The 115,343-nt window shown below is 41.4% G+C and carries 101 protein-coding genes and 1 tRNA gene (2 of these 102 running past the window's edge); 65 read left to right on the forward strand and 37 right to left on the reverse strand.

Going from position 1 to position 115,343, the window contains the following annotated elements:
• On the forward strand, positions 1–403 hold the 3' portion of the coding sequence (locus F2B13_RS07665) for a putative signal transducing protein (RefSeq protein ID WP_232622908.1). 41 nt of this gene lie to the left of the window's left edge; the window shows 403 of its 444 coding nt (coding positions 42–444); its start codon lies beyond the left edge, outside the window; the stop codon is at positions 401–403.
• Positions 400–1,017: a dethiobiotin synthase gene (gene bioD / locus F2B13_RS07670; protein WP_149274498.1), complete on the forward strand. Its 618-nt coding sequence runs from the start codon at positions 400–402 to the stop codon at positions 1,015–1,017. Before F2B13_RS07665 ends, bioD begins: the two co-directional genes overlap by 4 nt.
• 42 nt (positions 1,018–1,059) lie before the next feature.
• Here the strand turns inward: bioD and F2B13_RS07675 are convergent, their stop codons facing one another.
• Entirely contained in the window at positions 1,060–2,682 is a 1,623-nt protein-coding gene (locus tag F2B13_RS07675; protein WP_149303933.1) for an ArnT family glycosyltransferase, read from the reverse strand.
• Positions 2,683–2,757: 75 nt separating this feature from the next.
• Between F2B13_RS07675 and bioA the strand changes: the two genes are divergently transcribed.
• Both bioA and F2B13_RS07685 read left to right on the forward strand, forming a co-directional pair.
• Positions 2,758–4,059, forward strand: coding sequence for an adenosylmethionine--8-amino-7-oxononanoate transaminase (gene bioA, locus F2B13_RS07680; RefSeq protein WP_149303934.1), 1,302 nt, complete (start codon positions 2,758–2,760; stop codon positions 4,057–4,059).
• Positions 4,060–4,073: 14 nt separating this feature from the next.
• Positions 4,074–5,273, forward strand: coding sequence for a beta-ketoacyl synthase N-terminal-like domain-containing protein (locus F2B13_RS07685; RefSeq protein WP_198440097.1), 1,200 nt, complete (start codon positions 4,074–4,076; stop codon positions 5,271–5,273).
• Between the two features lie 30 nt (positions 5,274–5,303).
• Here the strand turns inward: F2B13_RS07685 and F2B13_RS07690 are convergent, their stop codons facing one another.
• Positions 5,304–6,356, reverse strand: coding sequence for a sugar-transfer associated ATP-grasp domain-containing protein (locus F2B13_RS07690; protein WP_149303935.1), 1,053 nt, complete (start codon positions 6,354–6,356; stop codon positions 5,304–5,306).
• A gap of 235 nt (positions 6,357–6,591) precedes the next feature.
• Here F2B13_RS07690 and bioB point away from each other — a divergent pair, with 235 nt between their 5' ends.
• From bioB to F2B13_RS07705, 3 genes are all read left to right on the forward strand, one after another.
• Complete coding sequence (bioB, locus tag F2B13_RS07695; protein WP_149303936.1) at positions 6,592–7,686, forward strand: biotin synthase BioB; 1,095 nt, start codon at positions 6,592–6,594, stop codon at positions 7,684–7,686.
• A 78-nt stretch (positions 7,687–7,764) separates the two neighbouring features.
• Positions 7,765–8,625: a cupin-like domain-containing protein gene (locus F2B13_RS07700; protein WP_149303937.1), complete on the forward strand. Its 861-nt coding sequence runs from the start codon at positions 7,765–7,767 to the stop codon at positions 8,623–8,625.
• Positions 8,626–8,664: 39 nt separating this feature from the next.
• On the forward strand, positions 8,665–9,162 hold the full coding sequence (locus tag F2B13_RS07705) for a DUF6646 family protein (RefSeq protein WP_149303938.1): 498 nt from the start codon (positions 8,665–8,667) through the stop codon (positions 9,160–9,162).
• Positions 9,163–9,190: 28 nt separating this feature from the next.
• Here the strand turns inward: F2B13_RS07705 and F2B13_RS07710 are convergent, their stop codons facing one another.
• From F2B13_RS07710 to F2B13_RS07725, 4 genes are all read right to left on the reverse strand, one after another.
• Positions 9,191–9,664 (reverse strand): regulatory protein RecX, encoded by a 474-nt coding sequence (locus F2B13_RS07710; RefSeq protein ID WP_149303939.1) that lies wholly within the window; start codon positions 9,662–9,664, stop codon positions 9,191–9,193.
• 44 nt (positions 9,665–9,708) lie between these two features.
• Complete coding sequence (locus tag F2B13_RS07715) at positions 9,709–11,577, reverse strand: sulfatase family protein (protein ID WP_149303940.1); 1,869 nt, start codon at positions 11,575–11,577, stop codon at positions 9,709–9,711.
• A 177-nt stretch (positions 11,578–11,754) separates the two neighbouring features.
• Complete coding sequence (locus F2B13_RS07720) at positions 11,755–13,302, reverse strand: Rne/Rng family ribonuclease (RefSeq protein WP_149303941.1); 1,548 nt, start codon at positions 13,300–13,302, stop codon at positions 11,755–11,757.
• Between the two features lie 308 nt (positions 13,303–13,610).
• Positions 13,611–13,901, reverse strand: a complete 291-nt coding sequence (locus F2B13_RS07725; RefSeq protein ID WP_013992739.1) for an HU family DNA-binding protein — start codon at positions 13,899–13,901, stop codon at positions 13,611–13,613.
• Positions 13,902–14,077: 176 nt separating this feature from the next.
• Here F2B13_RS07725 and mutY point away from each other — a divergent pair, with 176 nt between their 5' ends.
• From mutY to gldD, 4 genes are all read left to right on the forward strand, one after another.
• Positions 14,078–15,121 carry an A/G-specific adenine glycosylase gene (gene mutY / locus F2B13_RS07730; RefSeq protein ID WP_149303942.1) on the forward strand — a complete coding sequence of 348 codons (1,044 nt, stop codon included), beginning with the start codon at positions 14,078–14,080 and terminating at the stop codon, positions 15,119–15,121.
• A gap of 22 nt (positions 15,122–15,143) precedes the next feature.
• Positions 15,144–15,614, forward strand: a complete 471-nt coding sequence (locus F2B13_RS07735; protein ID WP_149274509.1) for a single-stranded DNA-binding protein — start codon at positions 15,144–15,146, stop codon at positions 15,612–15,614.
• A gap of 164 nt (positions 15,615–15,778) precedes the next feature.
• Positions 15,779–17,092, forward strand: coding sequence for a gliding motility-associated protein GldE (locus tag F2B13_RS07740; protein WP_149274510.1), 1,314 nt, complete (start codon positions 15,779–15,781; stop codon positions 17,090–17,092).
• Positions 17,085–17,642 (forward strand): gliding motility lipoprotein GldD, encoded by a 558-nt coding sequence (gene gldD / locus F2B13_RS07745; RefSeq protein ID WP_149274511.1) that lies wholly within the window; start codon positions 17,085–17,087, stop codon positions 17,640–17,642. Before F2B13_RS07740 ends, gldD begins: the two co-directional genes overlap by 8 nt.
• Before the next feature lie 75 nt (positions 17,643–17,717).
• Here gldD and F2B13_RS07750 read toward each other — a convergent pair whose 3' ends face one another.
• The 5 genes from F2B13_RS07750 to F2B13_RS07770 form a co-directional block, all read right to left on the reverse strand.
• The gene (locus F2B13_RS07750) at positions 17,718–18,137 is read right to left on the reverse strand and encodes a hypothetical protein (RefSeq protein ID WP_149274512.1); all 420 of its coding nucleotides are present in this window, start codon (positions 18,135–18,137) and stop codon (positions 17,718–17,720) included.
• 62 nt (positions 18,138–18,199) lie between these two features.
• On the reverse strand, positions 18,200–19,219 hold the full coding sequence (locus F2B13_RS07755) for a transporter (protein WP_149303943.1): 1,020 nt from the start codon (positions 19,217–19,219) through the stop codon (positions 18,200–18,202).
• A gap of 90 nt (positions 19,220–19,309) precedes the next feature.
• Entirely contained in the window at positions 19,310–19,672 is a 363-nt protein-coding gene (locus tag F2B13_RS07760; RefSeq protein WP_149274513.1) for a hypothetical protein, read from the reverse strand.
• Between the two features lie 267 nt (positions 19,673–19,939).
• Positions 19,940–22,009 (reverse strand): M16 family metallopeptidase, encoded by a 2,070-nt coding sequence (locus F2B13_RS07765; protein ID WP_149274514.1) that lies wholly within the window; start codon positions 22,007–22,009, stop codon positions 19,940–19,942.
• 66 nt (positions 22,010–22,075) lie between these two features.
• Positions 22,076–23,398 (reverse strand): M16 family metallopeptidase, encoded by a 1,323-nt coding sequence (locus tag F2B13_RS07770; protein ID WP_149303944.1) that lies wholly within the window; start codon positions 23,396–23,398, stop codon positions 22,076–22,078.
• 169 nt (positions 23,399–23,567) lie between these two features.
• On the opposite strand from F2B13_RS07770, the gene F2B13_RS07775 reads away from it, so the two are divergent.
• The 6 genes from F2B13_RS07775 to F2B13_RS07800 all read left to right on the forward strand — a co-directional run bounded on the left by F2B13_RS07775 (position 23,568) and on the right by F2B13_RS07800 (position 26,203).
• Positions 23,568–24,023 carry a DUF4199 domain-containing protein gene (locus F2B13_RS07775; RefSeq protein ID WP_149274516.1) on the forward strand — a complete coding sequence of 152 codons (456 nt, stop codon included), beginning with the start codon at positions 23,568–23,570 and terminating at the stop codon, positions 24,021–24,023.
• 96 nt (positions 24,024–24,119) lie between these two features.
• Complete coding sequence (rplU, locus tag F2B13_RS07780) at positions 24,120–24,860, forward strand: 50S ribosomal protein L21 (protein ID WP_149274517.1); 741 nt, start codon at positions 24,120–24,122, stop codon at positions 24,858–24,860.
• 66 nt (positions 24,861–24,926) lie between these two features.
• Positions 24,927–25,187, forward strand: a complete 261-nt coding sequence (rpmA, locus tag F2B13_RS07785) for a 50S ribosomal protein L27 (protein ID WP_149274518.1) — start codon at positions 24,927–24,929, stop codon at positions 25,185–25,187.
• A gap of 225 nt (positions 25,188–25,412) precedes the next feature.
• Positions 25,413–25,592 carry a hypothetical protein gene (locus F2B13_RS07790; RefSeq protein WP_149274519.1) on the forward strand — a complete coding sequence of 60 codons (180 nt, stop codon included), beginning with the start codon at positions 25,413–25,415 and terminating at the stop codon, positions 25,590–25,592.
• Positions 25,593–25,601: 9 nt separating this feature from the next.
• Positions 25,602–25,672, forward strand: a tRNA-Cys gene (locus F2B13_RS07795).
• 51 nt (positions 25,673–25,723) lie between these two features.
• Positions 25,724–26,203, forward strand: coding sequence for a GAF domain-containing protein (locus tag F2B13_RS07800; protein WP_149274520.1), 480 nt, complete (start codon positions 25,724–25,726; stop codon positions 26,201–26,203).
• Positions 26,204–26,280: 77 nt separating this feature from the next.
• On the opposite strand, the gene ahcY is transcribed toward F2B13_RS07800, so the two are convergent.
• Entirely contained in the window at positions 26,281–27,597 is a 1,317-nt protein-coding gene (gene ahcY, locus F2B13_RS07805) for an adenosylhomocysteinase (protein WP_149274521.1), read from the reverse strand.
• An 87-nt stretch (positions 27,598–27,684) separates the two neighbouring features.
• Between ahcY and F2B13_RS07810 the strand changes: the two genes are divergently transcribed.
• The 8 genes from F2B13_RS07810 to F2B13_RS07845 all read left to right on the forward strand — a co-directional run bounded on the left by F2B13_RS07810 (position 27,685) and on the right by F2B13_RS07845 (position 35,041).
• Complete coding sequence (locus F2B13_RS07810) at positions 27,685–28,341, forward strand: 4'-phosphopantetheinyl transferase family protein (protein WP_149274522.1); 657 nt, start codon at positions 27,685–27,687, stop codon at positions 28,339–28,341.
• 179 nt (positions 28,342–28,520) lie between these two features.
• Positions 28,521–29,168, forward strand: a complete 648-nt coding sequence (pnuC, locus tag F2B13_RS07815; RefSeq protein WP_149275424.1) for a nicotinamide riboside transporter PnuC — start codon at positions 28,521–28,523, stop codon at positions 29,166–29,168.
• The gene (locus tag F2B13_RS07820; protein ID WP_149274523.1) at positions 29,123–29,689 is read left to right on the forward strand and encodes an AAA family ATPase; all 567 of its coding nucleotides are present in this window, start codon (positions 29,123–29,125) and stop codon (positions 29,687–29,689) included. The genes pnuC and F2B13_RS07820 overlap by 46 nt, the downstream gene beginning before the upstream one ends.
• Complete coding sequence (locus F2B13_RS07825) at positions 29,686–31,233, forward strand: DUF4301 family protein (protein WP_149274524.1); 1,548 nt, start codon at positions 29,686–29,688, stop codon at positions 31,231–31,233. Before F2B13_RS07820 ends, F2B13_RS07825 begins: the two co-directional genes overlap by 4 nt.
• A 243-nt stretch (positions 31,234–31,476) precedes the next feature.
• Complete coding sequence (locus F2B13_RS07830; protein WP_149274525.1) at positions 31,477–31,803, forward strand: hypothetical protein; 327 nt, start codon at positions 31,477–31,479, stop codon at positions 31,801–31,803.
• Positions 31,804–32,370: 567 nt separating this feature from the next.
• Positions 32,371–32,682, forward strand: coding sequence for a hypothetical protein (locus F2B13_RS07835; protein WP_149274526.1), 312 nt, complete (start codon positions 32,371–32,373; stop codon positions 32,680–32,682).
• Between the two features lie 494 nt (positions 32,683–33,176).
• Positions 33,177–33,482 carry a hypothetical protein gene (locus F2B13_RS07840; protein ID WP_149274527.1) on the forward strand — a complete coding sequence of 102 codons (306 nt, stop codon included), beginning with the start codon at positions 33,177–33,179 and terminating at the stop codon, positions 33,480–33,482.
• A 188-nt stretch (positions 33,483–33,670) separates the two neighbouring features.
• Positions 33,671–35,041 carry a sigma-54-dependent transcriptional regulator gene (locus F2B13_RS07845; protein WP_149303945.1) on the forward strand — a complete coding sequence of 457 codons (1,371 nt, stop codon included), beginning with the start codon at positions 33,671–33,673 and terminating at the stop codon, positions 35,039–35,041.
• On the opposite strand, the gene F2B13_RS07850 is transcribed toward F2B13_RS07845, so the two are convergent.
• On the reverse strand, positions 35,016–37,496 hold the full coding sequence (locus tag F2B13_RS07850; protein WP_198439721.1) for a hybrid sensor histidine kinase/response regulator: 2,481 nt from the start codon (positions 37,494–37,496) through the stop codon (positions 35,016–35,018). The two genes, F2B13_RS07845 and F2B13_RS07850, sit on opposite strands and share 26 nt — an antisense overlap.
• Before the next feature lie 403 nt (positions 37,497–37,899).
• On the opposite strand from F2B13_RS07850, the gene F2B13_RS07855 reads away from it, so the two are divergent.
• Together F2B13_RS07855 and F2B13_RS07860 are read left to right on the forward strand one after the other, a co-directional pair.
• Positions 37,900–40,212 (forward strand): TonB-dependent receptor, encoded by a 2,313-nt coding sequence (locus tag F2B13_RS07855; RefSeq protein WP_232625202.1) that lies wholly within the window; start codon positions 37,900–37,902, stop codon positions 40,210–40,212.
• 86 nt (positions 40,213–40,298) lie between these two features.
• Entirely contained in the window at positions 40,299–41,285 is a 987-nt protein-coding gene (locus F2B13_RS07860) for a Gfo/Idh/MocA family protein (RefSeq protein WP_149303946.1), read from the forward strand.
• Between the two features lie 170 nt (positions 41,286–41,455).
• Here F2B13_RS07860 and F2B13_RS07865 read toward each other — a convergent pair whose 3' ends face one another.
• Positions 41,456–41,893 carry a Rieske (2Fe-2S) protein gene (locus F2B13_RS07865; protein WP_198439722.1) on the reverse strand — a complete coding sequence of 146 codons (438 nt, stop codon included), beginning with the start codon at positions 41,891–41,893 and terminating at the stop codon, positions 41,456–41,458.
• A 134-nt stretch (positions 41,894–42,027) separates the two neighbouring features.
• Here F2B13_RS07865 and greA point away from each other — a divergent pair, with 134 nt between their 5' ends.
• On the forward strand, positions 42,028–42,504 hold the full coding sequence (gene greA / locus F2B13_RS07870) for a transcription elongation factor GreA (protein WP_149274531.1): 477 nt from the start codon (positions 42,028–42,030) through the stop codon (positions 42,502–42,504).
• A gap of 72 nt (positions 42,505–42,576) precedes the next feature.
• On the forward strand, positions 42,577–42,969 hold the full coding sequence (locus F2B13_RS07875) for an HIT family protein (RefSeq protein ID WP_149303947.1): 393 nt from the start codon (positions 42,577–42,579) through the stop codon (positions 42,967–42,969).
• On the opposite strand, the gene F2B13_RS07880 is transcribed toward F2B13_RS07875, so the two are convergent.
• Entirely contained in the window at positions 42,956–43,312 is a 357-nt protein-coding gene (locus F2B13_RS07880; RefSeq protein ID WP_149303948.1) for a hypothetical protein, read from the reverse strand. The genes F2B13_RS07875 and F2B13_RS07880 overlap by 14 nt on opposite strands.
• Before the next feature lie 69 nt (positions 43,313–43,381).
• Positions 43,382–44,536: a sensor histidine kinase gene (locus F2B13_RS07885; RefSeq protein ID WP_149303949.1), complete on the reverse strand. Its 1,155-nt coding sequence runs from the start codon at positions 44,534–44,536 to the stop codon at positions 43,382–43,384.
• A gap of 292 nt (positions 44,537–44,828) precedes the next feature.
• Between F2B13_RS07885 and F2B13_RS07890 the strand changes: the two genes are divergently transcribed.
• The 4 genes from F2B13_RS07890 to aat all read left to right on the forward strand — a co-directional run bounded on the left by F2B13_RS07890 (position 44,829) and on the right by aat (position 48,491).
• Positions 44,829–45,653: a hypothetical protein gene (locus F2B13_RS07890; protein ID WP_149303950.1), complete on the forward strand. Its 825-nt coding sequence runs from the start codon at positions 44,829–44,831 to the stop codon at positions 45,651–45,653.
• Between the two features lie 158 nt (positions 45,654–45,811).
• Entirely contained in the window at positions 45,812–46,189 is a 378-nt protein-coding gene (locus tag F2B13_RS07895) for a DUF3127 domain-containing protein (RefSeq protein ID WP_149303951.1), read from the forward strand.
• A gap of 124 nt (positions 46,190–46,313) precedes the next feature.
• The gene (locus tag F2B13_RS07900; RefSeq protein ID WP_149303952.1) at positions 46,314–47,690 is read left to right on the forward strand and encodes a short-chain fatty acid transporter; all 1,377 of its coding nucleotides are present in this window, start codon (positions 46,314–46,316) and stop codon (positions 47,688–47,690) included.
• Between the two features lie 129 nt (positions 47,691–47,819).
• Entirely contained in the window at positions 47,820–48,491 is a 672-nt protein-coding gene (gene aat, locus F2B13_RS07905) for a leucyl/phenylalanyl-tRNA--protein transferase (RefSeq protein ID WP_149303953.1), read from the forward strand.
• 312 nt (positions 48,492–48,803) lie between these two features.
• Here the strand turns inward: aat and F2B13_RS07910 are convergent, their stop codons facing one another.
• From F2B13_RS07910 to F2B13_RS07920, 3 genes are all read right to left on the reverse strand, one after another.
• Entirely contained in the window at positions 48,804–49,388 is a 585-nt protein-coding gene (locus tag F2B13_RS07910; RefSeq protein ID WP_149303954.1) for a hypothetical protein, read from the reverse strand.
• Between the two features lie 37 nt (positions 49,389–49,425).
• Positions 49,426–49,989, reverse strand: a complete 564-nt coding sequence (locus F2B13_RS07915) for a DNA-3-methyladenine glycosylase I (protein WP_149274540.1) — start codon at positions 49,987–49,989, stop codon at positions 49,426–49,428.
• 215 nt (positions 49,990–50,204) lie between these two features.
• A complete protein-coding gene (locus F2B13_RS07920) occupies positions 50,205–50,591 on the reverse strand; it encodes a hypothetical protein (RefSeq protein WP_149274541.1) in 387 nt (128 codons plus the stop codon).
• A 158-nt stretch (positions 50,592–50,749) separates the two neighbouring features.
• On the opposite strand from F2B13_RS07920, the gene F2B13_RS07925 reads away from it, so the two are divergent.
• From F2B13_RS07925 to F2B13_RS07945, 5 genes are all read left to right on the forward strand, one after another.
• The gene (locus F2B13_RS07925; RefSeq protein WP_149274542.1) at positions 50,750–51,439 is read left to right on the forward strand and encodes a TetR/AcrR family transcriptional regulator; all 690 of its coding nucleotides are present in this window, start codon (positions 50,750–50,752) and stop codon (positions 51,437–51,439) included.
• Positions 51,432–53,114, forward strand: a complete 1,683-nt coding sequence (locus F2B13_RS07930) for a peptidase domain-containing ABC transporter (protein ID WP_149274543.1) — start codon at positions 51,432–51,434, stop codon at positions 53,112–53,114. The genes F2B13_RS07925 and F2B13_RS07930 overlap by 8 nt, the downstream gene beginning before the upstream one ends.
• Entirely contained in the window at positions 53,107–54,459 is a 1,353-nt protein-coding gene (locus F2B13_RS07935; RefSeq protein ID WP_149274544.1) for an HlyD family secretion protein, read from the forward strand. Before F2B13_RS07930 ends, F2B13_RS07935 begins: the two co-directional genes overlap by 8 nt.
• A gap of 2 nt (positions 54,460–54,461) precedes the next feature.
• Complete coding sequence (locus F2B13_RS07940; RefSeq protein WP_149303955.1) at positions 54,462–55,859, forward strand: TolC family protein; 1,398 nt, start codon at positions 54,462–54,464, stop codon at positions 55,857–55,859.
• A gap of 64 nt (positions 55,860–55,923) precedes the next feature.
• Entirely contained in the window at positions 55,924–56,553 is a 630-nt protein-coding gene (locus F2B13_RS07945) for a thioredoxin family protein (RefSeq protein WP_149303956.1), read from the forward strand.
• 13 nt (positions 56,554–56,566) lie between these two features.
• Here the strand turns inward: F2B13_RS07945 and F2B13_RS07950 are convergent, their stop codons facing one another.
• The 5 genes from F2B13_RS07950 to F2B13_RS07970 form a co-directional block, all read right to left on the reverse strand.
• A complete protein-coding gene (locus F2B13_RS07950; RefSeq protein WP_149274547.1) occupies positions 56,567–57,295 on the reverse strand; it encodes a hypothetical protein in 729 nt (242 codons plus the stop codon).
• Positions 57,296–57,367: 72 nt separating this feature from the next.
• Positions 57,368–58,081: a tRNA pseudouridine(55) synthase TruB gene (truB, locus tag F2B13_RS07955; RefSeq protein WP_149274548.1), complete on the reverse strand. Its 714-nt coding sequence runs from the start codon at positions 58,079–58,081 to the stop codon at positions 57,368–57,370.
• A 42-nt stretch (positions 58,082–58,123) separates the two neighbouring features.
• Positions 58,124–58,918: an undecaprenyl-diphosphate phosphatase gene (locus F2B13_RS07960; RefSeq protein WP_149303957.1), complete on the reverse strand. Its 795-nt coding sequence runs from the start codon at positions 58,916–58,918 to the stop codon at positions 58,124–58,126.
• A 1-nt stretch (position 58,919) separates the two neighbouring features.
• Positions 58,920–59,177 carry a DUF3098 domain-containing protein gene (locus F2B13_RS07965; RefSeq protein WP_149274550.1) on the reverse strand — a complete coding sequence of 86 codons (258 nt, stop codon included), beginning with the start codon at positions 59,175–59,177 and terminating at the stop codon, positions 58,920–58,922.
• 334 nt (positions 59,178–59,511) lie between these two features.
• Positions 59,512–60,390 carry a cell division protein FtsX gene (locus tag F2B13_RS07970; protein ID WP_149274551.1) on the reverse strand — a complete coding sequence of 293 codons (879 nt, stop codon included), beginning with the start codon at positions 60,388–60,390 and terminating at the stop codon, positions 59,512–59,514.
• 80 nt (positions 60,391–60,470) lie between these two features.
• Between F2B13_RS07970 and leuS the strand changes: the two genes are divergently transcribed.
• The 3 genes from leuS (at position 60,471) to F2B13_RS07985 (ending at position 65,046) form a co-directional block, all read left to right on the forward strand.
• The gene (leuS, locus tag F2B13_RS07975) at positions 60,471–63,350 is read left to right on the forward strand and encodes a leucine--tRNA ligase (protein ID WP_149274552.1); all 2,880 of its coding nucleotides are present in this window, start codon (positions 60,471–60,473) and stop codon (positions 63,348–63,350) included.
• 268 nt (positions 63,351–63,618) lie between these two features.
• Positions 63,619–64,314, forward strand: coding sequence for a zinc metallopeptidase (locus tag F2B13_RS07980; RefSeq protein ID WP_149274553.1), 696 nt, complete (start codon positions 63,619–63,621; stop codon positions 64,312–64,314).
• Between the two features lie 126 nt (positions 64,315–64,440).
• A complete protein-coding gene (locus F2B13_RS07985) occupies positions 64,441–65,046 on the forward strand; it encodes a hypothetical protein (protein ID WP_149303958.1) in 606 nt (201 codons plus the stop codon).
• A gap of 32 nt (positions 65,047–65,078) precedes the next feature.
• Here F2B13_RS07985 and F2B13_RS07990 read toward each other — a convergent pair whose 3' ends face one another.
• Together F2B13_RS07990 and F2B13_RS07995 are read right to left on the reverse strand one after the other, a co-directional pair.
• The gene (locus F2B13_RS07990) at positions 65,079–65,549 is read right to left on the reverse strand and encodes an Lrp/AsnC ligand binding domain-containing protein (protein ID WP_149274555.1); all 471 of its coding nucleotides are present in this window, start codon (positions 65,547–65,549) and stop codon (positions 65,079–65,081) included.
• Between the two features lie 107 nt (positions 65,550–65,656).
• Positions 65,657–67,030 carry a saccharopine dehydrogenase family protein gene (locus tag F2B13_RS07995; RefSeq protein ID WP_149274556.1) on the reverse strand — a complete coding sequence of 458 codons (1,374 nt, stop codon included), beginning with the start codon at positions 67,028–67,030 and terminating at the stop codon, positions 65,657–65,659.
• A gap of 101 nt (positions 67,031–67,131) precedes the next feature.
• Here F2B13_RS07995 and F2B13_RS08000 point away from each other — a divergent pair, with 101 nt between their 5' ends.
• Positions 67,132–67,518 carry a DUF423 domain-containing protein gene (locus F2B13_RS08000; protein WP_149274557.1) on the forward strand — a complete coding sequence of 129 codons (387 nt, stop codon included), beginning with the start codon at positions 67,132–67,134 and terminating at the stop codon, positions 67,516–67,518.
• 234 nt (positions 67,519–67,752) lie between these two features.
• Here the strand turns inward: F2B13_RS08000 and F2B13_RS08005 are convergent, their stop codons facing one another.
• The 3 genes from F2B13_RS08005 to F2B13_RS08015 are packed head-to-tail and all read right to left on the reverse strand — an operon-like array spanning position 67,753 to position 70,889.
• On the reverse strand, positions 67,753–68,499 hold the full coding sequence (locus F2B13_RS08005; RefSeq protein WP_149275427.1) for a uroporphyrinogen-III synthase: 747 nt from the start codon (positions 68,497–68,499) through the stop codon (positions 67,753–67,755).
• 9 nt (positions 68,500–68,508) lie between these two features.
• The gene (locus tag F2B13_RS08010) at positions 68,509–69,165 is read right to left on the reverse strand and encodes a DUF4271 domain-containing protein (RefSeq protein ID WP_149274558.1); all 657 of its coding nucleotides are present in this window, start codon (positions 69,163–69,165) and stop codon (positions 68,509–68,511) included.
• Positions 69,165–70,889 (reverse strand): ArnT family glycosyltransferase, encoded by a 1,725-nt coding sequence (locus tag F2B13_RS08015; RefSeq protein ID WP_232622913.1) that lies wholly within the window; start codon positions 70,887–70,889, stop codon positions 69,165–69,167. The genes F2B13_RS08010 and F2B13_RS08015 overlap by 1 nt, the downstream gene beginning before the upstream one ends.
• Before the next feature lie 105 nt (positions 70,890–70,994).
• Here F2B13_RS08015 and F2B13_RS08020 point away from each other — a divergent pair, with 105 nt between their 5' ends.
• The 3 genes from F2B13_RS08020 to F2B13_RS08030 all read left to right on the forward strand — a co-directional run bounded on the left by F2B13_RS08020 (position 70,995) and on the right by F2B13_RS08030 (position 73,552).
• Positions 70,995–71,723 carry a polyprenol monophosphomannose synthase gene (locus F2B13_RS08020; protein WP_149274559.1) on the forward strand — a complete coding sequence of 243 codons (729 nt, stop codon included), beginning with the start codon at positions 70,995–70,997 and terminating at the stop codon, positions 71,721–71,723.
• 2 nt (positions 71,724–71,725) lie between these two features.
• Positions 71,726–73,060 carry a dihydroorotase gene (locus tag F2B13_RS08025; protein WP_149274560.1) on the forward strand — a complete coding sequence of 445 codons (1,335 nt, stop codon included), beginning with the start codon at positions 71,726–71,728 and terminating at the stop codon, positions 73,058–73,060.
• Between the two features lie 63 nt (positions 73,061–73,123).
• Entirely contained in the window at positions 73,124–73,552 is a 429-nt protein-coding gene (locus F2B13_RS08030) for a DUF4296 domain-containing protein (protein WP_232622914.1), read from the forward strand.
• On the opposite strand, the gene F2B13_RS08035 is transcribed toward F2B13_RS08030, so the two are convergent.
• The gene (locus tag F2B13_RS08035; RefSeq protein WP_149274562.1) at positions 73,533–74,540 is read right to left on the reverse strand and encodes an NAD-dependent epimerase/dehydratase family protein; all 1,008 of its coding nucleotides are present in this window, start codon (positions 74,538–74,540) and stop codon (positions 73,533–73,535) included. The genes F2B13_RS08030 and F2B13_RS08035 overlap by 20 nt on opposite strands.
• Positions 74,541–74,641: 101 nt before the next feature.
• Here F2B13_RS08035 and tyrS point away from each other — a divergent pair, with 101 nt between their 5' ends.
• From tyrS to F2B13_RS08050, 3 genes are all read left to right on the forward strand, one after another.
• Positions 74,642–75,937 carry a tyrosine--tRNA ligase gene (gene tyrS, locus F2B13_RS08040; RefSeq protein WP_149274563.1) on the forward strand — a complete coding sequence of 432 codons (1,296 nt, stop codon included), beginning with the start codon at positions 74,642–74,644 and terminating at the stop codon, positions 75,935–75,937.
• Between the two features lie 78 nt (positions 75,938–76,015).
• Positions 76,016–76,546: a hypothetical protein gene (locus tag F2B13_RS08045; RefSeq protein WP_149274564.1), complete on the forward strand. Its 531-nt coding sequence runs from the start codon at positions 76,016–76,018 to the stop codon at positions 76,544–76,546.
• A 294-nt stretch (positions 76,547–76,840) separates the two neighbouring features.
• Entirely contained in the window at positions 76,841–77,068 is a 228-nt protein-coding gene (locus tag F2B13_RS08050) for a hypothetical protein (protein WP_149274565.1), read from the forward strand.
• Between the two features lie 157 nt (positions 77,069–77,225).
• On the opposite strand, the gene F2B13_RS08055 is transcribed toward F2B13_RS08050, so the two are convergent.
• Complete coding sequence (locus tag F2B13_RS08055; RefSeq protein WP_149303959.1) at positions 77,226–78,203, reverse strand: LuxE/PaaK family acyltransferase; 978 nt, start codon at positions 78,201–78,203, stop codon at positions 77,226–77,228.
• Between the two features lie 263 nt (positions 78,204–78,466).
• Here F2B13_RS08055 and F2B13_RS08060 point away from each other — a divergent pair, with 263 nt between their 5' ends.
• Positions 78,467–78,898 carry an FKBP-type peptidyl-prolyl cis-trans isomerase gene (locus tag F2B13_RS08060; RefSeq protein ID WP_149274567.1) on the forward strand — a complete coding sequence of 144 codons (432 nt, stop codon included), beginning with the start codon at positions 78,467–78,469 and terminating at the stop codon, positions 78,896–78,898.
• Between the two features lie 57 nt (positions 78,899–78,955).
• Here the strand turns inward: F2B13_RS08060 and F2B13_RS08065 are convergent, their stop codons facing one another.
• From F2B13_RS08065 to F2B13_RS08080, 4 genes are all read right to left on the reverse strand, one after another.
• Entirely contained in the window at positions 78,956–79,279 is a 324-nt protein-coding gene (locus F2B13_RS08065; protein ID WP_149303960.1) for a T9SS type A sorting domain-containing protein, read from the reverse strand.
• Between the two features lie 272 nt (positions 79,280–79,551).
• Complete coding sequence (locus tag F2B13_RS08070) at positions 79,552–79,860, reverse strand: T9SS type A sorting domain-containing protein (protein WP_149303961.1); 309 nt, start codon at positions 79,858–79,860, stop codon at positions 79,552–79,554.
• Positions 79,861–80,013: 153 nt separating this feature from the next.
• Positions 80,014–82,251 carry a hypothetical protein gene (locus F2B13_RS08075; protein ID WP_149303962.1) on the reverse strand — a complete coding sequence of 746 codons (2,238 nt, stop codon included), beginning with the start codon at positions 82,249–82,251 and terminating at the stop codon, positions 80,014–80,016.
• Positions 82,252–82,298: 47 nt separating this feature from the next.
• Positions 82,299–85,130, reverse strand: a complete 2,832-nt coding sequence (locus F2B13_RS08080; protein ID WP_149303963.1) for a TonB-dependent receptor — start codon at positions 85,128–85,130, stop codon at positions 82,299–82,301.
• Positions 85,131–85,317: 187 nt separating this feature from the next.
• Between F2B13_RS08080 and F2B13_RS08085 the strand changes: the two genes are divergently transcribed.
• The 5 genes from F2B13_RS08085 (at position 85,318) to F2B13_RS08105 (ending at position 88,945) form a co-directional block, all read left to right on the forward strand.
• Positions 85,318–86,004, forward strand: coding sequence for a response regulator transcription factor (locus F2B13_RS08085; protein ID WP_149274572.1), 687 nt, complete (start codon positions 85,318–85,320; stop codon positions 86,002–86,004).
• Between the two features lie 118 nt (positions 86,005–86,122).
• Positions 86,123–87,163, forward strand: coding sequence for a sensor histidine kinase (locus F2B13_RS08090; protein WP_149274573.1), 1,041 nt, complete (start codon positions 86,123–86,125; stop codon positions 87,161–87,163).
• 65 nt (positions 87,164–87,228) lie between these two features.
• Positions 87,229–87,897 carry a tRNA (guanosine(46)-N7)-methyltransferase TrmB gene (gene trmB, locus F2B13_RS08095; RefSeq protein ID WP_149274574.1) on the forward strand — a complete coding sequence of 223 codons (669 nt, stop codon included), beginning with the start codon at positions 87,229–87,231 and terminating at the stop codon, positions 87,895–87,897.
• A gap of 3 nt (positions 87,898–87,900) precedes the next feature.
• A complete protein-coding gene (locus F2B13_RS08100; protein WP_149274575.1) occupies positions 87,901–88,524 on the forward strand; it encodes a LysE family transporter in 624 nt (207 codons plus the stop codon).
• An 85-nt stretch (positions 88,525–88,609) separates the two neighbouring features.
• Positions 88,610–88,945, forward strand: a complete 336-nt coding sequence (locus F2B13_RS08105; protein ID WP_149274576.1) for an MGMT family protein — start codon at positions 88,610–88,612, stop codon at positions 88,943–88,945.
• 22 nt (positions 88,946–88,967) lie between these two features.
• Here F2B13_RS08105 and F2B13_RS08110 read toward each other — a convergent pair whose 3' ends face one another.
• A complete protein-coding gene (locus F2B13_RS08110; RefSeq protein WP_149303964.1) occupies positions 88,968–90,317 on the reverse strand; it encodes a sensor histidine kinase in 1,350 nt (449 codons plus the stop codon).
• Positions 90,318–90,430: 113 nt separating this feature from the next.
• Positions 90,431–91,798: a sigma-54-dependent transcriptional regulator gene (locus tag F2B13_RS08115; protein WP_149274578.1), complete on the reverse strand. Its 1,368-nt coding sequence runs from the start codon at positions 91,796–91,798 to the stop codon at positions 90,431–90,433.
• 289 nt (positions 91,799–92,087) lie between these two features.
• Here F2B13_RS08115 and F2B13_RS08120 point away from each other — a divergent pair, with 289 nt between their 5' ends.
• From F2B13_RS08120 to F2B13_RS08170, 11 genes are all read left to right on the forward strand, one after another.
• Entirely contained in the window at positions 92,088–93,437 is a 1,350-nt protein-coding gene (locus tag F2B13_RS08120) for a TolC family protein (protein WP_149274579.1), read from the forward strand.
• Between the two features lie 71 nt (positions 93,438–93,508).
• Complete coding sequence (locus F2B13_RS08125) at positions 93,509–94,759, forward strand: efflux RND transporter periplasmic adaptor subunit (RefSeq protein WP_149274580.1); 1,251 nt, start codon at positions 93,509–93,511, stop codon at positions 94,757–94,759.
• A 69-nt stretch (positions 94,760–94,828) separates the two neighbouring features.
• A complete protein-coding gene (locus tag F2B13_RS08130) occupies positions 94,829–95,524 on the forward strand; it encodes an ABC transporter ATP-binding protein (protein ID WP_149274581.1) in 696 nt (231 codons plus the stop codon).
• 155 nt (positions 95,525–95,679) lie between these two features.
• Positions 95,680–98,115, forward strand: coding sequence for an ABC transporter permease (locus tag F2B13_RS08135; RefSeq protein ID WP_149274582.1), 2,436 nt, complete (start codon positions 95,680–95,682; stop codon positions 98,113–98,115).
• A gap of 27 nt (positions 98,116–98,142) precedes the next feature.
• A complete protein-coding gene (locus F2B13_RS08140; protein ID WP_149303965.1) occupies positions 98,143–100,563 on the forward strand; it encodes an ABC transporter permease in 2,421 nt (806 codons plus the stop codon).
• A gap of 26 nt (positions 100,564–100,589) precedes the next feature.
• The gene (locus tag F2B13_RS08145) at positions 100,590–103,022 is read left to right on the forward strand and encodes an ABC transporter permease (protein WP_149303966.1); all 2,433 of its coding nucleotides are present in this window, start codon (positions 100,590–100,592) and stop codon (positions 103,020–103,022) included.
• 26 nt (positions 103,023–103,048) lie between these two features.
• The gene (locus F2B13_RS08150) at positions 103,049–105,463 is read left to right on the forward strand and encodes an ABC transporter permease (RefSeq protein WP_149274585.1); all 2,415 of its coding nucleotides are present in this window, start codon (positions 103,049–103,051) and stop codon (positions 105,461–105,463) included.
• A 24-nt stretch (positions 105,464–105,487) separates the two neighbouring features.
• Positions 105,488–107,935 carry an ABC transporter permease gene (locus F2B13_RS08155; RefSeq protein ID WP_149303967.1) on the forward strand — a complete coding sequence of 816 codons (2,448 nt, stop codon included), beginning with the start codon at positions 105,488–105,490 and terminating at the stop codon, positions 107,933–107,935.
• 26 nt (positions 107,936–107,961) lie between these two features.
• On the forward strand, positions 107,962–110,379 hold the full coding sequence (locus F2B13_RS08160) for an ABC transporter permease (RefSeq protein ID WP_149274587.1): 2,418 nt from the start codon (positions 107,962–107,964) through the stop codon (positions 110,377–110,379).
• Positions 110,380–110,610: 231 nt separating this feature from the next.
• Positions 110,611–113,025 (forward strand): ABC transporter permease, encoded by a 2,415-nt coding sequence (locus tag F2B13_RS08165; RefSeq protein ID WP_149274588.1) that lies wholly within the window; start codon positions 110,611–110,613, stop codon positions 113,023–113,025.
• Between the two features lie 17 nt (positions 113,026–113,042).
• Positions 113,043–115,343, forward strand: partial view of an ABC transporter permease gene (locus F2B13_RS08170; protein ID WP_149303968.1) — the 5' portion only. It continues 81 nt past the right edge of the window; the window shows 2,301 of its 2,382 coding nt (coding positions 1–2,301); it begins with the start codon at positions 113,043–113,045; the stop codon falls past the right edge of the window.

The following is a 115,343-nucleotide window of genomic DNA, read 5'->3' on the forward strand; positions in this document are numbered from 1 at the left end:
TTTTAGTACGGTTGCTACTTTTCAATATTCCACGGAGGCACAGATCGTAAAGGGTCGTTTGGAAGCTGAAGGGATACGGGTTTTTGTTTCCGATAACCTTACTATCGATACAGACCCTCTAGTAAGCAATGCTATCGGAGGGGTCAAACTAAAGGTGCATTCCGAGGATAAGGCGGAGGCCATGAAAATATTAAGGTCGATCAGTAGGTACTCCATTGATGATACCGGCAAGGAGATTACCTGCCCGAGTTGTAATAGTAATCAGATCGATTACTTTACCGGAATCGAGGATTTTAAATCATTGGTTTCCTTTTTAGTGGGATTTTTACTCGGGGTATTGCCTTTTTATACCGCATATAAATATCGATGTGAAAATTGTAAAAACAAGTTCAATATAGCATGAAGCAAATTTTCGTAACCGGAATATCAACTGGAGTAGGTAAGACTATTGCCTCCGCAATTATGGCTGAAGCCCTTGAGGCGGATTACTGGAAACCTGTTCAAGCCGGCGATTTGGACCATACCGATAGCGATAGGGTCAAAAACCTTATTTCGAACCCCAAAACCGTTATTCATGACAGCAGTTACAAATTAACTTCTCCCATGAGTCCCCATGCCGCAGCAGAGATTGATGGTATTGTCATCGATCGTGATGAAATTCGTGAGCCAAATACCGATAATTCACTGATTATCGAAGGTTGTGGAGGCCTTTTGGTACCCTTTAATGAAAGTGATACGGTGCTCGATATTATCATGCCGACTTATCAAGTTATTGTCGTGTCAAGACATTATTTAGGAAGTATCAACCATTCCTTGTTGACCATATACTGGCTGCAACAAAAGGGTTATGACGTATCCGTGCTTTTTAGTGGCAATCCTAACCCACATACCGAAAATATTATACTTCACAAGACCGGTGTTTCACTTATCGGTCGTATAGAGGAAGAAGAACAGTTTGATAAGGCCATCGTAAAGAAGTATGCCGATCGGCTCGCACCCGTTTTAAAAACCCTTTAAAAATGGAAAATCTACTGTATTGGTAAAGTATGGCCCTATGGCTTACTCTATTCTGACCAAAGCCAGGTTGATATCTCCAATGGTAAATGAATAAAGGGGCTGCCGCCCTTCTAAATTGACCACATTAAAGATATAGTATCCTTGTATTTCGCATTGTTGCGTCTTTTCAACCAATTTTTTTCGCCATAGTTCAAGGTATGCTGCGGTTTCGTAAAAACGAAAAGGCACTTGGTCGTGATTCCTTATATGCTCTTGGGAAAAAACATAGAGGGGTTCTTGGTCGCCTGTAATGGCCCTAATTTCTTGGGCAAACATTTTATGGGGCGCGCTTGATGAGTTGACTGCTTTCATAGGAAGTGCAACCTGATCGAAAACCAAGCGACAGATAATAATAAAATTGATAATAAAGAGATGTCTAGCATAGCCAACGGTATTCTTGTGCATAAAGAAAAGCGCCAAAAGTAAAACACCGAAGAATGGCCCCGTATATTTAAGGTATGAAAGCGCTTTGAAATAGTCGAGAAAGGGTATAAAGAAACAGGCAAAAGCTGAAAGCATGATCAATATTTGAAAGAAAGTATGGTAACTAGTGTTTTGCCAGTTTTTATGTCCGAGTTGTAAGAATAATGGGAAGGTCAAAACAGTAATGGCCATGGGGAAAAACATATAGGTGTATCGAATACGTGCACCTGGTGATACAAGGTAGACCAAAAAATTTGCCAAGAAAATAAGACCTAAAAAAACCAAATAGGGCCGAGACCGTTTGTTTTTGAATGCCTCTTTTTTCCAGAAAAAGAGTAAGAACAGGGTGGCTGGAAACAGCACCCCTAAAAAATTTAAAGGAAAAAGCAATAGGTGGCGTATCAAGCCGCCCCATCCTCTTCCCAATACGGTGCGTTGGCTGGTCAGACCCCACATTTCCGAAACATAAGCTCCTAAATCTTCGTATTGGCCATACATGTAAAAATATAGGCCAACCACCAAAATTGATACTCCTGCACATAGTAAATGAGGAATTGACAAAAGTCGTTTCAGGTCCTTTTGGTAATAGAAATAGGTCGTTAGGGTAATGATAACGAAGGCATAAGATGCGAATCCCTTGGTCAAAAAAGCTAGCGTAATAAAAAAATAGGCACAGCCAAAGAGCAAGTAAAATTGTTTTTTTTGGTAAAAGTGAAAGACGCTGTAAATAGAAAGCAATACTAGTAGCGAATAAAAAATGTCTATTTCGGCAGTCACCGAAAAATAAAAATACAGATCGGCACTGACCAAATAGTATAGGGCACTGAGTATGCCAAATCGGTGACTTATATATTTTTTGCCCATAATGTAGGTAATCAGTCCCGTGAGTAGTAACGAGAATGCTGATGGAAAACGAAGGGCGAAGGTGTTAAAACCAAAGATCTTGAGACTGCCGGCTAAAATAATATTCCAAAGGGGAGGGTGGTCATAGAATGTTTCGTCGAGTAGGGTGGTAACTATAAAATTGTTGTTCAATAGCATTTCCAGGGCGACTAGTGCTCGACGGGGTTCTTCCGCATAGAGAGGGGAAATATGCAGGTTGTAGAAAATAGAAACAATATAAACGACAATGGTAAAAAAGGCGAGCCGATTAAGATTTTTATCATCGTTTTTAGAGAAAAATACGGTATCCGAAAATTTCATATCTTCTTAAATGGACGGCCTCAAAGATCATCAAAATACTTGATAAAGAACCTATAATTTACGCATCTTTGTAAGATGGGTTCATTTAATTCAGTTGATCATAAAACTAAGGATTGTCTTTCAGAACGAGATAAAAAGCATCTTTGGCACCCCTTGACACAACATAAACTACATCCTGATATGTTAGGTATTGTTAGGGCGAAGGGTGCAGTGCTATATGATGAGAACGACAAGGAATATATAGATGGCATTGCCTCATGGTACACCAGCGTTTATGGTCATTGTAACGATTATATCATTGAACGGGTGAACCAACAGATGCACAGACTTGACCAAGTTGTTTTCAGTGGTTTTACCCATGAACCCGCCGTACGTCTTTCCGAAGAACTGATCAAGATATTGCCCGCCAACCAAATGAAATTATTTTTTTCCGACAATGGGTCCACTGCTACCGAAATAGGTATCAAAATGGCCTTGCAGTATCATTTCAACAAAGGGGAAAGGCGAAATGTGATGCTGGCTTTCGAGGAGGGATTTCATGGAGATACGTTTGGTGCAATGTCCGTCTCAGGGCTGTCGGTTTACAATGGTCCTTTTGAGGAACATTTTATCGCGGTAGAACGTATTCCCGTTCCTACAAAGGAAACCGTAGAAAAAATTCTCTGCGATCTAGATAAAAAATTAAAGGAGCATTCTATTGCTGGCTTTATTTACGAACCTTTGGTTCAGGGTGCTGCCGCTATGAAAATGCATGATGAGCATAGCCTTGACCGTATTCTGAAATTTCTGAAGGAACACAAGGTACTTACCATTGCCGATGAGGTAATGACGGGTTTTGGAAAAACGGGGAAGCATTTTGCATCGGACTATGTAACCACAAAACCAGACATTATTTGTTTATCCAAAGCGCTTACCGCTGGACTCCTTCCAATGGGCATAACTAGTTGTACTGAAGAGGTGTACGAGGCTTTCTATAGTGATAACATCTCAAAAGGACTTTTCCATGGGCATACCTACACAGCAAATCCATTGGCCTGTGCTGCGGCTTTGGCCGGATTGGAGTTATTACAAACCCCGAGCATGCAGCAAAACATCAAGCGTGTTATGGCATCGCACCAAAAGTTCGATCAAGAAATCAAGCAGCATCCTAAAGTAGCCCGTACCCGGCAACGCGGTATTATCTATGCTTTGGAACTCAATGTGAAAATGGAACGGTATGGCAATTTACGGGACAGATTGTTTGACCATTTTATGGAACAAGGGGTTTTTCTCAGGCCATTGGGCAATACCGTTTATATATTGGCTCCCTATGTTATAACAGATGCCCAATTGCAAAAAATATATGGAACGATAAGAAGTGCCCTAAATTTTTTATAAGAAAGTACACGAACATGTTGAAGGAATCAATCTCTATTACCTCGATGGCTTCTATCTCCTCTTTAGGAAGTTCTTCAGATGCTATCTGGGATAGCTATAAAAATAAGCGCCATTTCTTAGGCAAACGGCAGTTTGGTAAGGATGAAGAGTGGGCGGCTACTTTTCAAGAAGCTGTACAAAAGGAAATGCACCTCTTAAGAAACTCGGAGGATAAGTATCAAGATTTGGATCCGTCTGTGCTCTATGCGCTTAATGTTTCCAGAAAGGCCATAGAGTCATCAGCTTGGGAACCGAATAGTAATTTTGGGATCAATATCGGGTCGTCTCGCGGGGCCACCGCTCTTTTCGAAAAGTACCATGAAGCATTTTTAAAAAACAACAGGGCGGCGACTCTCACCTCACCTACCACTACATTGGGAAATATATCTTCTTGGGTCGCACATGATCTGAATTGCCGAGGACCCGAAATATCGCATTCGATTACCTGTTCAACGGCCTTGCATGCGTTGCTGAACGGTGTTGCCTGGATTCAAAGCGGAATGGTCGACAAGTTTTTGGTAGGAGGGAGTGAGGCTCCCTTAACCCCTTTCACGATCGCGCAAATGAGAGCCCTGAAGATTTATGCGGATAAACCGAACGAAAATATAGAAAGCGACGCTTCACAAAAATACCCCTGTTTAGCCCTTGACTTGACGAAAAAAAGGAACTCCATGGTGCTGGGGGAAGGGGCCGCCGTGGTCTGTTTGGAAAAGGGGTTACAAGAAAAAGCGTTGGCCTTGATTGAGGGAGTCGGCTACGCCACGGAACCGCTGCAACACAATATTTCGATTTCTGCGGATGCCCTGTGTTTTCAACGTTCGATGCGAATGGCCCTTGGCAGTACCGACCCTTCTGAAGTTGACGTTATCGTTATGCACGCTCCTGGGACCATAAAAGGGGACATGTCGGAATATCGGGCGATAGAAAAAGTGTTCGGGCCTCGAATTCCGGCTTTGACCACCAATAAATGGAAATTGGGGCATACTTTCGGGGCTTCCGGAATGTTAAGCCTAGAACTAGCTGTCTTGATGTTGCAGCACCAAGAATTTGTTCCGGTACCTTATGTTGCCCCAACGGGTGCACCGGAGAAACTTTCAAAAGTAATGGTCAATGCCGTTGGTTTTGGAGGGAATGCGGTGACTGTTTTATTGAGTACAATGCCATCGTATTCGTAGGCCGGAAACAGCAAACACATTGTCTATAAGCTACGATTCCGAAAGCACGTTACGCATCATCTCTTGAATATGTTCATTCCTTAGGAGTCCGTCGTAGGCCATATCAGAGATATGTAGGCCAGGCCCTTCATTGGCCTCAATAATGACCGGCCCGTTTGTCGAAATAGCGACATCCCAACCGATTAATCGATCAGGGATGTGCTGTACAGCTTTCTTGACCAAGTCGCAGGCTTCCTTGAAATAGGGTATCTCAAACCCTTCAAGTTTAAATTTGCTATCAGGATGCTCGAAAACTTCTTTTCCAGAGTAAAGGGCCAATCGGTACCCCTTTTCCTTAAGACGTCCGGAAGGCATATCGATGCCGATAAAAAAGCCTCCGGCACAGGCATTATCGATAATTCTTGACCCTGTGCCGAACCGCATGAAAGCCGAAACAATCTGAACTTCTTTGGTATCATCAATGTATGTCAGAAACCTAATGGAATTAACTGAACTGTTATGTATTTTTGCAATTTGTGGATGCTGAACAATACATTCCGTAATTATAAACCCACCTTTCATAAAATGCTCAAAATGGGCGTCTAGAGTGTCCGCAAAATCTGTTGCCCGCAGTTTGAAAATGCCATCACCTCCGTACAAAGAATAGGGTCTTACGAATAAGGCGTCCACTTTTCTATCGCTAAAGGTATTTTCAAAGAATTTTAAGAGGTCGGCCTTTGTACCTATTTCATGGCATTTTTCCTTGTAAAAAAAACGTGAACCGAGATTGTAGGCGACCATTTTAGGGGTTTCGAGCCCATGGCGTTCCAAGTGAAATGCGAACAACAATTTATTCGAGATTATTGAAACGTTTTCCGGCTTGTGCAAAACTTTACTGAGTCGTATTAGATTGCCGTACCTTGTTCCTAAGTAATATTTCCAGTTTTTGAATTCTTTCTTATAAAGATGCTTTAGATAGAATTTAGGAATTTCTCCCCGCAGATAGGCCAAGATGGCCACCTCCTTACACATCTGAAAAAAGTTTTTTTTATTGCTGTCCCTTAAAAAAGAAAGTAGACGGTTTTTCTTCTTTAAATTTTCCATCGTCTTTATTGATCTTGCTTCTTATTGTTTGTAGGGGCCAATAAGAGAGCGGAGGTCGACATCCTAACATTTTAAATAAATATAAGTGCATGATGCTTAATATGCTAAAAAGATGTACCGATTGTATCATTTCATGGATAAATGACAGGATCATTGTTGTTCGATGATTTTAAATTAGCTTTTTTGGGTGTGAATTATAATTGGTCTATTTTTGAAAGTGAAATAAATTAAGGGCATGAGCCATATCAAATACGACTGGACTAAATCTGAAATTCTTGATATTTACAACAAACCCTTGATGGATTTGCTTTATGAAGCGGCTTCCGTTCATAGGGAGAACCATGACCCGAACACCGTTCAGGTCTCTACCCTACTTTCAATAAAAACCGGAGGTTGTCCTGAGGATTGTGGCTATTGCCCGCAAGCAGCCCGTTATCATACGGATATAGAAGGAAATGATTTGATGACCATCTCGCATGTAAAAGCCCAAGCACTTCGTGCAAAAGCATCAGGGAGCTCTAGAGTTTGCATGGGGGCGGCGTGGCGCAATGTAAAAGACGGTCCCGAATTCGATCAGGTGCTCGAAATGGTGCGTACCATCAACAAGCTTGATATGGAAGTTTGTTGTACTTTGGGTATGCTAACTGAAAATCAGGCCAAACGTCTGGCAGAGGCTGGTCTTTATGCGTATAACCATAATTTGGATACCTCTGAGGATTATTACAAGGATGTTATCTCTACACGTGCCTTTGAAGATCGGCTGGAAACCATTGATAATGTGCGTAAAAGTAATGTCACCGTGTGTAGTGGAGGTATTATTGGCATGGGAGAACAATTGGAAGACCGAGCCGGAATGTTGGTGGCTTTGTCTTCGTTGAACCCGCAACCCGAATCGGTACCGATCAATGCCCTAGTGGCCGTTGAGGGTACGCCAATGGAAAAAATGGAACCTGTTTCCATTTGGGAAATGATTCGAATGGTGGCTACAACACGTATTGTCATGCCGGAAACCCAAGTGCGTCTTTCGGCGGGACGTACCGAAATGAGTAGGGAGGGGCAAGCTATGTGTTTCTTTGCTGGGGCAAATTCTATTTTTGCCGGAGATAAATTATTGACTACACCAAATCCCGATGTAAATGAAGATATGGAGATGTTCAAACTTCTAGGGCTTACCCCGCAAAAGCCATTTACCAAGGTAGCCCAGCCGAAAACCGTTGAAGCTTTTGAATCGGAATTACAGCCTTTGGGAGAAAAGCCACGGTGGAGCAGACCAGGTCATACCATCGCTCGAAATGAAGAGGCCAAGACACCGTCAAAACTTGTCGAATAACCTTACATTATCTTAATTTTAAGAAAATATTTGGGTTAGGATACTTAAATTTAAGCCCTAAAAATAAGTCGATCAACATTGAGATTAGAAGAAATTCCAAGGGTAGGTTCTATCACTAAGGAAGATTTCCTGCAGTTGTACTTTAAACCACAAAAACCAGTGGTTATGGAACGGGCCGTTGATAATTGGCCGGCAATTGGTAAATGGAACCTAGACTATATTAAAGAAGTTGCGGGTCACAAAGAAGTGCCCTTGTATGATGACCGCCCCGTTAACCATGAAGACGGTTTTAACGAACCCCATGCCCAAATGAAAATGGCGGATTACGTAGCGCTTCTGAAATCGGGACCGACAAAATATCGAATTTTTCTTTGGAATGTTTTAAAGGAAGTTCCAGAATTACAGAAAGATTACGATTTTCCTGATTTTGGGCTCAAATTAAAACGCAAATTGCCCATGCTTTTTTTCGGTGGGGAAGATTCGTATACCTTCATGCATTATGATATCGATTTGGCCAATATCTTTCACTTTCATTTTGAGGGAAAGAAAGAATGCATCTTGTTTCCGCCATCACAAACTAAAAATCTGTACAAAGTGCCCCACTCCTTGATTACTCACGAGAGTATTAATTTTTCGAATCCGGATTATGAGAAATGGCCGGCGCTAAAGAAGGCAGAGGGGTACCGGGCCGAATTGCGACACGGTGAAGTTTTGTATATGCCTGAGGGCTATTGGCACTACATGAAGTATATAACTCCAGGCTTCTCGATGAGTCTACGTTCATGGCCTAAAAATCCGCTAAATTTTGCCCGAGGTCTATATAACATTTTTATTATGCGCAGTTTTGACGTATTTATGCGAAAATGGCGTGGTCAGAAATGGATAGAACATAAGAATTCAAAAGCTATTGAACGTACAGATAGGATTTTAACTCTTTGATTTTACCGAACCATCCTTTAAAAAACAAAAACAGAGTTCATGAAAACAATACTATACATTTTTTTTCTTATTGCAGGAACGACCTTGGTAGGTGCCCAAGCCTATTCGGGTAAGGGAGACCAAAAATTTCAGGTAGGCGCCAATTTTCAAAATAACGCATCTGGTATCGTAGCTTCTTTCGATTATGGACTGGGCGAGAATATTTCCGTTGGTGCCACTTCCGCTTATCTCTTGGGAATAGCTAATGGTGTCGACAATGGTGCTCAGGAGCGCTTTGATGCGAAAGCTAGGTTTAGCGCCCATTTGGGGTCTGTTATCGGCGTAGATGATCGCTTTGATTTGTATCCCGGGCTTGATTTAGGCCTTAAGAATTTTGGGTTCCATACTGGAGCACGTTTTTTCTTTTCGGAAGGTTTTGGTATCTACACCGAATTAGGTTTCCCCATTGCCAGTTATAAGACAGGAGACCTCACGCCAGCAGAAAAATTACATAATCAGTTCTCGGTAAGTATGGGTGCCACTTTCAATTTTTTATAAGTACAAAGTGTACGCTGAGATTTAGTCTTTAAGGTGCCAATTCGTTAATTTTTTCATAGACCAAATGGCTCTCCCAACCCCGGTAAAAAAGATAATCGGCTAGTTTCTTTTTTTTGAGTTGAACACTGCTTTCGTGCAGTTGGCCCCATTTTTTTTCTGCAAGTTCATGAAATGTTTTTATGTAGAGGTCATCATCTATTTCCTTAAGTGCCCTTTGAATATTATAAGACGAGATTTGGCGTCTTTTCAATTCGTTGGCGGTACGATTTCTTCCCCATTTTTTAATGTTGAATTTTCCTCTGGCATAATTCTTTGCGAACCGCTCTTCGTTAAGATAGTTGTGCTCGATTAAATGAACGATAATTTGGTCGATAGCCGCTGGTATCATGTGCATACCCCTTAATTTTTGTATTACTTCTTGGTGACAACGCTCTTGATAGGCACAGTAGCTTTCGAGTTTTTTCGTTGCTTCTGATACAGTATAGGTTTTGCGGTTTGCCATGTTCGAAAAGTACGTCTATTCGCTTTTAAAATCTTTAGATTTTGTCAATTCTGAACGAGATAGGCCAATCTTCTTTTCACTTCGTCATTTTCTTTGACCTCTTCATCCAGTTTGTTCGTAGAAAGTGAAATGTTAGAGTAGCCGTGCCCATCTTTCATCAATACCATAGTGTTCAAAATTAAAAGCGCTTCTGCTCCGTCTTTTGTTTCATAAAGGGCGTTGGTCATCAGTGGAATGGGGTTTTCGGCACGTATCAAGCCTAGGAATTCAGCTGCCCTTACCCTGTTTATGGGTTTTTCACTTTCATTTTGTGAAATCGTTTTCACTAAAGATTTCACAGATCGGGCCCTAGCGCCGAACGTACTGCAGGCGATAAGCCCCCAATAACGTTCCCATGGGTCGGTAGCGCGAAGACTTTTGATAAGGCCTTTTTCTGCTGTTCCAAAATCGAGTAGTTCCAAGTCTGCCGTTTCAATATACTTTCGAATCTTATCTTTGTTCTCTTGCCCGAAAGAAACAGGGTTGTCGAAAGCATGGCCGATAAGATAATGTTCCGGAAAAAAGGACAAATCGGGCATGTTCGCCGTCCACGACCTTAATCCATTTCGCATTTCTACTAGTATGTCCGAATATTCGGGATTTTGTGAAAGATCTTGGGTTTCATAGGGGTCGGACTCTATATCATAAAGTAGTTCTGGCTTCCTGGACTGAAAAAAACGGGCTTGTACGTCGTTGAGCTTTCCCGCTCGATATAAGTCCGCCCACTCCCGATAGGCCAGTTGAAGATAGCGGTAATTGTTCATGAGACCATCAAAATTAAAGGGTTGATAGCTTCTTATATATTTAAATCGGCCCTTTCGAAAGGATCGTACCATATCGTACTTCTCGTCGAAGCGATCTGCATAACCATAGGTCTCGTCGCGTTGGGCGAGTTCTTCGGCTTTTACTTTAGGTCCAAGAAAGGGTTTTCCATCCATGCTTTCAGGAATAGGTACTCCAGCGAGATGAAGTACGGTAGGGGCAAAATCGATAAAACTTACAAAACCGTCCACTCTTGAACCCATTGTTGCATCGACCAGTCGTTTATACATTTCAGGGATATATACTACTAAGGGAACATGTAGTCCGGTCTCATATAGATAGCCCTTGCTTCCGGGCAGAACACCTCCATGATCCCCAAAGTAAAATATAAAGGTATTGGCAAGTAACCCGTCTTCTTTGAGCTGATGCATGACCTCACCGACTTGGCCGTCCATAGTTACTATATTATCGCGATACCGTGCATTGGTGTATTTGAAAACGTTACTGTCTGGATGATTGGGTTGGACACTAAACCTTGCGGGGTCGTTTTTTGTAGGGTTGGCCATTTCGTCTTTCCCAAAATGGAGGCTGCTCTCGTGGGTCGTACCGATATTGATTACATGAAAGAAAGGCTGTTCTCCTTTTCGGTTGCGGTAAGATGCATTTTTGGACGACTCGTCCCAAACGCCGTGAGGCTTAAAAAAGTTATAATCCTCTTTGCTATTGTTCGTGGTATAATAGCCGGCCTCCCGTAGATATGCCGGAAACATTTGAACGTTTTCGGGCATAGGAACTTTCTTTAGCTTACGATGATATTGTGATCCTGCCCTTGGGGAGTAGATTCCGGAAATTAAAGTAGAACGGGCGACACTGCAGACAGGGGCATTCGAAAAACATTTTGTAAATAACAGTCCATGATTGGCCATAGATCTGATATTGGGCGTTTCAACACCATTCTTGTCAAATAACTTCATATAGTGTTTTGAATTGTCTTCAGAGGTGATCCAAACGATATTGGGGGGCCTTAGTTCATCTTTTCCTGAAGCATATGATATGTACATATTCAGGATGAAAGCGAGACCGTACAGCGTGCGTAATATTCTTAATTTCATCTGTGCGTTTAATAGGGTGGTACCAAATATATCGATTTGTAGTAAGGCTTGAAACTGCATTCAAATAAAGTAAGTCGGTGTACCTTCAAATTTTAAAAGTCAAGATAGGGTCAAAAAGAGAAGTTTTGGGAAATAAAAAAAGCGACCTCCGTAGCCGAAGATCGCTTTATAAACTTTTTAATAAATGGTTTTACCGTCTTTATCCTTAAAACGATATTCGAGATACGTATAGGCATCCCGTGGTTGAATTTTAATCCATTTTTTATATTCCAAGAACCACTTGGTACGAATGGATGGAAAGCCTTTGGTAATGTAGGCCGCGATAAAAGGATGTATATTTAAAGTCACATTACTGTCCTTCTTGGGGCCGTTCAATAATTTTTCTAGGTCAGCGTTTATCTTATCGACCAAAACTATAGGAGCCTCAATTTCCTTTCCATTTCCATTGGGGTTTTCCTCGGTAGTTTTGATATTCATTTCGGGCCGAACCCGCTGCCTTGTAATCTGTACAAGTCCAAATTTACTTGGAGGCAAAATCTTATGCTTTGCCCGATCATCTTTCATTTCGTTTCGTAGATGATCATAAAGTTTTCTCCTGTTCGGAGCCTTGACCATATCGATAAAATCGACTACGATAATTCCTCCCATGTCGCGTAACCGTAATTGTCTTGCGATTTCGGAGGCGGCCAGGAGATTAACTTCCAAAGCAGTTTCCTCTTGATTTTTGGATTTATTCGAACGATTACCACTATTCACGTCGATTACATGAAGCGCTTCGGTATGTTCTATAATTAAATACGCACCTTTGCTCATGCTTGCGGTACGCCCGAAGGACGTTTTTATCTGTCGCTCAATCCCGTATTTTTCAAAAATTGGGATAGAAGAATCGTACAGCTTAACAATATGCTCCTTGCCGGGTGCAATCTCTTGCACATAATCTTGAATTTGCTCGTAAAGCGTTTCGTCATCGACATGTATTCCTGTAAAGGTGTCGTTGAATACGTCTCGAAGTATGGAAGAGGCTCTATTGAGTTCGACCAATACCTTTGAGGGTGTCTGCGCTTTGCACAGTTTTTTACACATAGTTGACCACTTGGCCAACAAGTTTTCTAGATCTTTGTCAAGTTCCGCTACTTTTTTGCCTTCCGCTACTGTTCGGATAATTACCCCAAAGCCCTTGGGTTTGATGCTTTTCACCAATCTTTTAAGCCTATCTTTTTCTTCGTTGCTTCCGATTTTTTGCGATACGGAAACACGATCGGAAAAAGGCACCATGACCAAATAACGCCCAGCAATGGAAAGTTCGGAGCTTATTCTAGGGCCTTTTGTCGAGATAGGTTCTTTAACAATTTGAACCAATAATGATTGGTTGGCCTTGATAACATCTGTTATCACGCCATTTTTGTCAATATCTTTTTCGAAATGAAATTTTGCAAGGCTATAATCTTTTAGCTTGCCGGTACTCACTTGCTTTATGAATTTTAGCATAGAAGCCAACTGTGGGCCTAAATCGTGGTAATGCAGAAAGGCATCTTTCTCATAACCTACGTTGACAAAGGCGGCATTGAGACCCGTTACCGGTTTGCGCACCTTGGCCAAGAAAATGTCGCCAACGGAAAAATTGTTGTTGTCTTCTTCTTTATGCAGTTCGGTGAGCTTTCCATCCTTTAGCAGGGCAAAATCAACGGCATCGGAACTAGATCTTACGATTAATTCTCTATTCACCTGATTGTATTTGTATTCATCCCATATTGTACGGGATAAATCGATTAAACAATGATTGAAACGGATCTAAAAAAGAATCCGCCGAAATTCTTATTTTGAATTTCTATGTCAAAGAACATGTGAATGAAAAAATTTGTACGGCCAGTATAGAAAGGGCTGAAAATTTTCAGCCCTTTCAACTCACCTTAAAGTTATTTTTTCTTATGTCGGTTGGCTCTTCTACGCTTCTTGCGCTTATGGGTAGCCACCTTATGTCTTTTTCTTTTCTTACCACTCGGCATAAAGTTCCTGTTTATATGATTAGTATTTTACTTTACTTGTACATTGCTCTTCACGCCTTCTACAAACACCTTCGCAGGCTTGAATGCCGGAATGTTATGTGCCGGTATCTTGATCGTGGTATTCTTACTGATGTTACGTCCGGTTTTTTCGGCCCTCGTCTTAATAATAAAACTGCCAAAACCTCTGAGGTATACATTGTCACCACCTTCCAAAGAAGATTTTACCTCTTCCATAAAACTCTCAACAGTAGCCTGGACATCTCCTTTTTCAATTCCCAGCTTGTCTGAGATTTTCGATACAATTTCTGCTTTCGTCATCTTTCGTGTTAAATTTTCAGAATAATTTTTTCGGGTTGCAAATATATAAATTAAATTGATTCTTTTAGGCTAACAAACTAATTTTAAGTGATTCATCATTACTTTTTATTTGAACTTGACTACGGAGGGCCAAGTTGGCAAAATAAACCGTTATTTTGCGATTTAGTACGTAAATAATGACTTTTTCTCAAAGAATTTTGCTCTGGTACGGGCAAAACAAACGTTGCCTACCTTGGCGAGATACGAATGACCCTTATAAAATTTGGCTTTCGGAAATCATTCTCCAGCAGACAAGGGTGGCTCAGGGTATGCCGTACTATTTGGCATTCGTTAAAAACTTTCCTACGGTTCATGATTTAGCGAACGCACCCGAAGAAAAGGTGTTAAAACTATGGCAAGGGTTAGGATATTATTCAAGGGCCAGAAATCTGCATACTACGGCTAAAATAGTGGTAGGCTCTTATGACGGACAGTTTCCCAATACGTATAATGAACTCTTAAAATTGAAAGGAGTGGGTGATTATACGGCCAGTGCCATCGCTTCTATTTGTTTTGAAGAGCCTGAGCCCGTTGTAGACGGTAATGTGTACAGGGTGCTTTCTAGGTATTACGGAATCGATTTACCTATAAATAGCACAAAGGGCGTTAAGTATTTTAAAGCCTTGGCCCGTAGTGTGATGGATGGGAATGAAATACGTGACTATAATCAGGCTATTATGGAGTTCGGTGCCATACAGTGCATTCCTAAAAACCCCGATTGTTCTATCTGCCCTTTGAACGATAGCTGTATTGCTCTTCAAACAAAGTGTGTCGAAAAACTGCCCGTAAAGAAGAATAAAACGAAGGTAAGAAGGCGCTACTTCAATTATGTGGTGCCTCTAACCCCTAGTAACGGAACACTCATTAAACAACGAAAAGGGAATGGTATTTGGCGTAATCTTTGGGAATTTCCCCTTATAGAATCCGAAAAAATTATTGAGGAAGAGGAACTGACGCAGAACTCCGAACTTTTTTCCGAACTTTTAAACGCTAAAATTGAAAAGTACAATGACCAACCCATAGTGCATAAACTATCGCATCAACATTTATATACCACATTTTGGATTGCCAGAACGGATAGGGATATAGAGGGGGCCATTTCCTTTGATGAACTCGAAAGATTCGCTGTACCTGTTTTAATAGCGGAGTTCTTGGAAACGTTTAAAAATTCGTACTTTTGAGCTTTAAAATAATTCGTACACTATGAGTGGAACATTGAACAAGGTTATGTTGATCGGGCATCTGGGCGACGAAGTAAAAATGCATTATTTCGAAGGTGGCGGATGTATCGGAAGGTTCCCTATCGCCACCAATGAAACCTATACCAATAAGCAGACGGGTGAGCGGGTCACAAATACCGATTGGCATAATATAGTAGTACGCAACAAGGCGGCCGAAATATGTGAGAAATATCTTAGTAAAGGAGATAAAGTCTATGTAGAGGGAAGGTTAAAAAATAGACAATGGCAAGGAGAAGACGGTAATACGCGCTATACCACCGAGGTGCATGTACAAGATTTTACTTTCTTGACGACTAAGAATGAGAGTATGGCAAATACTCAGAACTATCAGCAACCTCAACAAAATGAGGGGTCTAAAAATTCGGGAATGGCCAGAAAAAACGACACTGTTTCCTTAGACCAATCGGAAGAAGAAGACGATTTACCTTTTTGAAAAGGAATGTTGATATTTGAATGCTATTTTGGAGAGCTTGGGCTTTGAATTATCCCGAGGTATAGGTTTCTCCAAAAAAATACGTTTCTAATCAACAAATCCCCAAATTTGCCTAGATCTGTCAAAATTTTACAATCTTTAGGTCAATATTAAATAGCTGACTGTTGGACCCTGACCCCCTTAGTTTACTGCCCCATTTAATTGCTTCTGGCGGCGCCTTGGTATTCAATGCCGCCATACTTGTCGTGCTTTTGTTCTGTTCGGCCCTAGTCTCGGGTGCCGAGGTAGCTTTTTTCGGACTATCCGCTACAGATGTCAATGATATTGCAGAGCAGAAATCAACACGGGGAGGCATTATTGTGAGACTTTTAGAACGCCCCAAAAAGCTTTTAGCTACTATATTAATTGCCAATAACGCGATTAATATCGGTATAGTGCTGTTATTTAATCTCATAGGCGATACCCTTTTTGCAGATATACAGGCAGATTGGTTGCGCTTTATTCTAGAAGTCGTAGTCGCAACCTTCTTGATCTTGATGTTTGGGGAAATTTTGCCAAAAGTATATGCCAACCGAAACCAAGTACCCTTCGCTTATTTCATGGCATATCCATTGAAGGCCCTTGATTTTATTTTCTCTCCCTTGAGCATGCCCATGCGTTCCGGTACACTTTTTTTATATAATAAATTGGGTAAGCAAAAATCCAATTTGAGTGTTGACCATCTCTCCCATGCGCTAGAGCTCACCAATGAAGGCGATACCACGAAAGAAGAACAGAAGATTCTTCAAGGTATTGTTTCGTTCGGAAACACCGATACGAAGCAGGTAATGCGACCGCGTATCGATATTTTTGCATTGAGCGAAAACATGAAATTTCCCGAAGTCTTGAATGAAATAAAAAAGAACGGATATTCTCGTATTCCGGTTTTTGCAGAGAATATGGACAATGTTTTGGGAGTGCTCTACGTTAAGGATCTGCTGCCCTATATTGATAGAAAGGCCTTTAATTGGATGACCTTGATTCGCGAACCCTATTTTGTGCCCGAAAACAAAAAACTGGATGATCTTCTTTTGGATTTTCAGGAGAAAAAAAATCACTTGGCCGTTGTGGTCGATGAGTATGGTGGTACATCAGGTATTGTTACCCTTGAAGACATCATTGAAGAAATTGTCGGCGATATTAGCGATGAATTTGATGATGAAGACTTGATTTTCTCGAAACTCGATGATTTCAACTATGTGTTCGATGGTAAAACCACCCTGAAGGATTTTTATCGCGTTGTCAAAATGGAAGAGGAGCAAGAATTCGAGGATAAGAAAGGAGAGTCGGAAACTATTGCCGGCTTTGTACTCGAAATCGCAGGTAGTTTTCCGAAACGTGGAGAAAATGTAACTTTTAACAACTATACCTTCGTAGTCGAGAGCTTGGACAAAAAAAGGCTGAAACAAATTAAAGTAACATTGCCCCAAGATGTATAGAGTTCTAATCTACCCGTTGTTTCTTATCTGTTTTTTGATACAGAGTTGTAATGAAGAGGTCTTGCCAAAACCAAGTGCCGAATTGCGTCTTGAATATGCCAAGCCTGAATGGGGCGAACTCCAAACGTCCAAATTTCGGTTTCAATATAACAAGATGGGGGCAGTAAGGAATCAAAATGGTACATCGATAACTTTGGAATATCCCAAGATGAAAGGGGAAATTTTTATCAACTACAAAACTGTCGACCATAATATCGATAAACTACTTTCTGATGCCCAAAAGTTCAGTTACGAACACACTGCAAAGGCTGAAGCCATTTCAGAACAGCCCTTTATCAACAATGAACATGAAGTGTACGGCATGTTATATGAGGTCAGTGGCGATGCTGCTTCCCAGGCACAATTCTATTTAACGGATAGCACAGAGCATTTCGTGACGGGCTCTCTGTATTTTCTCGCTAGGCCGAATTACGATTCAATCTATCCGGCAGCGGCCTATTTGAGGGAAGATATCCGCCGTATCATGGAAACTTTGCGCTGGAAAGATTAGAATGATTTCACCAGGTTTTACTCGGTGATTTTTTAAAAGAGCCCAAAAATGGGAGTTTCGTGGCCTATTAGTCTTCTAGTTTTCTTGCTCTAAGAGCTTCTTTGCTTTTTCTATACTCGAATTCACTTGTTGGCGTAACGTCAATACCTTTTCCTCTTCTTCATCTAACCACAGCTTTTTTTGATCTGTAAGTTCTTTTCCGTTCAAAACTTCATCAGGTGTAAATCGGTTGCCGAAGTTTTGCATCCAATCCATCATTGATTTATGGGCGGCCTGTAATTCTATTCTCGCTTCCTTGTATTGCATTCCAAGTGCGGTACTGTCTTCTTTGCTACTAAGCTCACCCACCAGATTGCCCAATTCTGTCATTTTGGGCATTACTTCGTCGTGAATGGCCAAAACTTCCTTCATTTTAGGAGAGTCCTTTTCTTCTTTACAAGAGGTGGTGGTGATGGCCAATATACCAAGGACAAATAGTAAAATCTTGTTTTTCATTTCAGTAATTTTTGCAAATATAGGCCATTCCGCTCTTTCCGGGCAGAATGAACTTTTTTGGTTTACATGGAATATTGAAGACCTAAGGTGAGGGCTTGCTTCCGTTTTAACTGTACGCCTTTGAGGCTCTGGTGTAAGGGGAAGCCATACTCTAGGCCGAACCTCAAGTTTTTAAAAACCCCTGATGGGGCATAGATGTTAAAACCAAAACCTGAATTTAATAGCGTTCCACCTGAGTTTTCGGTATTGGCCGTTATAACCATCATAGGGTTCAAGTCGGGGTCTTCGCCGCTTATTCTACCAAGCCAAACTTGTTCGATTCTCGCGGAAATGCTGAACCAATCCGTAAGTTTCATTGCTGCCCAATTGGCAATACGAAACTGGTTTCCATAGGCATATTCCCTACTGTTTTTTCCAACTCGAATCGTACTTGAAAGCTGAGCACCATAGGAGAAAAGCTGTCCTTGAAGCAGATAGGTTAGTGCTTGGTCTATATCAAATGTCCCGCTTCCTAGCTGCATAGGATAAGGTAATACTGTTTCATAAGGAGCAGAGGCCTGGGTGACATCTTTTTCGTCGATACTTCCGATGGGTATTGAAAAACCGAAGCGACCGTGTATTACTTGATTGTTTTTGTTGAAAAATTTGTACAATCCTGAAATTTTGAGGTCTCCCAAGCCAGAACTTTTGGTGGTAAAGTTTCCTCCCATACGGGTCAAATGATCCATTTTCAAAGAGACCGCATTCAGCATAGCCATGAGGGTCAAACGATTACTTGGTGCGTACATCGCCCCAAGCATATGCATTTCCATGGGCATTTTGATGGGGGTTACCATATAATCGGCCAATACCTCGTCGGCCGAAGTATCGGAACTTCCTTCTTTTAGGTCGTCCATGTCCATTCTCATGTACCGATAGCTGAACATCCATTCTCCTTTGCCATGCATGTGATCGCCCATTACTGAAATCGGTGCGTGCCCGTCGGGTCTTCCTGCCGACCATGTAGTACTATTGTTGGATGTTTTTTGCGCGTATATTGATAATGTTGCCATAATAGTTAGGGCAGCTAGTCTTAGATTCATTTTAATTAAAATTTAGAAAGTAAAAGATAGGTGGGCTTCTACCATTCCCAAAAGGAAGATAGTAACTGTAAAACAAGAACTAAGACTGAATTATAGGCGGTCGGTAACTTCTATTGCTAAAAAGAAAATGGAACTGTTGCTATAGTTTTGAGGGACTATTTTTTCCGTAATGCGTTCTGCCGGGAACGGGAAGGATACAAAAGTCACAAAACCAATTGGATATTCTTCCATGGCAATACGTGGCAAGTTTTGCTTTCTTTCTTCATTTTGCTCGATGATCTTTTGCATAAGATAGCACTTGCCATTACAGTTTAGTTCAGTGTTTTCTTTGTTTATGCAGAGGAATTCCGCGATATAATCCTTTTCAATAATGTACTCGAACAAAGGCAACACTGGCCGAGCCATTGCAAGCATGTAGAGCAATACAAAAAACAACGCCGATATCGATTTCACCTGCATATGCATTTTGCAAACTTACAATATGTTTGACCTATGGAGAGGAATGGAATTGAAAAAGGAAGCACCTATTATAAATTTTTCAAACCGATTAATAACCAATGTCGGATGGAACAAAGGCAACTTCCGATTTTAAACGATAAAATTAATGGTCTCATGACTGGTGGGCCAGTTTGAACTACAACCTCGGGCTGAAATTTGTCTCTTTTTAAAAAACTAAGATGTCCTTCATCTTGTGTGAGACGTAAAGGGCTGTTTTTTAAGCTATTCGAAATCGGCCTCGGTAACACCTTCATTGACCTTGATTTCCTGAACGACGAAATCAAAACTTTGGGGACCTACAGTTTGGGTGATTAGAAAAGGGAATAATATTCCTGAAACCTCTTGATAATCAGCGTAATTTAATATGCTTGTCATTAACTGTCCGCCCATTTCCGTTGTCGTTGTTTCCTGAACTTTTAGTCCGGTTTCCACATCATAGAATGCATTTTTGTCTTCCGATAATTTTATTTTATAGGCTTTTTTGCCATTTATGGTTTCAATGCCTTCAATGGCCGTGTCAGCTTTTAACATGGAAACCTCGGGAAAAAGTATCGACTCTTCCCTCATTTTTTTCAATTCTTCAGGTCCCATGTCTTGGCGTTGACCTTGTAGAATCATATATCCAGTGTCATGATTAATGACCTGTTTGCTCATAGAATTGCCTGCGACTTTAATTTCTTGCATGAACTGGTCCTTACCCGCTTTTTTCATTTCTAATTGCAGTTGCATACCTTGCATTTGCGCTTCGGCACTTAGCGCAAATGCCGATACACTTTTCAAGTTTTCCAATCCTCCAATGGCATTAATATAATGTTGTAATACCTCTTCGGAGGTAATGTCTTCCGAAATGCCTGCCTCATAATTAGGCTTTGAGGTCGGTTCGGCATGGGTATCGTAATACTTTATGGGCACCTTTTCTCCTACGAAAGTAACTTGCCCTAAGTTTTCAAGCACTTCGTTTCCCTTGCCCGTAACTACGATACGGGCTTTAGCAGGTGTAATATATTTACGGGCAGCACTTTGTACTTCTTCGATGGTAATTGCATTTAAGCGCTCTAAATAGGTTTTGTAGAAATCTTCGGGAAGGTTCTCCGTCTGAATATCCAATGCATATCTGGCAATGGTCGCTGGATCTTCGAGTGCCATGACAAAACTACCCGTATATTTTGCCTTGGTATTTTCCAGCTCACGTGCTGTAATTGGTTCTTCCCGTATCTTTTTCATTTCTTTTAGAATTTCGACTACAGCGCTGTCCGTTACGGCATTTCGTACACTGGCAGAGGCCCTAAATCTTGCCGGGGCGTATTTATCATTGCCTACGCGTGAATACGAACCATAAGTGTAGGCCTTGTCTTCCCTCAAATTAAGGAATAATCTGCCTTCGCCCCCACCTCCAAGAATTTCATTGGCAATTATGGCCGAAAGATAATCGGAGTCGTTCTTTTTGAGGTCTACAAGATTTTCAACGGTGATTTCAGACTGTACGGCATTGGGCATATCGACGAAATTAATTTGGGTGTACTGTACCTCCGAAGGTCTGCTAAACGTAAAAGAGGGAGGGGCCGCTTTTGTCCAAGGTGTGAAGAATTTCTCAACAAGTTTTTCCACTTCGTCATAATTCACATCTCCAATAATGACCAAGTAGGCATTTGCTGGAACGAAGTAGTTTTCATAAAACTTGGCGACGTCGGTCAATTGAATGTTATTTACGGTTTCTTGAGTAGTAAATTCCCCATAGGGGTGGTTCTTGGTATAGGCCAAGGCTAAACTCACTCTTTGTGCGATGGCGGAAACGTCTTTTTCTTGGGCCTTAAGACCGGTTAATAATTTTTGTTTTTCCTTTTCGAACTCTTCCTGAACGAAATTTGGGTGTATGGCGGCCTCGGCCAACAGCTCCAGAATACGGGAAAAATATTTGGAAAGACCGCTGGCAAAGGCACTTTGCGACCCAAAATTGATGCGGGCACCTAGAAAATCGACCTCTTCGTTAAATTCATCTTTTGGAATGTTCTTCGACCCTTGCCCCAATAAACTTGCGGTTAGCATTGAAACGCCTGCTTTATCCCCCTCTAAAATGGGAGGATTATCAATAAGCAGTTGAATGGAAACCCTTGGTAGTTTGTGATTTTCAACAACAAGAACCTGAAGACCGTTCTTCATTTCAAAAGTCTTGGGGTCTTGTAAGTTGATTTCAGGAGCGGGCCCCGGTGCGGGCATCTTGCTACGGTCTACCTGTGCATAAGTGTGTACCGTTAGCACTGTTAATAAAAAGGTGAAATAAATTTTTTTCATCGGATAGTTTTTGTCTTAGTAGCTTCTAAAAGTATTTCTTTGCCATTGTTGATCGGTCTCCATTTTCTAATTCGGGTCGACTTCTTCGGGTAGATATTCTATAACTACACGTTGGTTTGGCTTTAGGTAGGTATTCGCCACCTCTTTGATTTCCTCTCGGGTAATGGCATTGTAAATCTCGATTTCTTTGTTGATCAGTCCAGTATCGCCATAGAGGAGATAATAACGTGCAAGCGAATTGGCAATGCCTTCAATGCTTGAGTTTGCATTGACGAAACGGTTTTCGAACTTGTTTCGTAATTTTTGATGGTCTTTTTCAGAGATTAGGCTATCTCGAATCTTGGCTATTTCCTCTTCCATCTCGACGACTAGAGTATCTAATGGAGTATTTCCCACCGGTAAAGCATACACCAAATACATGCCATAGTCTTCCTGGTCGATATTGAATGCCCCTACTTGAACGGCTTGCTTGAGATCGTCGACCATTTTTTTGTATAGTTTTGAACTATTGCCATCACTGAGATAGGTTGAAATCATATCAAGAACATAGGCGTCCCTTTCTTTAAAACCCGGCGTGCGATAGGCGAGGATCGATGCCGGTATTTGAATGTTGGAATCATAGGCTTTGACATGCTTTTCTTGAGTTATTGGGTTTTCTTTCGGAAAGTTTCTGACCACGGTAGGCCCTTTGGGTATGGGACCAAAATAATCTTGTATCAATTTTTTGGTCCCATCTATTTCGATATCACCGGCCACCACCAAAACGGCATTGTTAGGGCCATAATATTTTTTATTATAGGCAATAACATCATCTAAGGTTGCGGCATCAAGATCTTCCATATATCCAATATTGGGATCTTTGTAAGGATGCCTTTCGAAAAGATGTTGACCCACGACCGGTATCAATTGGCCATAGGGCCTATTGTCGTAGCTCAATCTCTTTTCCTCTTTAACCACTTCTTGCTGTGTATCGACTCCTTTCTGGTCTATTACTGGGTGTAGCATACGCTCCGATTCAAGCCAAAGACCGAGTTCAAGATTGTTCGAAGGAAATACCTCATAATAATAAGTGCGATCTTGGGTAGTATTGGCATTGTTCTGTCCTCCGTTCGACGATACGATTTCGAACCATTTGCCACGTTCGATATTTTTACTTCCCTCGAACAATAGATGCTCGAATAGATGTGCGAAACCGGTTCTTCCTTCCGTACGGTCTTTTCCTCCGACATGGTACATCACCGATGTGGTAACGACAGGAGCTGTTTTATCTTGATGCAGAATTACATGAAGGCCATTGCTAAGGTCGTACTCTTCAAAGCTTACCTCTTGGGCGACCAGTGTCAATGAGAGAAATGGTGATAGAACTATGAAAAGTAATTTGTTTCTCATTTTAAAAGGGTTTAGTAACTTATTTGTTGCAACTTTAAGTTTTATCGTTATACGAATATAATTTTTTAAGGGGGACCCTTGCAATATACTCCTCTGTTTAACAAGATTTTTAGTTCACGGTCTGTAAAATTTGCGTAAATTAAAGGAGTTAATATGAAACTTTAGGAAAATGAAATTGTATGCACTACCTATCAGATTTGGAATTGCCACTAGTGGCTGCCTTATTGCCTATTTCTTGATTCTTTCTTTATTTAATTTGCACACCAATGTGTTTTATAGCCTGTTCAACGGTGTTATAACGGGTTTTGGCATTTATGAGGCCATTAAATATTTTAAGTTGAGAAGTGGGGAGGGGTTTGATTATGGTAAAGGATTTACCGCCGGAGTCGTAACAGGTTTCGTAGCAACCCTTATTTTCACTCTATTTTTCGCACTTTACGCTACCGAGCTCGATACTGATTTTCTTGGAGAACTTTCTACGGTTTGGTTCAAGGATTATAAAAACTTTGAAGGTATTGTTTTTTTTACTGTGGCTATTATGGGCTTTGCTACTTCCTTGGTTTTGACACTGTCTTTCATGCAGCTGTTCAAATCAAGCAATAATCTAAAAAGAAAATCCGTTTAAAAACTCCCTTATTGACTTGTACATTAATGATTAAGGCGTATATTTGCATCCGCTTATTGAAAAGGTAAGCCATAAATTAACTAATTATACGCTATTATGTATGCAATTGTAGAGATGGCAGGGCAGCAATTTAAAGTTGCAAAAGACCAAAAAGTGTATGTTCATCGTTTGCAGACAGAAGAAGGGAAAAAGGTAACTTTTGACAACGTACTTCTTTTGGCAGACGGTTCTAACATCACCATTGGCGCCCCGGCTATAGACGGTGCGGCGGTAGAGGCCAAAGTCGTTAAGCATTTTAAAGGTGACAAAGTAATCGTCTTTAAGAAGAAAAGACGTAAAGGGTACCGAAAGAAAAACGGTCATCGGCAATCATTGACCGAAATTGTGGTTGAAAGTATTGTTGCCAAAGGTGCCAAAAAGTCTGAAAAGAAGGAGGAGCCTAAGAAAAAAGAGGTGAAAGCCACAAAGGTGGAAACCAAAGGTAAAGATGCGACAGTTGACGTATCAGTGGCATCGAAACCTAAGGCGGAAAAAGCTGCTGCTCCTGCAAAGAGTACTTCCAAAAAAAGTAGCTCTAAGAAGGGAGACGATTTGAAAAAGATAGAGGGCGTTGGTCCGAAAGCTGCTGAGGCCTTGGTTGCCGCAGGTATTGATTCGTTCGCAAAATTGGCCAAGGCCGATCCCGAAAAAATTAAGGAACTTCTGTCTGAGGCAAGTTCTCGATTGGCCCATTTAGAGCCAGGTACATGGCCTGAACAAGCTCAATTGGCGGCTGATGGTAAATGGGACGAGCTTGAAAAGTTGCAAGACGACCTTGACGGCGGAATAAAGAAATAAACAGTAAAACGAGTCTGCCCTCTTCGGGAACCCGAAGCTATAGGGCAGTAATAAATTCAAAATATCATGGCACACAAAAAAGGTGTAGGTAGTTCGAAAAACGGAAGAGAATCGGAATCGAAACGTTTAGGCGTTAAGATTTTTGGCGGTCAGGCTGCTGTTGCCGGTAATATTATTGTAAGACAACGTGGCACCAAACACAATCCGGGTGAAAATGTGTATGCCGGAAAAGACCATACATTGCATGCTCGAATTGACGGATTAGTTAAGTTCGAGAAAAAGGCAGGTGGAAAATCTTTTGTTTCGATTGAGCCTTTCGAAGCTTAAGCTTAAAAAGATATTCTACTTTTATCATATTAAAGCCCTCTAAATAAATTTAGGAGGGCTTTTGCTTTTCAATATATCTAGCTTTTAACCTATTTGGCTTGGTTATCGTTATTTCCTTTTGACCGAGGTTTCCTGAGATTAATCGACTTATTGGTCAAAATATATGGCTTCTTACAAATAATTATTATCTTCATATGCTGCTTTTTCAAGTATAAAATTCAAAAAATGGCGAAAATTGAAATAAAGGGTACACCTGAAAAATTGGAAAGGGTCTCCATATTTTTGAAAGCGAACAATATTCAGCATTCCATTGTAGACGATTTTGGAAACCATTCAAAAGAAGACTCTGACAAATATCGTGTACTTATGAGCAAGTACAATGCCTTGAGCACCAAAAAAGAATAGGCTATATACGGCATCGTGGCTGAACGGCTAGGCAAGGTTCCGCAAGAACCTTTATAATGGTTCGAATCCATTCGATGCCTCATTACATAAACAATTACTGGGCTTTACCGTAAAAAAATAGGGTTATACTTATGACCAAGCAACATAATAGCGGTCTCGATGCCGTTTTAGGTCTCTTGACGACTCCGAATATTGAATGGGAAACGATTTTATCCAATGTTATCGACTATTTTGACTGTACCACTGGAACGCTGCATTTTCTCGATCAAAAAACGTCAATCTTAAAACTTCAAGCCCAAAAGGGAATTCCTGATTTTCTACTTCCGAAAGTATCTGAGATACCGATTGGAAAGGGTATGGCGGGGATAGCCGCAGAACGGCAAAAGCCTGTAGAAATGTGTAACCTTCAAACGGATAGTTCAGGTGTTGCCCGACCTGCGGCCAAAGAGACGAAAGTCGAGGGGTCGCTCGCTGCACCCATGATGCTTGAAGGAAAGCTGTATGGCACTTTGGGTGTAGCAAAACCGGTTCCTTACGATTTTACTAAGCAAGAGTTGGAAGATATTATGAGCATTGGAGAGGCCATAAGCAAACATTTGGCTGCAGGCTAATACCAGTAGCATAAAAAAATAAAAATCCCCGACTTGTTCGGGGATTTTTATTTGGGAGCATACATGTTTTAAATTTCCTAATATCTATAGTAATCCGGTTTAAAGGGCCCTTTGACTTCCACACCGATGTATTCCGCCTGATTTTCAGTAAGCTCAGTGAGTTCCGCGCCCAAACGTGAGAGATGTAGTGCCGCTACTTTTTCATCCAAGTGTTTGGGTAGTGTATACACTTCGTTCTTATAGTTGTCCCCATTTTTCCAAAGTTCGATTTGTGCCAGCGTTTGGTTAGTAAAAGAGTTGCTCATCACAAAACTCGGGTGACCGGTGGCACAGCCTAAGTTGACCAAGCGTCCTTCTGCCAACACGATGATATCCTTGCCTTCAATTGTATATTTATCTACTTGAGGCTTAATCTCGTCTTTGCTGGCCCCATAGTTGCCATTTAACCAAGCCATATCGATTTCGTTGTCAAAATGCCCGATATTACATACTATGGCTTTATCTTTCATAGCCTTGAAATGCTCGGCCCTGATGATGTCTTTGTTACCAGTGGAGGTAATTACAATATCTGCCTTGGAGACCACGGTTTCCAGTTTTTTGACCTCGAAGCCATCCATGCATGCCTGTAGGGCACATATGGGGTCGATTTCTGTAACGGTAACTATAGCACCAGCGCCTTTGAAGGAGGCTGCGGTGCCCTTGCCTACATCTCCATACCCCGCCACTACTACACGTTTTCCGGCAAGCATAGTATCTGTTGCACGGCGGATAGCGTCTACTGCACTTTCACGACACCCATACTTGTTGTCGAATTTTGATTTGGTCACTGAATCGTTCACATTGATAGCGGGCATTGGCAAAGTACCTTTTTTCATCCGATCATACAATCGATGCACACCGGTAGTGGTCTCTTCTGAAAGTCCTTTTACGTTCTTTGCCAACTCAGGGTACTGATCCAATACCATATTGGTCAAGTCTCCACCGTCGTCAAGAATCATGTTCAAGGGTTTACGTGTCTCGCCAAAGAAAAGGGTCTGCTCGATACACCAATTGAACTCTTCCTCGCTCATGCCTTTCCAGGCATACACGGGAATTCCCGCAGCCGCTATCGCGGCGGCGGCATGATCTTGGGTAGAGAATATATTGCATGAACTCCATGTAACCTCCGCACCCAAGGCGACCAAGGTTTCGATAAGAACTGCCGTCTGTATTGTCATATGAAGGCATCCGGCAATACGGGCACCTTTTAAGGGTTGCATTTTTCCATATTCATCCCGAAGTGACATTAGACCGGGCATTTCGGCCTCGGCAAGTTCGATTTCCTTTCGCCCCCAAGCCGCCAAGGAAATATCTTTTACTTTGTAGGGTATATAAGCAACTGTTTTGATGTCCATTTCTTTTTTATTTTTTACTTTCGTTATATAAGTAGAATTCTTCATTGAGTGCCTGCAAAGTTACGAAAAACGAATGTATAGCATACCATGCCTCTCTATAAGATAGTAACGGTCAATTCATCTACGAAAGTTTATATTTGGAAAGTGGAAGAGACCGAAGGCGAACTTTATGAAGGTATTGCTTTAACTCCACATTGTCAAACCCGGATGTCAGCAATGAAATCGGAGATGCATCGACGGGCTTTCTTGAGCATTCGGCATTTAATGGCAAAAGCGGGGTATGTAGATAGTGACCTTTTTTATGATCAGGCGGGTAAACCCCACTTGAAGGATGGACATAGAATCTCCATAACCCATTCCCACAATTTTACAGGTATTATCGTAAGTGAGACTCATGAAGTGGGTATCGATGTCGAGATGCAGCGAGAGAAGATTTTGCGCATCGCATACAAGTTTACGCCTATCGAGGAATATCGTACCATTGCCAATACCGATGCCCTAATTCGAAAACTGACCATTGTTTGGGGTGCCAAAGAATCGTTATATAAGATCTATGCCGAAGCGGGGCTAAGCTTTTTACATCATATCAATGTGAAAGATTTTAGATTGGATGATACAAGTACAACGGCCGAAATTCTATACCAAGGAGATTCATCGTTCTATGACATAGCGTTTTTTGAGTTCGAAGGCTTTACCTGTGTGTATGCCTTACAACATTCAATGGCTATCAAAGGGAAGGCATAGGTGAGACTTCACTACTTCAAATTTATGCGTTTTTTTGTTGCGAGAAAGCTACTGACTTTGCAAAAAATAAGAATCGATTTCATGTATTTTAAAATGATTTTATTTGATGGCCTCATCATTCCTAATAAGCTCAGAAACCTTGTCTTTGAACTAAAAAGTGAACACCGTTGATTTTACAAATGATTGCTCTAGGAGAGGTTTTTGAATGGATCTTTGCCCAGTACGAAGGTACGCCGCTTCATCTGGTGGCACTTGAGCTAATAGGGGTGTTTTTTGGTTTCTTAAGTGTGTGGTATTCGAAACGTGAGAATATTTTGGTCTTCCCTACCGGAATCATTAGTACTGGTATTTTCGTTTATATTTTACTTGTATTCGGACTTTTAGGTGACATGATGATCAATGCCTATTACTTTGCCATGAGTGTGTACGGTTGGTGGGTATGGACAAGGAAGGTAGATAAGGAACATTTCATACCCATAACCCGAACCGATTCAAGGGAAAAAAAATGGTCTGTAGCATTATTCTTGGGAACACTAGCCTTTGTGTGGTCGGTATACCTCATTTTTGACAAGTTCAATAATTGGACAGCCTATATCGATACTTTCACCACTGCTATTTTTTTTGTGGGGATGTGGCTTATGGCCAAAAAGAAACTCGAGAATTGGGTGTATTGGATCATCGGCGATGTCGTATCGGTCCCATTGTATCTGTATAAAGGCCTTATCTTTACCTCCTTACAATATTTTTTATTTACCATTATTGCCATCTATGGTTATCTCGCATGGAAGAAAAACTTGAACAAGAGCCCAGTGACGTTGTTAAAGTAGTTTTATTCGGTCCCGAATCCACGGGCAAGACCACATTGTCACAGCAATTGGCAGCACATTACCGTACGGTATGGGTTCCGGAGTATGCTCGGGAGTATCTTCAAAAAAAATGGAACGACCAGCGCACCACCTGTGAGCCCAAAGATCTTTTGCCCATTGCTGAGGGGCAAATAAGTTCGGAAAACGAACTCACCAAGAAAGCTAATAATTTACTCATTTGTGATACGGACTTATTGGAGACTAAGGTATATTCAGAAGCGTATTATGTGGGTCATTGTGATCCATTGATAGAAAGGTACGCTTTAAAGAATTCATATGACCTGTACCTTTTGACCTATATCGACATACCTTGGGTAGGCGACGACCTTCGTGACAAGCCAGATGAACGGGAGCGTATGTTTGAATATTTCAGAAGTACCTTGGAAAAATATCATAGGAATTTTGTTATATTGAAAGGGAATAAAAAAAAGCGGTTTACGACCGCTGTGAAGCATATTGATAAACTGTTATTTTGCAAATGATACTGACCGAAAAAGACTTGGAATTACTCGCTGAAAAAGGAATATCTGAAAAAAAAGTAAATGCACAAATAGAAACCTTTAAGGAAGGTATACCTTTTGTTGAGCTTGAAAAAGCCGTTACTGTAGGTGAAGGGATTTCAAAATTTACTCCAGAGGAAGAGCAACAACTCATTCAAATTTTTGATACTTCGCAGAGTGAGTTATCGTTGCTGAAGTTTGTGCCCGCTTCCGGTGCCGCATCGAGAATGTTCAAAGACCTTTTCAACTTTTTGGAAGCCTATGATCCTTCTTCGGAAAGCCTCGAAGACTATATTGAAAGAACAGGTGATTCCGCGATAAAGAAGTTTTCTGAGGGACTGACTGCTTTTCCTTTCTATAAAAAGGTAGCAAAGAGAATCACTGGAAAGGCAGATTCAAAAGATGAAGAGGTATATCTTTTTGTTAAGGAAATGATGGATGAAAATGCCTTAAACTTTGGATTTTATCCCAAAGGACTTTTACCCTTCCACGACTATGGAAAATATGCTGCAACTCCTTTCGAGGAGCATTTGAAAGAAGCCTCGGTGTACGCTAAGACCGGAGACACCGCGAATTTACACTTTACCATTTCCGAGCAGCATGGCCAAATGTTCAACGAAGAGTTCTCAAACATTAAGGAACGAGTGTCCACAGATACCCATACCTCTTTTAAGGTAAGTTATTCCTATCAAAAATCCTCTACTGATACCATAGCGGTGGATATGAAGAACGAGCCTTTTAGAAACGAAGATGGTTCGATACTTTTTAGGCCTGGTGGGCATGGGGCACTCATTGAGAACCTCAATGACCAGGATGCGCAAATCATTTTTATTAAGAATATAGATAATGTAACCGTACCCAGATTTGCCGATGAAGTTGCAAATAGCAAAAAAGTGCTGGCCGGGGTATTGCTGAAAGTACAGGAAAAGGCTTTCGCATTTGCAAAACAATTAGACGAAGGTGGCCTTACGACAGATCACTTAAGACAAATTAAAGAATTCTTGGAGGATGAGCTGAATGTTCGTTTTTCTAAAAATTTCGTTGGTTTCAGTGTAGGAGAGCAAATCGAGATATTAAAAGACAAAATAAATAGGCCGATCCGTATTTGTGGGATGGTTAAAAATGAAGGCGAGCCTGGGGGAGGTCCATTTTGGATCAAAGATGGCAATGGCAATATTTCACTGCAGATTATAGAGTCTGCTCAGATAGATATGAACGATAGGGCTCAGGCAGATATCCTTAAAAATGCCACTCATTTCAATCCCGTAGATTTGGTATGTGGAGTAAAGAACTATAAAGGTGAAAAGTATGACTTGATGGAATTTGTGGATACCAAACAAGGCTTCATTACCGGAAAGACGAAAGACGGAAAGGAATTAAAGGCTCTCGAACTGCCTGGCTTATGGAACGGGGCCATGGCTTTTTGGAACACACTTTTTGTTGAAGTGCCCTCATCGACCTTCAATCCGGTCAAAACCGTAAATGACTTACTTAGACCTGCCCATCAAGTGACGTCTAGTAATTAATAATGGTCTACTAACATAAGAATAGAACTCTTATAAGGCCGGTTGTGCGAAAAGTGTGTAACTTTTACACATAGACTACAGTTTTTTACACATACCTATACATTTTTCAGTAGCGCTTATATTGAATTAAATTACTGAAATTCAGGATATTATAATCAAATCATGCATTAATTCTTACTTGGCATCATTTTCCCACTATAGTTAACGATTATCAAAACAAATAGTAATCTAAAATAAAGGAAAATGAAAAATTTAATGTTTGCCGCAGTATTGTCTCTAGGAACAATGACTGCTTTTGCTCAAGAAGAAACAGCTATCGAAGAAACTGCTACAGAAGTTGTTGAAACGACTGAAGATGCTGCTGATCAAGTTCAAGATGGTTTTAACGAAGTTGCTGTTGAAGAAATTCCTGAGGCTATCACCGAGGCTTTAGAAGCAGCTCATCCAGGTGCTACAATTTCTAAAGCATACATGAACGAAGAAGCTCAATACAAATTGGAAGTTGCCAAAGAAGATGGTGAAACAGCTGAATTGTACGCTGATGCCGAAGGCAATTGGATTGATATGTAATTCTATTATGTGGCCGATTTGATTCGGCAACAAATAACTCCGTCAAGCCTTGGGTTCGACGGAGTTTTTTTATGCCTAAACCCCTAGGGAAAACTATTTTGATAGCAGCTCTAACGATTTCCTAGGGTAAGTGTAACCGAAGATAGTCCGTGGTGTCTAATGTCTCCCATCATGTTGAGATACCATCGTACGATTCTTATTTCTTCTTAAGGAATTGCCGGCTGGCAAGTGCTATTGTGGGATACCAGTATCATATCGGTGGTCTTTGTCGCACGGTAGGGCCCCCTAAGATGTCTGTTACCAATAGGGGCGTTCAAATTTATGTTCTTGTAAAGAGTAATAAGTTAGGGTAACCCATAGCGGTGTAGGAGTGCCATCTTTAGCTTGATAGCGATGCAATTCGTATATATTTTACACAATTTTGGAGTCCAACTACTCAAAATTACACAGTTTTTTAAGTGTAGAATCGATTCAATTTATTGATAGACAATGCCTTATATTTTTTTTGATTGTTTGGTACTATTATTTCTTTACTTGATATAGTATAATATTAAAAATTTAGAAGTCATGAAGAAAATATTTGTAACAGCAGTATTTGCTCTAGGTAGTTTGACAGCTTTTGCACAAGAGGAAGCCACATCGACCGTAGAAGAAAATGCAAGTGAGGCGATAGAGGCACAACAAGATGGTTTCGCCGAGGTATCTGCAGAGGAATTACCGGAAGCAGTTACTGCGGCCGTAGCTAAAAATTATCCAACAGCTTCTATTGATAAGGCTTATGTTAATGAAGATAAGCAATACAAACTGGAAGTTTCACTTGAAGACGGTACTTCTGGAACACTGTATGCAGACGAGAACGGTAACTGGATCGAAATGTAAATAACTTGAGTTATTTGTTTTGTATCAAGTTGGTTTGGTCAGAAAGGGGTTGTGTTTACACAGCCCCTTTCTTTTGTATGGAATTTTAAATAATAATACGATCTAGATTTTACTTTTATTTTGTGGGCAAAGGTCATAAGAACCAATTGAACTTTGACATAAAAAATGGTGCGGAGTTGTATTGGAGGATTTGAACTTGCGGTAAATAAATTTTGAACAGGCAGTAAAAGTATCTTGACCAGATGATCATCCTAGTTGAATCGCTCCGTATTTTGGCTGTCCTCTCACCACACTAAATTGGTGACAAGGAGGTTTCGTAACTGTGAAAATTTTACACGGTTTGGGGAACTTTACTCGTATCTACACAGTTCATAAATAAGCATATATTTTTAAATATCTGAAAATCAAACACTTGAATAATCATGCGTTTTTGGTATTATATTTTCAATGTATCTAGGGAAATTAATTAATAATTAAATTAAAACCAGAACATCATGAAAAAGTTATTTATCACAGCAGTTTTAGCATTAGGAAGTATGACAGCATTTGCTCAGGAAGAAGCAGCAACCGAAGCACAAGATACAGCAACTGAGGCTGTAGCTCAAGACGGCTTCAATGAAATCGCCGTTGAGGAAGTACCTGAAGCTATAACTACCATGATCGAGACCAATTATCCTGGCGCTACGATCAATAAAGCCCATAAAAACGAAGAGAATCATTACAAGGTTGAAGTTTCATTGGAAGATGGAACTACAGGAGCTCTTATCGTTGATGAAGAAGGTAATGCTATAGAGCAATAAGCTATAAATAGATGTACTGAATCGGGACATATACCGAATTTGTATAAAAAAGGGAGCCGCTATTTAGCGGCTCCCTTTCTTGTGTTTAAGGCAGTCAGCTACTCTTTTAAGATAATTTTTAAGTAGAAACAGCTTTCTTGTGGTATTTTTACGTATTACTTTTAGTAATGCAACGCTAGAACGCTTTTATGCCCAACCTTTTAATAATTGAAGACGATTCTGCTTTTTGTCAAATGCTGCAGAAGTTTTTGACAAAACGCAATTATGAAGTAATGGCTAGTTTCTCAGCTTCCGACGCACAGGAGAAGTTTAAAAACAACCATTTTGATGTTATACTGACTGATTTAAGATTGCCTGAATATGATGGCATTAAGCTATTGACCGACATAAAAACAGTTAGTCCGAAAACACAGGTTATTTTGATGACCGGCTATGCGGAGGTAGGTTCCGCGGTGAATGCCATGAAAAAAGGAGCTTTCGATTATATATCAAAACCTTTTACCCCGGATGAAATTGTTATGATCATCGAAAATGCATTGAAAGCCGAGGTTTCTTCACATTCCATTCAGAATGATAACAATACTACAAATCGTACCTCTCAGAAAGATACTAAAGCCGATAAAACGAACTCGGCCTATATTGTAAAGGGTACCAGCGAAGCATCCAAAAAGTTAGATGACTACATTAAGTTGGTGGCACCTACTGATATGTCCGTCTTGATCACAGGGGAAAGCGGTACTGGTAAAGAGGTGACTGCCAAGGCTATTCATGATAACAGTAAGCGTAAAGATTTCAATTTTATTGCGGTTGATTGTGGGGCCATACCGAAAGAATTGGCGACCAGTGAGTTTTTCGGTCATATCAAAGGTAGTTTTACCGGGGCCGTTGAAGATAAGATGGGCAACTTTGAGGCTGCCGATAAGGGCACCTTATTTTTGGATGAGGTCGGAAACCTGTCCTATGAGAATCAAATACAGTTGTTAAGGGCCCTTCAAGAGCGCAAGATAAAGCGCATCGGTAGCACAAAGGAAATTACGGTCGATGTACGAATTATTACTGCTACCAATGAAGATTTAAACAAAGCTGTAGAAAATGGTACCTTTCGCGAAGACCTATATCATAGGTTAAATGAGTTTTCCGTACAAATTCCTTCCCTAGAAGATCGATTTGAAGATTTGATGCTCTTTGCAGAAAATTTTTTGGATAAAGCGAACACAAGCCTAGATAAAAATATACAAGGGTTTACCAACGAGGTATGGGAAGCTTTTCGTCAATACCATTGGCCGGGAAATCTAAGAGAGTTACAGAATGTGATCAAAAGAGCGGTATTGTTGACCACTGGCGAAGAGGTTGAAATTCAGGCCTTACCAAGAGAAGTACTTCAGTCACGGGAAAAAGAGTCGGTCGCAGATAATTTCTCCAAATCGGAGTTCGAAAAAGACCAAATCATCAAAGCCCTAAAAAAAACCAATTTCAACAAATCAAAAGCGGCAAAGTTGCTTCAGGTTACCCGAAAAACACTTTATAACAGAATCAACCACTATAATTTAGACTTGTAGGCAAACGATTTTCCAATGCCGAAACGAGAGCTCGAACACTTTCCTTGAGCGCTTCCAAAGCCTTGACCAAATCATCTGGACCTAACGATTGAGGTGTCGCGATTTCCATGCGCTCCAATATTTCAACACAAACACCGGTTTTCAATTGACGATACATAGGTAGCATTCGATGTGCTACCTCATTCATTTGTTTATAATCTTTGTGGGATATGGCATTTTCCAATAGTGCCATATTGGAGTGGGTGTCGGACAAAAATGTTTGCAAGACCTCATGTATGGCTTCGTCGCTTTGTCCGAGAAATGAATAGATAATCTCAAGGCTGTATAGTGAAGATTCCGGATCTTTAATCTGTTGACCGGGTTCCTTGGCCCAGCCTTGGTCTGTAACGATACCCATCAATTTCAGCGTGGCTACGAGCTCCCCTTTTGAAAAAGGTTTCTGTAAAACTTGGGCAAAGCCCACACTGATATAGGCTTCTGGTCCAAGATCTCTACGCCCTGTCATCGCTACGATGGGTTGGTTTTTATAATGTTTATAATTACCCGACCGTAACTTCTTAAGCACTTCGAAACCGGTCACCTGTGGCATCTGAATGTCGGTAAGGACGATGTCGTATGCCAAATGGGAATCTCTTTCTATGGACAGGAAATTGGTATAGGTATGCACCGTAATACCCATACTTTCGGCTAATTCCCTTAGCATGTGCAACAGCGCCGTATCGTCGTCAATAATCAACATTCTCAATTTAGAAACCATATAAGGTGATTCTTGCGCCTTATTTAACTGTATTTCAGTAACTTCTAGAGGCAATTGGAGTGTGAAAGTACTGCCTTCGCCTAACTTACTCTGGAGGCTTAGATTTCCTTGGAGAAGCTCCGCGAGCTTTCTTGAGATGGTAAGCCCAAGACCATACCCGCCGAACTTTTTATCGGTATCTCTATCGGCTTGGGTGAATTCCTTGAAAATTAGATGCTGTTTTTCTCTGGCGATCCCAATACCGGTATCCGATACCGCAATTTTGGCGTGAAAGGTTTTGCCCTTTGCCCGTTCGAACGAAGCCACAACTTTAATAGTACCTTCTTCGGTGAATTTGAATGCATTTCCAATAAGATTCGTCAAAATTTGCCGTATCCTGAAGGGGTCTCCCAAAACAGTTTGCTCGAATTCGGGATCTACATCAAGTAGCAATTTTAAATTCTTATGGGCATTAAGTGCCTGAAGATTTTCAGCCGTTTCTTGAATGAGGTTTGCTGGTATAAAAGGAATGCGCTCGGTTTTTAACTTTCCTGCCTCTAATTTCGAGAAGTCGAGCAAATCGTTGACCAAGTTGCCTACATATTCTGAAGCAGACTTTACGTTTTTTATGTATCCCGATTGCTTCTTTGAGAGTTCCGTGCTCTCGAGAAGCTCTGAATAACCACTGATGGTATTCAAAGGAGTTCTTAAATCATGGCTTACCGTGGAAATCAATTGTTCGCGACTTTTTAAAAGAGATTCCGAGAATTTTTTCTCCTTTTCGAGTCTCATCCTATAGGTCTGTACTTTCCAGAAATCCCGGGTAATGAGAAAAGAAAAAAGTCCTACGATGGCAAAGCCCAAAAGGGCGGCCAGCCCTGCAATTCGTGTTGTTCTTCTCAGGGTTTCCCGCTTTTTGAGACTATTGTTATAACTACTTGCCAGTACCTCTCTTTCGAAGGCTGCAATAATATTTTGTAGTTGCTGTGAAAGCTCGAGGTCGTTTCTATTCATCTCAATCTCTTTTTGCGCAAGCGATCTTTGAGATCTGGAGTCTGCCAGTTGTGCCTTTCGCAACATTTCCTTAGAAACACTCAGAATTGAATCGACATAGTGCGCATTTTCGATGCCATCTGAATTTTTAGGGGAATTGGCACTGAAGAGCGCTGCTACCTCACGGAGAGATTCTTGTACTTTGGGAGAGGCCTGACTATAATTCGGGAAAAGGTTTTCGGCGGAAAATTTTCCCATAGATTCTTCAATTTTCTCGAATTCTTTGAGTGCGCGTTCCAGAAAATTATCCGGATTATTTTGCAGTTTAAGCTTTCTTAATTCCCGGTTGTTTTCAAGCTTTTGGTCTAACAGTAGTCCTAAGCTATCCAATAGGCCTTTTTGCTCCGAGCCCGACATTAATCCCCTTAATGTATCGATTTCCATTTGAATGGTATCGATTTTTAGGACGTAGGCATCATAATTTATCTGGCTTTCCCGCTGAAGTGCCAATTTCGAAAGGCTTTCGGCTTCGTAAATTTTGGTGAACAAAGTACTGGTCTTCAATAATTTCCTGTCATTGACATCTGCGGTTTCAGTAGAAACATAGGTTTTGATTTCGGTATAGACGAAATACCCTACCGCGGCTGCCAGAAAGGCTAAAATCATGTAACTGGCTATTATTTTGAGCGTGAACTTATTTTTAGACTGTGGTGATTCGTTTGTCATAAGACCCATCTGAGGAATATCTATTACTAAAAATACGTATATAAAGACGATAGGGTTGATAACGAATCGTTAATTATTACCCTACGTTCAGGGGACCGCTTTTTTTGAAGTAGGATTATGATATGTAAAATGCCGCACTTATCTTTGTGGCATCTCAAAGGGGTGCTTTTTGTTTTAAATACTCTTGGGCTTACATTTCTCATTCGATATTCCGAATTTGGAACACCAAGTGAATCTATTTAAAATTCAAAAGGCTGAGATTATACCCAATGAACCTGGGCGGGTAATGCCGCCAAGGGATCGCACCAAAGGTGTTACTTGGAATATCTATCGTCCTTAATTGGGCAAAAATCATTTTTAACTTAGAATAATGGCCCCTTTTATTCGTAAAATTTTTTTACGGATGATACCGCTCTATTCAAAATTCAAATTCAGATGGCCCCCAAAGTTGGGCGATTACATGCAATCGGTCAAAAAAGACCAAAAAAAATACTTAAGGAATCTTTTAAACTATATTGTTTTTTTCTTTTTACTTTCGAACGGGCTGTTGGCCCAAAATCATGCGACGGAGGAAGACACTATTGAAGGAACAAAAGTTGTTCTTGATGAGGTACTGGTGCAAGCCGTACGGGTTACAAACGAGTCTCCTGTGACGTTCTCAAATTTGACCAAGGAAGAAATAGCCCCCCGCAACTTAGGGCAGGATATTCCCATATTAATGAACTATTTACCATCAGTAGTCACCACATCGGATGCCGGGGCCGGCATCGGATATACCGGTATTCGGGTAAGGGGAAGCGATAATACCAGGGTGAATGTGACCATCAACGGTATTCCATACAACGACGCAGAGTCTCAAGGAACATTTTGGGTGAATATGCCTGATTTTGCATCTTCGACCCAAAGCCTACAATTGCAAAGGGGGGTAGGTACTTCGACCAATGGTGCGGCAGCTTTTGGGGCGAGTTTGAATCTGTTGACCGACGCCGTTTCAGAAGATGCCTATGCACAAATTTCCTCATCGGTCGGAAGTTTTAATACCCTGCGCAGCAATTTCAAGTTCAGTACGGGCCTCATTAACGATCATTTCGAATTTTCAGGACGATTGTCAAAAATAGATTCTGACGGATATATAGACCGGGCTTCCTCGAGATTGAATTCCTATTTTTTACAAAGTGCTTATAAAGATGACAACACTTTGATAAAAGCCTTGCTCTTTGGAGGTCATGAGGTTACCTACCAAGCATGGTACGGTACTCCCAAGGCACGTTTGGAGAACGATACCGAGGGTATAGCACAGTTTATTATAGAAAACGGCCTTTCGGTAGAAGAGGCCGAAAATCTCAGAAATTCAGATCGTAGGTACAACTATTATACCTATGAGAACGAGGTGGACGATTATAAGCAAGATCACTTTCAACTGCACTGGAACGAGGGTTGGTCATCTAATTGGAGCACCAACATAGCCCTACATTATACGCATGGCCGTGGATTTTTTGAACAGTATCGTGAAGAAGATGATTTTTCCACGTACGCTTTTGAACCCTTGATGGTGAACGGTGAAGAGGTCAACACCACGGATTTAATCCGACGTAGATGGCTCGTTAACGACTTTTACGGAACGGTGTTTTCGGCAAATTACGAAAACGAAAAGGTCGACTTTATTTTCGGAGGCGGATGGAACAACTATGACGGTGCACATTATGGAGAGGTCATTTGGGCCCGCTTCGCATCAGATAGTGAAATTCGAGATAAGTATTACGACAACGATTCTAAAAAGACGGACTTAAACCTGTATGCCAAAATGAATTATGATCTGGATGGACAATGGAAGCTCTACGGAGATGTGCAATATCGTAAAGTGGGCTATTCGGCGAACGGGGAAGAAACGGGAATGGTAGATGATACGTTCAATTTTTTCAATCCCAAAGCAGGAGTTACATTTGATTTAAATCGGAATAATAACTTCTATTTTTCATATGCAAGGGCCAATCGTGAACCCAATAGAAACGACTATGAGAACGGGAGCCCCAAGCCCGAAAAGCTGAACGATTTTGAACTGGGCTGGCGATACGTTTCTCCAGATGTACAGATAAACACCAATGTATATTATATGAGATATAAGGATCAATTGGTACTCACTGGTGAACTTAATGATGTCGGCGCACCGTTGCGGGCCAATGTCGGGGATAGTTACCGTTTGGGTCTCGAGGTCGATGCGAAGATTGCGTTAGGAAAAAAGTTTGTACTCCAACCCAACGTCGCCATAAGCGATAACAGAAATCTCGATTTCTTTTTCCAACGTGATGGTATGCTCCAAGATTTAGGAAATACCAAAATCGCCTATTCACCAAGTGTCGTAGCGGGCAATCGAATAGCCTATGTTCCTAATGAGGATCTACAAGTGGCTTTTTTGACCAAATATGTGGGCAAGCAATATATGGGTAATATCGATGCGTCGAGTTCTGTGTTGGACGGATACTCGCAGACCGATTTCAATGTACAGTATGCGATGGATACGCACGGTTTTGTAAAACAAATTGTGCTTTCGGGATTAGTAAATAATTTGTTCAATGCAGATATTGTCTCGAATGGCTATTTTTACACGTATGAAGATACCTGGAGTAATCCTTCGCTAGTAACAACTATTGAAGGGGCCGGTTATTATCCTCAGGCAGGAATCCATTTTTTGTTGGGTGCTAGCGTACAATTTTAAAATACTAACTTTATACGCCATTTGCGGCAAGTGTTGTGCTGGCATGAGTGCGCCAAAAACGTTGATAAGTATTGAAATTCATTCATATGGAGAAAAATAACCAAAAACCGATGCGCTGGGGCATTATTGGCTGTGGCGACGTTACCGAAGTTAAGAGTGGGCCGCCCTATCAAAAAACCGAGGGTTTTGAACTTACGGCCGTCATGCGGCGTAATAAAGATAAGGCGCAAGACTATGCACGACGCCACGGGGTGCCCAAGTATTATACCGATGCCGATGCGTTGATTGAAGATCCAGATATTGATGCGGTCTATATTGCGACGCCACCGGACAGCCATATGAGTTATGCCCTAAAGGTAGCGGCGGCTAAAAAACCATGCTGTGTAGAAAAACCGATGGCTCCGAGTTATGCCGAAGCTAAGGCGATTTTTGAAGCTTTTGATAAAGCCGATATACCTCTTTTCGTAGCGTACTATCGTCGTTCCCTTCCGCGATTTTGGAAGATACGGGAATGGCTTGAAAAGGGTGAGATCGGAAAAATTCGACATATTCGTTGGTTTTTGGGCAAGCCGCCAAATGATATTGATTCAAGTGGCAATTATAACTGGAGAACCGATGCAAAAGTGGCCCCAGGTGGATATTTCGATGATTTGGCCAGTCATGGACTCGATCTCTTTGCCTACTTACTGGGTAATTTCGAGAAAGTCGACGGTATTTCCTTGAACCAACAGGGCCTGTATTCCGCAAAAGATGCCTTTACGGCAAGTTGGCTCCATAGCGGAGGCATCACAGGCACGGGCACTTGGAATTTTGGGTGCCACCATCAGGAAGATAAAGTCGAAATATTCGGGAGTGAAGGCAAGATTGAATTTTCGATTTTTGAAGACCTTGAAGTTACCTTGAAGAATGGTAGTGGAGAGCAGAACCTGTTTATAGCTCATCCAAAGCATGTGCAAGAATTCCATGTCGAAAGCCTTAAAAAACACCTCTTGGATAACGAAGAGCACCCATCAACGGGTAAAACGGCATTACATACCAGTTGGGTGATGGATAGAATTCTAGGGGCTATTTAATGCAATTTGGAGCTTTTTTTTGGTCTTTTTTCGGGCAGGGCCATCCTTTCATTGAACGGATGATAACCATATGATCGAAGCAATTCAGGTGCCTCAAATACCCGTTTATACCCTCCACCAAGTACAGTTCGACCTTTTAAATTCATGTTTGAAAACTGCCCCGCCCTTTTTTAATTGGTAACTACAACAATAGTTCCATTTTGGGAAGCTCGATATTCGAGCAAATCATAATACCGATTACCATCGTCTGGACGGTTCAGTAATTGACCCGTAAAAAGACTGTATTCATAATCCTCACAAGAACAAGTTACCGTTTGCCCGTTGAGAGTCATTGTAGAACAATCGTTGGGGATATGGTTAGGACAACTGGCTTCAAAGGCCCGATACTGATCAAAATTTGATTTTATAACGAAAGCGCCACGAATGCCAACACTGGGATTGTCTATATAAACGGCGTTCCCGAGATTGGTCAAGGGACTGTAAAGCGGTAAATTGAGGTTGATATCAAATCGAAATCCGATTTCCTGTAGAAACGGGTTTCGATCCCCACGACTGTTATCGCAGGAGATAAAAACAAGGAACAAGCAGAAACTTAGAACACGGAGCATAGAACCCTTCGCATTTAGATGATGCCCGACAAAATTGAACAAAAAATATGTATATTTGCGTTAAATCCTCTCTAAAAAGCCGTATTTATTTTGGTCTTTGTAGAGGATTTTCCTATTTATTAAACATGGAAGTTATGAGTAAAGTATCATATTACACGGCTGAAGGATTAAAAAAGTTAAGGGACGAACTAAATCATTTAAAAGATGTGGAGCGACCTAAAGCTTCCCAAGCCATAGCTGAGGCCAGAGATAAGGGCGATTTGTCTGAAAACGCGGAGTACGATGCCGCTAAAGAAGCCCAAGGCCTATTGGAGATGAAAATATCAAAAATGGAAGAGACCCTTGCCAACGCACGGCTTATTGACGAATCTCAATTAGATACTTCAAAAGTCTTGGTTTTATCGACAGTGAAGCTGAAGAACCAGAATAATGGTATGGAAGTAAAGTATACTTTGGTCGCCGAAAGTGAAGCAAATTTGAAAGCGGGTAAAATTTCGGTGAGCTCGCCGATAGGTAAAGGACTTCTTGGAAAAAAAGTAGGTGACACGGCCGAAATCACCGTGCCCAATGGAACCTTGAAATTCGATATTCTTGAAATAACAAGAAACTAGTGCGGTATCCCTTAATGGCTTAACATGTTGTTGGACCTTACACTGTAAAAGTATAACCTGATTTTGGTAGCTATGGCAAGTATCTTTACGAAAATAATAAATGGTGACCTTCCCTGCTACAAAATAGCGGAAGACGACAGGTTCTTTGCTTTCTTGGATATCAATCCGAACGCAAAGGGGCATACTTTATGCGTTCCAAAGAAAGAGGTCGATAAGATTACGGATTTGGACGAGGCGACCTATATGGGCCTGATGGCCTTTTCCCGAAAAATCGCTTTGGCATTAGAATCGACTTTAGATTGTAAAAGGGTCGGCTTGACCGTTATAGGTTTAGAGGTACCCCACGTACATGTACACCTCATTCCTTTGAACAGTATGAAGGAGGCCACTTTTCAACATAAGGCCGCGTTCACAGAAGCCGAATTTGAGTCGACCGCAAAGGCGATTAGGGCTAAAATTGCGTAGTACTTTGTAGTGCGATGTAAACTCCCACGGCTACTACGGCAACAAGTACCAATACCAGTATCCAGAACAATGAAGTGAATTTTAAGGAGCCCCTTTTAGGGGTAGCCATCTTTTGGTAGTATTTGAAACTTCGTTCGATATCATCGGTCCAGCTTACAGGATAGATAGTCGTACCACATCTGTTGCATACCATTTTGTGCGTAATTTCGTTGGTGGTTTTATGAAACAGTTTGCCGTATCGGTGTTTTTGATAAAAGGAAAGCTTCAAACCTTGGTTAAAACATTCAGGGCAATTGTTAGTTAGTTCGGTCTCCTTCAAGACCTCCAGTTTTTCTTTTGCCATTTTTGTCGAATATAGTATCGTTGCATCGGTAATGTAAGAAATGTAATGTAAAATAGGTAATATTCAACTTTAAACTTGATCTAAGACCTTCAAAGATACCTGCATTATCGTACCGTTTTTGTTCGATGAGAGCACTTTTATTTTACCGTTGTGGTATTCTTCAACAATACGTTTTACGAGTGAAAGGCCCAAACCCCATCCTCTTTTTTTTGAGGTGAAACCTGGACTGAAAATCGTTTGGAAATCGCTTTTTGGTATACCGTGGCCCGAATCGGAGACCTGAATATGCACATATTTACCATCAGATAATATAGAGATACCGATATTGCCCTTTCCTTTCATCGCATCTATTCCATTTTTAACCAAGTTTTCTATGGTCCAGTGATATAACGAATGATTTAATAAGACCATCGTGCTTGTTGCCTTTGATTCGAAATCAAAGTGAATAAGTTTTGAACTTCTTACCTTGAGGTATTCAAAGGCTTCCTTGGTTTCAGAAACAATGTCATGCCGCTCCAGAACGGGTGAGGAACCAATTTTTGAGAACCTTTCCGTAATGGTTTCCAAACGTGAAATATCCTTTTCGATTTCGCGGGTAATTTCCGGATTAATGCTTTCGGTCTTTAAAAGTTCGTTCCATCCCAACAATGAAGAAAGGGGGGTGCCTATCTGATGGGCGGTTTCTTTGGCCATACCTGCCCATAGCTTGTTTTGTTCCGAGGCTTTGTTGGTTTTAAAGAAGAAAAAAAGAACCGCCCCGAAAAGAAAAATAATCAATAATAAGGCTATCGGATAGTATTTCAGTTTGTTCAAGACCTCTGAATTGCCGTAATAAAGTGTGGCGAGATGCTCTCCCTGTTGGTCGATTGAAATGGGGGTGTTCTCGTTTTGAAACTTTTTTATTTTGCGTTGAATATAGAGCGAGTCCTCGACCTTGGCACTTGACATGTTGTTGGTTCTCACCGAACCGTCTTTATTGACCAAGATCATAGGGGTCGAGGTATTGTTCTGAAAAACCTTAAGGTGTAGATTGCCCAGATCGGTATCTTCCGATGATTGCTGAAATTCGGATTGGGCCGTCGCCCAAATCTCCATCTTTAATCGCTCTTCTTCCTTGAATTTCCTGAAAAAACTATTGGTATTCCACAAAATTAGGCTCACGATAACGAACGAAGCTATCAGCAATATGAGATTTGAAGTTTTTCTTTTCGGATTGAAATCCATCCAGTATATATACTTTATAGCCTTTTAAGCTGCCTTACGACAACCTGATGACGGTCTCTTATCAAAGATAACGCAAAAGGCACGAAATTGGTACGTGCTATAAGTGGCAAACATCTATTAAGAATCATGAATTCACTATCTTTAAATACGCTTGGGAAAACGATCTCGCGCAACCCTGTCGCCTAAAGAAATCGCCAGTATAATTTGACTTTTAGCAGAACAAGGCGAAGGAATACTTGAACAGAATAAGGTGCTTTCTGTTGGGAAGGTATTACGAGTTAAATCTAATTAAATGAAACGGATACAATTATTCGAGTTTGAAGATTTCAGTTGGTTTCCTAGCGGTTTGCGCAACGGCATGACCAATCTCATTGCGGTACTGCACCGAATGATGGGCATAAGTGAAGTATTGGCCGATTGTATCGGAGAAGTGCTTCAGGAACAACAGGTATCTAGAATCGTTGACCTTGGCTCGGGCTCGGGTGGGCCCATGCCCGAGGTGCTAAAAATAATCCATGAAAAAAAAGAATTGGAAAATGTGGAATTGCTGTTGACTGATCTTTATCCAAATCCGCAGGCCATTAAAAAATTCGATCGAAGTGAAGGGGATAAAATATCTTATAGCGAATCACCTGTCAATGCCAAGGACTTGAAAAACGCACCAGACGGACTTTTGACCATGATTAATAGTTTTCATCATATGCGCCCAAAGGAGGCTCGTGAAATATTGGCTTCGGCCACTGAAAGGGGCCAGTCAATCTTGATTTACGAAATGGTTGAAAATAAAATGCCCTTATTTCTATGGTGGTTATTGTTGCCCCTTAGTTTAACAATATTGATCATTATGGTGTTCTTCATGACTCCTTTTGTAAAACCCTTGACATGGCGCCAGATATTTTTTACATATCTACTACCGGTTATCCCGATATGTTATGCGTGGGATGGGCAGGCTTCTATGCCCAGAATTTATGCATTAAAAGACATCGATCTGTTACTGGAAGGGCTGCCAACTGACAAGTATGTTTGGGAGCAGGGTTATCCCTTGAAGAAAAATGGGAAAAAACTTGGAACCTATTTAAAAGGGACACCACTGAAGCAGAATTTTTCAGGGTCTTAACCTATTTAGAGACCGTTTTTATGGAAGAAACGAAAATCATCGGCGGTTCATAACCTCCCAATATCCTTGATAACTTTTTTGGTTTTTTTAGGTTGATTATGTGATTAGCCCTATTTTTATGAACTTGATAATATAAAGAACAGCGAATATTTTAAGACATGGAAGTACAGGGAAAGATTAAAATGATTGGAGAGACCCAGACCTTTGGGAATAATGGATTTAGAAAGAGAGAAGTAGTGGTTACTACCGAAGAGCAATACCCCCAGCACTTGGCTATCGAGTTCGTACAAGATAAGACGGACTTGTTGAACAATTACCAGGTAGGGCAGAACGTGAAGATCAGTATCAATCTCCGCGGACGTGAATGGACAAATCCACAAGGTGAGGTCAAATACTTTAATTCGATACAAGGGTGGCGAATAGAAGACTTACAGCCTGAATCAAGTACGGACGGTATGCCGCCTGTACCACCCGTAGAAGCGTTTGAACCCGCAGATAATTTGAATGAGGAAGACCATGATGACCTTCCTTTTTAAGGTACCCTTTTACCCGTAGCTTTTTAGTCAGGATTAATAAAGCGAAAGGGCACTTTGTAAAAATACCGACCTATTGGGTTTTCGAATCCGATAGGTTTTTTGTTTTTTTACTACTTTTCAAATAATGATGTTAGCAGATAAAATAGAGAACGTTTTTAGAAAGTATCTGCCATCGCCTTTTGCCATTGCCATATTATTAACGCTTCTTACTATGGTTTTGGCTTTGGTGTTCACCGCAAATACAACCGACAATAACCATTTTGTAACCATATTGACCTACTGGGAAAGCGGTATTTGGAACAATGACCTGTTGGTTTTTGCGTATCAAATGATGTTGATATTGGTGCTCGGCCATATATTGGTGTTGAGCAAACCGATCGAATTGCTTATTTTGAAATTGGTTCAAAGTGTTAAAAATGGGGCAGGAGCGGCTTTATTGGTAGCGTTTTCAACCATGTTGGTAGCTTTTTTTAACTGGGGCCTTGGCCTCATTTTTGGAGCCTTGTTAGCTCGAAAGGTAGGGGAATATGCCCAAGAGCAGAATATACCGATAAATTATCCCCTTATAGGTGCGTGCGGATATTTAGGGCTTATGGTATGGCATGGGGGCATAAGTGGTTCGGCCCCGTTAAAAGTCTCCGAGTCGGGCCACGTTAAAAGCTTGATGCGAGATGTGATCAAACAGGATGCCCTCGAATCTTTGCCCAATACCATTTCCACGGCCGAAACCGTTTTCAGTAGTTCTAATCTAATAGTCTTTATACTTGTAATCGGAGTGCTTTCCTTTTTGGCCTTTCAGTTGGGGAAGCGTACCAAATCAACGTATACACGATTGTCAACCTATACATTTGTAGCACCATCGAAAGGTCCGCTCAAGGGGGCGGAGCGGCTAGATCGTTCTCTGTGGTTTGCCTTGGGTTTCGGTGTTTTGATATTGGGTGCGTTTGTAACACAATATTCAACGCTTTTCAAAACCTTGACAATAACCCCGAATATGCTTAATCTCTTTATGTTTGCCCTCGCACTTATTATGCATGGTAATATTCGGAGGTTCTTAAGTGCCCTTCAAGAGGCGATAGGGGATACAGCAGGTATTTTGATTCAGTTTCCCTTGTATTTCGGTATTATGGGGATTATGGTGAATAGTGGCATGATCGATACCATTTCCAGCTTTTTCGTCTCGATTTCGACCCAGACAACCTTACCAATCTATACATTTTTCAGTGCAGGTATTATAAATATCTTTATTCCTAGTGGAGGCGGTCAATGGGCAGTACAGGGGCCTTTGATCTTGAATTCGGCCTTGCAGTTGAATGTTCCTCTCGGTAAGGCGGTAATAGCGTTGGCTTATGGAGATCAGGTTACCAATATGTTACAGCCTTTTTGGGCATTACCACTTTTGGGTATTACAAAACTGAAGGCGAAAGAGATTTTACCTTATTCCCTTATCTTTATGATCGCCGGGTCACTGATCTATATTAGTGGCCTCGTCTTGTCTTAGTGGATGTACTCATTGATCGGTCCTTTCAGGAACAATAGGTTTATGATGTTCTTGAAGGGAAGGGCTTCACCCAAGATGAGTTGGAATAGTTTCCTAAGATTTGGTATTTTGAATTTAAATTTGATCGGAATGTCAAACCATTCTTCAAACCAAACCGTTTTTTTAATAGGTGAATCCCTAGAATTTCCTCCGGTTACAAGAGCAAATCCCGAAGGTCTTTTGGCCGTAGGTGGTGACCTTTCCGCCGAAAGGCTTTTACTGGCCTATCAAAATGGAATTTTCCCCTGGTTCAATAACGACTCCTTGATTCTCTGGTGGAGTCCTCCTATGAGAATGGTGCTATATCCAAAGAAAGTGAAGATTTCAAAAAGTATGCTCAAAGTAATTAGAAATGAACGCTTCGCACTGACTAAAAATGTTTGTTTTGAACAGGTGATACGTGCCTGTTCTATAATTAAAAGAACCGGGCAAGAAGGAACTTGGATTACCGAGGGCATGAAAAACGCCTATTTGAAATTGCATCAACTTGGGTGGGCCAAATCTTATGAGGTTTGGGAAGGCGAGACCTTGGTCGGTGGTTTGTACGGGTTTGATTTGGGGCATGTTTTCTGCGGCGAGAGTATGTTCAGTACCGTTAGCAATGCTTCAAAATTTGCTTTCATCAAGTTGGCTCAAGAACTTGAAAGAAGACAATATGCTATCATTGATTGTCAATTGCATACCCCTCATTTAGCAAGTTTAGGGGCTGAAGAAATACCGCGGGGTGAATTTATGGATATATTAAAGGCTCAAAAAGAGTGAAGTAAGTCGTCTTCTTCCATAATTCTCAGTTTATTTTTCATGTCATTTCTAAAACCTTTCTGAAACGATCTTGTTTCCACAAAGAGAAAGTTTGGGCGAGACTGATTTGAAGCTTTAAAAAATGTGGGATATGAAGGGTTTTCTCTGAAAGTTTGAACTTTTATAGAGGGAGCTGCGTCGCCAGACTTTGACGCAAAGCGAATACTGATGCACCATATCAGAGTCTCAGTAAAGGTCGGAGAAAAGTATAGGTAAAGTGTACGTTGTTCCTACGAAGAAATATTGAAATACAGCACAATAAGAATACTGGTCCTAATAGAGAACATGATCGTAATTTGGGGGTAAAGATTTTCTGATTTTCACGAAGCCACCTTGCGCGTCAAAGAGAATGTCGTACTGGCCATAATTTTTGGCTTTCTTGCCCGATATTATTAGCTTATAGAGGAGACTCGGAAGAAGAAGATTTTGAAAAGCATTTTTTAAGGTCGTCTCTATATCATTTTTGTCTGCGGAATAGTATTGTTGAATTTTGCGTATACGGTATTTTCTAAAACTCAAGGATAGGTATTCAATTATTTTGGAGAAGGAATCATTAGGGATGTCGACTGACCTTATTTCAATTTCAACACCTTCTAAATTATTCTTATTATCGAATGCGACACTATATTTTAATCGATCTTTCTTAAAATGTATTTCATACCTTGAGTTGGTACCATCAATCTCCCTATAATATCGTATTCGACGCGCATTTTCAAGCCTATCATCGAGATGGGTCAAGGCCTTTTCAGGAAACTGTGATTTTTTGATACGGTATTCCCGTTCGTAATGGTTTTGAGCGTGACCAAAAAGGACGGCAAATAAAGACAGGATTATAGTGGAAATTAATGGTGGTCTCATAGATCGGATGGGTAGCTTGTTATTTCAACGTAGATTGCTACACTTCATTGTATCTAAAGCAATTGATTTCATGATCGTTCACCATTCCTGTGGCCTGCATATGGGCATATACTACTGTAGAACCGACAAACTTGAATCCCCTTTTCTTCAAATCTTTACTAATAAGATCAGAAAGAGGGGTATTGGCCGGTGCATTTCGGTAATTCTTATGGCTATTTTTAATCGGCTTATGGTTTACAAACCCCCAAATATACCTGCTGAAACTTCCGAACTCGTCTTGTACCTTCATGAAGGCTTGGGCATTGGTCACAGTAGCTTTGACTTTTAGCTTGTTTCTGATAATACCTTCGTTCTGTAATAGCTCTTCTAGCTTTTCTTGGCTATAGTCTGCTATTTTTTGGTAGTCGAATCCGTCAAAGGCTTTTCTGAAATTTTCTCTTTTTCGAAGAATGGTAATCCAGCTGAGTCCGGCCTGAAAAGTTTCTAGTACCAAAAATTCGAACAGCGTGTCGTCATCTTTTACTGGAACTCCCCATTCGAAATCGTGATATGCTTCATAGAGTTCATCGCCTTCGCACCAACCACAACGATATTTTTTCATGGGTTATTTTTCAATAAAGATAGGCGATTTAGTAAAGTTAGGATATCTGGTATTTTTTTAACCACTATTTTATAAATTCCTATCGGAATGGGTTTCACCGGTTTTGCCCAATGGTATACTGGAGCTGCCATAAATTATAGGTGAATCATAAATCGATAAGGCACAGCTCCCAAAAGGAAACTGTGCCAAGAAAATCAACTAAATCAAGTTTTAAATCATTTGGCCAACGAATCGAGCCTCTTTTTTTCCGGCATTATGAGTTCACCTTTGACCAAGGCCTTTTCGAGATTGGCCTCTACTGTAGGATAGAACCTAAAAAAGTTAATACCGTCCTCTCGCTTTAAGGTTACCTTGGTCGTCCCGTCTTTTTTTGTAGCTACTGCCTCGACTATCAAGCTCTCGTTAAACAAGGCCTTGAAATTTGCCGTAGCTCCGCGCTTCATAATTATATTCCTTCTTGGAAAGTCGACATGTTGATAGTGCTGCCCTTCTGGTGAACCCAACACGATACGGTCACCTTTTGCGACCAAATCTTCAGAATTTTGGGCATTTGATAGTCCCGTGAATAAAAGTAGAGTTGTTATTATTGTCAATTTTTTCATGGTAAAAATGTTTATTAGATAATATAATCTGTCTTTTTTGCGAATATATCAAATTGCTTAAAAATGATTGTATGACGTCTGTTAAATATTAGTTAAACTATCACATATTAATAGTATTACTATTAGATTTGAGAGTAATATTATTAATATGTGAAATAATGGACTCTCTATTACAATCGATTACAATTAATATAAATGACAATATTTATTTGAAAGATCCAGAATCGTCGGATTTAGGGAAGCGTATCATTCAAGAAAGTATATTAATGATTGACAAGATGGGCTTTGAGCGATTCACCTTCAAAAAACTAGCTATCCAAATTAGTTCCACAGAAAGCTCGGTCTACCGTTATTTTGAAAGTAAGCACAAATTATTACTGTATTTGACTTCATGGTATTGGGGTTGGTTAGAGTATCGCCTGGTTTTTGCCACCCACAGTATGGAGGATATAAAACAGAAACTGACCAAAGCCATTGAAATGGTAACCAGGGCAACAGCTGAGGATTCCAATTTTTCACATATCAATGAAGTACTGTTGAATAAAATCGTAATCAATGAATTTTCCAAATCTTATTTGACCCAAGAGGTCGATATGGAGAACAAGAATGGGTACTTTGCAATCTATAAAAGATTGGTGAGCCGACTGGGTAAAATGATTCAAGATTTCGAACCCGCGTACGCTTATCCTTTTAGCTTGGCCAGTACGATTTTAGAAGGGTCGATGCATCAGCACTTTTTAAAAGAGCATTTTCCTTCTTTGACCGACTGCAACGATAAAACGACTCCGACACAATTTTTGACTGACCTAGTATTGAATACACTTAACCGGAATACAACACATGACTGAAAAAATAATGAGTTCTTGGCAACGCTTGTTGGGCTTGCTAAAACTAGACCGAAAAGATGTTTTTCAAATTTTTTACTATGCCGTATTTGCAGGGTTGGTCAACTTATCACTGCCATTGGGCATACAGGCCATTATAAATCTTATACAAGGCGCTCAGGTATCCACTTCATGGATTGTTCTTGTGGTTTTGGTAACCTTAGGAGTGGCTTTCGTTGGAGCTCTTCAACTGATGCAAATCAGAATTATTGAGAACATGCAACAGAAAATATTTACACGTTCTTCCTTTGAGTTTTCATATCGGTTTCCGAAAATCAAAATGGGAGAGCTGCGAAACTATTATCCACCCGAACTTGCCAATCGATTTTTTGACACATTGACTGTTCAAAAATCGCTATCAAAAATTTTGATAGATTTTCCGGCAGCTTTTCTACAAATAATATTTGGGCTTTTACTGTTGTCGTTCTATCATCCATTTTTTATCATTTATGGTCTTTTACTGTTGTTGCTCATCTATATAGTTTTCAAGTTTACGGCACAAAGAGGATTGGATACCAGTCTAGAGGAATCAAAATATAAGTATAGGGTGGCGCACTGGTTACAGGAAGTGGCGAGATGCATTGTTAGCTTCAAACTATCTGGGAAAACCTCACACGCGGTTGATAAGAACGATATATTGGTAGTTGATTATCTAAAGGCGCGCGAAGGACATTTCAGGGTACTGGTGTTGCAGTTCATACAAATGATCGGTTTCAAGGTACTGGTTACCGCTGGGTTATTACTAATCGGAGGGCTTTTGGTTTTAAACCAACAAATGAATATAGGCCAGTTTGTGGCGGCTGAAATTATCATTTTATTGGTTATTACATCGGTCGAAAAAATGATTTTGGGCCTGGAGACCTTCTACGACTTATTGACCTCTTTGGAAAAATTGGGACAAGTGGTCGACAAAGAGCTTGAATCCCAAGAAGGAGAGAAGCCTTTTAAGAAAGATGAAATTTTCACGGTAGAAATAGCCGAAGTTTCATATGAGATGGTGCGTGAAGAGAGCAAAATTATCGATAATGTTTCATTGACCATTTCACCAGGTTCGAGCATTTTGATACACGGCCCCATAGGTGCGGGAAAATCGACCTTATTGAAACTTATTACGGGGATTTTAGAACCTACAACGGGAAATATATTCATAAATAAAGTTCCTTTGAAAAATCTGAACCTTAATTATTACCGATCTTTTCTAGGGCAATCGTTGAGCGAAGAATCGCCCTTTGAGGGCAGTATTCTGAATAATATTACCCTTGGGGATACAACCATTGGTGTCGAACAGGTATACTGGGCCCTCGAAAAGACAAAACTCATTGACTTTGTCAAACGACAACCTAAAGGATTGAAGACCATGTTATATCCGGAAGGAAAAAATATACCCTTTACGGTGGCCAAAAAGATAGTGCTGGCCAGAAGTATTGTGAGAAAGCCGAAACTATTGGTCTTAAAAGACCCCTTGGATCAATTGCATCAAGATGAAATGGATGAAATTATGCGGTTTTTGTCCGATAGTTCGAATGGCTGGGCACTAGTCATTGTCAGTGAAAACCTAAAGTGGATGTCGTATTGCAAAAGAATAATTGCAATGGAAAAAGGCAGGATAATCAACGAAAAAATGAACGGCGATGCTTAACATATCTCCAAATAAATTAAGCCAAAAAGTCGATTTGAGCCATTTCAATTCCTCCAAAATAGTTTTTGGCAAGAAGCATTTTAAGCAATTCAACCGTTTTCTTTTGGCCTTTGCCATATCGTGTTTTTTGATTTTGTTCCTGCCCTGGACACAAACCGTGTCAGGCGTAGGATATCTGACGACACTGACACCTGGGCAGAGACCACAAACGGTTCAGTCGCCCATTCCGGGAAGAATATCGGAATGGTATGTGCGTGAAGGCGATTATGTGGAAAAAGGAGATACTATTCTCCATATCTCAGAAATAAAGAATGAATACTTTGATCCTGACTTGGTTTCACGTACCGGAAAACAGTTGAAGGCCAAAGAGATGTCGGTAGCCTCTTATAAAGAAAAGATTACGGCACTAGAAAGCCAAATCAATGCTCTAGATAATGAAAGGTCTTTAAAACTTGAGCAAGCGAGTAATAAATTGTTGCAATCCAAGTTGAAAGTAAAGAGTGATAGTATTGATTTTGAGGCAGCAAAAACCAATTTGGGGATTGCCCAAAAACAATATGAGCGAACCTTGCAACTCCAAACAGAAGGGCTGAAGGCCATCACCGATGTTGAAGCCAAACGCCTCAAATTGCAGGAGACCCAAGCTAAACTCATTTCTCAAGAAAACAAACTTTTGGCGAGCAAGAACGAAGTGGTCAATGCAGCCGTAGAAATCAATCGTGTGAAGGCTGAATACATAGATAAGATTTCGAAGGCCCGCAGCGATAGGTTTACGGCGCAATCAAATCAATTTGATTCCGAAGCGCAAGTGACCAAGCTGGAAAACGAGTATACCAACTACTCCATAAGAAATGACTTCTACTACGTGAGGGCCCCACAAAGTGGCTACATCAACAAAGCTATTAAGACCGGTTTAGGGGAAACCTTTAAGGAGGGAGAAGCTTTGGTAGGTATTATGCCTGCTGATTACGAAATGGCTGTGGAGACCTTTGTTTCGCCCATAGATATGCCCTTGTTGCATATTGGAGACCGCATTCGTATTCAGTTCGATGGTTGGCCGGCGATTGTCTTTAGCGGTTGGCCGAATGTTTCCTACGGGACCTACGGGGGTAAAGTAGTTGCTATTGATACCTTTATAAGCCCTAATGGAAAATACCGGGTTTTGGTCGCTCCCGATGAAAACGATTATAGTTGGCCCGAGGCTCTTAGGGTAGGTTCAGGGGCATCTACACTTGCCTTATTAAATGACGTGCCGATTTGGTTCGAGTTGTGGCGTCAGCTCAATGGATTCCCGCCTAATTACTATCAACCTCAAAATGCAACGGCCAAGGCCGAAACGAAATGAGTATGCGAAAATATCATTTCATTTTCATACTGTTGTTCAGTATAACGGTACACGCCCAGCAAGATTCCTTGGTGTTGGACTTCAAGGAATTCTTGGGGTATGTTAAAAAGTATCACCCGATTGCAAAACAGGCCCAATTGGCCATTCCTATAGGGCAGGCCAACCTTCTGAAAGCAAGAGGTGCCTTCGACCCAAAGCTAGAAGTAGATTATCAAAACAAAAAATTTAAGGGAACGGAGTATTACGACCGGCTCAACACTACGTTCAAAATACCGACATATTTTGGCATTGCTATCAAAGGGAACTATCAGCAGAATCAAGGGCAATATTTAAATACTGATGAGACCCTCCCAGACAATGGTCTCTATAGTGCAGGGATAGCGATGTCACTCGGACAGGGTTTTTGGGCCAATGAGCGCATGGCTACCCTAAAAAGGGCGAAACTTTTCAGGGAACAATCAAAGGTAGATCAAGACTTATTGGTCAACCAAGTACTTTATGAGGCTTCTATTGCTTATTTCGATTGGCTAAAAGCCTATAACCAAAGCCTTGTTTTTAGGGAATTCAGGGAGAATGCCTATATAAGGTTTTTGGGGGTCAAACAACGCGCCTCACTAGGTGATATTGCCGCTATTGACACCCTGGAGGCCCAAATTGCCGTACAGAATCGAATGCTGGGGTTACAGGAAGCCGAGTTGGAGCTGCAGAAAAAAACGCTTGAATTGTCAAATTTTCTTTGGATAGAGAACTTTCCCGTGGAATTACGGCAAGATGTGCTGCCCAATATGAATTTAGGTGAAGAAGTGGATGTTGCCTTGGAAATATTAGGAAAGCCGCTCAGCGAGTTTTCCATTGAAAACCATCCTAAGCTGCGCTCGATGAATTATAAAGTAGAAGGCTTGGTCATCGAGAAACGCTTAAAAGCGAACAAACTGCTTCCGAAATTAGATGTAGAATACAACCTGTTGACCGAAACCCCCGAATTGATTAATTCGCTGAATCCCGACTATTATAAAGGCATGGTGAGCTTCAGTTTTCCATTATTCCTTAGGAAAGAAAGGGGCGATTTGAAACTCGCTAAATTTAAGCTACAAGATGCGGAATTTGAGCGTGACAACGCTCAAGTCGAAATAAAAAACAAAATACTGGCGGTTTATCGTGAGCTTGATGCCTACTTCGAACAAAGTGAACTGGTCGGAGAGGTGGTTGATAATTATACCACGCTTTTAAATGCCGAAGAACGTAAATTCAGTTTCGGTGAAAGTTCACTTTTTCTTATCAACACAAGGGAGAGTAAACTGATTGAGGCCCAATTAAAGCAGACCGAACTACAAAATAAATACTTTACGGCGAAGGCAAAACTGTTCAAAAGTTTGGCCATTAACCCCGACTTACCTTAGTTATAATCAATGTTAGTTTTAAACTTGTTTTACGACGAATTTCTTTCATGGAAAATTAAAACAAATGACCCCGATTAAAATAAAGCACCTGACTAGAAAGAAAAGTCTAGTTGAAAGGGCCATTGAAGATGGCATATCCTATGTCGAATTCCGAAAGCTTGTAGGGAAACTCGTAAATTTAAATTCAAATACAGGTCTTGAAAAGAATGAGGCATTGGCCAATTATACCATGCTTAATGAAAAGCGAATGGCCCGATGGGACAAAACATTTAAGGTTCCAGAGTCGGTTCAGCAACAGTTGCTTCACTACGATAGGGAGATAACGTGGTTGGTCATTACGGAAAGTTGGTGTGGCGACGCCTCTCCGAGTTTGCCAATTATGAACAAATTAGCCGAATTGGCCCCGGGCCTAACATTGAAGATTGTACAGAGGGATGAACATCCTGAACTAATGGATGCATTTTTGACCCAGGGTACGAGGTCGATTCCTAAATTGATAATGATAGATTCTAAAAACCTCCAAGTGCTGGGCGAGTGGGGTCCTAGGCCTGCACCCGCTACCAAGATGGTGCAAGATTATAAAAACGAAAACGGAAAACTGACTGCGGCATTTCGCGAATCCTTACAAGTTTGGTACAATAAAGACAAAGGACAACGTATTGTGAAAGAACTCATCGAGTTGATCACCGACTAAAACAATTGCATATTTACCGTGCCTTGCCTTGAAAAATATAGGTTATCGTACCCTTTTGAGTCGCTTTCGAAGAAGAGCTGAATTTGGCTTTTAGGGCATAAGCGATGGCATTGTCTACCAAACAACCGTTGGAAGTATCCGAACTTTTAGCATTAAAATCAGCATCGATTACGCTTCCGGCAGAATTCACCTCGATATTGACGACTACCTTACCTCCTTCGATACAGGTATAGATAGGTGGGGGAAGCCGGTAACTGTTACGGTCGACTAAGGAAAAAGATACCGAAGTACGCCTTTTTGCAAGATTATTTGTGAACTCTTGTTTTTGGGCCTCTTTTTCACCCAATTTTTGTTTGGCTTCTTCGCGTTTTCTTTTTAATTCTTTTACACGTTCTGCATATTCCGAATCGGATAGACCATCAGGTGTATCGCTTAGCGCTGAAGATTCATGCTCGGCCATGATTTCTTCCAAGGTCTTCAAAGGCTCTGGGTTACCATAACTTGGTTTGGCCGTTTCGTTATAAGCCATATGGCTTTTTATGGGATCGGATGCTGCCAGTTGTTCTTCAAGCTCTTCCTTCTCTTCCAAAAGTTCTTCGATATCTTCCTCGAGGACCATTTCGACCACATATTCGTCATCATTGTCAGCACCACCCAAGTGAATATTGTATAGGCTCAATATCACGATAGCCATCGAGAAGACGGTAATTAATAATGATAGTTGTTGTCTGTTCAGGTTCATCTTAGTGCTATAACCCTAATTTTGGAAAAATATTTTAATTTTTCGGCAAACGGAAACTTTTGGATCCTATTCTTAATTATTAATGGATTTTCCGAGCAAATGCTCTTCAAAACTGACGGGCCCAAGAGCATTATCTACGTGATAACTCCCTATTTTGGTTCTTCGAAGCTGAGATAAATGGGCTCCACTCTTTAATAATACCCCCAAATCGTGTGCCAAAGATCTAATGTAGGTCCCTTTACTGCAAACTATCCTGAATTCGATTACAGGAAGTGCGATGCGGGTAACGTCAAAGCTAGATACAGTCACGGTTCTTGTTTTTACATCAACAGTTCTTCCCTCGCGGGCATATTCATACAGACGTTTTCCATCTTTTTTAAGGGCGGAAAAAATGGGGGGGCGCTGTTCTATTTTTCCAACCAGCTTTGAAGTTGCTTCTAGCACAAGCGCTTTGGTAATATGCGCAGTAGGGAAGATTTGGTCGATTTTAGTCTCCAGATCGTACGAGGGTGTGGTACCTCCCACCGTTATGGTTCCGATATACTCTTTCTCTTGACCTTGAAGTTCGTTGATCTTTTTGGTGAATTTTCCTGTACAAACGATTAAAAGTCCAGAAGCAAGAGGGTCTAGGGTGCCTGCATGTCCTATTTTTATTTTCTTTACATCGAATTTCTTCCGAATCACCCATTTCAGTTTGTTTACTGCTTGAAATGAAGACCAGCCTAAAGGTTTATCGATGAGCAAAAGCTGTCCGCTAAGAAAATCTTCCTTGGTACGAATATCCATAAAACGAGCTATTTCATGAGAATTGTTAGGGTTTGGGCCTTTTTAGACCCAAAAGCCATAGGCAATGGCAATAAGACCTACAATGAGGCAGTAGATTGCAAAATAGGAAAGTTTGCTTTGTTTGACAAGTCGAATCATCCATGTACATGCCGCCAGTCCTGAAACAAAGGCTGCGGTAAATCCGACAATCATGGCCATGTTATTCTCGGAATGTGCATTGAGCTCCCCTGAAAGCAGGTTTTTTCCGATTTTTCCGAGGATCAACGGTACGACCATCAAAAAAGAGAATCGGGCCGCTTTGTTCTTATCGACCCCAAGGAGTACCGATGTCGAAATAGTCGCTCCACTTCTCGATATACCGGGAAGCATGGCAATAGCTTGTGAAACACCTATTACAAAGGCATTGTTATAGCTTACTATTTTTTCAGTGTCTTTCGCTCTATCCGCAAAATACAGTAGTACCGCGGTTATGAGAAGCATCAGGCCAATGAATTGAACATTTCCCCCAAAAAAGGCCTCTAATTGTTGCTCAAAGAAAAGACCGATCAACGCGGCAGGTAGCATCGAGATGACGATTTTTAGCGAAAATTGGGTTTCTTCGTTCCATTTGAACTGAAAAAGACCCTTTAAAATTTCCCATACGTCTTTACGAAAGACTACAAGGGTACTTAAGGCGGTGGCAAAATGTAAAACAATCGTGAACAGTAGACTTTCTCCAGCAACCAATTGATCTCCCAAAATAGCCTTTCCCAATTCTAAGTGCCCACTTGATGAAACGGGTAAGAATTCGGTCAGTCCTTGTATTATCCCTAAAATAATGGCGTCGAGTGTGTCCAAATTATTTTTTCTTACTGCCCAGGTTTAACAAAATGGCATAGATTTCTATACCGAGACCTAGAAGTACGAGAGTAGGGGCTAAGCGTATTCTTCTGAAACTGTAGATGTCTTCGTTAAAAACGGTAGGGTCGTTACTTCCGCCCCCTGCCATAAGAAGGAAGCCTAGAGCAATACAAGCGATTCCCAAAAACATGAAGACATAGTTCTTCTTTTGGAAAATGAACTCTTTTTTTAGTGTTTGTCCGTTCTTTTTTTTCATGCCGTAAATTTAACGAAGATCTGTTGAAAATATTCTATAGTAAACAAGTTTAAACTTTTATTAACCCAATCAAGGCTTTCAAATACAAATGCTATTTTTAATATCATTTTTTGAGAAGGTGAAAAAGCACTAATTAAAGGGGCACTATTTTATCCCTTTGATTGATTAGAATGTGACCCTTGAACTCATCCCTTAAAAGAATTATCATACGTTGCACCTGTATAACAGTTGAAATTTCAAAAGTACTTAAAAGGTTTATTTTTTTGGATAAAATGTATTCCAACGCGGTGAGCAATGGATCTTGAGTTCTGGTGGTCTTTGGCGGAAAAAACAATCAATAATACAACTGATCGGTTCTCAGGTTCAAAAAGCGCTGTGTCGCAAAAAAAGTACTTACAAGCGAAATAAGGATACCCAATACAAAAATTCCCCCGAACAAAATACCCAGTACTTGAATATCGTCAAAAAGCAAAAGTTCGGGAAAGGTTTTATCAATGTAGAACATGGCTCCTCCCAAGGCCAAAATTGAGAGTAGGGCACCTAACATTCCTAATTTTACGTTCGTCCAGATGAAAGGTCTTCGAATAAAGGTTTTAGTGGCCCCCACCATCTGCATGGTCTTAATGATAAAACGTTTTGAATAGATCGACAAACGGATGGAGCTGTTGATCAATAGCACAGCAACAAAGGTGAAAACGCCACTGACCACCAATACCCAAAAACCAATTCTTTTAACATTTTCCGTGAGTAGGCCCACTAGGGGTTTGTCATAACTTACTTCTTCCACAAATGACTTTGCGGTTAGGTTTTTTGAAATTTCCTCAATTTTGTCAGGTGTTACAAAATCGGCGCGTAATTGTAGGTCGATAGAATTTTTCAAAGGATTATACCCTAAAAAGTCGAGAAAGTCCTCTCCAATCTCCTCGCTGTGCTGTTTGGCTGCCTCTTCTTTCGAAACATAGATGACCGATTTGGCATGTTCGGTCTGAAGCAGGCTCTTCTGTAGCTGGTCGACCTCAGAATCTTTGGCTTCGTCTTTCAAAAATACCGAGATGGTAATCTGCTCTTTAAAATGGTCCGCGAGCTTTTTTGTGTTTAAGACCAAAAGACCCAAGCCTCCGAGTAAAAATAGTACCAAGGCGATACTCAACACCACCGAAAAATACGATGATATCAATTTCTGTTTTTGGTACTGTTCGAAAGACTTGCCCATATTTGTGTATACGGGCGTAAATTTAGGAAAGTAAATTGAATAAACTTATTTTTGCCCGACATTGAAAAGAACCTGGGCACATGCATTACGATTTTAGGAAAATAGAGAAAAAATGGCAAAACTATTGGGCCGATAATCAAACCTTTAAAGCAATCTCTCCAGAGACCGGATTGAAAGATGAAGGGCAAAAACCAAAGTTTTACGTGCTCGATATGTTTCCTTACCCTTCGGGTGCGGGGTTGCATGTAGGGCATCCGTTGGGATATATCGCCAGTGATATCTATGCAAGGTATAAGAGACATAAAGGGTTCAATGTATTGCACCCAATGGGCTACGATTCTTTCGGTCTCCCGGCGGAACAATATGCGATTCAAACAGGACAGCATCCGGCCATAACCACTGAACAGAATATCAAAACGTATAGACGCCAGTTAGACCAAATTGGTTTTTCCTTTGACTGGAGTCGTGAAATTCGTACCTCAGATCCTTCCTATTACAAATGGACCCAATGGATTTTTATTCAATTGTTCAATTCGTGGTACAATAAGACTGCCGATAAGGCCGAGGATATTTCTGTGCTCATTTCGATTTTCGAGAACAAAGGCAATACTTCTGTAAATGCGGCTTGTGATGAAGATACACCGAGTTTTACGGAAAACGATTGGAACGGTTTTTCCAAAGTCCGAAAGCAAGAAATACTATTAAAATACCGATTGACGTATTTGGCCGATACGGAGGTAAATTGGTGTCCGGCACTAGGTACCGTACTTGCCAACGACGAAATTGTCAACGGCGTATCGGAACGTGGAGGGCATCCTGTCATCAGGAAAAAGATGACCCAATGGAGCATGCGTATAACGGCCTATGCCCAGCGGCTTCTTGACGGACTCGAAAAAATCGATTGGCCACAGCCTTTAAAGGATGCGCAAAAGAATTGGATCGGCCGGTCTAAGGGGGCAAGTGTTACCTTCAAGGTTCAAGGGGGCAGTAGTGATTCAAAAGATCAGGTGAAAGAGGATCGGGAAAATGAAATAGAGGTTTTTACCACGCGGCCCGACACGATTTTCGGTGTCAGTTTTATGACCTTGGCCCCAGAGCATGAACTGGTTCCAAAAATTACTTCGGCGGCTCAGAAAGATGAAGTCGACGCCTATATCGAGACTACCGCAAAACGTTCCGAGCGAGATCGAATGGCCGACGTAAAGACCATTTCCGGGGTATTCACCGGTGCCTATGCCGAACACCCGTTTACCAAAGCGTCCATTCCGATTTGGATCGGAGATTATGTATTGGCGGGCTATGGTACAGGCGCGGTCATGTCAGTGCCCTGTGGGGATCAACGTGACTATGATTTTGCCAAACATTTTAATATCCCTATTCCCAATATTTTTGAAGGGGTCGATATTTCCGAAGTAGCCTTTGCCGATAAGGAGCGTACCATCATCACCAATTCTGAATTTCTGAATGGTCTACGCTATAAGGAAGCTACAACAAAGGTCATTGCCGAATTGGAACGTATAGGTAGCGGCAAAGGGAAGATCAACTACCGCTTGCGCGATGCCGTTTTTAGCCGTCAACGATACTGGGGAGAACCGTTTCCAGTATATTATGATGCAGAAGGCATGCCCCAAATGATCGATGAGGCCCATTTGCCCATAAAGCTGCCCGAAGTCGAAAAGTACTTGCCTACTGAAACAGGGGAACCTCCTTTGGGCAATGCCACACATTGGGCCTGGGATAACGAGGCCCATGAAGTCGTCTCCAACGACTTGATCGATAACAAAACGGTTTTTCCGTTGGAACTAAATACGATGCCAGGTTGGGCGGGAAGCTCCCAGTATTTTAATCGTTACATGGACCCCCATAATGACGAGGCCATTTTTTCGCGGGAAGCCATCGACTATTGGCAAGATGTAGACCTTTATATCGGAGGTAGTGAGCATGCTACAGGGCACCTTTTGTACAGTCGTTTTTGGCAAAAGTTTATGTTCGACAGGGGTTGGGTGCCCAAAGACGAATATGCCAAAAAGCTGATCAATCAGGGGATGATTACGGGCACTTCGGCGATCGTTTACAGAATTAGCGGTACCGATAAATATGTAAGTTTAGGTTTGAAAGATGATTATGAGGTGGAAGAGCTTCGAATTGATGTTAATTTGATAAATAGTGCAGATGAATTGAATGTTGCTTCCCTACGAAAGTGGCAGCCTCAATTTGCCAATGCTAAATTTGTTCTGGAGGGTGGTAAATATATAGTTGGACGTGAAGTTGAAAAAATGTCCAAAAGATGGCACAATGTAGTTAACCCCGATGCCATTTGTGAAGAATACGGGGCCGATTCGCTGCGTCTGTACGAAATGTTCTTGGGGCCCTTGGAGCAGTCCAAACCATGGAATACAGCGGGTATTACGGGTGTCCACTCCTTCTTAAAGAAACTGTGGAAGCTCTATCATTCAGGTGAAGATCAGAATTTTGAGGTTTCCAATGCGGCCCCTTCGAAAGACGCGTTGAAAACGTTGCATAAGACGATCAAAAAGGTGGCCGAGGATATCGAAAACTTTAGTTTTAATACCTCAGTGTCGACCTTTATGATCTGTGTGAACGAGTTGACCTCCCAGAAATGTACAAGTAGGGCCATTTTAGAGGCTTTGGCGGTTTTGGTATCACCCTATGCGCCTCACATTGCCGAAGAACTGTGGCAAAAACTAGGGCACGGTGACTCGATTTCCACAGCGCCCTTTCCGACGTTCGAGGAGAAGTACGTGGCCGAAAGTAGCAAGGAGTACCCGATTTCTTTCAACGGTAAAACCCGTTTTACGCTTGAGCTTCCCTTAGATATGGATAAGGAAGAAATCGAAGCAGCGGTCATGGCACATGATAAGACCCAGCATCACTTGCAGGGTAGAAACCCTAAAAAAGTTATTGTGGTCCCTGGTAGGATCGTCAATATTGTAGGATAGCTTGAGGTGGTAACCTGAAAGAGGTTGATTGTTTGATATAGGCATTTAGCGATTGTTGTAGACCTTGGTGATGGACAAATGGGTATCACTTTTAATAGATAAAAGACATTTTGGCAGTGATTTTCAAATTTACTTAGGCAAATCCATTTACTTTAGCCGTGGCTAGGTTTTTGCTCTATTCTTATCGAATTGCCTTTGGCATTCCAAAATTTAAAGTAGCCTAAAGGTGATTTTGATTATATTTAAATAACTAAAAAATAGAAACGTCATGATGGGATATTATATATTGATAGGTGCGATTGCGCTGGTAAGTTGGCTAGTTAGCAGTAAACTAAAAAGCAAGTTCAAGCATTATTCAAAAGTACATTTGCGCAATGGAATGAGCGGTGCAGAAATTGCCGAGAAAATGTTGGCAGACCATGGTATTCGAGACGTAAAGGTAGTCTCTACGCCAGGAATGCTGAGCGACCACTATAATCCTAAAAATAAAACGGTCAATTTAAGTGAAGGAGTATATAATCAACGGAATGCCTCGGCAGCAGCCGTTGCCGCACACGAATGTGGTCATGCGGTACAACATGCCCAGGCTTACGAATGGTTGACCATGCGGTCAAAGCTAGTGCCTGTAGTCAGTGTTACCTCGGGTCTTTCGATGTGGGTCGTATTTGGCGGACTTATGTTGGGAGCCGCGGCTGGCGTAGGGCTTGGTTATTGGGTAGCCGTAGCTGGTCTGGTCATGATGGGCTTAGCGACCTTGTTCAGTTTTATTACCTTGCCCGTAGAATACGACGCGAGTAATAGGGCCTTGGCTTGGTTAAAGGCTAAAAATATGGTTACCCCAGAAGAATATAAGGGTTCGGAAGATGCCTTGAAATGGGCCGCTCGCACCTATTTGGTAGCGGCCATCGGCTCATTGGCAACCTTGGTATATTGGGGGCTACAAGTTTTTGGTGGTAGGGACTAAAGCTTTGTGGAATGAAAGTGAAAACCCGTTCGATTTACACGAGCGGGTTTTTTTATACTTGGTAATACGAAATTAAAAAGGCAAAGCCCTATTTTTATAGGAATGGGAGAAACAAGAAATTACGGAATGAAATACATGTTATATGCTTTTTGCCTTTGGTTAAGTATACCCCTTAATGCTCAAAATACTGCAACATTGAAAGTGGACTATGGAGTTGAAGATCCTTCCCTGCGGCAGATTATGGATTTTGAGAATATAAGTGTGCATCGCGTGGAACTCAATGGAGATAACCTCGTCGATAAAAATTATGTACTGACTTTGGAGGAATATACAAAAGGTCGCCTAAAGGGGAGCACGTTGTTATTCGATAGTTCGGAAGCGAATGCTTTTAAAATAAAGCGAAATAGCCTGTCTTTTACGGTTATTTCGAAAATCACTGAACGCAATGAGTTTAAAATCGAGCTTTATTTCAATGGTTTTCGCTCGAAGAAATCCTATTTTGATCTAAAAATTACCGATTATGCCTATGCCTTGAAGGATTTTTTGGGCGCACAACAGGAAATCGATGTTCCCCTTGATGGATTTAGCATCTTGGCCCTTATTACCCCTACGGTACATGCTGATGGTTCAACTTCCTACTGTGAGGTGGCCCAGTCGAACGTGGCTCCTGAAGCGTTAGGTGAGGAATATCAAATGCCCCAGAACTTTTTGCTAAAGATGAAAATAGAGTGATCGGATGAAGTACCTGCCTCGTTGGTGGGGGGCTAAATGGTGATCTGGCGGTCAATTTGCTGCGCCAACGAAATAAAGGTTTCGGTTCTTGAGACGCCTTCGATTTGCTGAATGTCTTTGTTGAGTACGTGCATTAAATGTTCGTTATTTTTACATAGAACCTTGATCAAGATTGACCAATTGCCTGTTGTGTAATGGCATTCGAGTACTTCCGGAATTTTTTCGAGTTGTTTCACGGCAGCAGGGTTACTCATGGCCTTGTCCAAATAGATGCCAATATAAGCCATGGTCGTGTAGCCCATGGCTTTAGGGTTGACTATGAATTTTGAACCTGCTAAAAGGCCTGAAGATTCCAGTTTTCGCAAGCGTTGGTGTATAGCCGCTCCTGAAATACCGATGTTACGGGCAATTTCGAGAATGGGTTTTCTTGCATCGGCCATTAAAAATCTGAGAATCTTTTTGTCGATACCATCAATTTTAACCTTTTCGTTATCCGATTTCATCTTTCTTGTTTCAAATTGATGGTAAAAGTACGGATTTGACTGAAATTTTACTTTAGTAACCATCCCAAAAAGGGTTCATTACGGAATAAAAGGTTCTGATGTTAGAGTTAACCAACGGTAGAATCTGGATTATACCCCAGATAGGGTACGTTGTGTTCCTGAAAGCTGATACCATATTTTTTAAGTTCGGCCAGGATAGGATCGTACACTTCTTTTCTGATTGGAATCTGTACCCCCGGCGTGACGATTTTTCCGTTCAAGATAGCCAACGTAGCCATCGCGACAGGTAGACCTACCGTCTTGGCCATGGCGGTATGCATTCTGTTTTCACCTATTACGACAGTATTGGCATCGATTTGTTTCTTTATGCCGTTTAGTTCATATCCGAATTTATGGTACATGACAATCATGTCTTTATCAGAAGGCCCTAGGGTCCAATTATCTTCCAGGATTTTTTGAAGCATTTGAGCAGGCGTAGCATTTTTTAGTGCTATTTTTTTTGTACTATCGAAAAGGTTGAGTTCCAATAACTTTTCCCACATGATGTCATCTTGGTCTATTTTAAGATAGTGGCGTAATTTTAGTTCGACTGAATCTGTAGGGGAATAGGGCAAAAAAAGATTTACGAATTCTCTATATGACATACCTTCGGAGTTCTCGATGGTATAGCTATCATCGGTCATGCCGAGCTGTACAAACATGTTCCAAGCCTTCGAAAAACCAACCCTACGCATGGTGCCACGATATAGGGTAAGCACATCTTGAAGGCCATAAGCTTCGCGATAGTTCAGTGAATCGCGGTTAGCGTACCCCTCGAATCTTCCGAAACCTTCAATGTCGAAAAATTCGGTACGCCGAAATAAACGATGATAGGGGATGTATTTATAAGTGCCTTCTTGAATAAATTTGGCCGCTCCACCTTGACCGGCAAGCACCACATTTCGGGGGTTCCAAGTAAACTTGTAGTTCCAGAGGTTGTTGTCGCATTCAGGGGCCACCAATCCGCCCGTGAAAGATTCGAACAATAACATTTTACCTCCTTCTTCTCGTATACGGTCAATAATCTGCATGGCACTCATGTGATCGATTCCCGGGTCAAGGCCTATCTCATTCATGAATACCAATCCTTTTTCTTTTACTTTTTCGTCAAGGGATTTAAGCTCTTCGCTTACGTAAGATGCGGTCACAAAGTGTTTTCGGAAATCGATACAGTCATGGGCAATTTCGATGTGGAGTTTGGCGGGAAGCATCGAGATTACGATATCGTGGGATTGTACGTGTTCCCTTCGACTTTTAATATTCAAGATATCGAGCTGTGCTACGGTACAGGCAGTATGATTTTTGACACCCTCAGGAATATGGCCGATATCAATATCGGCGATGGTCAAAAGAAGGTTTTCCGAAAGTGCTTTTTTTAAAAAATAATCGAGCAGGTATGATGTTGATTTTCCCGCTCCCACAATAAGTATCTTACGGGGCATTTAGTTTCGTACTTTTATCGAATTCAAAATCAGTGGGTATTTTGTATTTTAATACTAAGATATCGATTGTTGTATCCATAAAAAAATACGAAGTTTAAGTTATGAACAAAACAATTATGCTTGTCGGGATTATTCTTGGTGGGCTGGCCGTAGTTTTGGGCGCCTTTGGTGCTCATGGACTTAAAACCTTAGTAGGACCAGAGGCCATTGAAACCTTCGATACTGGCGTAAAATATCAAATGTATCACGCGCTTCTTTTTTTGATACTGGGAACAATGAAACAATTGCCCGAGTCACAGAAAAAGCTAGTTTTTTTCTTACTTGCTTTAGGAGTGGTTTTGTTTTCGTTCTCCATCTATTTACTGGCATTGAACGGTCTTTTCGAATATGATTTCAAGCGTATTGGCCTAATAACCCCAGTGGGAGGAACCCTAATGATTTTTGGATGGTGTGTGTTCGGATATCGGAGTTATAAGTATTATGGGTAAATAGGTGTATTGAAGTGCATTCCAAGTGCCCACGCATTCGATCTACGGCTATGGATTTCAATTAATAATTCTTAGGATGATATACTCAATGTCGGATATGGAAGTATCTTTTTAGATTATCGGGCCATGACTAAATTTTATAAAGGAAGACTGACCTACATGATGTTCGTGTAACGCAGTGAATCGCCAAACAACGGCCTATCTCCTTCGTAATTAGTATATAGACGCTTGTCTTTATTTCTTATTGACCGTGGTGATGTATTTCTGAAGTGCCATGGTCATTGAGGGTGTTTCAGGTGTAGGAGCCTTGATGTCAATACGAAGGCCAGCTTCCGTAGCCGCATTTATCGTTGAATTCCCAAAAACCGCTATTCGTGTGTCGTTCTGTTCAAAATCAGGAAAATTGTGTAATAGCGATTCTATGCCAGAAGGACTGAAAAACACCAATATATCATAATATACATCCCTCAAGTCAGAAAGGTCACTGATTACGGTCTTGTAGAAGATACCTCTCTTCCAATCGATACCTACCTCGTTGAGTATTTCGGGAATGATTTCTTTTAATGCATCGGAAGATGGCAAAAGAAATTTCTCGTTTTTATATTTTTTGAATAAGGGCACCAATTCTTGGAAATTACGTTTGCCTACATAAATTTTTCGTTTACGATAGACCACATATTTTTGCAAATAATAGGCGACTGCTTCAGATTGACAGAAGTACTTCATCGAATCGGGCACCTTAAAGCGCATCTCTTCGGCAATGCGGAAAAAATGGTCGACGGCATTTCTGCTCGTCAATATAATTGCCGTAAAGTTCTTTAGATCTATTTTTTGTTGACGTACGTCTTTTGCATTCACCCCCTCGACATGAATAAAAGGCCTGAAATCGACCTTGACCTTCTCTTTGTCGATAAGCTTCGAGTAAGGGGAGTTTTCCATTTTCGGTTCTGGCTGAGAGACCAAAATCGTTTTTACTTTCATCATATAAACCTATTGTTTAAGATAACTGCCAATGATAATGAACGGAGAGATTTCAAGAGCGCAAAGGTACAAAATAAAATAGAAAAAGTAGTTGGTAATGAATTTTTGATGATTCCTTAGCATTGTGATCCAACCAGCTACGTTAATTAGGAGAATAAGAAAAATAGCTATGAAAACAACAGGTTTTGGGTCCTTCAGTACATAGGCCAATAACATATTTGCAATAAACATGATGATGCCGCTATAATTGAGATAGGATAATTTTTTAAAGATAAGCTGACTTATAATCTTACTGGACCCAAAGATGAAACCATTGGCCAGTTGTACCGCGATTTTTAAAATCACAAAAATCGTTATACATCCCAATAGTACGGGATACATCAAAGGATAAGGGTTTACTTCGGTCGAAAAAAGGACATCTCTTGCAAAAAAAACGAAGAGTGCGAAATTAATAATTTGAAAGATGGTGAAAAAGATGTGGAACCAATTGAACAACTTTTCCTTTTTGTTGTACATGAAAATATACTTGTTGTTGAATGGAAGAATAATAAAATTCATGAACCTACCATAGAATAAACCTTTTGCAAGTACCAAAAATAGTAGGCTAAGGAGTAAGACTATAGTTATCCAATCTGAGGTCTGTGCGGTTCTAAGAATTGGCTCCATTACTTAATACTTGTAGTTTTTCCGTTGATTCCATAGCGCAATCCATTTTCTGAAATACCTATTCTGATGAAATTGGGGTCATGCATTTGAGGTTTTGGAAGCTTGAACGTAAAAGCGACCGTGTCGTTTGGCGGAAGCTTTGAGGTGTTTGGATTCACAGGTTTTGGATTAATACGCCACCTTTCCTTTTTCGATTTATTCTCCGTCATGAACGACACATTGAATCGTAGTTTGTCAAGAGGTATCGAATACTCATACGGATTATAGACCTTAAACGTATTTTCTTTTCCAATTTTCACGGATTCTGGGGATGCAATTATGGTTTTTAACTTTCTATAAGGTTCAAAATCATCAATATATTTTCCGTAATACATAGTGCTATCGCTTTTGGGCAGGATTAAATCTGCATCAGCAGCGCTTTTTGAAATATAAAGTATTTTTTTGTGGCGGACCCTTTCTTCAGACCCATCTATGGAATATTGGTTTCTTCGATAATGATCATTATTCAGCGAGAAGGTGGGCACCCCCGTGTAGAACTCGTACATCGGGGCGTTGCGATATGAATTTTCAAAAACGACAGGGGTATCACCAATCTTCAAGTGAAGATCTTTTACCCATTCCTTATTGCCGTGTGTTTCGTAGAAGATAGGAGAAATAGGCTCATATACCAAGCCTATTCTAAGGTATAGAATAATGAAGATATTGATTAGACCCATGCGAAAAATCCATTTTCTTACAGTCTCGTCCTGCATCATAAAACGAAAGGTGATAATCGCCAAAGGAATAGAAATAGCAATAATCCACTGGGTTTGTATACGGCGGTTAAAGCTTGAAATAAAAAAGAAAATAATTATTCCGTAAGTGAGATAGGTCAATGCTTTCGTAAATTGATCTGGTTTTCTTGTTTTGAGTAACGACCAATAGATCCAAGGACAGGTAAAACCAAAGATAGCTACAAGATTCACGAAGAAGCCCAAAGTATACTTCGTAAAGTTATATGGATCGTTGGGGCGTTCGAAAAGGTGATAGTTTACCGTCACAAAGTCGTTTTGATACAGCCAAATGAAATGGGGTGTGTAGCAGAGAAGTGCTACGATTACTGATAGCCAAGCATATTTGTTGGTGACTAACCTGAGGTTTGATATGAGCACAAACAGAATTACCAACACCGCATGGTATTTGCTGTACATTAGTGCGGCCATTACTAAACCTAGTAAAACGGCCCAAAGAGCTGTCGAGTGTTGTAAAAAGTGTTTGTAGACCCATAAGAAAAGAGCCGTAAAAAATAGTAAGGGCGTGTCGGGCAACGTAAAAAAACCGTAAGCATTGAACAATGCCATGGAAAACACCAGTACAAAGAAATGAACGATGTACTTCTTTTTTTGTGGATTGTCGATCGTTAGCCAAATAAAGAGAAGCGCACCAACTGAAAGGATGCAACTTACCAGCCGAACCCCAAGTTCCCCATTGAATAAAAGCGTTCCTAGTTTCACCATCAATGCGACCATTGGGGGGTGGTCGAAATATCCCCAGGCCAAATTTTGGGCGTAGTACCAATAATAGGCCTCATCAAAAATCAAGGGTGTGCAATAGGATTGTACCACGTTCACCAAGAAAACCAAGCCTAGTAGCACTAAAAATTTTCGAGGTAGTCCGGGCATAATGGTAGATGAAAACGAATCTGCAGGAAAAGTTTTATTAGAGTTTGTTTTAACAACGTTCAAAATTACAAATTCTGATATGCTAATATTTAAAAATTTCACAATAAAAGGTCTCCCATTTTCAAGCAATCATTAAAATACTATTTTTGCCCAAACCGAAACAAGTAGATGTCAGACAGTTTAGTCATCATACCTACCTACAATGAAATTGAGAATATCGAGGCCATATTGAAGGCCGTTTTTTCATTGAACAAGAATTTTCATGTGTTGGTGGTCGACGATAATTCACCGGACGGTACTTCTGAAAAGGTGACGGCCATGCAAAATGACTTTCCCAATACACTTTTTTTGGAGACGAGAACAGAAAAGTCAGGGTTGGGAACTGCTTATATTCATGGTTTTAAATGGGCCATAGCAAGAAAGTATGAGTATATTTTTGAAATGGATGCCGATTTCTCGCACAATCCCGAAGATTTGTTAAGGTTATATAGAGCATGTGCGAATGGTGCCGATGTAGTAGTGGGTTCTCGATATAAAAAGGGGGTCAATGTAGTGAATTGGCCATTGTATCGAGTTTTACTTTCGTATGGGGCATCGTTTTACGTGAAAATTATTACGGGAATGCGCATCCATGATCCTACGGCCGGTTTTGTATGTTACAGACGTCATGTGTTGGAGAATATCAATTTAGATTCCGTACGCTTTATAGGGTATGCCTTTCAGATTGAAATGAAATTCCGGGCCTACCTAAAAAATTATACCATAGAAGAGGTTTCCATTATCTTTAGGGATCGGGTAAAGGGGAAGTCAAAGATGAGTTCCTCAATCATCAATGAGGCGGTGGTAGGGGTCTTTTTGATGAAGATGAGAAGTTTGTTTCAAAAAAGTGGGTTTTAAACATGGGAAAAATACTTCTTAAAAATGCGAGGGTAGTCAACGAGAACAAAATTTTCGAAAGTGACCTTTTGATCGACGGCCCTTTAATTTCTAGAATCGAAACCGATATTTCCGATGATCGGGCCGAGGTAATCGATGTTAAGGGAAAATACCTTCTGCCCGGTGTTATTGACGACCAAGTTCATTTTCGCGAACCTGGCCTTACCCATAAAGGTGATATTGCTTCCGAGAGCAGGGCCGCCGTCGCAGGTGGCATCACTTCTTTTATGGAGCAGCCAAATACTATTCCGCAGACCACGACGATTGAAAAGCTTGAAAAAAAGTTCGATATCGCCGCGAAAACTTCGTTTGCCAATTATTCTTTTCTTTTTGGGGGTACCAATGATAATTTAGAGGAATTAAAGCGTTTGGACAGGAAGGCCTGTTCTGGAGTAAAGCTCTTTTTGGGATCTTCAACGGGCAATATGTTGGTCGATGACGAAGCGGTCATTGAAGCAATTTTCAGGAATACCGAAATGGTAATATCAGTGCATTGTGAAGACGAACATACCATACGCGAAAATTTAGAGAGGTACAAAGCACAATATGGCGACGATATTCCTATAAAATACCATCCTCGAATTCGCAGTGAGGAGGCCTGTTACCTCTCTTCCTCAAAAGCTATAGGGCTGGCGAAAAAAACGGGCGCACGTTTACATGTTTTTCACCTTTCTACGGCGAAGGAGACCGACTTGTTCAGAAACGATATTCCTTTGGAAGATAAAAAGATTACCGCTGAGGTCTGTATCCATCATTTGTGGTTTTCAGAGGTCGACTACGACAGCAAGGGTACGCTGATCAAATGGAATCCGGCGGTCAAGAAAGCTTCCGATCGTGAGGGCTTATGGAAAGCTTTGCTCGATGATCGATTGGATGTCATTGCCACCGATCACGCTCCCCACCTGTTCCAAGAGAAAGACGACGTATATACAAAAGCGCCTTCTGGCGGGCCTTTGGTTCAGCATGCGCTTCCGGCCATGATGGAGAAATATCACGAGGGCATCCTCCCCTTGGAAAAGTTGGTCGAAAAAATGTGCCATAATCCCGCAAAACTTTTTCAGGTTGAGAAAAGAGGGTATGTACGAGAGGGTTATTTTGCGGATTTAGTCATTATTAGTCCAAACGACCCCTGGCAGGTGTCAAAAGGTAATATTGCGTATAAATGTGGATGGTCACCTTTTGAAGGTAGCGTTTTTCGCTCTAAAGTAACGCACACTTTCGTCAATGGTCATTTGGCCTACCAAAATGGTGAAATTTCATCGTTTCGAAATGGGCAAAGACTCACTTTCGACAGATGAAAAAATGTAGAAAGCCATACTAATTAATCATAGAGGATGCCTTTAGTCAAGAAATATCTGTCTTTGAAAAATAGTTTCAGTTTCGTACTGATTGCTTTTTTCATGTCCTGCAATGAGCAACTTATGGAAAAACCCGACCGGCTTATCCCTCGCGACAAAATGGTATCGGTGCTAAAAGATCTGGCACTGGTCAATGCGGCCAAAACTACAAATATTACCCGGTTGCGTGAGAAGAACTTAGACCCAATGGTCTACGTGTTCGAAAAATACGATATTGATAGTGTTCAATTTGTCGAAAGCGATCGCTATTATGCGTCATTGCCCGTAGAGTACGAAAAAATTTATCAAGAGGTAGAAGCGGAAATCCAGAAAGATATCGACGTGTTAAAAGAGGCAGAAGCCCGGCAGGATAGTTTAGAGCGATTAGAATATGAGGCAAGGCAGGCCGAGAGAAAAGCAGCAAATCAAGCCGCTACGGATTCTCTTCCTTGAATTGGGCACAACTAAAGCGGATTGGCCCGTCAAGCGGGGTAAACTCAAAACCTAAATCTCTTTTGGTCTTTTGGGTGTCATATATTTCCCTGTTTTTTAAAGAGCGTATAGCGTTCTTGGTAATTCTTCTTCCACTTTTAAAAATCAGGTTTCCGAGCCAATCGAACCAACGGCCGATTTCCAATTGCCAGAATTTTAATTCCTTTGTAGGGGGAGTGATTTCGAAAACCTTACATATTTCGCCCAATATCTTTTTGTAAGTCCAATTTTCGCCCACTGCGATATAGCGTTCATTCTTAATGTCTGATTCCATCAGGGCTATCATCAAACGCACCACATCGTTTACAGCTACAAATCCTGTACCTCCCGGAGGGTGATATCGATGTCCTTTTTTGGCAATTGAAAAGAGCTCGCCGCTTCCCGAATCCCAGAAACCAGGCCCTATGATTACACCCGGATTTACCATGACCACCTCAAGACCTTCCTGAGAGCCTCGCCATACTTCCATTTCTGCGGCCTGTTTGGTAAGACCGTAGACGTTGGCCTCATGGGGCGTCCAAGGGTTCTCTTCGTTCGTTTTGGCTCCATCCATGCTTTTTCCGATAGCCCCCACGGTACTGGCATAGCATAGTTTTTCTATGGAATGGGTAATGCACAGATTGACGATATTGGCCGTGCCCTCTGTATTTATTTTTTGAAGCTTTTTGTAGTTCGCCGGGTCGAAAGAAATAAGTGCGGCCGCATGATAGACATGGGTGACGCCCCTAAAGGCCTTTTCCAATGCTGGAATATCATTGATATCGGTCTCTACCCAATCGATTTTTTTAAACAGATAGGGTGCATTTTCCCGATAGTAACCGAATACTTTTTCGACCCTTTTAAGATCGCTCTCCTTTCTATGGATGGCCCGAACCGACGGGTAATTTTCAACCAATTGCAATAAAAGGTGGCTGCCTAGCAAGCCCGTACCTCCCGTAATAAGAATCATAGTTCAAATTTAAAGAATCGTTTTGGATAAATTCCCCTCTTATGCTCGGGAGACTCCGATTTACTTTTATCTTTGCTCGATATATTTACAAGAGACGATATATGGTTACAAATTTTGTGGATGAATTGAAATGGAGAGGCATGTTGCACGATGTCATGCCTGGAACGGAAGATCATCTTGCCAGTGCTATGCAAAGTGCATATTTGGGAATCGATCCCACGGCCGATTCCCTTCATATAGGTCATTTGGTAGGCGTAATGATGCTACGGCACTTTCAATTGGCCGGTCACAAACCCTATGCATTAATCGGCGGTGCTACAGGAATGATAGGTGACCCTTCTGGTAAATCTGCAGAACGTAATCTTTTGGATGAGCCTACTTTACGGCATAACCAAAAGGCTCTGAAGGAGCAACTTTCTCGATTTTTAGATTTCGATAGTGCTTTGGAAAATGCGGCAGTTTTGGTGAACAATTACGATTGGATGAAGGATTTCTCTTTTCTCGATTTCATCCGCGATGTTGGCAAGCATATTACGGTAAATTATATGATGGCCAAGGATTCGGTAAAGAAGCGACTGTCGGCCGAAGCCAAAGAAGGCATGTCTTTTACCGAATTCACCTATCAACTTGTACAGGGCTATGATTTTCTTTATCTCTACCAAAAGTATCATTGTACCCTGCAAATGGGGGGTAGCGATCAATGGGGAAATATTACTACAGGAACCGAACTTATCCGCCGAATAGGCAATGGTAAGGGATATGCCCTGACTTGTCCTTTAATAACCAAAGCGGATGGCACAAAATTCGGAAAGACCGAAAGTGGAAATGTGTGGTTGGATTCCGAACGAACATCCCCTTATCGTTTTTATCAATATTGGCTCAATACTTCTGATGAAGACGCGGAGAAATATATCAAGATATTCACTTTTCTTTCCAAGGAAGAAATAGAAAATCTAGTGGAGGAACATCAAAAAGCACCTCATTTAAGAGCCTTGCAAAAACGCCTTGCCGAAGATATCACTACCATGGTACATTCGGAGGAAGAGTTAGTTAATGCACAAAAGGCCAGCGACATCCTTTTTGGTAAATCGACTTCCGAGGATTTAAAAAAATTAGATGAGAAGACCTTTCTAGATGTTTTTGATGGAGTTCCCCAAGCCAGCATGACCAAAACGGAATTTGAAAACGGATTGGATATGATCGGGGCGCTTGCTGACAAAACCGGGTTTTTGAGTTCCAATAGTGAAGCAAGACGCGAGTTGAAACAGAATTCTATTTCGGTGAACAAAGAAAAGGTTGGGCAAGGCTATACTATTACAGCTTCTGATTTAATCAACGATAAATACGTGCTACTGCAACGAGGGAAAAAGAAATATTTTGTGCTCGTAGTCGATTGATCGATAATGTGTATCTAGCTCAATAAATTAGCGATACCTGCGTTACCAAAGAAGAACGCTTTACAATCCAGATAGATTATGCGTGTTTTTTTGATCTTGCTTTTCTTTGGTTTTGTCACCTTAGGTTGCGATAAGATTGACGATCTTACCAAATTCAATATGGAGTATGCGACCGAGGTCACAATTCCATCGTCCACAGGAATCGATTTACCGTTTGACCTGTTCACTCCCGAAATGGAGACCAATTCAGAATCACAATTCGAGGTGAACGATACCCGAAAAGATCTTATCGAACAGATTAAGCTTACCGAGTTACTCTTAACGATCACTTCACCGTCAAATGCCGATTTCAGTTTTTTGGAGTCCATTGATATCTATATTTCGGCCGAGGGACTAGATGAGATAAAAATCGCTTCGGAAGCAAGTGTCGACCCCGATACCGGAAATACTTTAGATGTAGATGTAATCGATATTGATATTAAGGAATATATCAAAAAAGACAAGTTCAACCTCCGTTTGAATACGGTTACCGACGAGGTAATGAGCACGGATCATAAGATAGAAGTACATTCTATATTTTTTGTGGATGCCAAGATTTTGGGGATATAACCCATATCGCTTGAGCTGGCCAATGACCATCCGGGATAAAATAGCATCGCGTTATGCACAACCTTTTTCGTTTCGGCTATCTTGATGGAAAACGGGTATGAAGTCAATTGCACCGGTATTCGTTGCTTTTCTCTGCTTTTTTGGTTCTCTAGGTTGCTCGAAAGAGGATAGTGGGCATAACTATGGGAACTAATTGTTGGAACTTGGCATAGAAGTGTCGATTACGCGGACCAAGACCAGTCACGAACGGTCGAATGGACTTTTAAGGACGATGGAACCATGGAAATCGTTTTTATGAAGTTCCAAAGAAGTACCGGTGATTTTCTAGGATATAGTTATGTAAGCATTGGCGAATATTCTCTTGCCGATACCCATATTTCGATTTATAATGTAACTACCTTCTCCCACAGTTTTGATGGAGCCGAATGGATTGAGGATGCCGAATACCTATCGGATAAGGAGTCTTTTTTTCAAATAGAAGGCAAGGACCTTCAATCGAATAAAGAATTGGACGTTGATTAGATTTTTTGTGATGATACATTTGACTGTGTTGGGTCTGAGACGTTGACAAGACGCTAAAAACGGGTCCGCAGACCCTATCCGGAGTTATCCTTACCTATCGATTTCTCTTTTATCGGTCATATGCTACATAGAACATGGGAAATAGTATTGGATTTTCTCAAAGCATCATTAAATTACAGCCCCGAACATCGGAATGATCAAAACGGCCCAGTACTTCAAAGCCGCCATTGACGTTGACTTTTCCTAAATCTTGGGTGGCGATAAAGGAACAGGAATGCCGATTGGCCAAATCTATAATGTTAAGTCCTCCTGTTTTACCGATGGGTTGATAGCTTAGGGGATCTTGAGTGCTACGTATTTTGACATTCATCCATGGCGGGGTCTCAAAAACACCATTGCCTTTTGAGTAGGCTTGTGAAAGCAATTCGGTCATACCATATTCGGAATGAATTCGGTCGATCCCAAACCCTTTCTTTAGACGGTCATGAAGTTCTTCGCGAATAAGTTCCTTTCTGCGCCCTTTCATGCCACCGGTCTCCATCACTATGGTGTGGCGAAGTTGTAGTGGGTATTGCTCGACCATATCCAAGAGGGCAAAGGAGACCCCGATCAATAGTGTTTTCGTTCCACTGTGCTCGAGCTTTTCCAGTTTGTCCCGCAATTCTGCCATATTATTGAGATAGAAACCGCTTTGTGGATGACCGCTTTTTACGATCAAGTCTTGGACCATATATACCAAGGAAGAACCTTCCCTTTCGAGATAGGAGGGCAAAAGAGCAAGTACACAGTAGTTCTTTATGGCGCCATAGAAGTATTGAAATCCTTTGCTATAGCTTTTTTTATAAAATTCCAGGTCCTGAACAAAATGCTTACTGGTTTGACTTCCGGTAGTTCCGCTACTACTGAATACGATAACGCTCCGCTCTTTCCCTGAAATGATTTTGTGGGTCTTAAAAAATGAAATAGGTAGAAAGGGAATATCATCGACCTGTTGCACTGAACCTGCATTCTTTTTCAAATAATCACAAAATTGGCGGTAGGTTGTATTCCATTTATATTGATAGTTAAATGTTTCCAAGGCTCTGGCCTCAAAATCCGTTTGCGAAGTAATATTAAATATAGACTCAAAGGCCATTGAACTCAATTTAAGACTTTAAAAATAATCATATCACTTACGTTGAAAGTAAAGAAAGGTGATAAAGACCCATTTGGAAGAAAAAAAATTGACTTCTTGACAATTTCGGGGAAGTCTTTTAACATAAGACAACGCAAACCGTTAATTTTTACTAAATAACAGGTGCATTTGCCTGTAATTCTTGGTAATGCACTTATTACCTGTACCTTTACGAAAATAGCTTCGAACAAAAGAAGCTTAATTTTTAAAACTAAATTTACATTATGAGTCAAGTAAAGAATAATGATACGGTAAAGGTACATTACACGGGGAAGCTAAACGACGGACAAGTATTCGATAGTTCGCTGGAACGTGGGGAACCCTTACAATTCACCATGGGAAAGGGTCAACTTATTCCAGGCTTCGAAAAAGGACTTCTTGATATGAAGGTAAAAGAGAAGAAAACGATAACCATACCTAAAAAAGAGGCTTATGGAGAACCAAAAGGAGAGTTGATCCAAGAGGTGCCTAAAGAGCAGTTGCCTGCAGACCTAGAACCCAAGGTCGGTATGGGACTCGTATCACAGACTCAGAGCGGGCAAGAAATTAATTTGATCGTAAAAGAAGTGAATGAAGACACTATCGTAGTTGATGGTAACCATCCTTTAGCTGGTAAAGACTTGGTCTTTGACCTGGAAGTGGTCGAGATTCTTTAGTCAGAATATACTATAATTTATACCGGTAAAAGTCCTTCTCTAAAAGAAGGGCTTTTTTTATTTAATTACCAGTTTTCGGGTAATGGTTCTCTGGTTTTCGGAGATTTGCAAAACATATACTCCTGGCGACAATCTTGAGATGTTTAAATGCGAAGTTTCGATTTGATCTCTAAGTACCACTTCACCAAATACATCATAGACGAGAATTGTCTTGATATCATTATCTTTTGTTATCACCTGCACCACATCGCCGAACGCTGGATTGGGATACAACTTAAAATCCGCTATTTCCTCATTTTTTTGATTCTGAAGGGTTTGGGGCTCTTGGGCATAGAGCATAGTAGAGAATACAATGAACAGTGCAAAGTAGATAGGTCGCATAAGTATTGATTTGGGATCAACAGTATAAAAGTAACTACTCCATCCAATTTCAAGACGAAATTGTTGTGAAATTCGACAAATTGTACGTGTACGGAAAGGGCCAGACCGTTCATCGGTAAATTTGGCTATTGGGCGACCATAGAAATCGGTGATTTTCAGAGTGTAATGGCAATAGAGGCGAAAACAAACCTAGTTGCCCTGGTTAAAATTTTTAGACCTAAGAATCTAGGGTGATCTACTCGTTGCTGAGATTTAGAGAAGCGAAAACAGTACTACTTTATAATAAGTTTTCGGGTGGCCACTTTGTTGTTCTGATAGACCCGAAGTACATATACCCCAGCATCCAGATTGTTTAAAAACAATTCAACTCCGTTGAGTTTAGTGTCCAACACTTGGGTACCCAAAACATCGTAGATAGCTATTTGTTTGGGCGAATTATCCATGGTACGAATAAAGACTTTACCTTCCGTAACGGGATTTGGATATAGTTTGAACCCCTCGATATCCCCGTTGTTTCGGGCATCTTGCCCAAACGCAAAAGAAACGGTCAAAAAGGCTACAATGAGGTAAAAGTGCTTCATGTAATAGTGTTAGCAAAAAATATACCACAAATATACGAAATCTTCGTTTTCATCGTTGCAACGATTGTACATATGGACTGAAAAAAAGGTTAAAATACAAAAAGCCCGGCATAAGCCGGACTTTTTAAAAGGTGAAAAGGTTTTTAATGAGGTTTAATTCACTCCAACGGTCCATCCTGCGCCCCATGTGGCAACATCGGTTGGAATGCCGTTTCCAACACCGGTGATAAAGTCGCCCTCCACTGGAGTTGTTGCTCCAGTTCCGGCATCACTGTTGAAAGTTGTCGTAATATCATTGAATGTTACATCCACGGCGTTCGAGATGTCGTTTATAATGGCGTCAACAGTTAGCGGATCGTCAATATCGAAGGCCTCATCAAACCCTTCTAGATAAAGATTGTTAAAAACAGCTTCCGTACCCCTTCGAAGTCGAATCGCTTCAGCCCCCTGCGCCGATCCGATACCTATTGCGGTAAAATTGTTCAATGTCGGACTTGAATAAGGGGTGGCTGAATTGTCATCTTCGTTGCCATCGGCTTCGATGACCTTATCAGAATCAGCACTTGTCTGTACGTACACATCGGTCAACGTTCCTCTCCAACCTTCGGTCCAGTCTACAGAATCGTCTTGGGCGTTGGTTATCACTATATTCGTGCCACTTACCGTTCCACCAAAAAACTCCACGCCGTCATCAGCTCCCTCATTGACCTGAATATATTCTAAGGTGGTACCCGAACCTACTGCATAAAAGGAGATACCGTTGAATTCAGATTCTGAATTTATGGCCGCTCCAGTATACTCCAAGACCATATAACTCAGGGTGCCTGAGTCATCGGCATCTTCGGTACCACCGTAAGTGAAGTTTCCGACTTCTGATGTCGCGGTACTGCCAGAGTTGATAGTGGCATTGCCGAGTATGACCAGACCGCCCCAATCACCCGCTGCGGGTGTATTTGCGTTTGAAGTCATCACAATAGGATTGGCCGCAGTGCCTTGAGCTTCTATAGTGGCCCCTTGAAGAATGGCAATATAAACATCCGTTCCACCGGCGTTGGCCCTTATTTCGGTTCCTGCAGGAATGGTCAATGTAGTCCCTGACTGCATCACCAAAGCACCTGAAAGCGTATAGGTGGTGCCGGCATTTAATGTGATATTCGAAGAACCATCGCCCAAATCGGTAAGCTCGGCAGATGATGTGGCCGGTTCGGAAAGTGTAGACCAGCCGCTGGACCAAGTTGAAACATCGGTACCCGTACCGTTGGAAATGCCAGTAAAAAGATCAGCTTCGGTAGCCTCGGTTGAATTGCTGCCCATATCGCTGACCAATCTTTTGGTAACATCTATAAAAGTAATATCGGATACGGATGTCGCATCGTTCAAAATATGGTCGATGGTGGTCGGGTCGTCAACATTAAAACCTTCTTCAAAACCTTCCAGCAAAACATTTATAAAGGTAGCTTCTGTTCCTCTTCTTAATCGGATCGCTTCAGCACCTTGGGAAGATCCGATACCGACCGCCGTAAAATTTGTAATGGTAGGCGATGAAAGTGGGGTAGCCGTATTGTTGTCTTCATTTCCGTCTGCTTCGATCACCTTGTCTGAATCTGCGGTTGTCTCTATGTATATATCGGTAATACCACCTGTCCATCCTTCGGTCCAATCTAACGAATCGTCTTGGGCATTCCTGAGAATAACATGGGTAGCTTGCACCGTACCACCGAAGAATTCGACACCATCGTCAGAGCCTTCATAAACCTCAACGTAATCAACGTTGGTTTGACTTCCTATTCCATAGAAGGAAATTCCATTGAATTCCGATTCCGAATTGATGGCTGCACCGGTATATTCCAAACGCACGTATTGTAAGTTGCCCGAACTGTCAATGTTGTCTGTTCCACCGTAAGTAAAATTACCTACTTCAGAGGTTGCCGTGGCACCTGAATTGATGGGCGCTTTACCAAGAAGTACCAGTCCGCCCCAGTCACCAGCTGAAGGTGCGGCGTTGTTAGAGGTCATGATAATCGGTGCCGATGGTGTGCCAACAGCTTGAATCTTTGCATCTTGTAATATGGCGATATAACCGTCGGTACCTGCGCTTGATTTTATTGTGGTACCTGCCGTAATTGTCAACGTCGTTCCACTTTGCATGATTAGTGGACTTGTCAGTAGATATTCCTCATTCTCACCGGAACCATCCAAAATCAAATCAGCAGTCTGTTCTCCGCCAATTTCCACTATAGTAGATTCACCACCGTCAGGTGTTCCACCTTGGCCGGTGCCATTATTTGTGGTATTGGTAACATTGAATATAATGTCACTCGAGTCGTCTTCACAGGCGATAAAAGCCGAAAGCATGACGGTTATTGCAAAAATTTTAATTGAATTACCCATGATTCTTGATTTATATAATTTTAAGATGTTAGTATTTGCATTTGACATTAGTAGGTATATTTCAAGCTGACCCCAATGGATATACCCCTTTTAAACGTTTCGATATCTACGGTGCCGTCATTGGTGTTCTCTTGAACAATTTTAATAGTCGGGTCGAAAATGTTCGAAGCCTTTAGGTTGATTTGAAAGTTTTCACCTATTGAATTCAACCATGAAAGGTTCAAGGTGGGAACAGCTTTTTCTATTTGATTGCCACGCCCTGAAGATCCCAAAGCAAATATTCTATCGTAGAAATAACTTCCTGATACGGTCAATGAAGTATCATAATTTTCGTAATTTCCTTTATAGGTGATATCGCCATTTACCAAAAAGGGGGATGCTCCCTGAAGCTGATCTTCCGTGCGGTCGGGAAAGCTCGCTGTGAAGATGCCATCAACATCCCCTAAATCTTGATGGGTATAGAGGTATGCCGCATTCGCTCCTACTTTTAATTCACCCGTATCCCCATACTTTGCTATGGTTTTTGCTATTTCAAGTTCAAGCCCTACGGCTTGTCCTTGATTACCGGTACGAAAAAAGCGTCGTGTGTTGGCCGCATCATTGGCAATTACCAAATTCACAGGGTCGGAAATCAACTTTCCGAATAGCGCAGCAGAAATAAGTTCTCCCTCCGTAGGAAAGGCTTCCCACTTGATATCTAGGTTGTAAATGGAAGAAAGGGTGTTCAAAAGATCGGGATTACCTCCAATTTGTTGCGTAACATCTTCATAGACAAACGGAGCGACCTCTTTGAATTCCGGTAGTGAAATCGTTCTGCTAAAGGCAAACCTATAATTGCTATTCTCAGAAGGAGAATATTTAAGGTTTAGTGTGGGCAAAAATTCCGTTTGCGAAAATGCGACGGTTCCGGGATTTACGTTGATGACATCATACGATACATTTTGGTTGAAATTTTCGATTCGTAACCCTGGTATGGCGGACCATTTTTCGTTGATTTTCCATTGAAAATCGACGAAACCGGCATGGGTGGTCAACTCTCCTGAATAGACATTTTCTGGAAGACCGGGGAGGTTATCCCTTGGCCCTCCGAGCGGAAAAATCACATCATTTGTCTGAAGTGCCGGTTTAAGTACGAATAAATTAAAGACATCGTTGTTTGGATCGTTATCCAGGCTTAAGCGAAAGTTGTCGGCGTTAAAAAGTGCATTGAAGTTATCAAGTTCAATAGGCCCGTAAGAAGCGAGATTGTCGTTGATATTCGTATTGTAGCCATAACGGATCGATTCGAAATTTCTCGTTTTGTTCCGTCCAGAGTATCCTATCCTTACTTTTGATTCGTTTTCAAAATCATAGCTCAGCAAAAAATTTCCGGTGTATTCGTCATCATTGATTTCTTGAAAGAACCGTTGGCTGTCAAAGTTGTTATTGGTGATAAAACGAACATTGGGGACAAAGTTCGTTCTGGACTCGTCGGTGAATTCGCCGATATCAAGCGTAACCCTTCTACGATCGGGCTGGTCGGCATTTGAAAGGTTGTAGCCCGCACCCCAGAAAAGATTTAATCTCTCGGATAATTTATGGTCTCCCAAGAGTTGATTGATAAATATAATGTTCTGATCGAATTGCGAGTTTAACTGATAGTATCCATCATCGGCCAGGTCTATTTCTAGCCCTTCGCCCTCAGTACCATAATATCCCACAACACTTTTTGAGTCGTTGATCGCTATAGAATTGAACCGTAATTTATTCTTATCATCAATTCGATATACCAAATTGACGATACCGGTGGTGTTCGTATTGTATTGATATCGATCTACATGGGGAAACAGTATGTCTGCCGTTGCCGAATAATTGGCGGACAAACCTTGTAAAAACTCAAAGGAATTGGAATAGGAAAAATTTCCGAAAGCACTGAACCGCGACGTTTCACTTAAATTTAAAGACATACCCCCCGCAAGGCTAAAGGAACTATTGACAGGATATCCGATTTGATCTGGGTCAACACCGTGCTGAATGACCTGTGAGTACTGGGAAGTTGGCGTTCTTTTCCAATATCCCAATGAATTTATTCCATCATGAACAGGAAAAAAATTCCATTCCCCTATCGCCCTAGTATTGAAACTTGCGCCAGTATTTACCTCAAAATATCCATCCCCAAAATATTGTTTGGAATTAATATCTACATTTCCCGCGGCAAAATCTCCATAGGCCGATGACGAAAAAGTTTTGCTTATGGAAACGTTCTCAATGATGTCGGAAGAAAAAAGGGCCAGGTCGATATTTTTCTTATCAATATCGTTCGAAGGAACCGAAAGCCCGTTAAGCGTAGTGCTCTGATATCTATCCCCGAGTCCGCGTACATATATATTGCTTGAACCTTGTTGTTTAGACACTCCGGAAATCTGTGCGACCGCAGCGGCGGCATCATCAATACCCTTTCTCGAAAGTGCTTCCGCACTTATCGCTTCTTGAATTACAAGCGCTTTTTTCTGTTGGATCAATAGGGAAACTTCTGAATTTTTCCGGGTGGTCGTGGTTACCACTACCTCATCCAGCGAAACCCCTTCTGCAGCACTCATCGGTACGTTTATGGTCGTCACTTTGCCAGCTTCAACGCTAACACTGGGTATTTCGACGGTTTCATATCCCAAATAACTGAAAACTACGGTGTAGGTTCCTGGTTCGAGACCCGCTATTTCATAAAGCCCATCAAAATCAGAGGTAGTACCTTTAGTTGTGCCTTTTATGATTACATTGGCGAAAGCAAGGGGTTCGTTATTGTAATCCTTATCAGTAAGCCTACCTGCAATACTAGATGTTTGAGCAGTCGCGTGGGTTGAAAAAAACGCGAATAGCATAAATAAAATATAGATTCTCATTTGTATTTTGTCGACTTTAATATTGCCGCAAATAACGTGAGGGGCTGTAAAGGTCGAGTTAGCTGTATGTTAAACCTTTATTGCAATAAGGTTAGTTAAATGTTACTATATTAAATCAACGTTAAGTCGTTTTGCCGTACGGGGATTATCTTTATCTTCGACCGCACAAACCAGATTTAGCTTTCCCATGAAGAAGAAAGACATTAGGATTCTCTTAGTAGACGATGAGCCCGATATTCTTGAGATAGTAGGGTATAACCTTACCTCGGAAGGCTATCAGGTTTTTACGGCTACAAACGGAATAGAGGCGGTGTCTATGGCAAAAAAGAAAAATCCGCACCTTATTATTTTAGATGTGATGATGCCCGAGATGGACGGTATGGAGGCCTGCGAAGTAATTCGAAATACCTCGGGTCTTGAAAATACCTTAATTACATTTCTAACCGCCCGAGGGGAGGATTACTCTCAGGTGGCAGGTTTCGATGCCGGGGCCGATGATTATATCACCAAGCCCATTCGCCCGAAAGTTTTGGTCAGCAAAGTGAAGGCTTTGCTCAGAAGACTAAAGGAAGATAATGGCTCTCAAGAAGAAATTGTTAAGGTTGGCAATATTGTGATTAACAGAGAGGAATACAAAATTGTCAATGATGGTGAGGAGATTGTGTTGCCCAGAAAGGAATTTGAACTGTTGGCCCTATTGACTTCCAAGCCCAACAAAGTATTCAAAAGAGAAGTTATTCTTGACAGGGTTTGGGGAAATGAAGTAGTTGTCGGAGGCCGAACCATCGATGTTCACATCAGAAAACTGAGAGAGAAAATAGGCGAGGAGCACTTCAAGACCGTTAAAGGGGTCGGCTACAAATTCGTACTTTAGGTTCTTGTAGATGTGCTTTCGTATTTTATGGTAATTTTAGGGCTCGGGGGCTATAGTGTCCTAAAACTTGGTAGCATGTTCAATGCAACTTTTCCAATGCATGTAAAAATCTCTTGGTATGGCCATTAAGCTCAAAAGGTCCTATCGCTTTGCGTTTCGTTCATCCCTAGCCATTACGGTTCTTGTTGTGGCTCTTACGTCGGTATTGGCCTACTTTGACTTCGGAGTATCATGGAACGCGATTCCCTTTATTGCACTATCTATATTTATAGGGTCATTTATTGTGCTCCAGATTCGAATACAGCATTTTATCTATAGACGAATCAAACGGATTTATGACGATGTGGCTCTTTTGGAATCCTCGTCTCCTATTTCCGGTCCGATTACGACCGATATGAAAACCCTGACCGAAGAAATAGAGAAATTTGCCCAAGACAAGAAGGTAGAAATAGATACGTTAAAGATTCGCGAAGAATATCGAAAGGAGTTTTTGGGTAATGTATCTCATGAACTTAAAACCCCTCTTTTCACGGTTCAAGGCTATATCGAAACGCTTATTGACGGTGCGATCAATGATAAAAATGTCCGCAAGAAGTATTTGCAACGCGCCAACAAGGGGGTAGAACGGCTTATCTATATCGTGAAAGACCTTGACCTCATTACCAAACTGGAGGTCGGGGACCTGAACTTAAGAAAAGAAAACTTTGATATTATCGAGGTGATCCAAGGTGTTTTCGACTTGCTCGAAATGAGAACCGAAAAAAAGAAGATTATGCTCACTTTCGACATGGAGTATGATAAGCCTGTTTATGTGAAAGCCGATAAAGATAAAATTCAACAAGTGGTATCGAACCTTATCGTAAATTCTATAAAATATGGTCATCATGAAGGTACGACCGAGGTCAGCGTAGAGAATTTGATAAAAAATAAGGTTATAGTTAGGGTGACCGATAATGGCGAGGGAATACCGAAACAGCACATACCACGTCTTTTTGAACGCTTTTACAGGGTGGATAAGAGTGGAAGTCGAAGTGAAGGAGGGTCGGGTCTTGGTCTGTCCATAGTTAAGCACATCATAGAGGCACATAACGAAAAAATTTATGTCGAGAGTGAAATTGGGGTAGGTTCTGAGTTTTCATTTACCTTGGAAAAGGCCTGAACAGAAATGGCCTAATTCTACCGTCCTCAACGAGTATTTCCTTAGCTTTGTGGCAAATTTTTGAAGTGGGAAGTAAGAACAAACTAAAACGTTTCAAAGAAAACGAAGGCTTTAAGAATGTCATTCAACCGAAGCGCGAAGAAGTCATCAATGGTTTTGCCCTTAAAGGGAAATGGCATGGGCATTTTGGAAACGATAAGCCTATAGTACTTGAACTTGGTTGTGGTAAAGGCGAGTATACCCTGGGACTTGCAAAACAAGATACCGCAAAGAACTACATCGGTATCGATATCAAAGGGGCGCGTTTATGGCGCGGTGCCAAAACCGCCCTTAAAGAAAAGCTTGACAACGTCGCTTTTTTAAGAACGCAGATAGAGCTGATCGATTCGGTCTTTGGGGAGAATGAAATAGACGAAATTTGGATAACTTTTCCTGACCCACAGCTGAAATATAAACGTACCAAACATCGGATGACCAATGAATCGTTCCTCCAGAAATATCAGAAAATTCTAAAACCTGGCGGACTGGTACACTTGAAGACCGATAGTGAATTTATGCACGGTTATACCCTAGGCTTGTTACATGGGTTGAATATCGAAATTGTATATGCGAATCACGATGTGTATAAAAATGAGGGTAGTCCTTCGGCCGTACTCGAAATACAGACTTTCTACGAAAAACAGTACCTTGAAAAAGGAAAACCGATTACTTATATACAGTTCAGGATGCATTAACCGATGGAACATCTATTGATTCTCTTCTTTGCCACTTTTTCAGCCGCTTTTATGGCAACGGTTCCACCCGGACTTTTAAATATGAATGCCGCCAAGGTAAGTGTCGAAAAGGGAAAGGCGAATGGTATCATTTTTAGTTTTGGGGTATCGACGATGATTATGCTGCAAGCCACTATTGCGGTATATATTTCAAAATTTTTACATAGAAATCCCGAAGTTGTCGATGTCCTTCTAGAGATAGCTGTAGCCGTCTTTGGCTTTTTAGCGGTGTACTTTTTTTGGGCTGCAGGACATGCCAAAAAGAAGACCAAAAAACTGGTGAGGGTCAGCCGAAAGAACAGCTACTTTAAAGGAATGTTACTGGCTACGGTCAATCTGTTGACCATACCCTACTATAGTGGACTCAACGTCATGTGGCACGCCTCAGGGTGGATAAAATTCGAAGTTTGGGATATCGTTACTTTTATATTGGCAGCGGGTACAGGTACGTTCTCGGTGCTGTACATGTACACCATTTATTTTAATAAACTGGAAAATAAGACAAACCGGTTTTCGAAAAATTCCAATTATATATTGAGTGCCTTAATGTTCATATTGATGATAATTACCATCGTTAGATTGATTTGAACTTTTCTTTTGGAAGGCACGACGATGACACTATGAATCGTTTGATACATGTTTGTCGTATATCTTTTTTAATTTGTGACCGATTATGAATCCCGATAACAAAAATTTTTTTCAAAAGGTATACGAAGTGGCACGGCAAATACCCGAGGGTAGGGTTACTTCCTACGGGGCCATAGCCAAGTACTTAGGTATGGCGCGTAGCGCCAGAATGGTGGGTTGGGCGATGAACGGTGCCGGTAGACTTGAGGGAGTTCCGGCACATAGGGTAGTGAACAAAATCGGACTGTTGACCGGAAAACATCATTTCGATGGTACGAACCTGATGCAACAACTATTGGAAAATGAAGGCGTTAAAGTTGTCGATAACCAAATAATCGATTTTGATAAGCATTTTTGGGACCCCTTTAAAGAACTTAGATAGGCCTTTCTAAAAAATAGGTCTGTTAATCGAAAGTAAGGGTGAAGACCGTATATTCTCTTGAAGTCACCTGAATGCTGCCACCATGAAGGCGCATTATCTGCTTTGAAAGACTCAAACCGATTCCAGTTCCTGTGTTTTTGGTAGTAAAAAAAGGTACGAAAACCTTATCGATCAAATCCTCGGGTATACCAGGGCCATTATCGATGACCTGAATATACTTTTTGTTTTTATCATCGATTCCCGCAAGAAATTGAATTCTTCCATCTTCTTGTTCTGCCAGTGACTGTTGGGCATTTTTTCCCAAATTTACCAGTACCTGGGTAATTTGTTTCTCGTCGATAAACAACAAAAGATCTTCAGGTCTAATTTTGGTCTCAATGACATTGACAGTACTTTCTTTTCGCTGTCCATCCATTAGTAGTACCACTTTTTCAAAGAGATCATGGGCGGAAATAAGTTCTTTGTCAGGTTCGGGCACACTGAGAAACGTTCGGTAAGACTGTACAAAACTCATCAAATCATTACCCTGCTTATGAATAACTTCCAATCCTTTAACGGTACTTTTCACATGATGATCATTGAACTCTTCCGCAGAAAGTACCTGTTTATCATCTTTAAAATACTTTAAGACAGATTCAGAGATTGATGTTATGGGGGTAATGGTATTCATGATTTCATGGGTCAGCACCCGTATCAGTTTTACCCAAGAGTCCGTTTCCTTCTCCTCGAGTTCTTTTCGTATATCCTGCACGATAATCAAGAGCAAAGATTGCCTATCGATCGATATGGGGGTAGCTTTTAACGAAAGCTGTGTTTTTTCACGTTCGTTCGTGAGTTGATAAATCTGGTTGTCAAATGGTTTTAGGGCGGCAAACAGTTCGTAAAGCTTTTTATCGATTTGGTTAAATTGTTTGATATGGTTTAACGGCTGGTAATTGAAAAGTCTTTCCACGGTAGGATTTGAGTACAAAATATGACCCTTCTTATTAACGGTCAAAATACCGATGTCGGCCTGCTTAAGTATTTCTTGATAATACTGTTCTTGTGCCTGTTTTTTGAGATGAATGTCCTGAATCATAGTATTGAGTGTATTCAAACTGTGATTCAGTTCTTCAAGGGATTTTACACTGAGTTTTTCGGGAAAGCGAAGGGTAAAATCCTCATTCTTGATGGCATCGAAGAAGTAGGCTATTTTACGGTTGGTCTGGTTTACGTACCGAATCAAAAATACGGTCTGAAAAAATAGGAGAATCAAGGCCAGGCCCGCTAACATATATTGCGCTCCGAAAAAGAAAAATCCTGATCCTAAGGCGGTCAAAGAAATCATCACGATACGAAACAACAACTGTAAATAAATATGTCGGCTTACCATTTCAGAAATTCAAGTTCGAAAGTTATAATTTTAGGATGGAGACTTGCTGGTTATACTTCAATCCCGAGAAGTGCTTCAGCCTATGGGATTGAAAAATCATGAACCGGTAGCCGTTACTCTTTTCCCAATTTTTTCATTTTATTGTATAAGGTCTGTCTAGAAATACCTAATTGCTCTGCAGCGGCACTATAGTTTCCATCGTTTCGGTTTAATGCGTTCGTAATCATAATCAGTTCCATTTCCTCTAAGGTTTCGGGGCCTGTATCTATAGAAATCGCAGATTTCGTTTGTAATAGGAAGTCTTCCGGTTTCAATATGTTTCCTTCGGAAAGAATGACCGCCCTTTCCATGGTATGTAGTAATTCGCGAACGTTTCCGGGCCACGAATAGGCCATTAATTTCTCTTGGGCCGATTGGTTGATTCGTAAGCCGGGCTTTCCATATTTGACGGTGAATTTTTTCAGATAGAAATCGGCCAAGACCAATATGTCTCCTTCGCGCTCCCGTAAGGGGGGAACTTCTACCCGAATGGTATTGATACGATAGAGCAGGTCTTCCCGAAAGAGTCCGTCGGCGACCATTTTTTCAAGGTTCACGTTAGTGGCACAGATCAATCGGATATCGACGGGAATGGTCTTATTAGAACCTACTCTGACAATCGTTTTATTCTGAATGGCGGAGAGAAGTTTGGCCTGCGCCTGCAAGGATAGATTCCCAATTTCATCCAAAAAAAGTGTGCCCCCGTTCGCGGCTTCGAATTTTCCGGCGCGATCTTCTTTGGCGTCGGTGAAGGAGCCTTTGATATGACCGAAAAGTTCACTTTCGAAAAGACTTTCCGCTATAGATCCCATATCTACCGATATGAACACTTCGTTGTTACGGCCAGAAAGTTTATGTACCTCCCTTGCAATAAGCTCTTTTCCTGTACCATTTTCACCGGTAATAAGTACATTAACATCGGTTTTTGCGACCTTTGACACCAATTTCAAAACCGTATTCAAAGACCTCGAATTTCCGATAATATAATTACTGTTTTGGTTGATAACCTGTTTTAAGTTATTCTCCTTTTGCTTGAGCTGATTGACTTGTTTCTGCGATTTTCGCAATTCATGGGCAGATTTTACAGTGGCGAGCAACTTGTCATTGTTCCAAGGTTTGAGCACAAAATCGGCGGCCCCTTCCTTTAATGCCTTTACGGCCAAATCTACGGCTCCATAGGCCGTCATCATAATCACCGAAATCTGGGGAGCTTTTTTTCGAATTTCACGCAGCCAGTAAAGACCTTCGTTTCCTGAATTCACGCCTGCCGAAAAGTTCATATCCAATAAAACGATGTCATAATCCTGCAAATCCGGGAATGAAGAAATCTGGTTGGGGTTTGATATGGCTTTTACCCACTTGTATTCAAATTGAAGCAGAATTTCAAGGGCACTGAGCACACTTTTATTGTCATCGATGACCAGAATTTTAGCGTCTACCATGAGGTGTAGTATTTTTAGGCTATATCCATTTACACATATCGTTCCGATTTTAAAAGTGCAAACAGGGAACTCCCCCAATCCTCGAAAAAGAGGCGGACCATAGGTAGTGTTAAAACTACGATTTGCAATTAATATAAGTATCGATATGTCAAATATTTTGACAAATACTGTATAAGTATTTTACAATTTGAAGAGAGGGTGTCGAGGATTTAGATTTTATACATCTGATAATCAATAAATTAAAGTCTTGGCATAAGAGTGGTAGGTACTTTGGCACATCAAATAGCATATGAATCAAGTTTTAAAAATAGTAGTCTTTCTTTCGGTCTTTGGGTCCATGACCCTGACCGCCCAAGATACGTGGACGTTGAACGAGTGCGTCGAGTATGCCCTGGAAAACAATTTACAGCTTAAGGATTTTAAATACACCACTGAAGCTGGAAGGGAGAGCTACCGCCAATCGATTAGAAATCTTTTGCCAAGGGTAAATGGTTCCTCCAATTATGTAATCAATTTTGGGCGGAGCACCGATCCGTTTACAAATGATGTGGTGACTACGGATTTCTTCTCTAATAACTATTCGCTTGAGACCTCTATCGATTTGTTCAGGGGTTTTCAGAAGTTGAACACCATTAAATCCACCCAGTTTTTATATAAGGCCGCCAAGGAAGAAACCGTGCAGCAAAAATACCTATTGGCATTTAGGGTGATGCAGGCATTTTATGATATTCAGTTTTTTGAAGGGCTAGTTGCCATCTCAAAAGAGCAGCTCGAAGTCTCACAGAACAACTTCGATTTGGTGAGAAAACAAATCGAACTAGGATTGAAAGCCGGGGCCGATCTTTATGAAGCGGAATCACTTTTGTTAACGGATAAACTCAACCTGACCCAAAGCAAGAATCAATTAGTGGCCGCTAAGCTGGCATTGATACAGGAAATGAATTTGGAAGGGGTGTCCGACATTCGCATCCAAAATGAACTTCCGCAAGACCTTGATGAAGGTGGTACCTTTGTAGCACAGTCCGATTCCATATTTGCGGAAGCCAAGAATTTTATGCCCATTTTGAAAGCGCAGGAACTGCGGGCGAAAGCCGCCAAAAAACAGGTAGCGGCTGCCAAGGGAGGGCTCTTTCCATCCCTGTCGTTCTTTGCCGGAATGGGAACGGGGTATTTTGAAACTACTCGCGATTCCCTGGGCAATACCCTTCCTTTTCGCGATCAATTTCGTGACAACACCTTCCAATTTGTAGGGGTCAGTTTGAACGTGCCAATCAGCAATGCATGGTCGGCCCATTCAAGGGTGAAACAACAAAAAATCGAACGCCTCCGGGCAGAAAATAATCTTGAGGTACAGCAACAGGTAATCTTTCAAACCATTCAACAATTGGTGCAAGACTATAATTCACTCTCCGTAGAGCTCGAGCAAAGTTCACAAAAAGTAAAAGCCCAGCGCTTGTCTTTTACGATAGCGCAAAAGCGCTACGAAAAGGGATTGATCAATGCGCTCGAATTATTTACCGCCAAGAACCTTTTTGCCAGTGCCCAAAACGAAAACCTGCAAGTAAGGCTTCGCGCAGAGGTGAACAAAAGCACTCTTGATTTCTATAGGGGCTTACCCGTATTTGACATCGGAGGTTAGTTAAGGTAAGAAATAAAACCAGGTCGTGCGATAGAGTCACGGCGACACTTGAATTTGAATTAGACTAAAAAATGGATATACAATTAGAAAAGAAAAAGGGATTACGGCCAAAACATTTCGGCTATATAGCACTCGGTCTACTCGTGCTTTTTATGGGGTACCAGTTAATTTTTGCGAGTTCCGTATCCACATTTAGAACGGATAAGGAAAAACTTACCATTGCTCAGGTCACTCAGGGCAAGTTTGACGATTATATTACCATTAATGGTAACGTAGCACCTATTGCCACTATTTATATGGACGCTTATGAAGGCGGCCGTGTTAGCGAAAAATTAATCGAAGAGGGTGCCATGGTGAAAAAAGGGGATATTATTTTGAAGCTTGAGAACATGAGTCTCTATGAACAGATACTTCAAAGTGAGAGCAACCTGGCACTTAAGCAGAACGATCTTCGGTCGACAAAGCTAAACTTCGATTCAAGGCTTGTGGAGGGGAAAAAATCATTGGCTACGGCCAGTACTGACCTTCATAGGCTACAACGGAATTTCGAACAGAATCAATCCCTGTTCGATGATGAGCTTATTTCGAAGGAAGAGTATCTGAAGTCAAAAGAAGATTACGAGCTTTCTAAAAAGCAGTTTGAAATTGTAAAAATGCAAACGGAAAATGATCAAGAGCTCGCCGAAACGTCCCTGAAGGGTCTCGACGCAGATTTGGCAAGAATGCAGAAAACCCTCGGAATGGTATACCAACGCTTAGACCACCTAAACGTTCGCGCTCCTGCAGATGGCCAGCTCGGGTTTCTTGATGCCGAAATAGGCCAGAGCATATCCCAGGGCGAGCGCATCGGACAGATCAACGTATTGACCGATTATAAGATCGAAGCCAATATCGATGAACACTATATTGACCGCGTACAGCGTGATTTGACCGCTGTTCTTGAGCGTAATGGTACGGATTATCCATTGCGTGTGCGCAAAGTGTATCCCGAAGTACGAAACGGAAGGTTCAAGGTAGACTTGGTCTTTACCGAAGACAAACCCGAGACGATCCGTACGGGCCAAAGCTACAATATTCGACTGCAGTTAGGGGAGTCGAGCGAAGCCTTACTTCTTCCGAAGGGTAGCTTTTTCCAAAGCACGGGCGGTCAATGGATTTTTGTGGTCAATTCCGATGGGGATGAAGCCTTGCAACGAAACATCCGCATAGGTAAGCAGAATTCTAGATATTATGAGGTATTGGAAGGCCTTCAAGATGGCGAAAAAGTGATTACCAGCAATTACGATAGCTTTGGGGAAGCAGAAAAAATAGTACTAAAATAAAGCCTTAACTGTCACATCTTGAATAGATAGACGTCAATAGTATAAACAGCTTATTAATTCAGTCAAAAAATGATACAGATTCAAAACCTAAAAAAAAGTTTTAGAACCGAAGAGGTCGAAACCCTCGCTTTAAACAAGGTAAACCTCAGTGTAGAAGAAGGAGAATTTGCCGCCATAATGGGCCCCTCGGGCTGTGGTAAATCGACCCTGTTAAATATTATCGGCATGCTCGACAACCCTACAGAGGGTAGTTACAAATTTGCCGGCCATGAGGTCGGTGGTCTAAAAGAACGGCAGCGCACCGAACTTCGAAAAGGGAACCTTGGCTTCGTTTTTCAAAGTTTTAACCTTATCGACGAGCTGACAGTTTTCGAAAATGTAGAACTGCCGTTGATTTATCTCAAAGAGAATAAAAGCAGTCGCAAAGAAAAGGTGATGAAGGTCTTGGAGCGGATGAAAATTGCACACCGCGCCAAACATTTCCCACACCAATTATCCGGTGGGCAACAACAAAGGGTAGCCATTGCCCGGGCTGTTGTTACCAATCCGAAATTGATATTGGCCGATGAGCCTACGGGAAACCTTGATTCAAAAAATGGGTTGGAGGTCATGAACCTATTGACCGAGTTGAACCAAGAAGGCACCACTATCGTAATGGTAACCCATTCGGACCATGATTCCCATTTTGCGCACCGGATCATTAATTTATTCGACGGGCAAATTGTCACCGAGAGTAAAAACAGGGCTATCGGAGCCATCATATGAGCTGCTTAACAACTCTGGTGTTCGTCGAGGGGGCGATCAGGGATATAAAAAATATAAAAAAGAAAAGGGAGTTTATTCATCAATCAATAGTCAATCGACCGGCCAAACTTTTCTCCTAATCAGGGAAATGAAACATTAGTCAAAAAACGAGTACCATGTTCAAAAACTATCTAAAAATCGCTTGGAGAAGTCTAAAAAAGCAGCCTTTTTTTACCTTTTTAAATACTTTTGGTCTTGCCATGGGCATGGCGGGGGGGCTTCTTATATCTCTATATATCTATGATGAGCTAAGTTTTGATACCATGTTTCCCGATGCCGAACGTATTCATAGGGTCAATGTTGACATAAAATTCGGGGGTGATGCGCATGAGTATGCCGTAGCCCCGGCTCCTATGGGCGAAGCGTTGAAGAACGACTTTTCAGAGGTCGAAATGGTAACTCGTTTTAGAACACAGGGTAGTGCTTTGGTTCGAAAAACGGATGCGGAAACGAATACAAAGGAAGAACGGACCACTTTTGTCGATGCCAACTTCTTCGAAATGTTTGGAATTCAGATGCTTGAAGGTGACCCTCAAACTGCATTGAAGGAGCCGAATACGTTGATATTGACTAAAAGCGCTGCAAAAAAGCATTTTGGGAAAGGAAGTGCGGTTGGAAAGCGTGTTTTATTAGACAATGAAAATACTTTCACCGTAACAGGGGTTATCGACGATTTTCCAAAAAACTCTTTTCTAAGGGAGTACACTTTATTGAAGTCTATGGAAACGTATGACGATGCCAAAGTGGTGAATTGGGGCAGCAACAACTATCATACCTTCATCAAATTAATTCCCAGTGCAAATGTAGAGGACCTTCAAGAGCCCCTTCAGGGCTTTTTAGGGAAATATGTAGTGCCCGGCGTGCAAAAATTTATGCCCGGTATTACCGAAGAGCAGTTCAAGGCCGCGGGGAATCACCTGATTTACAGTACCATTCCCTTGACGGATATTCACCTTCATTCACATCGAGTGGCTGAAATGAATAGCAATAATGATGTTCAGAGCATCTATATCCTTATGTTCATCGCCATCTTTCTTATTGTGTTGGCCAGTGTAAATTTTATGAACCTGTCCACCGCCCATTCCTTAAAGCGGGCTAAAGAAGTCGGGGTTCGAAAAACATTGGGTTCGAATAAAACAGATTTGGTACGGCAATTTCTCGTAGAATCAGGCCTTATATCTTTTTTGTCCATGGCATTAGCCTTACTATTGGCCATTTTGGCACTCCCACTTTTCAATACACTGGCCGATAAAGATATTTCGATTCCGTTTACAGATGCGTTTTTTTGGTTGATCCTTTTAGGGTCCGTAATCGTGTTAGGTCTTTTCTCAGGGAGCTACCCGGCCTTTTTCATGTCTCGATTTGTGCCGGTCAAGGTGTTGAAGGGAAGTGGAGATAATGGAATAGGAGGTGCTAAAATCAGGAATGCACTTGTTGTCTTTCAATTTGCCATTTCCATTTTTTTGATTGTGAGCACCTTGGTCGTATACCAACAGCTTAAATATATTCAAGGGAAGGAGTTGGGCTACTCGAAAGATCAGGTCTTGATTATCAATGATGTGTACACGGCAGGAAATAAAGTTGGTTCCCTCAAAGAGCAGATAAAGCAATTAGCCTTTGTGAAAAATGCTACGGTAAGTAGTTATTTGCCGACCCCGTCGAGCCGCAGCAATTCTACCTTTAATCCGGAAGGCGAACTTGCAAACCCCGATTACTCAGTGTCAATGCAGGAATGGGAGGTAGATTATGACTACGCCAAGACGATGGATTTTGAATTTGTCGCGGGGCGTGATTTTGATAGAAATTTTGGAAATGATTCTTCGGCGATAATTGTTAATCAAACGGCAGTGAAGACAATGGGGTTCAGTCCTGAAGAGGCTTTGGGCAAGCGGTACGCTTACAAGGATAACCCTGAAAGCCCAACCTTTTATGAAATAATCGGGGTAGTCAAGGATTTTCATTTTGACTCCCTAAAAGAAGAAATCGACGCCCTCAGCATTCATTTGGGAGACAATAACTACGCTATGGCCATCAAACTAAAGGCGGGTGATTTTACGAATGCCATTTCCAGTATCGAAGCCATTTGGGATAACGTGGTGCCCGGCCAGCCCTTCGATTATTATTTTATGGAAGACTCTTTTAATGACACGTACCAAAGTGAGCAGCGGTTGGGGAATATATTCATCATTTTCACTGTATTGTCCCTCTTGATCGCCTGTCTTGGACTTTTTGGATTAGCAGCTTTCAATGCTCAAAAGAGAATCAAGGAAATCGGGGTGCGCAAGGTCTTGGGCGCCAGTGTGAGCCAAATTTCTGTCAGGCTTACCCTTGACTTCTTAAAGCTTGTGGGGGTCGCTATTCTGATATCCCTTCCCTTGGGCTGGTACGCTATGGATTTATGGTTAAAAGATTTTTCATATCGTATCGATGTGCCCTTGTGGGTGCTCGGCATGGCGGCCTTTGTAGGCATTGCTGTTGCGGTGGTTACGGTTAGCTATCAAAGTATCAAGGCCGCTATAGTAAATCCAGTGAAAAGCTTACGCACGGAATAAAACATCATCAATGAAAAATCGAATCCTATGTTCAAAAACTATCTAAAAATCGCGTGGCGAAACCTAATCAAGAACAAAGTATACTCTTGGATCAATATTGGAGGTCTGGCCATTGGCATCGTCGCCTGTTTGTTGATTCTACAATACGTCGTTTTCGAGTTCAGCTATGAAGATTTTCATGTCAAAAAAGAACGCATTTATCGTGTGCAACAAAATCGATACGACAATGGCAAGCTTGCCACACAATGGGCGGCTGGGGCTTACGCTGTTGGTAATTCGTTCAAAGAGGCCATTCCAGAAATCGAAGAGTATGTCAAAGTGGTAGAGACGGGTGATATTATTGTTGAGGTAAATAACCGTCCGCTCAAAATTAAGGAGGTATATTTCGCGACAAATTCTTTCTTTGATGTTTTTTCCTATCCGCTGATTTACGGCGATAGCAAATCTGTGTTGAATGAGCCCAATACCGCAGCAATTTCCGAGACGACAGCAGTAAAAATTTTTGGGACCAATGATGTTGTTGGAAAAAACTTGCCGATCAGTGGTAATCGTACGTATAAAATTACCGGAGTTTTTAAGGATATGCCGATAAATACCCAACTCAGACCCGATTTTTTGGCATCGTACGCCACATATGTCGGTATGAACACAAACGAAGATGGTTCGAGCCCTGAAGATGCCTGGGCCTGGGATGGTTGTCTGACCTACTTGCTGCTACAAAGAGGGGCGGATCCAACTCAGGTGGAAGCGAAATTCGCTCCAATCGTCGAAGAAGGGGTCGGTGAGTTGCTAAAACGTTTCAACGCTTCCGTCGAATATCGATTACAGCCGCTAACCAATATACATCTCGACGCGAACTATATGATGGAACCTGCTCCAAACAGTGATGGTAAGACCATTTACCTTTTGCTGGGCATCGCATTTTTTGTCATTATAATCGCTTGGGTCAACTATATCAATTTGGCGACCGCACGGGCTATTGGGCGCGCCAAGGAAGTTGGAATTCGAAAGACCATAGGGTCAAAAAGAACACAATTGATCATTCAGTTCTTTTTTGAATCGGTCTTGTTTAATGGGCTGGCCTTGCTGTTGGCCTTGCTATTAATGTTGATTGCTTTACCCTTTTTTACCAAAATATCCGGTCAGCCCGTATCCTATGATTTATTTATTGATGCCAAATTTTGGTTTGGTTTGACTGCCCTGTTCGTTTCCGGTGTAGTCTTATCCGGTTTATACCCTGCAATTGTTATATCAAGGTTCAGACCTGTAGAAGTCCTAAAAGGTCAGATGGGGACTACTTCCCAAGGTGCGTTATTGAGAAAAGGCCTGGTAGTATTTCAGTTCGCCGCATCGTTATTTTTATTGATAGGCTCCTTGGTCGTCTATCAGCAGATACAGTTTATGAGAGATCAATCGTTGGGTATAGATATTGATCGGACATTGGTAATCAAACCCCCGATTGCAACCGATTCTACCTTTACAAGCCAAAAATTGGCCCTTAAGGAATCACTTTTAAAGTACCCCGCGGTAAAAAAAGTAGCAGTCTCCTCGATTGTTCCCGGTGAAGGGCCGGGCGATAACGCGGGGGGAATAAGACTGCTTACCCAAGACGATTCTGAACAAAAACAATATCGGTTTATTTATGTGGACTATGATTTTCTCAACCTTTATGATGCAGAACTAATCGCAGGTCGTGGGTTTTCGGAGGATTTCGGTGCCGAACGGGTAAACGTAGTTTTCAATCGAAAAGGAATAGAACAATTGGGGTTTGACGATCCGGAAGAGGCGATCGGAAAGCAGATTGACTTTTGGGGCGAACAGTGCACCATAGTGGGCGTAATAGAGAATTTTCACCAACAATCGCTCCGTGAGGCGTATGATCCGCTCATACTTAGGTTGAACCCTGACGTATACGGTTACTTTTCTGTAAAAATGGGAGCAGGTCAGATTACGCAGACTATTGCTCAGGCACAAACGGAATGGAACACGTTTTTTCCAGGGAATACTTTTGAATATTTCTTTCTAGACGAAAAGTTCAATGACCAATATAAGGCAGACCATAGATTTGGCCAAGTTTTCGGTGTATTTACGCTACTTGCCATATTCGTAGCATGTTTGGGACTGTTCGGACTCGCTTCGTTTACGGCCTTACAACGAAAAAGAGAAATCGGAATACGAAAAGTATTGGGTGCCTCTATCCCCGGAATTCTTGGACTTTTATATAATGAATTTGCCCTATTGTTGGTGATTGCATTTGGCATAGCGATCCCAATTGCTGCGTTCACTACCAGCCGTTGGCTGCAAGGCTACGCCTTTAGAATAGATATGCACTGGTCCTACTTCGTCCTACCATTTTTGGCCATTGTATTAATAGCCTTGGTCACCGTAAGTTTTCAAACCATTAAGGCAGCTATGGCCAACCCGGTAAAAAGCTTGCGCACGGAATAAAGAATCATCTGTCATAAACGAGAACCATGTTTAAGAACTATATAAAAATCGCGTGGCGAAGTCTTAAAAAGCAGCCCTTTTTTACTTTTTTGAATACGCTGGGCCTCGCCATCGGAATGGCCGGAGGTTTACTGATATCACTGTACATCTATGATGAACTGAGCTTCGACAAGATGTTTCCCGATGCGGACCGAATTTATCGCATTAATGCCGACATCAGGTTTGGCGGCTCCGATATGAAATCTGCTGAAGTATCGGCCCCTATGGCCCAAGCCATACAAAATGATTTTTCCCAAATAGAGACTACGACCAGAATACGAAACCGTGGAAGCCTACTTCTCCGAAAAAGTGGTGCCGAGTCGAATACAAGGGAGTCTAACGTGGCGTTTGTCGATTCTACCTTCCTTAAAATGTTCGGTATCGATCTATTGGTGGGGGACGCCAAAAGTGCGTTGACCGAGCCCAATACCCTAGTGCTTACAAAGACCGCTGCAGAAAAACATTTCGGGTTGCAAGAGGCCTTGGGCCAAAAAATGTTGTTGAACAATTCTGAAACCTACACCGTTACCGGCGTTATAGATGATCTGCCGGCAAATTCATTATTACGCGATCATAGCGTCTTTATGGCCATGGCAGGTTTCGAAGATGCACAGCAAATGTTATGGACCAGCCACAATTATTTTACGTTTATCAAACTCATTCCCGGGGCTGATATCGCCGACTTTCAAGAGCCGCTTCAATCGATGCTCGATACATATATCTTTCCATATGTACAGGGTTTTTTCCCTGGAATTACTAAAGAGGGTTTCATCGCCTCCGGCAATTATTTGAATTACAGTACCATCCCGCTTACAGACATCCATCTATATTCTTCGAGGGACAGTGAGCTCAGCGCCAATAGCAGTATTCAGAATGTGTACATTCTCTTTTTTATCGGTCTCTTTCTCATTGTATTGGCAAGTGTAAACTTTATGAACCTGTCAACGGCGCATTCGCTAAAACGGGCCAAAGAGGTGGGTATTAGAAAAACCTTGGGCTCCAATAAATCGGAACTGATCCGTCAATTCTTGACCGAATCCGGGTTGATTGCATTCATCTCCTTGTTACTGTCAATTATCATTACGATGGTAGCCCTTCCTTTTTTCAATGAGCTTTCAGGCAAGTCGGTTTCCATTCCTTTTGCACATCCGATTTTCTGGATTATTTTACTCATGGCTACATTACTTCTGGGCATCTTCGCGGGTAGTTATCCTGCGTTTTTTATGTCGCGTTTCGTAGCGGCCAAAGTGCTTCAGGGAAGTGGTCAAAACAGTATTGGGGGTGGACGAATTCGTAATTCCCTGGTCGTTTTTCAGTTTGCAATTTCGGTCTTTTTGATTGTGGCAACCTTGGTTGTCTTTCAACAATTGCAATACATTCAGGGCAAAGATCTCGGGTATGCCAAAGATCAGATTTTGATTGTTGAGGACGTCAGTGTAGTGGGTGAACAGCTACAATCCTTCAAAAAGGAAGTGCAAAAACTGGCGCAGGTGAGCAATGCCACCTTAAGCGGCTATTTGCCGATACCTTCCTTTCGTAATAATAATTCCTTTTTTAAGGAGAGGGCCACCGAACAGGAAAATGCATTGCAAATGCAAGAATGGCGCGTAGATCATGATTACCTTTCAACTCTGGATATTGCGCTTGTCGCGGGTCGGGACTTTGACAGAAAATTTGCGACCGACTCTACGGCCATGATACTTAACGAGTCGGCAGTAGACCTCATGGGCGTTACCCCCGATGAGGCCCTGGGAATGCGGATTTCAGGGGATCTGGGGGAGGAAAGCCCTATATTCTATACGGTAATAGGGGTGGTGAAAAATTTCCATTTTGAATCGTTGAGGGAGAACATCGGGCCGTTGAATCTTTCTTTGGGAGGTTTTCCCGGAGCTATGGCGGTAAAGATAAAGGCCGGAGACTTTACCGATACCTTACGGCAGATCGAAAGCATTTGGAACCAAATGGCTCCTGGGCAACTCTTCAACTATAGGTTTATGGAAGATGCCTTCAACGCGACCTATGAGGCAGAACAAAAACTAGGGCATATTTTTGTTGTATTTACCATCCTCTCTATTCTTATAGCCTGTCTCGGGCTTTTCGGTCTAGCGGCGTTCAATGCACAGAAAAGAACCAAAGAGATCGGTATTCGAAAGGTACTCGGGGCGAGCGTAGGTCAAATAACCTTCCGGTTGACTACCGATTTCTTAAAAATGGTCGCTGTCGCTATACTCATTTCCTTGCCTTTGGGGTGGTATGCCATGAACAAATGGTTGGAAGACTTTACATACCGTATCGACATACCGTGGTGGATATTGGCTTTGGCGGCATTTTTATCGGTTGCCATAGCCGTTGTTACGGTCAGTTTTCAGAGTATCAAAGCGGCCATAGTGAACCCGGTAAAGAGTTTACGCACGGAATAACATAACCTATCAAAAACAAAAAAATCATGTTAAAAGCACATCTAAAGATAGCTTGGCGAAGTATTAAAAGGGATAGGCTCTTTACCTTAATAAAGATTGGTGGTTTCGCTGTTGGAATTGCCGCCTGCCTGCTGATTGCCTTGTTCATTAAGAATGAACTAAGCTATGATGCGCACTATCAGAATAAGGATAGAATATATAGGGTAGTCATGCAAGGTCAAATGAACGGGGAGACCTTAAAAAGTGTTCACTTTCAACGTCTATTTGCTGAAACGCTCGAATCCACCTATCCTGAAATTGAAAAAGCGGGTAAAATCAATACCAGTGAACTCTTTGGTGCCGGAAGAAGATCGTTACGGGTAAAAGGAGCCTCTCAGAGTAACTTTGAGGAGGGCTTTATTTTCGCAGACCAACAGGCTTTTGAAATATTGGAGTTCGATTTAAAAGAGGGCAATTTGCATCAAGTGTTGGCCAACCCCGGCAGTATTGTAATGACGGAGGAGAAAGCCTCCAAATATTTTCCCAATGGGAATGCCCTTGGTAGTACCATTTTTTTAGATAACGATACAGGTAAGCCCTATACGGTAACGGGCGTTATCAAAGAAAACCCTTTAGAGAAATCCCATCTCGATTTCGATTTTCTATTAGTAATCGAGGATAAAAATACGAGCTGGACGACTACCAATTATTTTACCTATCTGTTGGTGGACCAAAATACAAGTATTGCATCCCTAGAAAATAAAATGAGTGCCATATTGGAAGATTACTTCATTCCTGCCCAAATGGAACGAGGGGCAGGGCAGGATTTCGTAGAGGTCTTGAAAACGTTGGAATATAGATTACAACCCATAACGGACATTCACCTAAAGTCGGACATCAAAATGGGAGACAGGTTAAAGCATGGTGACATTCGTTTTGTTTGGTTGTTCGCGGCCATTGCCGGTTTTGTGCTTCTTTTGGCAGTGATTAATTTCATAAATCTTTCCACGGCGAAGTCTGCAAACAGGGCAAAAGAGGTGGGCTTGAGAAAAACCGTCGGGGCCTTTAAAGGTAATTTGGTCAGTCAGTTTTTAACGGAATCGGTTATATTTAGCCTTATTTCTTTTGTAATCGGGGTATTGTTGGCATGGACGTTATTGCCAACATTCAATTCGATCGCTGTGAAGAACATGGTGATGCCATGGGCGGCATGGTGGTTCTTGCCTTTAATAGTATTTGTTGCCCTAATCGTCGGGGTATTGGCAGGGCTGTACCCTGCACTCTATCTGTCGGCATTCAAACCAGTTAACGTTCTTAAGGGAAATTTGAGCATAGGAAGTAAAAGTGGCAGATTACGCAGTGGTTTGGTCGTTTTTCAATTTACCACCTCGGTCGTTTTGATTATAGGTACGCTGATTATTTACCAACAAATGAACTTCATTCTGGATAAGAAGCTGGGATTTGATAAGGAGCAGGTGCTAATGGTAGAAGGAACAAATTTATTGAACGACAACATTCAGACCTTTAAGGATAGACTGTTGGCATTGTCGGAAGTTAAAAGTGTATCGGTAAGCGATTATCTTCCAGTGGACGGTACTAAGCGCAATGGAAATTCTTTTCAAAAAGCGGATGGTGGGGACCAGGAACGCCGTGTGCCCAGCCAGAAATGGCGGGTGGATTTTGATTATATAAACACGCTAGGAATCCATGTAAAAAAGGGTAGGGGGTTTTCTAAGGAATTTGCCAGTGATTCCTCTGCAATAGTGATCAACACAGCCATGGCAAGGGAGCTGGGATTTGATAACCCTATCGGAAAACATATCGATAATGGTCAAGATTGGACCATTATTGGGGTGATGGAAGATTTTCATTTTAAAAACCTTAAGGAAGAAATTACACCCCTTAGTTTGGTCATTGGTAATAGCCCGAGCATTGTATCCATAAAATTAAATGCAGGTGCTACAACCCCGGCATTGCAAGATATTGAAGAGGTGTGGCAAGAATATGTGCCGAACCAAGCTTTTGAATATACCTTCCTTGATCAAGAATTTGCCCAAATGCACGATGATGTGCAACGCATGGGAAAAATATTCAACAGTTTTGCTTTGTTTGCCATACTTGTCGCTTGCTTGGGTTTATTCGCTCTTTCAGCCTTTTTGGTAGAACAACGCAAAAAGGAAATCAGTATTCGTTTGGTTCTAGGCGCTCCGTTTAAAAGCATTTATCAATTATTGACCATGGAATTTATGAAGTTGATTGTTGTTTCTATCTGTATCGCCATACCTATTGGTTGGTATCTAATGAACCGTTGGTTAGAGGATTTTGCCTATAGAATTACGATAGGGTGGGGAATTTTTATCTCAGCCGCCATGATTGCACTTGCTATCGCCATGCTCACTATAAGCTATCAATCTATCGCAGCAGCTTTTATGAAACCTTTAAAAAGCTTACGAACGGAATAGCTCATAAAATAAAAAACGGGAACCATGTTCAAGAACTATTGGAAAACTGCATTTAGAAATATTACCAAACACAAGTTCTTTTCGTTGATCAAGATTACAAGTTTGGCAATTGGACTCAGTGCTTCTTTTGTAATTGGACTGATGGCCTATTATGACCTTAGTTTTGATAAATTCCACCCAAATAGAGACCGAATCCACAGAATTACTACCGAGTTTACTACTCCAGATGGAAAATTTTATAATTCTGGGGTAACGGTGGCATTGGGAACTGACTTAAAAGAAGGATTGCCGGGACTAGAGACAGTAGCACCGCTATTTTTGACGTATCCGTTGTATGTCAAGAACCTTGAAAATGAAAAGGTATTCAAGAAACCAAAATATGTGGTTTACGCGGATGAAGGCTATTTTAATCTTTTTAAGTATCGATGGCTTGCTGGGTCTAATGAAAACGTATTGCAAAACCCCAATGAATTGGTGTTGACGGAGAAAAGGGCCAAGATGTATTTTCCAGACAAGGATTTAAGTGAAATTGTAGGAAGTACTTTGATTTATCAAGATACGATACCGACCAAAATTACAGGAATTGTTGCCAATTGGGAAAACCGTACCGATTTGGTCTTTGAGGAATTTATCTCTTTGAAAACGGCGGACAACTCGGATATGACAAATCTTTTGAAATATTCCGGATGGAACAGTACAAGTTCCGCTTCCCAATTGTTTGTGGGTATTGCCGAAAATGCCAGTTCTAAAACCATTCAATCCGAATTGGATAAGATTGCTGAAAAACAGGCTGATGCGGAAATGAAATCATATGGGCAGACCAGAAAGTTTTATATGCAACCCATCGCTGATCTGCATTTTGACCCTAACTATAACACCTTTGATTTCAATTCGAGTAGGGCCAGTAAATCAGTGCTGCTAAGCTTGGGCTGTATTGGTTTGTTCCTATTGCTGTTGGGGTGTGTTAATTTTATCAACCTAAATACCGCACAGGCCACACAACGTGCCAAAGAGATAGGAATTCGAAAAACGTTGGGCAGTTCTAAAAAGCAGTTGGTATATCAATTTTTGGGAGAAACTTTTTTATTGACACTTGCAGCAGCATTGTTATCACTGTTTCTAGCTTTTGGTTTGATAAGGGCCTTCTCCGATTTTCTTCCTGCTGGTCTAGATTTTGAACTCTTTTCGGACCCATTTTTAATTCTATTTATGATACTGACACTGGTCGTGGTAACCTTCCTGTCCGGGTTTTATCCTGGAATGGTACTTTCCAATTTCCGCCCCATATCTGTTCTAAAAAATCAAGGGCAGGCCAAAGGCAATAAATCTTTATTGCGAAAGTATTTGACGGTTTTTCAGTTCGTCATTGCCCAAGTTTTTATCATCGGTACAGTATTGGTCGGCAAACAACTTAACTTTTTGATGACAAAGGATATGGGCATAAAAACGGAGGCTGTCGCGAATATACAGACCCCGTGGCATTATGAATCTATGGAGAAACGTATGCTATTTATGAATGAAATCAAGGCACAGCCCTTGGTCACAGGTGTAAGTCTAAGCAGTCATCCACCTGCTTCTTTCAGTTCCAACTCCTCGCATGTCACCTATTATGCTGATGACAAGGAAATCAACACGGAATTATTGTTTCTCTATGGTGATAGAAACTATTTGAATTTATATGATATAGCGCTTCTGGCAGGCAGGCAGCAGTTAAATGACACCATACGGGAGTTTGTCATCAACGAGGCCTATGTAAAGCGATTGGGTTTTAAAAATCCGCAAGATGCCCTTGGTAAAATGCTGAAGATCAATGACGAATCTTACCCAATTGTTGGTGTTATGGAAAATTTTAACCAAAGGTCGTTGAAATCGGATATAGAACCAATGGCATTTGCCGGTGATTGGTATCGCGAACGTTTTACAAGATTCAATACCGTCCATTTTTCCCTTAATACCGGCCAATCGCCAAATTGGTCGGAAACCCTTGCACAGATTGAAAAATCTTGGAACAATATTTATCCCGAGGCGGATTTTAAAGTCCAGTTTATGGATGATATGGTTCAGAGGTTCTATGAGCAGGAACGCAGAACGTCCACTTTATTGCAATGGGCCACTAGTCTGGCTATTCTGATCAGTTGTTTGGGGCTTTTGGGACTAGTGGTCTATACCACGGAAAGGCGTACAAAAGAAATTGGTATAAGAAAAGTACTGGGTGCTTCTTTAACACAACTAAATGTTTTGTTGTGTAAGGAATTCTTGATCTTGGTGGGAATTGCATTTTTGATTGCCGCCCCAATTGCATGGTATGGATTACATAATTGGCTACAGGATTTTGCCTATAAAACCAAAATGAGCTGGTGGGTATTTGCCTTGAGCGGTATGATCATGGGCATCATTTCTCTAATCATAATGAGCATTCGAACTATCGCAAAGGCAAATACAAACCCCGTAAAAAGTTTGCGAACGGAATAAAAACTTGTGCTGAGAGAAGTCGAGGCATGAAAAAACGAACAATCATGTTTAAGAACCATTTAAAAGTTGCGATTCGATATCTAAAGAATCATAGGTCGTTCGCCGTCACAAATATCCTTGGGCTTACCTTGGGCTTTTTCTGTTTTTTCCTTTTGAATTCCTATGTATTGAAAGAGCGTTCTTTTGATTTAGGTCAAGAGGGTGTTTATCGACTCCTTCAGAACACGACCGATGAAAACGGAACGGAGCGGGAAATGGCAGTCAGCCCTCCAAGAGTAGGTATTGAGTCCGAAATTGCTTTTGATGAAGTGGAAACACAGACACAGGTTATGACCATGGGGCGTATCACATTCGGAAACGACCCTGCCAATTCCCACCACGAACACCTTGCAATTTTAGATGATAATTTCTTGGAAGTATTTGACTTTGATCTAGTCGAGGGGAGTGTAGAAGACCTTAAAAACCATCTCAACGGAATTATATTGACAAAGACCATAAAAGAGCGGTATTTTGGAAACGAAACTGCGCTCAACAAAACATTGAAAGCGGGCGGAAGGGATTTTAATGTTGTTGGGGTTTTGGAAGATTTTCCAGAGAATTCCCATTTTGAGAACATTATTTTTATCACCGAACAAATGGCCTCGGATGTTTATAATTGGTACAGCGACTATATGGACTCGAATTGGGACAGTAGCCAACTTATCACCTATTTTAAATTGATGCCCAATACAGATGTAGCTGCATTGGGGGATAAAATAACTGCTTTGGCAAGTCGGAACAATGCTAATAATCCCAACTACAACAGTGTTTTTTCAGTTCAACCCGTACAGGACATCCATTTATATAATGGCGATGTGGAACATGAGATCAACAAGAACAAGGGCAACGAATTATATGTAAGGTTGTTTTTTTGGGTCGCCATCCTCATTTTAGTGGTGGCCTGTTTCAATTATGCCGGCTTGCTGAACATTGCTTTTATGGATCGGGCAAGGGAAATTGGAATGCGGCAAATAGTTGGTGCCGGAAAAAAACAACTTTTAGCTCAATTTTTAACGGAAAGCTTTTTATTGGTGGCCGTTTCCATGGTATTGGCGTATCTATTGTTATGGGCCTCACAACCATCGATAAAAAGTTGGTTCGATACAACGATCAGCCTATCCGGAATACCCATTACGGGCATTCTTTTAACGATCATCTATGGTCTGGTGCTGAGTCTACTTTCGGTACTCTACCCATTTTGGTTGATCATTAGAACGGGCACTTCGTCATCATTGAAACAAACCGTTTCCACAAAAGAATCGAAACTGCCTTTTAGAAGGGCCGTGTTGGTCTTTCAATTTGTTGCCGTAATCTCTTTTTTGACCGCCTCCTTTGTGTTCAACAAACAAATGAATTTTCTTGAAAATAGAGAAATGGGTTTTACTATGGACGGATTGGTCACCGTGGACATAAACAGTAGGATTTTAAGAAATCAGTTTGAAGCTATAAAAACGGAATTTTTAAGAATTCCCGAAGTGAAATCGGTGAGCGTGGCCTCGCGGGTACCCGGGGAATGGAAAAATTTGGAAGAAATTAAGGCGATGCAAATGGGACAGCCCAATACCAATGCCAAAGACCTATTGTTCATTGGTGCCGACAAAGACTTCTTAAGCACCTTTCAAATCAATGTATTGTCAGGAAAAAACTTCTCCGGCATACCTTCCGACAGCACCAAAGTGTTGATAAACAATGCGGTGGTCCAAACCTTGGGAATTGAAAATCCGGTTGGTAAGTACATACAAGTACTTGATGAGAATGGAAATATGAATGTGCAGATAGCCGGAGTCGTAGAGGATTTTCAGATGGAAGATTTCAGAACGTCCATCAAACCTTTGATTATCGGAAATTGGAACAATCCCATTCAGAGCATTGACTACTATGCATTGCAGATCAGCACATCGGATTGGTCAAAAACTTTGGGCGATTTAAGTGATGTGAACGATTCGTTCGATGAGGCCACGCCCATAGAAGTAAATATTCTTTCGGATAAGTTTGCCCGTTTTTTTGAGCAAGACAGGCTACGTTTTAGGCTCCTCAATTTCTTTGCGGGCATTGTTGTTTTCTTGGCCTGTATGGGATTGTTTGCCATGAGTGCCTTTGTCGCCAAGAGTAGGACCAAGGAAATCGGAATCCGAAAGGTATTGGGGTCAAGCGTGTTACAGCTGACTCGTCTGCTATCCCATGATTTTGTAAGGTTAATGCTCATAGGGTTGTTGATCGCAGCACCTATAATCTGGTATTTGTTGCATGGATGGCTTTCAGGTTTTGCTTTTCACATAGAATTAAAATGGTGGATGATCGGTATTGCAGGGTTGGCTTGCTTGGCCCTCACCTTGTTAACAGTTGGCTTTCAATCAATAAAGGCGGCCATGGCCAACCCCGCAAAAAGTTTACGCACGGAATAAGCTTAGTAGTCTTTTTTTTTGATAAGAAGTATTGGGTTGAAGGAGTTTTGGTAAAAGGAATATCAGGTTTTACTTGTAAATATATTGTACATCAATCGTCAAAATATTTTACACAATAGGATTCTTTTACGCCTTAATATTCTGATTATCATTTGTTTGACCGTATGGCATGAATTTGGTTTTAGAATATGAAGAGCCCATTCAACATCGATAAAAATTAAAACAAACTTCATGTTCAAGAACTATATCAAAATCGCGTGGCGGAACATCCTTAGAAATAAAGGAATATTCTCCATTAACATTACAGGGCTGGCCTTGGGCATTGCCTCTTGTTTGATGATCATGCTTTTTGTGGTTGACGAATTGAGTTACGATCGGTACAATGAAAAAGCGGACGAAATCGTACGGGTCGTTTTCAAGGCGAAAATTGAAGGTGAAGATGTACGCGAGGCCGTCGTTATGCCCCCTGTGGCCGAAACCCTAAAGCGCCAATTTCCTGAAGTGGAACAGGCCACACGCCTACGCCGAATGGGTGAACCGAATATCATCGTCGATAATACCACCTTTCAGAACAGCAAGTACGCCTGGGTAGACCCGAACTTTTTCGAGGTGTTTACCCTACCGATCATAGAAGGGGAAAGGGCCGACCCCCTAAGGGAGCCTTTTACCATGGTTTTGACCAAAAAGGAGGCCGAGCGCTATTTTGGAAGTATCGAAGGGGCGATCGGAAAACAGCTGAGACTGAACGAAGAACGGCAGCCTTATGAGGTTACCGCCGTAATCGATGAGGTGCCGCAAAACTCCCACTTTCACTTCAAGGGTTTTGTTTCGATGGAGGGCCATGAACTGGCGCATTCGGGCACGTGGATGAATTCCGATTTTAATACGTATTTGGTCTTGCGCAAAGGATATGATCATAAGCAGTTGGAAGCGAAACTGCCCGAAGTATTAAAACAGAACATGGGCCCGCAGTTACAAGAAGAACTTGGGGTAAGCTATGCCGAATTCAACCAAGAAAACTCCTTAGGACTTTATTTGCAACCCTTAACGGACATCCATCTAAATCCTGAATTTTCAAAGGCCTCTACCATAGAGGAAGGCGGAGACATAAAGTACGTTTATATTTTCAGTGCGGTCGCCCTGTTTATGCTGTTGATTGCCTGCATAAACTTCATGAACCTCTCCACGGCGGCAGCGTCAAAAAGGGCAAAGGAGGTCGGCATTAGAAAAGTATTGGGGTCGAACAAGCAGCAATTGATCAAGCAATTCTTGGCGGAATCGGCCATTGCGACCGTGATTGCCATGTTGATCGCTACGGTGTTATTGTCTGTTTCGCTTCCTTTTTTCAACAGTCTTTCCGGGAAGGAACTAGCCTTGGGGCAACTGTTAAAACCTTCCGTACTGGGGGCGCTTTTTGTCGCCACGGTTTTTATCAGCCTTTTGGCGGGGGGGTATCCTGCGTTTTTTCTTTCGTCCTTTAAACCGATATCCGCCCTGAAAAGTAAATTCTTGGGATTCGGGAAAAGCAAGGGAATACGAAGCGGACTGGTCGTTTTTCAATTTGTGATCTCGGCCGGACTGATTTTGGCGGTTCTGGTAGTAAACCAACAAATGGATTATATACAGCACAAGAATTTGGGCTACGATAAAGATCAGATTCTCGTGCTAAGGGATTCCTATCTTTTGTGTAACGATAACGAGGTCCTAAAAAACGAGTTGTTAAAAGACCCGAAAGTGGCGGGGGTTGCACAATCCTCTTTTGTTCCGGCAGGCCCTTCCGACAATGCAGTCTACGGCATCTACAAGGATGGGAAGTTCAAGCGAAGGAGCGCACTCTACAATGTAGACGAAAATTACCTCCCGGTTATGGGCATGCAACTGGTGGAAGGGCGTAATTTTTCCGATGCTTTCGGTTCGGAAGAGGGCAAGACCATTATCAATCAAAGTGCGGCCAAGGCTTTCGGGTTGGGAGAAAACCCTGTTGGAAAGACCTTTGAAAGGGCTAGCGATCCAGAAAACCAAAAGCTTACCGTAATCGGCGTGGTCAAAGATTTTCATCACGAATCGCTCCATCGGGCCATAGAACCCTTGATTATGGTGTACGGTTCGTCCGGCGGACTTATCGTAAGGGCAAAAACCGGAGCTATGGCCGGACTGATAGCCGATGCCAGAAATTTATGGAACGGTTTCCATACCGATGAAATTTTCAATTATACCTTGTTGAACGAATCGTACCGTCAGACCTATGTTTCGGAACAGAAAATGGGCACGGTGCTGAACGTATTTGCGCTGCTGACCATATTGGTAGCTTGCCTGGGTCTGTTTGGGCTGGTGACCTTTACGGCCGAACAGCGTTTCAAGGAAATCGGTATTCGAAAAGTGTTGGGTTCCAGTGTTCCTCAGATCATGGGTATGCTCTCCAAAGATTTTTTAAAATTGGTCGGATTATCATTTTTGGTGGCCTTTCCCTTGGGCTATTATCTGATGGACAAATGGCTGCAAGGCTTTGCCTATCGGATAGAGATACAAGGGTGGCTGTTGGCCTTAGCTGCACTGGTTACGCTATGTATTGCCTTTTTAACCATCGGCTGGAAAAGTTATCGGGCCGCGACCATGAATCCTGTGAAAGCCCTAAGAGACGAATAGCACACCAATGAAATACCATGTTTAAAAACTATCTGAAAATTGCTTGGCGGAATTTTAAAAAAGGGAAATTGTATTCCTTTATCAATTTGACGGGTTTGACCATTGGGATGACTTCCTTTATTCTAATCGCTCTCTTTGTTCAGTATGAACTCAGTTATGATAGGCAACACGAAAATGTGGATGATATATATAGGGTTATTAGCCAACAACCGGGCAATGAATACAAAGGCACTGATTTATTTTCCGGCACGCCCTTGCCTTTAGGTACGGCCATGGTCCGTGATTTTCCAGAGGTAGAGGCCAAAACAACTATTGACTTGCGTTCGAACCTATTGAGCAAAGGCGAAGAGGTATTTAGCGAGAAAGGCATTTTCGCCGATAATGGTTTTTTTGAGGTGTTTACTATAAAACAGATTTCAGGAGAAGGAAAATCCGCTCTGGAAGAGCCCTTGAACGTCCTACTTACAGAAAGCTTGGCCAAAAAGTTTTTTGGAGATGAATCTCCTTTGGACCGGAACATAACTTTTGAACGTAAAACCGAATTTACGATTAAAGGCGTTATTGCCGACCCTCCCAAAAATCAACATTTTAGCTACTCCTATATTGCTTCAATCAGTGAGGCTCCTTATTATTCGCATAATAAGAATGCATGGGGAAATAATGTGGCGGTCACTTACGTGAAACTGGCCAGTGGAACCGATTCCAAAGAATTGGAAGATAAGCTATTGGTGTATCAAAAAAATTCTGAAGAAGAGTATGCGAAGTATGGACTTGAACCTCCTATTTATAAGCTTCAACCTTTAAAAGATATTCATCTCTACTCTAAAGTTAATTTTGAACTGGAGCCCAATGGAGATATGAAATATGTGTATCTCTACAGCTTGATCGCTTTTGTCATCTTGCTTTTGGCGTCGATAAATTATATGAATTTGACCACGGTACGGTCGGCACAAAGATCCAAGGAAATTGGTATGACCAAGGTTTTGGGAGCCAGTAGAAGACAGCTTTTGTTTCAGTTTTTAGGCGAATCGTTTCTTTTTACCATCATTAGTTTTTTACTCGCCTTGTTTTTGGCCGCTCTGCTTTTGCCTGAATTTGGGCAGTTGCTAAACAAGAACATTCCGTTGGACCTAGTAGGTAATAGGTGGCTACTTCTCGGTATGTTTAGTATGGCCATTGTAGTAGCGAGCCTATCGGGGCTGTACCCCTCGGTTTTCCTCTCCGGTGTTTCACCGGCCAAAGCTTTTAAGGGACATTTTTTGAAAAATACAGGAGGAAATGCCTGGCTCAGAAATGGTTTGGTAGTTGCCCAGTTTACCGCGGCAATCGTTTTGGCCATAGGCAGTTTGATTATCTACCAACAACTTCAATTTACGCAAGACAAAAACCTAGGCTATGATAAAGACCATATGGTGCACGTACCCTATTCGACTCCTGAAATTGCGGAAAATGAAAATGTCATAAGAAATGAACTGCTTAAAAATCCCATGATAAATAAGGTTTCCATAAGTACTCAAATACCATTGGAATTTGATAATCAAGGACCTATTTCTAATTGGGAGGGTAATACCACCAAGCAGCAGCTTGGAGTTTATAGAACCTTTGTTGACTATAATTTCATAGATGTTTTAGGTATGGAAATCGTTGAGGGAAGGGCGTTTTCCGAAGATTTTGCAATAGATGAAAAGGAGGGTTATATCATTAATGAGGCAGCGGCCCGATCGTTAGGTTGGAAAACATCGGTAGGAAAAGCATTTGATGAGGGCAAAGTGATAGGCGTCGTAAAAGATTTCCATATCCAAAAGTTTAATCTCGCGATAGAACCCCTTTATATGAGAATTAGGCCTGAATGGGCCAAAAATTATGGGGAAGTAATAATGAGCATCAGTACCGATAATTATGAGGAAACAAAAAAGTACATCACTTCTGTAATGAACGAGGCAGCACCCTTGGTGCCTTTTGATGTTAAATTTTTAGATGATACCTATGCCCAACTCTATAACAGCGAAATAAGATTGGGCAATACATTTAACATTTTCACGATACTGGCACTTTTTATTGCGAGTATGGGTATGTTCGGTTTGGTATCCCATAATGTGGTACAACGTACCAAAGAGATAGGTATTAGAAAGGTATTGGGTTCTTCAACCGTTGCCATAGTCTCACTTGTTACCAAAGATTTTTTGATATTGGTTGTTGTTGCACTACTTGCGGCTTGCCCAATAGCCTATTTTTTTATGAACGATTGGCTGTTACAGTTTACCTATAGAATCGATATGGGGTGGACAGCATTTGTAGTGGCCGGTGTACTGGCAATA

Origin of the sequence: Pareuzebyella sediminis (assembly GCF_008367235.1) — a bacterium.
Classification (GTDB): domain Bacteria; phylum Bacteroidota; class Bacteroidia; order Flavobacteriales; family Flavobacteriaceae; genus Pareuzebyella; species Pareuzebyella sediminis.

Excerpts from the sequence above, each read along its gene's own strand:
- truB (WP_149274548.1), bottom strand. The coding sequence starts at position 58,081 with ATGGATATTCGTACCAAGGAAGATTTTCTTAGCGGACAGCTTTTGCTC.
- F2B13_RS07915 (WP_149274540.1), bottom strand. The coding sequence starts at position 49,989 with ATGAAAAAATATCGTTGTGGTTGGTGCGAAGGCGATGAACTCTATGAA.
- F2B13_RS07755 (WP_149303943.1), bottom strand. The coding sequence starts at position 19,219 with ATGAATCTAAGACTAGCTGCCCTAACTATTATGGCAACATTATCAATA.
- F2B13_RS07910 (WP_149303954.1), bottom strand. The coding sequence starts at position 49,388 with ATGAGACCACCATTAATTTCCACTATAATCCTGTCTTTATTTGCCGTC.
- F2B13_RS07845 (WP_149303945.1), top strand. The coding sequence starts at position 33,671 with ATGCCCAACCTTTTAATAATTGAAGACGATTCTGCTTTTTGTCAAATG.
- bioD (WP_149274498.1), top strand. The coding sequence starts at position 400 with ATGAAGCAAATTTTCGTAACCGGAATATCAACTGGAGTAGGTAAGACT.
- F2B13_RS08045 (WP_149274564.1), top strand. The coding sequence starts at position 76,016 with ATGCGTGTTTTTTTGATCTTGCTTTTCTTTGGTTTTGTCACCTTAGGT.
- F2B13_RS07985 (WP_149303958.1), top strand. The coding sequence starts at position 64,441 with ATGAAATACATGTTATATGCTTTTTGCCTTTGGTTAAGTATACCCCTT.
- F2B13_RS08065 (WP_149303960.1), bottom strand. The coding sequence starts at position 79,279 with ATGCGACCTATCTACTTTGCACTGTTCATTGTATTCTCTACTATGCTC.
- F2B13_RS08025 (WP_149274560.1), top strand. The coding sequence starts at position 71,726 with ATGGGAAAAATACTTCTTAAAAATGCGAGGGTAGTCAACGAGAACAAA.
- F2B13_RS07970 (WP_149274551.1), bottom strand. The coding sequence starts at position 60,390 with ATGGGCAAGTCTTTCGAACAGTACCAAAAACAGAAATTGATATCATCG.
- F2B13_RS08160 (WP_149274587.1), top strand. The coding sequence starts at position 107,962 with ATGAAAAAACGAACAATCATGTTTAAGAACCATTTAAAAGTTGCGATT.
- F2B13_RS07765 (WP_149274514.1), bottom strand. The coding sequence starts at position 22,009 with ATGAAAAAAATTTATTTCACCTTTTTATTAACAGTGCTAACGGTACAC.
- F2B13_RS08155 (WP_149303967.1), top strand. The coding sequence starts at position 105,488 with ATGTTCAAGAACTATTGGAAAACTGCATTTAGAAATATTACCAAACAC.
- F2B13_RS07890 (WP_149303950.1), top strand. The coding sequence starts at position 44,829 with ATGAAACGGATACAATTATTCGAGTTTGAAGATTTCAGTTGGTTTCCT.
- gldD (WP_149274511.1), top strand. The coding sequence starts at position 17,085 with ATGTATAGAGTTCTAATCTACCCGTTGTTTCTTATCTGTTTTTTGATA.
- F2B13_RS08140 (WP_149303965.1), top strand. The coding sequence starts at position 98,143 with ATGTTCAAAAACTATCTAAAAATCGCGTGGCGAAACCTAATCAAGAAC.
- F2B13_RS07990 (WP_149274555.1), bottom strand. The coding sequence starts at position 65,549 with ATGAAATCGGATAACGAAAAGGTTAAAATTGATGGTATCGACAAAAAG.
- F2B13_RS08120 (WP_149274579.1), top strand. The coding sequence starts at position 92,088 with ATGAATCAAGTTTTAAAAATAGTAGTCTTTCTTTCGGTCTTTGGGTCC.
- F2B13_RS07690 (WP_149303935.1), bottom strand. The coding sequence starts at position 6,356 with ATGGAAAATTTAAAGAAGAAAAACCGTCTACTTTCTTTTTTAAGGGAC.
- F2B13_RS07980 (WP_149274553.1), top strand. The coding sequence starts at position 63,619 with ATGATGGGATATTATATATTGATAGGTGCGATTGCGCTGGTAAGTTGG.
- F2B13_RS08090 (WP_149274573.1), top strand. The coding sequence starts at position 86,123 with ATGGCCATTAAGCTCAAAAGGTCCTATCGCTTTGCGTTTCGTTCATCC.
- F2B13_RS07935 (WP_149274544.1), top strand. The coding sequence starts at position 53,107 with ATGCTTAACATATCTCCAAATAAATTAAGCCAAAAAGTCGATTTGAGC.
- F2B13_RS07825 (WP_149274524.1), top strand. The coding sequence starts at position 29,686 with ATGATACTGACCGAAAAAGACTTGGAATTACTCGCTGAAAAAGGAATA.
- F2B13_RS08110 (WP_149303964.1), bottom strand. The coding sequence starts at position 90,317 with ATGGTAAGCCGACATATTTATTTACAGTTGTTGTTTCGTATCGTGATG.
- F2B13_RS08000 (WP_149274557.1), top strand. The coding sequence starts at position 67,132 with ATGAACAAAACAATTATGCTTGTCGGGATTATTCTTGGTGGGCTGGCC.
- F2B13_RS08130 (WP_149274581.1), top strand. The coding sequence starts at position 94,829 with ATGATACAGATTCAAAACCTAAAAAAAAGTTTTAGAACCGAAGAGGTC.
- rplU (WP_149274517.1), top strand. The coding sequence starts at position 24,120 with ATGTATGCAATTGTAGAGATGGCAGGGCAGCAATTTAAAGTTGCAAAA.
- F2B13_RS08010 (WP_149274558.1), bottom strand. The coding sequence starts at position 69,165 with ATGGAGCCAATTCTTAGAACCGCACAGACCTCAGATTGGATAACTATA.
- F2B13_RS08085 (WP_149274572.1), top strand. The coding sequence starts at position 85,318 with ATGAAGAAGAAAGACATTAGGATTCTCTTAGTAGACGATGAGCCCGAT.
- F2B13_RS07875 (WP_149303947.1), top strand. The coding sequence starts at position 42,577 with ATGGCAAGTATCTTTACGAAAATAATAAATGGTGACCTTCCCTGCTAC.
- F2B13_RS08055 (WP_149303959.1), bottom strand. The coding sequence starts at position 78,203 with ATGGCCTTTGAGTCTATATTTAATATTACTTCGCAAACGGATTTTGAG.
- F2B13_RS07775 (WP_149274516.1), top strand. The coding sequence starts at position 23,568 with ATGAAATTGTATGCACTACCTATCAGATTTGGAATTGCCACTAGTGGC.
- F2B13_RS08145 (WP_149303966.1), top strand. The coding sequence starts at position 100,590 with ATGTTTAAGAACTATATAAAAATCGCGTGGCGAAGTCTTAAAAAGCAG.
- F2B13_RS07810 (WP_149274522.1), top strand. The coding sequence starts at position 27,685 with ATGCCTCTCTATAAGATAGTAACGGTCAATTCATCTACGAAAGTTTAT.
- F2B13_RS08150 (WP_149274585.1), top strand. The coding sequence starts at position 103,049 with ATGTTAAAAGCACATCTAAAGATAGCTTGGCGAAGTATTAAAAGGGAT.
- F2B13_RS07790 (WP_149274519.1), top strand. The coding sequence starts at position 25,413 with ATGGCGAAAATTGAAATAAAGGGTACACCTGAAAAATTGGAAAGGGTC.
- F2B13_RS07830 (WP_149274525.1), top strand. The coding sequence starts at position 31,477 with ATGAAAAATTTAATGTTTGCCGCAGTATTGTCTCTAGGAACAATGACT.
- F2B13_RS07945 (WP_149303956.1), top strand. The coding sequence starts at position 55,924 with ATGACCCCGATTAAAATAAAGCACCTGACTAGAAAGAAAAGTCTAGTT.
- F2B13_RS07685 (WP_198440097.1), top strand. The coding sequence starts at position 4,074 with ATGTTGAAGGAATCAATCTCTATTACCTCGATGGCTTCTATCTCCTCT.
- F2B13_RS07940 (WP_149303955.1), top strand. The coding sequence starts at position 54,462 with ATGCGAAAATATCATTTCATTTTCATACTGTTGTTCAGTATAACGGTA.
- F2B13_RS07930 (WP_149274543.1), top strand. The coding sequence starts at position 51,432 with ATGACTGAAAAAATAATGAGTTCTTGGCAACGCTTGTTGGGCTTGCTA.
- mutY (WP_149303942.1), top strand. The coding sequence starts at position 14,078 with ATGACTTTTTCTCAAAGAATTTTGCTCTGGTACGGGCAAAACAAACGT.
- F2B13_RS08125 (WP_149274580.1), top strand. The coding sequence starts at position 93,509 with ATGGATATACAATTAGAAAAGAAAAAGGGATTACGGCCAAAACATTTC.
- F2B13_RS08100 (WP_149274575.1), top strand. The coding sequence starts at position 87,901 with ATGGAACATCTATTGATTCTCTTCTTTGCCACTTTTTCAGCCGCTTTT.
- F2B13_RS08070 (WP_149303961.1), bottom strand. The coding sequence starts at position 79,860 with ATGAAGCACTTTTACCTCATTGTAGCCTTTTTGACCGTTTCTTTTGCG.
- F2B13_RS08005 (WP_149275427.1), bottom strand. The coding sequence starts at position 68,499 with ATGAAAGTAAAAACGATTTTGGTCTCTCAGCCAGAACCGAAAATGGAA.
- F2B13_RS08020 (WP_149274559.1), top strand. The coding sequence starts at position 70,995 with ATGTCAGACAGTTTAGTCATCATACCTACCTACAATGAAATTGAGAAT.
- tyrS (WP_149274563.1), top strand. The coding sequence starts at position 74,642 with ATGGTTACAAATTTTGTGGATGAATTGAAATGGAGAGGCATGTTGCAC.
- rpmA (WP_149274518.1), top strand. The coding sequence starts at position 24,927 with ATGGCACACAAAAAAGGTGTAGGTAGTTCGAAAAACGGAAGAGAATCG.
- F2B13_RS07885 (WP_149303949.1), bottom strand. The coding sequence starts at position 44,536 with ATGGATTTCAATCCGAAAAGAAAAACTTCAAATCTCATATTGCTGATA.
- F2B13_RS08080 (WP_149303963.1), bottom strand. The coding sequence starts at position 85,130 with ATGAGAATCTATATTTTATTTATGCTATTCGCGTTTTTTTCAACCCAC.
- F2B13_RS07900 (WP_149303952.1), top strand. The coding sequence starts at position 46,314 with ATGATGTTAGCAGATAAAATAGAGAACGTTTTTAGAAAGTATCTGCCA.
- F2B13_RS07750 (WP_149274512.1), bottom strand. The coding sequence starts at position 18,137 with ATGAAAAACAAGATTTTACTATTTGTCCTTGGTATATTGGCCATCACC.
- F2B13_RS07675 (WP_149303933.1), bottom strand. The coding sequence starts at position 2,682 with ATGAAATTTTCGGATACCGTATTTTTCTCTAAAAACGATGATAAAAAT.
- F2B13_RS07895 (WP_149303951.1), top strand. The coding sequence starts at position 45,812 with ATGGAAGTACAGGGAAAGATTAAAATGATTGGAGAGACCCAGACCTTT.
- F2B13_RS07995 (WP_149274556.1), bottom strand. The coding sequence starts at position 67,030 with ATGCCCCGTAAGATACTTATTGTGGGAGCGGGAAAATCAACATCATAC.
- F2B13_RS07950 (WP_149274547.1), bottom strand. The coding sequence starts at position 57,295 with ATGAACCTGAACAGACAACAACTATCATTATTAATTACCGTCTTCTCG.
- bioA (WP_149303934.1), top strand. The coding sequence starts at position 2,758 with ATGGGTTCATTTAATTCAGTTGATCATAAAACTAAGGATTGTCTTTCA.
- F2B13_RS08135 (WP_149274582.1), top strand. The coding sequence starts at position 95,680 with ATGTTCAAAAACTATCTAAAAATCGCTTGGAGAAGTCTAAAAAAGCAG.
- F2B13_RS07820 (WP_149274523.1), top strand. The coding sequence starts at position 29,123 with ATGGAAGAAAAACTTGAACAAGAGCCCAGTGACGTTGTTAAAGTAGTT.
- F2B13_RS07710 (WP_149303939.1), bottom strand. The coding sequence starts at position 9,664 with ATGGCAAACCGCAAAACCTATACTGTATCAGAAGCAACGAAAAAACTC.
- F2B13_RS08035 (WP_149274562.1), bottom strand. The coding sequence starts at position 74,540 with ATGATTCTTATTACGGGAGGTACGGGCTTGCTAGGCAGCCACCTTTTA.
- F2B13_RS07925 (WP_149274542.1), top strand. The coding sequence starts at position 50,750 with ATGGACTCTCTATTACAATCGATTACAATTAATATAAATGACAATATT.
- F2B13_RS07860 (WP_149303946.1), top strand. The coding sequence starts at position 40,299 with ATGGAGAAAAATAACCAAAAACCGATGCGCTGGGGCATTATTGGCTGT.
- F2B13_RS07725 (WP_013992739.1), bottom strand. The coding sequence starts at position 13,901 with ATGACGAAAGCAGAAATTGTATCGAAAATCTCAGACAAGCTGGGAATT.
- F2B13_RS07855 (WP_232625202.1), top strand. The coding sequence starts at position 37,900 with ATGATACCGCTCTATTCAAAATTCAAATTCAGATGGCCCCCAAAGTTG.
- F2B13_RS07835 (WP_149274526.1), top strand. The coding sequence starts at position 32,371 with ATGAAGAAAATATTTGTAACAGCAGTATTTGCTCTAGGTAGTTTGACA.
- F2B13_RS07735 (WP_149274509.1), top strand. The coding sequence starts at position 15,144 with ATGAGTGGAACATTGAACAAGGTTATGTTGATCGGGCATCTGGGCGAC.
- F2B13_RS07865 (WP_198439722.1), bottom strand. The coding sequence starts at position 41,893 with ATGCTCCGTGTTCTAAGTTTCTGCTTGTTCCTTGTTTTTATCTCCTGC.
- F2B13_RS07800 (WP_149274520.1), top strand. The coding sequence starts at position 25,724 with ATGACCAAGCAACATAATAGCGGTCTCGATGCCGTTTTAGGTCTCTTG.
- F2B13_RS08075 (WP_149303962.1), bottom strand. The coding sequence starts at position 82,251 with ATGGGTAATTCAATTAAAATTTTTGCAATAACCGTCATGCTTTCGGCT.
- F2B13_RS07880 (WP_149303948.1), bottom strand. The coding sequence starts at position 43,312 with ATGGCAAAAGAAAAACTGGAGGTCTTGAAGGAGACCGAACTAACTAAC.
- ahcY (WP_149274521.1), bottom strand. The coding sequence starts at position 27,597 with ATGGACATCAAAACAGTTGCTTATATACCCTACAAAGTAAAAGATATT.
- F2B13_RS08050 (WP_149274565.1), top strand. The coding sequence starts at position 76,841 with ATGAAGTTCCAAAGAAGTACCGGTGATTTTCTAGGATATAGTTATGTA.
- F2B13_RS08115 (WP_149274578.1), bottom strand. The coding sequence starts at position 91,798 with ATGGTAGACGCTAAAATTCTGGTCATCGATGACAATAAAAGTGTGCTC.
- F2B13_RS07850 (WP_198439721.1), bottom strand. The coding sequence starts at position 37,496 with ATGACAAACGAATCACCACAGTCTAAAAATAAGTTCACGCTCAAAATA.
- F2B13_RS08165 (WP_149274588.1), top strand. The coding sequence starts at position 110,611 with ATGTTCAAGAACTATATCAAAATCGCGTGGCGGAACATCCTTAGAAAT.
- pnuC (WP_149275424.1), top strand. The coding sequence starts at position 28,521 with ATGATTGCTCTAGGAGAGGTTTTTGAATGGATCTTTGCCCAGTACGAA.
- greA (WP_149274531.1), top strand. The coding sequence starts at position 42,028 with ATGAGTAAAGTATCATATTACACGGCTGAAGGATTAAAAAAGTTAAGG.
- F2B13_RS08060 (WP_149274567.1), top strand. The coding sequence starts at position 78,467 with ATGAGTCAAGTAAAGAATAATGATACGGTAAAGGTACATTACACGGGG.
- F2B13_RS07770 (WP_149303944.1), bottom strand. The coding sequence starts at position 23,398 with ATGAGAAACAAATTACTTTTCATAGTTCTATCACCATTTCTCTCATTG.
- F2B13_RS07840 (WP_149274527.1), top strand. The coding sequence starts at position 33,177 with ATGAAAAAGTTATTTATCACAGCAGTTTTAGCATTAGGAAGTATGACA.
- F2B13_RS07715 (WP_149303940.1), bottom strand. The coding sequence starts at position 11,577 with ATGAAATTAAGAATATTACGCACGCTGTACGGTCTCGCTTTCATCCTG.
- F2B13_RS07705 (WP_149303938.1), top strand. The coding sequence starts at position 8,665 with ATGAAAACAATACTATACATTTTTTTTCTTATTGCAGGAACGACCTTG.
- F2B13_RS08105 (WP_149274576.1), top strand. The coding sequence starts at position 88,610 with ATGAATCCCGATAACAAAAATTTTTTTCAAAAGGTATACGAAGTGGCA.
- bioB (WP_149303936.1), top strand. The coding sequence starts at position 6,592 with ATGAGCCATATCAAATACGACTGGACTAAATCTGAAATTCTTGATATT.
- F2B13_RS07920 (WP_149274541.1), bottom strand. The coding sequence starts at position 50,591 with ATGAAAAAATTGACAATAATAACAACTCTACTTTTATTCACGGGACTA.
- F2B13_RS07965 (WP_149274550.1), bottom strand. The coding sequence starts at position 59,177 with ATGAAAAAAAAGAACGGACAAACACTAAAAAAAGAGTTCATTTTCCAA.
- aat (WP_149303953.1), top strand. The coding sequence starts at position 47,820 with ATGTCAAACCATTCTTCAAACCAAACCGTTTTTTTAATAGGTGAATCC.
- leuS (WP_149274552.1), top strand. The coding sequence starts at position 60,471 with ATGCATTACGATTTTAGGAAAATAGAGAAAAAATGGCAAAACTATTGG.